Annotated in this window: 106 protein-coding genes and 1 other annotated feature (1 of these 107 running past the window's edge); of the genes, 62 read left to right on the top strand and 44 right to left on the bottom strand. The window is 43.0% G+C overall.

The genetic code is table 11. The features are described 5' to 3' along the window. Window positions 1-162, top strand: partial view of a serine--tRNA ligase gene (serS, locus tag DW015_RS08375; RefSeq protein WP_117905308.1) — the final stretch only. Its footprint begins 1,122 nt before the window's first position; 162 of the gene's 1,284 nt are visible here — the last part of the coding sequence; the start codon falls outside the window, past its left edge; its stop codon occupies window positions 160-162. Window positions 163-198: 36 nt separating this feature from the next. Here the strand turns inward: serS and DW015_RS08370 are convergent, their stop codons facing one another. The 9 genes from DW015_RS08370 to dnaA form a co-directional block, all read right to left on the bottom strand. Further along, a complete protein-coding gene (locus DW015_RS08370) occupies window positions 199-2,076 on the bottom strand; it encodes a metallophosphoesterase (protein ID WP_117905307.1) in 1,878 nt (625 codons plus the stop codon). Between the two features lie 3 nt (window positions 2,077-2,079). Beyond that, on the bottom strand, window positions 2,080-4,626 hold the full coding sequence (gene gyrA / locus DW015_RS08365; RefSeq protein ID WP_117905306.1) for a DNA gyrase subunit A: 2,547 nt from the start codon (window positions 4,624-4,626) through the stop codon (window positions 2,080-2,082). 46 nt (window positions 4,627-4,672) lie between these two features. Then, a complete protein-coding gene (locus DW015_RS08360; protein ID WP_117905305.1) occupies window positions 4,673-5,362 on the bottom strand; it encodes a YcxB family protein in 690 nt (229 codons plus the stop codon). Between the two features lie 15 nt (window positions 5,363-5,377). Then, window positions 5,378-7,306 carry a DNA topoisomerase (ATP-hydrolyzing) subunit B gene (gyrB, locus tag DW015_RS08355; RefSeq protein ID WP_117905316.1) on the bottom strand — a complete coding sequence of 643 codons (1,929 nt, stop codon included), beginning with the start codon at window positions 7,304-7,306 and terminating at the stop codon, window positions 5,378-5,380. A 105-nt stretch (window positions 7,307-7,411) separates the two neighbouring features. Beyond that, window positions 7,412-7,672 carry an extracellular matrix/biofilm biosynthesis regulator RemA family protein gene (locus tag DW015_RS08350; protein WP_117905304.1) on the bottom strand — a complete coding sequence of 87 codons (261 nt, stop codon included), beginning with the start codon at window positions 7,670-7,672 and terminating at the stop codon, window positions 7,412-7,414. After that, complete coding sequence (recF, locus tag DW015_RS08345) at window positions 7,672-8,802, bottom strand: DNA replication/repair protein RecF (RefSeq protein WP_022287191.1); 1,131 nt, start codon at window positions 8,800-8,802, stop codon at window positions 7,672-7,674. Before recF ends, DW015_RS08350 begins: the two co-directional genes overlap by 1 nt. Before the next feature lies 1 nt (window position 8,803). Beyond that, window positions 8,804-9,028 (bottom strand): RNA-binding S4 domain-containing protein, encoded by a 225-nt coding sequence (locus tag DW015_RS08340; RefSeq protein ID WP_022287190.1) that lies wholly within the window; start codon window positions 9,026-9,028, stop codon window positions 8,804-8,806. Between the two features lie 4 nt (window positions 9,029-9,032). Then, window positions 9,033-10,139, bottom strand: coding sequence for a DNA polymerase III subunit beta (gene dnaN / locus DW015_RS08335; protein WP_117905303.1), 1,107 nt, complete (start codon window positions 10,137-10,139; stop codon window positions 9,033-9,035). A 445-nt stretch (window positions 10,140-10,584) separates the two neighbouring features. Next, window positions 10,585-11,946, bottom strand: a complete 1,362-nt coding sequence (gene dnaA, locus DW015_RS08330) for a chromosomal replication initiator protein DnaA (RefSeq protein ID WP_117877494.1) — start codon at window positions 11,944-11,946, stop codon at window positions 10,585-10,587. A gap of 537 nt (window positions 11,947-12,483) precedes the next feature. Between dnaA and rpmH the strand changes: the two genes are divergently transcribed. The 5 genes from rpmH (at window position 12,484) to jag (ending at window position 15,812) form a co-directional block, all read left to right on the top strand. Continuing rightward, entirely contained in the window at window positions 12,484-12,618 is a 135-nt protein-coding gene (rpmH, locus tag DW015_RS08325) for a 50S ribosomal protein L34 (RefSeq protein WP_022287187.1), read from the top strand. A 221-nt stretch (window positions 12,619-12,839) separates the two neighbouring features. Beyond that, the gene (gene rnpA / locus DW015_RS08320; protein ID WP_242993250.1) at window positions 12,840-13,220 is read left to right on the top strand and encodes a ribonuclease P protein component; all 381 of its coding nucleotides are present in this window, start codon (window positions 12,840-12,842) and stop codon (window positions 13,218-13,220) included. A gap of 1 nt (window position 13,221) precedes the next feature. After that, complete coding sequence (gene yidD / locus DW015_RS08315; RefSeq protein ID WP_022287185.1) at window positions 13,222-13,470, top strand: membrane protein insertion efficiency factor YidD; 249 nt, start codon at window positions 13,222-13,224, stop codon at window positions 13,468-13,470. A gap of 65 nt (window positions 13,471-13,535) precedes the next feature. After that, complete coding sequence (locus DW015_RS08310; protein WP_117905302.1) at window positions 13,536-14,873, top strand: YidC/Oxa1 family membrane protein insertase; 1,338 nt, start codon at window positions 13,536-13,538, stop codon at window positions 14,871-14,873. A gap of 42 nt (window positions 14,874-14,915) precedes the next feature. Further along, on the top strand, window positions 14,916-15,812 hold the full coding sequence (gene jag, locus DW015_RS08305; RefSeq protein WP_117905301.1) for an RNA-binding cell elongation regulator Jag/EloR: 897 nt from the start codon (window positions 14,916-14,918) through the stop codon (window positions 15,810-15,812). 370 nt (window positions 15,813-16,182) lie between these two features. Here jag and rsmG read toward each other — a convergent pair whose 3' ends face one another. The 6 genes from rsmG to DW015_RS08275 are packed head-to-tail and all read right to left on the bottom strand — an operon-like array spanning window position 16,183 to window position 23,319. Continuing rightward, on the bottom strand, window positions 16,183-16,902 hold the full coding sequence (gene rsmG / locus DW015_RS08300; RefSeq protein WP_022287182.1) for a 16S rRNA (guanine(527)-N(7))-methyltransferase RsmG: 720 nt from the start codon (window positions 16,900-16,902) through the stop codon (window positions 16,183-16,185). 1 nt (window position 16,903) lies between these two features. Then, complete coding sequence (gene mnmG / locus DW015_RS08295) at window positions 16,904-18,787, bottom strand: tRNA uridine-5-carboxymethylaminomethyl(34) synthesis enzyme MnmG (protein ID WP_181979881.1); 1,884 nt, start codon at window positions 18,785-18,787, stop codon at window positions 16,904-16,906. A gap of 36 nt (window positions 18,788-18,823) precedes the next feature. After that, a complete protein-coding gene (gene mnmE / locus DW015_RS08290; RefSeq protein WP_117905299.1) occupies window positions 18,824-20,194 on the bottom strand; it encodes a tRNA uridine-5-carboxymethylaminomethyl(34) synthesis GTPase MnmE in 1,371 nt (456 codons plus the stop codon). A 12-nt stretch (window positions 20,195-20,206) separates the two neighbouring features. Next, window positions 20,207-21,160, bottom strand: a complete 954-nt coding sequence (locus DW015_RS08285) for a TIGR01212 family radical SAM protein (protein ID WP_117897119.1) — start codon at window positions 21,158-21,160, stop codon at window positions 20,207-20,209. Beyond that, window positions 21,153-21,926: a hypothetical protein gene (locus DW015_RS08280; RefSeq protein WP_117905298.1), complete on the bottom strand. Its 774-nt coding sequence runs from the start codon at window positions 21,924-21,926 to the stop codon at window positions 21,153-21,155. Before DW015_RS08280 ends, DW015_RS08285 begins: the two co-directional genes overlap by 8 nt. Before the next feature lie 16 nt (window positions 21,927-21,942). Beyond that, window positions 21,943-23,319: an acyltransferase gene (locus DW015_RS08275; protein WP_117905297.1), complete on the bottom strand. Its 1,377-nt coding sequence runs from the start codon at window positions 23,317-23,319 to the stop codon at window positions 21,943-21,945. A gap of 224 nt (window positions 23,320-23,543) precedes the next feature. On the opposite strand from DW015_RS08275, the gene DW015_RS08270 reads away from it, so the two are divergent. Continuing rightward, entirely contained in the window at window positions 23,544-24,473 is a 930-nt protein-coding gene (locus tag DW015_RS08270) for an NAD(P)-dependent oxidoreductase (RefSeq protein WP_147338148.1), read from the top strand. A gap of 81 nt (window positions 24,474-24,554) precedes the next feature. Beyond that, complete coding sequence (locus tag DW015_RS08265) at window positions 24,555-25,904, top strand: CAP domain-containing protein (RefSeq protein WP_117905295.1); 1,350 nt, start codon at window positions 24,555-24,557, stop codon at window positions 25,902-25,904. Between the two features lie 56 nt (window positions 25,905-25,960). Here the strand turns inward: DW015_RS08265 and DW015_RS08260 are convergent, their stop codons facing one another. After that, window positions 25,961-26,827: a ParB/RepB/Spo0J family partition protein gene (locus DW015_RS08260; protein WP_117905294.1), complete on the bottom strand. Its 867-nt coding sequence runs from the start codon at window positions 26,825-26,827 to the stop codon at window positions 25,961-25,963. A gap of 286 nt (window positions 26,828-27,113) precedes the next feature. On the opposite strand from DW015_RS08260, the gene DW015_RS08255 reads away from it, so the two are divergent. The 3 genes from DW015_RS08255 to nifJ all read left to right on the top strand — a co-directional run bounded on the left by DW015_RS08255 (window position 27,114) and on the right by nifJ (window position 32,778). After that, window positions 27,114-27,899, top strand: a complete 786-nt coding sequence (locus DW015_RS08255; RefSeq protein ID WP_117905293.1) for an AAA family ATPase — start codon at window positions 27,114-27,116, stop codon at window positions 27,897-27,899. 57 nt (window positions 27,900-27,956) lie between these two features. Continuing rightward, entirely contained in the window at window positions 27,957-28,871 is a 915-nt protein-coding gene (locus DW015_RS08250) for a ParB/RepB/Spo0J family partition protein (protein WP_117905292.1), read from the top strand. A 337-nt stretch (window positions 28,872-29,208) separates the two neighbouring features. Beyond that, on the top strand, window positions 29,209-32,778 hold the full coding sequence (nifJ, locus tag DW015_RS08245) for a pyruvate:ferredoxin (flavodoxin) oxidoreductase (RefSeq protein WP_117905291.1): 3,570 nt from the start codon (window positions 29,209-29,211) through the stop codon (window positions 32,776-32,778). A gap of 161 nt (window positions 32,779-32,939) precedes the next feature. Here the strand turns inward: nifJ and DW015_RS08240 are convergent, their stop codons facing one another. From DW015_RS08240 to DW015_RS08205, 8 genes are all read right to left on the bottom strand, one after another. Beyond that, a complete protein-coding gene (locus DW015_RS08240; RefSeq protein WP_117905290.1) occupies window positions 32,940-33,479 on the bottom strand; it encodes an NUDIX hydrolase in 540 nt (179 codons plus the stop codon). A gap of 20 nt (window positions 33,480-33,499) precedes the next feature. After that, window positions 33,500-35,941, bottom strand: coding sequence for a YfhO family protein (locus tag DW015_RS08235; protein ID WP_117905289.1), 2,442 nt, complete (start codon window positions 35,939-35,941; stop codon window positions 33,500-33,502). Window positions 35,942-36,096: 155 nt separating this feature from the next. Continuing rightward, window positions 36,097-37,023 carry a DMT family transporter gene (locus tag DW015_RS08230; RefSeq protein ID WP_117897127.1) on the bottom strand — a complete coding sequence of 309 codons (927 nt, stop codon included), beginning with the start codon at window positions 37,021-37,023 and terminating at the stop codon, window positions 36,097-36,099. Window positions 37,024-37,100: 77 nt separating this feature from the next. Further along, window positions 37,101-37,823: a hypothetical protein gene (locus tag DW015_RS08225; protein WP_117905288.1), complete on the bottom strand. Its 723-nt coding sequence runs from the start codon at window positions 37,821-37,823 to the stop codon at window positions 37,101-37,103. 263 nt (window positions 37,824-38,086) lie between these two features. Next, window positions 38,087-38,644, bottom strand: a complete 558-nt coding sequence (locus tag DW015_RS08220) for an SseB family protein (protein ID WP_117877460.1) — start codon at window positions 38,642-38,644, stop codon at window positions 38,087-38,089. Between the two features lie 6 nt (window positions 38,645-38,650). Then, a complete protein-coding gene (locus DW015_RS08215; RefSeq protein WP_117877458.1) occupies window positions 38,651-39,610 on the bottom strand; it encodes a glycosyltransferase family 2 protein in 960 nt (319 codons plus the stop codon). A 9-nt stretch (window positions 39,611-39,619) separates the two neighbouring features. After that, window positions 39,620-40,408 carry a TatD family hydrolase gene (locus DW015_RS08210; RefSeq protein WP_347501037.1) on the bottom strand — a complete coding sequence of 263 codons (789 nt, stop codon included), beginning with the start codon at window positions 40,406-40,408 and terminating at the stop codon, window positions 39,620-39,622. A gap of 143 nt (window positions 40,409-40,551) precedes the next feature. After that, window positions 40,552-41,937 (bottom strand): glycine--tRNA ligase, encoded by a 1,386-nt coding sequence (locus DW015_RS08205; protein ID WP_046439559.1) that lies wholly within the window; start codon window positions 41,935-41,937, stop codon window positions 40,552-40,554. Between the two features lie 202 nt (window positions 41,938-42,139). On the opposite strand from DW015_RS08205, the gene dusB reads away from it, so the two are divergent. From dusB to DW015_RS08165, 8 genes are all read left to right on the top strand, one after another. Further along, on the top strand, window positions 42,140-43,120 hold the full coding sequence (dusB, locus tag DW015_RS08200) for a tRNA dihydrouridine synthase DusB (protein WP_117905287.1): 981 nt from the start codon (window positions 42,140-42,142) through the stop codon (window positions 43,118-43,120). Window positions 43,121-43,123: 3 nt separating this feature from the next. Then, window positions 43,124-43,948 (top strand): 16S rRNA (cytidine(1402)-2'-O)-methyltransferase, encoded by an 825-nt coding sequence (rsmI, locus tag DW015_RS08195; RefSeq protein WP_117905286.1) that lies wholly within the window; start codon window positions 43,124-43,126, stop codon window positions 43,946-43,948. A gap of 152 nt (window positions 43,949-44,100) precedes the next feature. Beyond that, window positions 44,101-44,724 carry a class I SAM-dependent methyltransferase gene (locus DW015_RS08190; protein ID WP_117905285.1) on the top strand — a complete coding sequence of 208 codons (624 nt, stop codon included), beginning with the start codon at window positions 44,101-44,103 and terminating at the stop codon, window positions 44,722-44,724. 10 nt (window positions 44,725-44,734) lie between these two features. Then, window positions 44,735-45,187 carry a ribosomal protein S18-alanine N-acetyltransferase gene (gene rimI, locus DW015_RS08185; protein ID WP_117905315.1) on the top strand — a complete coding sequence of 151 codons (453 nt, stop codon included), beginning with the start codon at window positions 44,735-44,737 and terminating at the stop codon, window positions 45,185-45,187. Beyond that, window positions 45,177-45,890: a methyltransferase gene (locus DW015_RS08180; protein ID WP_117905284.1), complete on the top strand. Its 714-nt coding sequence runs from the start codon at window positions 45,177-45,179 to the stop codon at window positions 45,888-45,890. Before rimI ends, DW015_RS08180 begins: the two co-directional genes overlap by 11 nt. Window positions 45,891-46,157: 267 nt before the next feature. After that, complete coding sequence (tsaD, locus tag DW015_RS08175) at window positions 46,158-47,174, top strand: tRNA (adenosine(37)-N6)-threonylcarbamoyltransferase complex transferase subunit TsaD (RefSeq protein WP_117905283.1); 1,017 nt, start codon at window positions 46,158-46,160, stop codon at window positions 47,172-47,174. Window positions 47,175-47,196: 22 nt separating this feature from the next. Then, on the top strand, window positions 47,197-49,752 hold the full coding sequence (polA, locus tag DW015_RS08170; RefSeq protein ID WP_117905282.1) for a DNA polymerase I: 2,556 nt from the start codon (window positions 47,197-47,199) through the stop codon (window positions 49,750-49,752). Between the two features lie 327 nt (window positions 49,753-50,079). Beyond that, a complete protein-coding gene (locus tag DW015_RS08165) occupies window positions 50,080-51,075 on the top strand; it encodes a YegS/Rv2252/BmrU family lipid kinase (protein ID WP_117905281.1) in 996 nt (331 codons plus the stop codon). Between the two features lie 96 nt (window positions 51,076-51,171). On the opposite strand, the gene DW015_RS08160 is transcribed toward DW015_RS08165, so the two are convergent. Further along, on the bottom strand, window positions 51,172-51,957 hold the full coding sequence (locus DW015_RS08160; protein WP_117905280.1) for an AraC family transcriptional regulator: 786 nt from the start codon (window positions 51,955-51,957) through the stop codon (window positions 51,172-51,174). Window positions 51,958-52,079: 122 nt separating this feature from the next. Here DW015_RS08160 and DW015_RS08155 point away from each other — a divergent pair, with 122 nt between their 5' ends. The 6 genes from DW015_RS08155 to DW015_RS08130 all read left to right on the top strand — a co-directional run bounded on the left by DW015_RS08155 (window position 52,080) and on the right by DW015_RS08130 (window position 61,169). After that, window positions 52,080-53,549 carry an alpha-L-arabinofuranosidase C-terminal domain-containing protein gene (locus DW015_RS08155; protein WP_117905279.1) on the top strand — a complete coding sequence of 490 codons (1,470 nt, stop codon included), beginning with the start codon at window positions 52,080-52,082 and terminating at the stop codon, window positions 53,547-53,549. A gap of 21 nt (window positions 53,550-53,570) precedes the next feature. After that, entirely contained in the window at window positions 53,571-55,145 is a 1,575-nt protein-coding gene (locus DW015_RS08150) for an FGGY-family carbohydrate kinase (RefSeq protein WP_117905278.1), read from the top strand. Window positions 55,146-55,297: 152 nt separating this feature from the next. Beyond that, window positions 55,298-55,987 carry an L-ribulose-5-phosphate 4-epimerase gene (gene araD / locus DW015_RS08145; protein WP_117905277.1) on the top strand — a complete coding sequence of 230 codons (690 nt, stop codon included), beginning with the start codon at window positions 55,298-55,300 and terminating at the stop codon, window positions 55,985-55,987. Window positions 55,988-56,324: 337 nt separating this feature from the next. Next, window positions 56,325-58,376 carry a dynamin family protein gene (locus tag DW015_RS08140; protein WP_117877434.1) on the top strand — a complete coding sequence of 684 codons (2,052 nt, stop codon included), beginning with the start codon at window positions 56,325-56,327 and terminating at the stop codon, window positions 58,374-58,376. A gap of 44 nt (window positions 58,377-58,420) precedes the next feature. Further along, window positions 58,421-59,410, top strand: coding sequence for a M48 family metalloprotease (locus tag DW015_RS08135; RefSeq protein ID WP_022287149.1), 990 nt, complete (start codon window positions 58,421-58,423; stop codon window positions 59,408-59,410). Next, window positions 59,403-61,169, top strand: coding sequence for a dynamin family protein (locus tag DW015_RS08130; RefSeq protein WP_242993249.1), 1,767 nt, complete (start codon window positions 59,403-59,405; stop codon window positions 61,167-61,169). Before DW015_RS08135 ends, DW015_RS08130 begins: the two co-directional genes overlap by 8 nt. A gap of 168 nt (window positions 61,170-61,337) precedes the next feature. On the opposite strand, the gene DW015_RS08125 is transcribed toward DW015_RS08130, so the two are convergent. The 6 genes from DW015_RS08125 to yabP all read right to left on the bottom strand — a co-directional run bounded on the left by DW015_RS08125 (window position 61,338) and on the right by yabP (window position 64,235). Next, window positions 61,338-62,009, bottom strand: a complete 672-nt coding sequence (locus tag DW015_RS08125) for a hypothetical protein (protein WP_117905276.1) — start codon at window positions 62,007-62,009, stop codon at window positions 61,338-61,340. Window positions 62,010-62,026: 17 nt separating this feature from the next. Then, the gene (locus DW015_RS08120) at window positions 62,027-62,290 is read right to left on the bottom strand and encodes a DUF4321 domain-containing protein (RefSeq protein WP_038672732.1); all 264 of its coding nucleotides are present in this window, start codon (window positions 62,288-62,290) and stop codon (window positions 62,027-62,029) included. A 32-nt stretch (window positions 62,291-62,322) separates the two neighbouring features. After that, entirely contained in the window at window positions 62,323-62,877 is a 555-nt protein-coding gene (locus DW015_RS08115; RefSeq protein WP_117905275.1) for a S1 RNA-binding domain-containing protein, read from the bottom strand. Between the two features lie 66 nt (window positions 62,878-62,943). After that, the gene (locus tag DW015_RS08110; RefSeq protein WP_117863677.1) at window positions 62,944-63,303 is read right to left on the bottom strand and encodes a septum formation initiator family protein; all 360 of its coding nucleotides are present in this window, start codon (window positions 63,301-63,303) and stop codon (window positions 62,944-62,946) included. A gap of 113 nt (window positions 63,304-63,416) precedes the next feature. Beyond that, on the bottom strand, window positions 63,417-63,866 hold the full coding sequence (yabQ, locus tag DW015_RS08105; RefSeq protein WP_181979880.1) for a spore cortex biosynthesis protein YabQ: 450 nt from the start codon (window positions 63,864-63,866) through the stop codon (window positions 63,417-63,419). 96 nt (window positions 63,867-63,962) lie between these two features. Further along, window positions 63,963-64,235 (bottom strand): sporulation protein YabP, encoded by a 273-nt coding sequence (gene yabP / locus DW015_RS08100; protein WP_022287142.1) that lies wholly within the window; start codon window positions 64,233-64,235, stop codon window positions 63,963-63,965. 151 nt (window positions 64,236-64,386) lie between these two features. Here yabP and DW015_RS08095 point away from each other — a divergent pair, with 151 nt between their 5' ends. Further along, window positions 64,387-65,457 (top strand): electron transporter RnfD, encoded by a 1,071-nt coding sequence (locus DW015_RS08095; RefSeq protein WP_117905273.1) that lies wholly within the window; start codon window positions 64,387-64,389, stop codon window positions 65,455-65,457. 81 nt (window positions 65,458-65,538) lie between these two features. On the opposite strand, the gene spoVG is transcribed toward DW015_RS08095, so the two are convergent. Next, window positions 65,539-65,826, bottom strand: coding sequence for a septation regulator SpoVG (gene spoVG / locus DW015_RS08090; protein ID WP_117877422.1), 288 nt, complete (start codon window positions 65,824-65,826; stop codon window positions 65,539-65,541). Window positions 65,827-65,985: 159 nt separating this feature from the next. Here spoVG and murC point away from each other — a divergent pair, with 159 nt between their 5' ends. The 3 genes from murC (at window position 65,986) to DW015_RS08075 (ending at window position 68,830) form a co-directional block, all read left to right on the top strand. Continuing rightward, window positions 65,986-67,395 (top strand): UDP-N-acetylmuramate--L-alanine ligase, encoded by a 1,410-nt coding sequence (gene murC / locus DW015_RS08085; protein WP_117905272.1) that lies wholly within the window; start codon window positions 65,986-65,988, stop codon window positions 67,393-67,395. 45 nt (window positions 67,396-67,440) lie between these two features. Next, the gene (gene lexA, locus DW015_RS08080; RefSeq protein ID WP_022287046.1) at window positions 67,441-68,028 is read left to right on the top strand and encodes a transcriptional repressor LexA; all 588 of its coding nucleotides are present in this window, start codon (window positions 67,441-67,443) and stop codon (window positions 68,026-68,028) included. A gap of 94 nt (window positions 68,029-68,122) precedes the next feature. Beyond that, window positions 68,123-68,830: a zinc ribbon domain-containing protein gene (locus DW015_RS08075; RefSeq protein WP_117905271.1), complete on the top strand. Its 708-nt coding sequence runs from the start codon at window positions 68,123-68,125 to the stop codon at window positions 68,828-68,830. 162 nt (window positions 68,831-68,992) lie between these two features. Here DW015_RS08075 and DW015_RS08070 read toward each other — a convergent pair whose 3' ends face one another. Further along, the gene (locus DW015_RS08070) at window positions 68,993-71,056 is read right to left on the bottom strand and encodes an LTA synthase family protein (protein WP_117905270.1); all 2,064 of its coding nucleotides are present in this window, start codon (window positions 71,054-71,056) and stop codon (window positions 68,993-68,995) included. A 239-nt stretch (window positions 71,057-71,295) separates the two neighbouring features. Between DW015_RS08070 and guaA the strand changes: the two genes are divergently transcribed. From guaA to DW015_RS08040, 6 genes are all read left to right on the top strand, one after another. After that, window positions 71,296-72,831, top strand: coding sequence for a glutamine-hydrolyzing GMP synthase (gene guaA, locus DW015_RS08065; protein WP_117905269.1), 1,536 nt, complete (start codon window positions 71,296-71,298; stop codon window positions 72,829-72,831). A gap of 282 nt (window positions 72,832-73,113) precedes the next feature. Beyond that, window positions 73,114-74,292, top strand: coding sequence for a CDP-glycerol glycerophosphotransferase family protein (locus tag DW015_RS08060; RefSeq protein ID WP_117905268.1), 1,179 nt, complete (start codon window positions 73,114-73,116; stop codon window positions 74,290-74,292). A 116-nt stretch (window positions 74,293-74,408) separates the two neighbouring features. Then, a complete protein-coding gene (locus tag DW015_RS08055) occupies window positions 74,409-75,113 on the top strand; it encodes an IspD/TarI family cytidylyltransferase (RefSeq protein WP_117905267.1) in 705 nt (234 codons plus the stop codon). Between the two features lie 15 nt (window positions 75,114-75,128). Continuing rightward, window positions 75,129-76,202 carry a galactitol-1-phosphate 5-dehydrogenase gene (locus tag DW015_RS08050; protein ID WP_117857103.1) on the top strand — a complete coding sequence of 358 codons (1,074 nt, stop codon included), beginning with the start codon at window positions 75,129-75,131 and terminating at the stop codon, window positions 76,200-76,202. A 110-nt stretch (window positions 76,203-76,312) separates the two neighbouring features. Further along, window positions 76,313-78,172: a CDP-glycerol glycerophosphotransferase family protein gene (locus DW015_RS08045; RefSeq protein WP_117905266.1), complete on the top strand. Its 1,860-nt coding sequence runs from the start codon at window positions 76,313-76,315 to the stop codon at window positions 78,170-78,172. A 30-nt stretch (window positions 78,173-78,202) separates the two neighbouring features. Further along, window positions 78,203-78,883, top strand: coding sequence for a ribulose-phosphate 3-epimerase (locus DW015_RS08040; protein ID WP_038672690.1), 681 nt, complete (start codon window positions 78,203-78,205; stop codon window positions 78,881-78,883). Window positions 78,884-79,002: 119 nt separating this feature from the next. On the opposite strand, the gene DW015_RS08035 is transcribed toward DW015_RS08040, so the two are convergent. Together DW015_RS08035 and thrB are read right to left on the bottom strand one after the other, a co-directional pair. Next, window positions 79,003-79,545 carry a DNA-3-methyladenine glycosylase I gene (locus DW015_RS08035; RefSeq protein WP_117905265.1) on the bottom strand — a complete coding sequence of 181 codons (543 nt, stop codon included), beginning with the start codon at window positions 79,543-79,545 and terminating at the stop codon, window positions 79,003-79,005. Next, a complete protein-coding gene (gene thrB / locus DW015_RS08030; RefSeq protein ID WP_022287036.1) occupies window positions 79,542-80,429 on the bottom strand; it encodes a homoserine kinase in 888 nt (295 codons plus the stop codon). Before thrB ends, DW015_RS08035 begins: the two co-directional genes overlap by 4 nt. A 119-nt stretch (window positions 80,430-80,548) precedes the next feature. Here thrB and DW015_RS08025 point away from each other — a divergent pair, with 119 nt between their 5' ends. Then, on the top strand, window positions 80,549-81,022 hold the full coding sequence (locus tag DW015_RS08025) for a hypothetical protein (protein ID WP_117905264.1): 474 nt from the start codon (window positions 80,549-80,551) through the stop codon (window positions 81,020-81,022). A gap of 44 nt (window positions 81,023-81,066) precedes the next feature. Beyond that, on the top strand, window positions 81,067-81,528 hold the full coding sequence (locus DW015_RS08020) for a hypothetical protein (protein WP_117857111.1): 462 nt from the start codon (window positions 81,067-81,069) through the stop codon (window positions 81,526-81,528). Window positions 81,529-81,574: 46 nt separating this feature from the next. On the opposite strand, the gene DW015_RS08015 is transcribed toward DW015_RS08020, so the two are convergent. Next, window positions 81,575-82,813, bottom strand: a complete 1,239-nt coding sequence (locus DW015_RS08015; protein ID WP_117905263.1) for a homoserine dehydrogenase — start codon at window positions 82,811-82,813, stop codon at window positions 81,575-81,577. Between the two features lie 52 nt (window positions 82,814-82,865). Next, the gene (locus DW015_RS08010) at window positions 82,866-83,312 is read right to left on the bottom strand and encodes an ACT domain-containing protein (RefSeq protein WP_022287034.1); all 447 of its coding nucleotides are present in this window, start codon (window positions 83,310-83,312) and stop codon (window positions 82,866-82,868) included. Between the two features lie 300 nt (window positions 83,313-83,612). Between DW015_RS08010 and DW015_RS08005 the strand changes: the two genes are divergently transcribed. The 13 genes from DW015_RS08005 to DW015_RS13860 all read left to right on the top strand — a co-directional run bounded on the left by DW015_RS08005 (window position 83,613) and on the right by DW015_RS13860 (window position 97,878). After that, window positions 83,613-83,924: a hypothetical protein gene (locus DW015_RS08005; protein WP_038672679.1), complete on the top strand. Its 312-nt coding sequence runs from the start codon at window positions 83,613-83,615 to the stop codon at window positions 83,922-83,924. A 33-nt stretch (window positions 83,925-83,957) separates the two neighbouring features. Continuing rightward, window positions 83,958-85,004: a V-type ATPase subunit gene (locus tag DW015_RS08000; protein WP_117905262.1), complete on the top strand. Its 1,047-nt coding sequence runs from the start codon at window positions 83,958-83,960 to the stop codon at window positions 85,002-85,004. Between the two features lie 32 nt (window positions 85,005-85,036). Beyond that, the gene (locus DW015_RS07995; protein ID WP_117905261.1) at window positions 85,037-86,983 is read left to right on the top strand and encodes a V-type ATPase 116kDa subunit family protein; all 1,947 of its coding nucleotides are present in this window, start codon (window positions 85,037-85,039) and stop codon (window positions 86,981-86,983) included. Window positions 86,984-87,117: 134 nt separating this feature from the next. After that, window positions 87,118-87,567: an ATP synthase subunit C gene (locus DW015_RS07990; RefSeq protein WP_022287030.1), complete on the top strand. Its 450-nt coding sequence runs from the start codon at window positions 87,118-87,120 to the stop codon at window positions 87,565-87,567. A 1-nt stretch (window position 87,568) separates the two neighbouring features. Then, window positions 87,569-87,877 (top strand): V-type ATP synthase subunit F, encoded by a 309-nt coding sequence (locus DW015_RS07985; protein ID WP_117905260.1) that lies wholly within the window; start codon window positions 87,569-87,571, stop codon window positions 87,875-87,877. 19 nt (window positions 87,878-87,896) lie between these two features. Next, the gene (locus DW015_RS07980; protein ID WP_117905259.1) at window positions 87,897-88,478 is read left to right on the top strand and encodes a V-type ATP synthase subunit E; all 582 of its coding nucleotides are present in this window, start codon (window positions 87,897-87,899) and stop codon (window positions 88,476-88,478) included. Between the two features lie 13 nt (window positions 88,479-88,491). After that, window positions 88,492-90,255, top strand: coding sequence for a V-type ATP synthase subunit A (locus DW015_RS07975; RefSeq protein ID WP_117905258.1), 1,764 nt, complete (start codon window positions 88,492-88,494; stop codon window positions 90,253-90,255). Continuing rightward, window positions 90,252-91,655: a V-type ATP synthase subunit B gene (locus tag DW015_RS07970; RefSeq protein WP_117905257.1), complete on the top strand. Its 1,404-nt coding sequence runs from the start codon at window positions 90,252-90,254 to the stop codon at window positions 91,653-91,655. Before DW015_RS07975 ends, DW015_RS07970 begins: the two co-directional genes overlap by 4 nt. A gap of 223 nt (window positions 91,656-91,878) precedes the next feature. Continuing rightward, a complete protein-coding gene (locus DW015_RS07965) occupies window positions 91,879-92,502 on the top strand; it encodes a V-type ATP synthase subunit D (RefSeq protein ID WP_038672664.1) in 624 nt (207 codons plus the stop codon). Window positions 92,503-92,694: 192 nt separating this feature from the next. Then, entirely contained in the window at window positions 92,695-93,297 is a 603-nt protein-coding gene (locus tag DW015_RS07960) for a DUF308 domain-containing protein (RefSeq protein WP_181979879.1), read from the top strand. A 296-nt stretch (window positions 93,298-93,593) separates the two neighbouring features. Beyond that, window positions 93,594-95,675 (top strand): glutamine synthetase III, encoded by a 2,082-nt coding sequence (locus DW015_RS07955; RefSeq protein ID WP_117905255.1) that lies wholly within the window; start codon window positions 93,594-93,596, stop codon window positions 95,673-95,675. Window positions 95,676-95,850: 175 nt separating this feature from the next. Then, window positions 95,851-97,623 carry an ammonium transporter gene (locus DW015_RS07950; protein WP_117892700.1) on the top strand — a complete coding sequence of 591 codons (1,773 nt, stop codon included), beginning with the start codon at window positions 95,851-95,853 and terminating at the stop codon, window positions 97,621-97,623. Window positions 97,624-97,746: 123 nt separating this feature from the next. Next, complete coding sequence (locus DW015_RS13860) at window positions 97,747-97,878, top strand: hypothetical protein (RefSeq protein WP_278306093.1); 132 nt, start codon at window positions 97,747-97,749, stop codon at window positions 97,876-97,878. A gap of 124 nt (window positions 97,879-98,002) precedes the next feature. Here DW015_RS13860 and aspS read toward each other — a convergent pair whose 3' ends face one another. From aspS to DW015_RS07915, 7 genes are all read right to left on the bottom strand, one after another. Then, window positions 98,003-99,781 carry an aspartate--tRNA ligase gene (gene aspS / locus DW015_RS07945; RefSeq protein WP_242993248.1) on the bottom strand — a complete coding sequence of 593 codons (1,779 nt, stop codon included), beginning with the start codon at window positions 99,779-99,781 and terminating at the stop codon, window positions 98,003-98,005. A 40-nt stretch (window positions 99,782-99,821) separates the two neighbouring features. Further along, entirely contained in the window at window positions 99,822-100,340 is a 519-nt protein-coding gene (locus DW015_RS07940; RefSeq protein WP_117905254.1) for a hypothetical protein, read from the bottom strand. Continuing rightward, window positions 100,340-100,654, bottom strand: a complete 315-nt coding sequence (locus DW015_RS07935; RefSeq protein WP_117905253.1) for a hypothetical protein — start codon at window positions 100,652-100,654, stop codon at window positions 100,340-100,342. Before DW015_RS07935 ends, DW015_RS07940 begins: the two co-directional genes overlap by 1 nt. 3 nt (window positions 100,655-100,657) lie before the next feature. Then, on the bottom strand, window positions 100,658-101,986 hold the full coding sequence (hisS, locus tag DW015_RS07930; RefSeq protein ID WP_117897796.1) for a histidine--tRNA ligase: 1,329 nt from the start codon (window positions 101,984-101,986) through the stop codon (window positions 100,658-100,660). A 143-nt stretch (window positions 101,987-102,129) separates the two neighbouring features. Further along, a complete protein-coding gene (locus tag DW015_RS07925) occupies window positions 102,130-102,723 on the bottom strand; it encodes a YdcF family protein (RefSeq protein ID WP_117905252.1) in 594 nt (197 codons plus the stop codon). Between the two features lie 147 nt (window positions 102,724-102,870). After that, window positions 102,871-103,078 (bottom strand) — a binding site (T-box leader). A 14-nt stretch (window positions 103,079-103,092) separates the two neighbouring features. Then, on the bottom strand, window positions 103,093-103,500 hold the full coding sequence (mgsA, locus tag DW015_RS07920) for a methylglyoxal synthase (RefSeq protein WP_022287015.1): 408 nt from the start codon (window positions 103,498-103,500) through the stop codon (window positions 103,093-103,095). A gap of 108 nt (window positions 103,501-103,608) precedes the next feature. Continuing rightward, the gene (locus DW015_RS07915; protein WP_022287014.1) at window positions 103,609-104,346 is read right to left on the bottom strand and encodes a P-loop NTPase; all 738 of its coding nucleotides are present in this window, start codon (window positions 104,344-104,346) and stop codon (window positions 103,609-103,611) included. A gap of 432 nt (window positions 104,347-104,778) precedes the next feature. On the opposite strand from DW015_RS07915, the gene DW015_RS07910 reads away from it, so the two are divergent. The 12 genes from DW015_RS07910 to rplA all read left to right on the top strand — a co-directional run bounded on the left by DW015_RS07910 (window position 104,779) and on the right by rplA (window position 115,299). Continuing rightward, entirely contained in the window at window positions 104,779-105,261 is a 483-nt protein-coding gene (locus DW015_RS07910; protein WP_242993247.1) for a DUF4830 domain-containing protein, read from the top strand. A gap of 200 nt (window positions 105,262-105,461) precedes the next feature. Next, window positions 105,462-106,187, top strand: a complete 726-nt coding sequence (locus DW015_RS07905) for a pseudouridine synthase (RefSeq protein ID WP_117905312.1) — start codon at window positions 105,462-105,464, stop codon at window positions 106,185-106,187. Between the two features lie 153 nt (window positions 106,188-106,340). After that, window positions 106,341-107,483: a sn-glycerol-3-phosphate ABC transporter ATP-binding protein UgpC gene (gene ugpC, locus DW015_RS07900; protein ID WP_117877715.1), complete on the top strand. Its 1,143-nt coding sequence runs from the start codon at window positions 106,341-106,343 to the stop codon at window positions 107,481-107,483. Window positions 107,484-107,595: 112 nt separating this feature from the next. Then, window positions 107,596-108,843 carry an SGNH/GDSL hydrolase family protein gene (locus DW015_RS07895; RefSeq protein ID WP_117905251.1) on the top strand — a complete coding sequence of 416 codons (1,248 nt, stop codon included), beginning with the start codon at window positions 107,596-107,598 and terminating at the stop codon, window positions 108,841-108,843. Window positions 108,844-109,251: 408 nt separating this feature from the next. Then, window positions 109,252-110,820, top strand: a complete 1,569-nt coding sequence (gene cls, locus DW015_RS07890; protein WP_242993246.1) for a cardiolipin synthase — start codon at window positions 109,252-109,254, stop codon at window positions 110,818-110,820. Between the two features lie 71 nt (window positions 110,821-110,891). Then, complete coding sequence (locus DW015_RS07885; protein WP_117905250.1) at window positions 110,892-111,776, top strand: YitT family protein; 885 nt, start codon at window positions 110,892-110,894, stop codon at window positions 111,774-111,776. A 12-nt stretch (window positions 111,777-111,788) separates the two neighbouring features. After that, window positions 111,789-112,436, top strand: a complete 648-nt coding sequence (locus tag DW015_RS07880) for an HAD family phosphatase (protein ID WP_117905249.1) — start codon at window positions 111,789-111,791, stop codon at window positions 112,434-112,436. Window positions 112,437-112,933: 497 nt separating this feature from the next. After that, window positions 112,934-113,083 (top strand): 50S ribosomal protein L33, encoded by a 150-nt coding sequence (gene rpmG / locus DW015_RS07875; RefSeq protein ID WP_002848320.1) that lies wholly within the window; start codon window positions 112,934-112,936, stop codon window positions 113,081-113,083. A 21-nt stretch (window positions 113,084-113,104) separates the two neighbouring features. After that, complete coding sequence (gene secE, locus DW015_RS07870; RefSeq protein WP_117905248.1) at window positions 113,105-113,359, top strand: preprotein translocase subunit SecE; 255 nt, start codon at window positions 113,105-113,107, stop codon at window positions 113,357-113,359. A gap of 44 nt (window positions 113,360-113,403) precedes the next feature. Next, a complete protein-coding gene (gene nusG / locus DW015_RS07865) occupies window positions 113,404-113,934 on the top strand; it encodes a transcription termination/antitermination protein NusG (RefSeq protein ID WP_038672647.1) in 531 nt (176 codons plus the stop codon). Between the two features lie 139 nt (window positions 113,935-114,073). Next, entirely contained in the window at window positions 114,074-114,499 is a 426-nt protein-coding gene (gene rplK, locus DW015_RS07860; protein ID WP_022287004.1) for a 50S ribosomal protein L11, read from the top strand. 104 nt (window positions 114,500-114,603) lie between these two features. After that, on the top strand, window positions 114,604-115,299 hold the full coding sequence (gene rplA / locus DW015_RS07855) for a 50S ribosomal protein L1 (RefSeq protein WP_117905247.1): 696 nt from the start codon (window positions 114,604-114,606) through the stop codon (window positions 115,297-115,299). The last annotated feature ends 44 nt before the right edge of the window (window positions 115,300-115,343 follow it).

Here is a 115,343-nt window from a genome sequence, read left to right as displayed (position 1 = left end):
GACGGCACAAAGTATTTTGCTCACACTCTTAACAACACAGTTGTTGCACCTCCAAGAATGCTTATCGCATTCCTCGAAAACAATCTCAATGCTGACGGAACAGTTAATATTCCTGAGCCACTGAGAATGTACATGGGCGGCAAAGACAAGATAACAAAGTAATTTTGATATGCAAAAAGGTGAACGGTCATGTGCCGCTCACCTTTTTTGTATGCTTATTATATCTTCGTTCCAATCTCTAAGGATATTTGAATCAAATAATCTTTGTATTTGTCTCATATAATTTGAAATTGAATATACACTATTTTTTATATCTATTTTTATAAGTTCACCTACTTCTTGTGAAATTTCTTGGCTTGTTTTACTTATTATTGCATTATTATTTTTAAGTTCTAACATTTTTTTCTTTTCAATATTTAATATATATCCATTATTCATATAGGTTATTAAATTTTCTAAATTATCAAATATCTTTACAAACCCCATGGTTGGTGAATTATAAAATGTCACCTTTTGATCAAGTGGATTTATCATAATATGATTGCAAAAATCTAAATCTACAATACAACCATGTACATCTCCACAATAACCTAAGGATTTTACTTCACTCGCCATTTGATTTATATATTTCCAATAAGGTGCAAATAGTTCTATATATTTATTTACCATTTTATCGAACATTTTATCAAAATGTTCGATATCACTACAATTACTAATCGTTTTTATTTTTCCACCAATACAAATTTTAGTGTTTACATGGCTTATGAGGAAAAATACATATTTACCTTTGTGTTTTATCATATAAAACTTTTCCCCATAGTTTTTTATTTGATTTTCTATGAGTCTTGTTCCTTGAATACGCTCTTTTGAATAATTATAAAATTTTGCATAATCTTCAGTGGTTATAACATGATAGCCGTCTTTATAGTCGAAAAATGGATTGCTAGCTACACCTAAATTTACTGATTTCATTTTAAAATAATTATTATAGTATCCTATTTGATTATCTGCATAAATATTCTTTTGCAATAAATTTTGATTTTGATGAGTGTGTCCTGTAAAATAAGAACAATGCAAATCAGTCACATAATTTTGCGACCAATCTCTTACTGGATAATGACTTACTACTATTAATTTTTTCTTTTGATTTATAGCATTATATAATCTATTTTTATACTCCTTAAAAAACAAATCTGATTCTTTTATTTCTTCTTTTCTCGAAAATAATCTGGGTCCACACAAACTATCTGCATTATATCTTTCATTATACTTAGCAAAACCTATACCACCAAAAATAATATAATCATCATTTTCATAAGAATTATTATGCAAAAGCTTAATTCCAAGTGAATCATAAAGAGATTTATAATAATTATACGCTTGACTTAAAGTATCAAAGTTTGAGATTTCATGATTTCCTAACGTTACAAATATAGGAAGTTTTGTTTTAATAAAAGTGAATTTTTCTCTTTTTTCAACATATGGAATAATATAATTATTTAAAAGCCTTATTTCATAATCACATTTCGTAATTTTTTCTATAATATTTATAACATATTCAGGCAATTTCATTTTTTTGATACTTTTATCAAGATCAGAAATGTCTAATGACAGAAGTTTTTCACTTAGATTTTTCTTTTTATATAATTTTCCAATCTTATTTAATCTATCTATTTGCTGATCTCGAATTTTTTCATATGCTTTTACTTCTTCATCAGGTAATATCTTAGATTGATTTACTTTATATCTTTTATAAAGTACATAATTCCACCTAAGGATAAACTGATTAAAAAATAATGACACAAATTCTGCATTATCAGCGATATCTCCATTAAATAAAACAACTAAATTATTCATTGATAAATCTGATTTAAAATCATCACTAAATAAATCTTTAACTATTTTATTTATTTGCTTTTGAATGGATATCTCATAGTTAAAATGATGTTCTAAATGCATATCAGATATATAATATACCTTTAGTTTTTTTTCATCACTAAATGGTTTGTCTTCTTTAAATAAAGATAATCCATTCTCGACTTCGCTAATGTCAAAAATTTGTGTCATATTATTCATTCTTTATTCTTCCGTGTTCTCAGAATCCTCATTCTCAACGCTTTCGGTATTCTCTTCAATGACCTCAGCATTTTCCTCAGCCTGAGCCTCTGCTATCTCCTCGGCAGTAGCCTTTTCTACCTCTGCCGTTTCAACATCATCGTCATGCTCAGTTCTTGTGAATGAAACCACTCTGCCGTCCTCGCCGACTCTCATAAGTCTTACGCCACGGGAGTATCTGCTCATCATGCTGATATCGCAGGCTCTTATTCTGATAACAATGCCGTCTGTGGATATCATGATAATATCATCTTCATCATCAACGACCTTTATTCCGCATACTCCGCCACTCTTATAGTTCATAAGACCGTAGCCGCCTCTGTTCTGTACCTTATAAGACTCCAGCGGAACACGTCTGCCAAGACCGTTTTCAGCAACAGTGAGAACGCTTGCACCCTCTCTTACTCTTGCCATTGATACAACATAGTCGCTGCCCCTGAGTTTTATAGCCTTTACGCCGTGAGCAACTCTTGACATCTCTCTTATGTCAGTTTCTCTTATCCTGATAGCATAACCATTATGCGTTGCAACGATAACCTCATTGTCACCAAAGGTCATTCTTACTCCTGCGATCTCGTCGCCCTCATCAAGACCAATAGCGATAAGACCGTTCTTTCTTACATTTCTGTAGGAAGTCAGCGGAGTTCTCTTTATCTTGCCGTTCTTTGTTACCATGACGATATACTTGCCCTCGTCAAAGTCGGCAGTTTTTATCATTGCGGCTATCTTCTCGCCCTCACCCAGTTCAAGAAGATTTACTATATTCGTGCCTCTTGAAGCCTTTGAGCCTTCCGGAAGCTCATAGCATTTGAGCTTATACATTATGCCCTTATTGGAGATAAAGAGTATATTATCATGTGAAGAACAGGTCTGAAGCTCGTCGATATAATCGTCCTCACGCTGTTTCATACCCGTTACGCCACGTCCGCCACGCTTCTGAGCCTTATACTCTGAAACAGGCATTCTCTTTATATATCCTGCATTTGTATAGGTAACAACGCTTTCCTCAACAGGGATAAGATCTTCGATATCAACTTCACCGCTGACATTTTCTATCTGAGTTCTTCTCTCGTCACCGAACTTATCCTGAATAGCCTCGACCTCTTCAATGATTATATCAAGTATTCTCTGATGATTTGCAAGGATATCTTCAAGGTCAGCTATCTTGACTTCGATCTCAGCCAACTCGTCGATTATCTTCTGTCTTTCCATACCGGTCAGACGTCCGAGGGTCATATTTGCAATATGGTCAGCCTGAATATCTGTAAGACCAAAACGCTGATTAAGTCTTTGCTTAGCCTCTGGGATATTCTTAGAAGTTTTCATTATCTCGATAACTTCGTCGATATTGTCAAGTGCGATAACAAGACCCTTTAAGATATGCTCTCTTTCCTTAGCCTTGTTAAGATCAAACTTAGTTCTTCTTGTGATAACATCGACCTGAAAGTCTATATACTGCTCAAGCATTTCCTTGAGGGTCAGCACCTTAGGGATACCGTTCACAAGAGCGAGCATTATAACACCCACAGTATCCTGAAGCTGTGTATAGCTGAACAGCTTGTTGAGAACTACCTGAGGATTAGCGTCCTTTTTCAGCTCGATAACGATCCTCATTCCGTCCTTGCCGGATTCATCGTTTATATAATGTATTCCGTCGATACGCTTTTCCTTAACAAGATCAGCGATAGACTCAACAAGTCTTGCCTTGTTTACCATGTAAGGTATCTCAGTGACAATAATGCAGTTTCTGCCCTTTATCTCCTCGATAGAGGTCTTTGAACGCAGTGTTATCTTTCCTCGACCTGTACCGTAAGCCGCTCTGATACCGGACCTGCCCATGATGATACCGCCTGTAGGGAAGTCAGGACCCTTTATGCTCTGCATAAGCTCATCAAGTGTGCAGTCAGGATTTTTCATGACAGTTTTCATTCCCTCGATAACTTCATGGAGGTTATGAGGAGGGATATTCGTTGCCATGCCCACAGCGATACCTACTGAGCCGTTACAAAGAAGATTTGGAAATCTTGACGGCAGCACAACAGGCTCTTTCAGTCTGTCATCATAGTTTGACTGAAAATCAACAGTTGTTTTGTTTATATCTGTCAGCATATTTACTGACATCTTAGCCATTTTAGCCTCAGTATAACGGTAGGCAGCCGGAGGGTCGCCGTCAACAGAACCGAAGTTTCCGTGACCGTCAACAAGAGGATATCTCATTGAGAACTTCTGAGCAAGTCTTACAAGTGCGTCATAAACTGATGCGTCACCGTGTGGGTGATATTTACCAAGCACAGAACCTACTGTGTCAGCACATTTTCTGTAAGCTTGATCAGGTGTAAGACCATTTTCATACATGGTATATAAAATTCTTCTGTGAACAGGTTTAAGTCCGTCCCTTACATCAGGTAAGGCTCTGGATACAATTACCGCCATTGAATATTGAATGAAAGATTCTTTCATTATCGCTTCAACATCAGTGTCAATAACGTTATAATCGCTCACTTTATCCACTCCTTTTTAACCTTTCGGTTTACTTTGAAAAGAACATATCCTGTTCTTATTTATTATCTATCATTTCATAATCGCTATCAAGCAGCTCTGAAAAAGTTTTTCTCAGGGTTTCCTGCTGCTGCTCGTTCATAACTCTTTTTGCAAGCACATAAATAGTTTCTTTTTTGAGTATTATAATAAACATCTCGTCATTTTCCAAAACGTTCAGTGAGATATCCTCAAAACCAACTATCCTCGGTGGAACAGGAGTAAAGTCCTCCTCCTGCTTTTCCTCCTCTGTCGGCAGCGTTTCTATTTTGAAGCTGTCATCATAGAGGGTGAAAACATACTTGTCGTCCTCAAGAGGTTTAAGTGCCTGCATAAGATATTTTCTTATTCTTCTGGTGTTATACCATGTGAGAACGATTATTGCAAGGCATATGAACGCCAGCACCCAGTTAAGATATCCCGAAGGGTTTCTCACTATGGACACTATAAAAAGTGCTGCAACAACGCCGAAAGCCGCTGTTATCTTCCAGTTATGCGCATAAACGAATTTCTTCTGAAAGGCTAAAAAAGCTCTTTCCTCTTCCTCGTTTTTCACATCATACTCAAAGCTCAAAACAGGCTCTTTTTCAGGCTGTGCTTCTTCTGCCTCGTCAGCATTATCAACAGCTTTCTCAGCCGTTTCAACAGCTTCCTCTGTTTTTACCTCTTCAAGCTCTGTTTCCTGATTTTTATTTTCGTTGTTATCCAAAGCAGTATCCTTTCTTTAAACGTCAAGATCCTTTACATACTCTGCATTTTTCTCTATAAATTCTTTTCTCGGTGCGACCTTATCGCCCATAAGAATAGTGAATATCTCGTCCGCCTTAACAGCGTCTTCCATTGTCACCTTTATCATAGTTCTTCTTTCAGGATCCATGGTTGTTTCCCAAAGCTGTTCAGGGTCCATCTCACCAAGACCTTTATATCTCTGAACGTTTACCTTCAGATTGTTTTCACCCGAAAGCTCAGAAATATACTGATCTCTCTCTGCGTCTGAGAAAGCATATCTGACCTGCTTGCCCCTTGCGACTTTGAAAAGCGGTGGCTGAGCAAGATAGATATGACCCTCCTCGATAAGAGGACGCATAAATCTAAAGAAGAATGTAAGCAGAAGTGTTCTGATATGAGAACCGTCCACATCGGCATCGGCCATGATGATAACTTTGCCGTAACGGAGCTTTGAAAGGTCAAAGTCCTCGCCTATTGATGTTCCCAGTGCGGTAACAACAGGCATAAGCTTTTCATTGCCGTATACCTTATCTATCCTGGCTTTTTCAACGTTGAGCATTTTTCCCCACAAAGGAAGTATAGCCTGATATTTTCTATCTCTGCCTTCCTTTGCAGAGCCGCCCGCAGAATCTCCCTCGACGATATAGATCTCGGTGAGTGAAGCATCTCTCTCTGAGCAATCTGCAAGCTTGCCAGGCAATGAAGAGGATTCAAGAGCAGATTTTCTTCTTGTAAGCTCTCTTGCTTTCTTTGCGGCTTCTCTTGCCTTTTGTGCCTGAACGGACTTATCAAATATAGCCTTTGCTACAGTAGGATTTTCCTCGAAGTAGTTCATAAGCTTTTCGGTAACTATCTTGTCAACGAAAGGTCTTACCTCAGGATTGCCAAGTCTGCCCTTTGTCTGTCCCTCAAACTCACAGTTTGTGAGCTTAACGGATACTATAGCCGTCAGACCCTCTCTTACGTCGTCGCCAAGAAGTTTATCGTCGTCTTTAAGATAGCCGAACTTCTTACCGTAGTTATTTATTACCTTTGTAAGAGCATTTTTAAAGCCTGTTTCATGAGTACCGCCGTCAGGAGTATGGATATTATTAGCAAATGACAATATAAGGTCATTATAAGTATCGTTATACTGCAAAGCTATCTCAGCAAAAGTATCGCCTTCCATGCCGTTGACATAGATAACTTCCTCAGAAAGGGGTGTAACGCCTCTTGTTTTGTGGATATGCTCCACAAACTGTCTTATACCGCCCTCATAGTGGAGAGTTTCGCCCACAGGCTCTGATTCATTTCTCTTATCAGTGAATATTATCTTTATACCGGCATTAAGAAATGCCTGTTCTCTAAGTCTTTTCAGCAGTGTTTCATAGTCAAACACTGTTGTTTCCTGAAATATTTCAGGGTCAGGCTTAAAGAGAACGGAAGTACCTGTTTTATCAGTATCGCCGATTATTTTCAGCGGCTCTGAATAATTACCTCTGTCAAATCTCTGAAAATGAATATGTTTTCCGTCATAAACTGTAAGCTCAAGATATTCCGAGAGGGCGTTTACTACAGACGCACCAACGCCGTGAAGTCCGCCTGCTACCTTATATCCGCCGCCGCCGAACTTTCCGCCTGCGTGGAGAATGGTATAAACTACCGTTGCAGCAGATATTTTCTCCTTTGGGTGTATACCTGTAGGGATACCACGTCCGTTATCGGTAACTCTGATAATGTCCCCGGGAAGTATCTCCACTTCTATCTCAGTGCAATATCCTGCCAATGCCTCATCGATAGCGTTGTCAACTATCTCATAGACAAGGTGGTGAAGTCCCTTTGGACCTGTTGATCCGATATACATACCAGGTCTTTTTCTTACCGCTTCAAGACCCTCCAGCACCTGTATCTGATTTTCATTATAATCATTTTGCTTATCCACCATGGATATTTCCTCGGTGTTCTGGATCTCGATCTCGTTGTTATTTTCCAAAAAATAACCCCCTCATCACTTGGTTTTTTTATCTTATCATCTTATTTCTTTGATTCATCATTCAGGCATTCTTTTGCTTCTTTTCAAAAGTGTGGCACAGCTCATCTGACTTATATACACAGTTTCCGTAAAGTCTTTATCAAGGCACACCACAAAGCTTTTAGGCATTTCATATGTGCAGTTCACAACACGTCTGTTTTTTGCCGCAAAATTAAGAAATTCCTTTGTGTTGGCAGAAACAGAGGTGTTCTCTATATCGAAAATGCCTATCACATCTTTAGTATTGACTAAATAGTTATTTCCTAAATGCAGAAACATCACTTATTCTCCTGAACTATCATTCCGTTTTCTATATTGAATATCTTTCCATGGCTTTTCTCGTCAAAGGGGATATTCCTGTCACAGCAGGTTATAAAGACCTGCATATCGTGTATTTTCGAGATAACGAACTTCTGCCTTGAGAGGTCAAGCTCGCTCAAAACATCATCGAGAAGTATACACGGGCTGTCGTCTATCTCCTCGGCAAGTATATAAGCCTGCGAAAGCTTCAAAATAAGAGCAAGAGAGCGGTGCTGTCCCTGAGAAGCGAACTGTCTAACTGCCAGTCCGTTTATTTTTCCCGCAAGATCGTCTCTGTGAACGCCTTTCTGTGTAAATCCTGCTCTTATATCGTCATCAAGATTATTTTGCAGACAGCTTAGATACTCTTCAGCCATTTCTCCTGCATAATCTTTTCTGCCCTCCAGATTTGAATACACAGTGGAATAATATTCAAGCTCCAGCCTTTCTCTGCCCTCTGATATATCCTCATAAAGCTTTTTTGCGAACATATCGAGCTTTTTGGTATAATTATATCTTAAAAGCGATATATAAGCCCCAAGCTGAGCAAGCTGGATATCCCACACTTCAAGCTCTTCTCTTTTTGATCTGCCGTAACAGATATTTTTTAACAATATATTTCTCTGCTCTATAAGATCATCATATTTTGAGATAACAGAGCTATAGGAATTTTTTATCTGTGACACTGAAAGGTCAAGAAACTGCCGTCTGTTTTCGGGAGAGCCTTTTGAAAGCTCCAGATCCTCAGGAGTAAAGATAACACAATCAAGGCTTCCGAAAAGCTTTGAGGGAGTTTTCAGCTTTACGCCGTTCAAGGTGACGTTTTTTTCTCTCACATTAGGTCTTGCCATTGCAAAATGTATATCCTGACTGCGAAAGCTGTTTTTAAATGAAATGTCGATATTCATGAACTGTCCGTTTATATCTATCATTTCTCTGTCTTTTGTGTTGCGAAAAGACCTCACTCCGCTGCAAAGCCATATAGCTTCTATAAGATTTGTTTTGCCCTGAGCATTCTTTCCGCAGAAAATATTCATTTTCTCATGAGGATATATCTCGACTTTTTTGAGATTTTTAAATCCGTCTGCGGAAATTTTGGTTATCACCATTTTATTTTACCACTATCTCTGTAGCTATCTCGTCTATCTGCACCTTATCCCCGGGGCGGATCTTCTTTCCCCTCATTGTGCAGACCTCACCGTTTACTTTGATTCTCTCCTCAAGGATTATCTCCTTGCCAATGCCGCCTGTTTCCACAACGCCTGCATATTTAAGCAGAGAATCGAGCTTTATAAACTCTGATTTTATATTTACATCTATCTGTTGATATTTCATATTCTTATTCCTTTGCTAGTCTTACAGGGAGAACGAGGTAAGTATAAGCGTCGCCCTCACACGGAACTATCTTCATAGGCAGCAGACTTCCGCTCATCTGCAATTTGACCTTATCTTCCTTTATGACCTTCAGAGGGTCAAGAAGATATTTGCACTTGAAGCCTATCTCGATAACAGGACCTGCTATATCAGCCTTTATCTCGTCTGTTATCTTTCCAACGCTTGTTGAGCAGTTTATTTTTATAGAATTATTTTCAAAATAGCATCTTGCAGGTGACGGTGTTCTGTCACTTATAAGTATCAAACTTCTTTCAAGAGCGGCAATAAGCTCTTTCCTGTCAACAATGACCTCAGTTGTGCAAGTAGTTGGTATAGCTGACTTATAAGGGTGAAACTCGCCCTCGATAAGTCTTGAATAAACAAGATAGCCGTTTAATTCAAACACAACATGATTTTTTGAGAGATAAACGGAGGCTGTTTCTTCGTCATTATCTCCCAGAAGTGCTGCTATCTCAGAAAGAGTTTTTGCAGGCACGACGAATTTAAGACTTCCGTCATACTTTATAGGCTCATATCTCACAGCAAGTCTATATCCGTCAAGGGCAACAAGAGTAAGAGTACCGTTTTCAATCTCAAAAAGCTCGCCCTTAAGAACAGGCTTAAGGTCTGTAACAGCCACGGCAAACTTTGTCTGATTTATCATATCCTTAAGAACAGGCTGAGAGATAGTTATTTTGTTTTCTTCCTCTTTCTTAGGAAGTGCAGGATATTCCTCTGCTGATGTTGCAGGGATATTGAATGTGGTAACTCCTCCTGAGATCGTTACCTGAAAATTTTCAGAAACCTCTATCAGGATCTCTTCAGAAGGCATTTTCCTTATCATTTCTGAAAATAACCTTGCATTGAGTATAAATTCTCCCGAATCGTCGCTCTTTACCGGAATAACAGTTTTTATACCTATCTCAAGGTCATAGCCGGTAAGCTCCAGCATTGAGTTTTCAAGCTTGAATTTTATTCCCTCAAGAGATTTAAGTGCAGCACGTTCTGACACTGCTTTTGAAACATTTGTTACTGCTCCGCAAAGTGAAGCATTATTACACAGAATTTTCATAGCAATTTCCTTTCTAAAAAATTACATTTATCTGACTTTTGTTTTTTCAACATATGAATTTCTCAAATTTATATTTTTTGCTCTGATAATATATAAATAAATCAATATTAAATTAGTATTAGTAGTAGAGTGTGTTGAAATGGTTGAAAAGTCATTCAAAGCCTTTTGCAGACTTGTTTTGCTTTTCAAGTTTATTTTAACATCACTTCAACTGTGTTTTCAAAAACTTTTTTTGTGTTTGAAAAGTTGAAAAAATGTTTGTTGAATGTTTATTATTATCGCAAAAAATGTTGAAACCTGAAAATCGGTGTTTTATTTTATAACACCATGGTTTAAACTTCATTGTGCAAAGTTTTGAAAAACATTCCGCAAAGCTTTATATATCCAAGTCCGGATATTCAACAAAATTGTTGAAAACTATGTTGAAAATGTTGAAATTGTCCGTTTAATTGTCCTTGAGGTTTTTGATTATGTCGTCAACGGTATCTTTTAGCTGTTTGTTCTCTTTAAGATTTTTAACAACGTCCTGATAGTGTATGGTCATAGTTGAATGGTTTTTGTTAAGTACATTTCCTATCTGTATAAAGGTCATGCCCTTTACGTCCTTGAAGATATAGATTGCTATTTTTCTTGCAAGGGATACATTTGCACGTCTGTTTGTTGATTTTATGTCGTCAGCAGTAACGTCAAATGCTGCCGCTACCTCCTGAAGTATCCTGTCAACCGTTATCTCAGCAGGGTGATTTTCAATGATTATTTCCTTGATTATCCTCTGAGCCATAGATATGGACGGGCTTTCATTCGTATAAATAGTAAGAGCCTTTATTTTGTTTACAGTTCCCTCAAGCTGACGTATATTCGTCTTTATCTTCTCTGCTATTATCCTTACTACATTGTCAGAAAGCTGCAAGTCCAGCATATCAGCCTTTTTCTTTACGATAGCCATTCTTGTTTCAAAATCAGGCGGTGTAACGTCTACCTGAACGCCCAGTGAAAATCTGGTAAGTATCCTGTTTTGAAGCTTCGATATCTTTGACGGTGCAATATCCGATGTGAGAACTATCTGCTTGCCCGCATTGTAAAGATCGTTGAAGGTATGGAAAAATTCCTCCTGCATACGCTCCTTGCCTGCAATGGTCTGTATATCGTCTACCATAAGATAGTCGGCATTTCTGTATTTATCATGAAATTTATTAGTTTCCTTTGACTCGATAGCTTTAACGAGCTGGTTTATAAAGGATTCACCTGTGGTGTAAATAATTTTCAGCTCAGGGTGATTTTTCTTTACCTCATGCTCGATAGCTTTCATAAGGTGAGTTTTTCCAAGTCCCGAATCACCGTATATGATGAGAGGGTTGAATATAGTATTTGTGTTAGACGGCGTTTTCTGATCCTCGTCATACTTATGTGCGACAGCCGTGCTGAAAGCATAGGCAAGATCATTCGATTTACCTTTGATAAAGTTATCAAAGGTAAGATTGTTGTTTTCTTCATCAGAAAAGTCAGCCACCTTGACTTCTATATCCTTTTCCTCAGTTTCATTAACTTCTTCTTTGTCTTTAACAAGTATTTTTATATCTACCTCAAAGCCCAAAGTGTTGAGAAAAGCTTCTTTTAAAAGATTCTCATAGGCGTTCATAGTGATATCTCTTGAAAAATCAGAATCAGTGAGCAAATAAGCCACATTGTTTTCAAGCTTCATCGGTTCAAGTATCTTTATCCATTTGTTGTATCCCGGCTCGCTGATACTTTTGCAGTTTCGGCAATATTTCAGGACCTCCTGAAATACGTCATTAAAGGAATCCATTGTTTCTCCATAACCTCCTAGAAAATAGCTCTGCCTGTGCGGTGTTTCCGCTGTCCGCCGTGACCCCTGTCAAACAGACGGCAGGTCAGAGTTTTAAAAAAATATAAACAGGCATAATTAATCAATTCTATACTATTATAGCACACTTGACTTAAAATTTCAAGTCCTATATATTATATATAAGGAAAGAAATAAGGATAAAAAGTATGCTTTTCAAAGATAAGAAAAAACACTTAATACAGATAAAATTTATATTTGGCACACAATATATTGTATGCTCATAAAAAATGAGGACGTAAGCGGCAGGTTTTTCGGACAGTAAGCCCCTCAAAGCAAAGAAAAATAATATCAAAAAAAATATAAAAATATTATGAACAGGCTTGACAAATGGTGTGTGAATGAGCTATAATATTAAATTACAAGGGCTTTTTTCATAGCGATATTGTAATTTGCTGTGACCCTATAAGTTTAAACATCTCCGAGGACGTTTTTTTGTATAAAATGACGGAGTGTTGAAAGCGGAAGGAGGAGAATTCGATGAAAAGAACATATCAGCCTAAAAAGCTTCAGAGAAAGAAAGTTCACGGCTTCATGAAGAGAATGTCTACTGCTAACGGCAGAAAGGTACTCGCAAGAAGAAGAGCAAAGGGCAGAGCTAGACTCAGCTACTAAGAGATACAGGCAGTTTCTGATGATAAGTCTGACAGGCATTATTCAGGCGGTTAGTTACGCCTGAAGTGATGTCCCTAGGCAGTTGTATTTAAGCGTCGTTGGACGCTGCCTCAGATGACCTATATACCATTCATTGATTTGCATGGTATTGGGTCTTTATCTTTTTTTGGCAAAATTGCCGTGAAAAGGCGAAAAGAGTAAAAACAGTACACAATGGGGAAATGAAGATGCTGTTCACAACGGTTTTAAAGGATAACAAGGCATTTTTAAGGTGCTATAAAAAGGGAAGATTTTGTGCAGACAGTTTTGTAGCAGCATATTTTTATCCCAACGGCAGCCCATACAACAGGCTTGGCATAACGGCAGGCAAAAAGCAGGGCTGCGCAGTAACGAGAAACAGGATAAAGAGAATAGTAAGAGCCGCCTACAGACTTAACGAGGCGGAATTTCCGCTGGGCTATGATATAGTTTTTGTGGGAAGAAACGATATAGGGGAAAAGAAAACTCAGGATATTGAAAGATTTATAAAAAAAAGACTCATAAAAGAGATGAATAAGCCTGTTCCAAAGAATAACAGGTCAGGCAGGGCAAAGAGAAAGTAAAATGAGTAAACTGGCTCAGCTGCTGATAAGGTTTTATCAGCGATTTATAAGTCCTCTTTTCGGACCAAGGTGCAAGTATTATCCAAGCTGTTCGGCATATGCGCTGGAGGCTTACAGAAAACACGGCTTTTTTAAAGGCACGCTGCTCACTGTATGGAGACTGCTTAGGTGCAACCCGTGGAGTCTGGGAGGGGTTGACTATGTTCCTGACAAGCTTACCACTGAGTATTTTAAAATCAGAAAAAAATAAGCCTGAGAGCTTAATCAGATATATAGGTTATCAATATGACAAATAATTGATCTGGAGGATATTAAATGGGTATTATTGCGACCCCTTTGGGCTGGATAATGAAGGGCTGCTATTTTGTATGCAAAAACTACGGAATAGCACTGCTGCTTTTCACTATCCTTACAAGACTTATAGTATTTCCGCTTAACGTTAAGCAGCAGAAGAGCACGGCAAGAATGACCATGCTTCAGCCTGAGCTTGAAAAGATAAAGAAGAAATACGCTAAAAACCAGCAGAAGATGCAGGAAGAGCAGATGAACCTTTACGCCAAGGCGGGCGTAAACCCTATGGCAAGCTGTTTGCCAATGGTCATCACAATGGTAATTCTGTTTGCTCTTATCCCTGTTATTTACGGACCTCTTACCTACGTTTCAAACGCAGATAAAGAGGAGCTTACAGACTCAAACAACATGATATCGAATCTTTATGTTGTCAGTGCTGAGGTAAAAAGCAAGGATACTACAATAGAAAAGCTTATTGAAAAGTTTGAGAAAGACGGTGCTACTGAGGACGAAGCTTATGATAAGCTTGAAAAGCTTTTTACAGATAAGGACAAGTATCCGAAGTCTGCAAAGGCACTTTCTAATGACAACAAGATATCTAACGTTATGAATGCTATTAAGGCTCATAATGATATAGATACTTTTATTCTTAACGAGAATTACTTCTCCACAAACCTTATTCAGTCAAGACCTGAGCTTATGACTTTCGTTTTCACTGAAAAAGAGGGCGGACAGTATGCAGATGTGCTTCCAACAAGCGTAAAGGCTGCGGCTGAAGATTTCAACTACAGCATTTTCGGACTTTTCCTTGGAAAGATACCAACAATGAAGGATCTTTCATGCATTATCCCTATTGTATCAGCACTTTTGCAGCTTATAGTGACATTCGTTTCACAGCATTTTGCAAAGAAGAACAATCCTGACGCCGCTAATATGGGCGGAATGGGAATGAAGATAATGCTTTACGGTATGCCTATCTTCTCACTGTGGATCGGTTTCAGCTATCCGGCAGGTCTTGGTCTTTACTGGTGCTATTCTTCACTGTTTGCACTTGGACAGACTATCGTACTCAATAAGATCTATACACCTGAACACGTTGCAGAGCTTGTTCAGAAGGATATAGCAAAGCAGAAAAAGAAGGGCAAGCCTACTCTTATTGAAAAAATGGCTGAGGCTCAGATGATACAGGCTGGTAAGGATCCTGCTGAGATCAGAAAGTCACTTTCTGACGATGAGGATTACGATGAGCCTAAGAAGAAAACAAAGATGGAGCTTAAAGACGAGCAGAGAAGACGTCTTAACGAAGCCAGAAAGAGAATGGCTGAGAAATATGGCGACGAATATGACGATTCACAGGATTGACCTGTTGTTGACTAAACTTTTTTAGCGAGAGGAGCAGAAAAAATGAAACAGATCTTTACAGCCGCAACTGTAGACGAAGCAAAGAACAAGGCGGCAGTTGAATTTGGAACAGAAGTAGAAAAGATCACTTTCACAGTTCTTGAAGAGCCTAAAAAGGGCTTTTTCGGAAAGATCAAGGGTGAGGCAAAGGTAGAAGCTGAATATGAGCCTGAAACAAAGGTAGAAACTGTAACTGAAGAAACAGAGGCTGTTGAAGAAAAGGCAGAAGTTCAGGAAGAAGTCAAGACAGAGGCAGAGTGGAGCGACACTTTGCAGAAAAAGGCTGACTGTGCAAAGGAATATATACTCAATGTTATAAAGGCAATGGGCATAGAAAACACAGAGATCGAGGTAACAAAGCTTGAAAACGGCGCACTTTTTGAGATAAAGAGCGAAGAGTTCGAGAAGCTTATCGGCAAGAAGGGCGATATCCTCGATTCACTTCAGTATCTTGCATCACTTGTATGCAACAGGATAGACAGAGAATATTTCAGAATATCCACAGATTGCAATGGTTTCAGGGCAAGAAGAAAGACTCAGCTTGAAGAGCTTGCAAGAAAGATAGCAAACAACGTAAAGAGAAGCGGTCGTTCATCAGCTCTCGAGCCAATGAATCCATATGAGAGAAGAATCATTCACGCTGCTGTATCAGAGATCGAGGGTGTAACATCTCAGTCAAAGGGTGAAGAGCCATGGAGAAAGGTAATAATCAGCTCTACAACACCTAGAAAATATGACAACAGAGGCGGCTACAAGAAGAACGGCGGCAGAAGAAGAAACAATAATAATCGCCGCTCAAAGGGTTTTGACATCACAACAAGCTTTGAAAAGGACTACAAGAAGCCAAAGCCGGAGGACACAATGAAGGATTCAGGTCTTTACTCAAAGATAGAATTCTAAATTAAAAATGACAATAAGAAAACACGCTGAACAAAAATTCAGCGTGTTTTTTCTATTTTGATTGTAGGGGACGGCGCCCCGACGTCCCATTTATCGATGTTTCGGTTTCAATATCATTTGTATTTTTTTCACACAATATTCGGCGCAAAAATTTATAACATTGTCTGCTTCTTTTCATTGGTGACCAATCCAAGTCCAGCCGCTTCAATGTCGGGCTGTCGAGGGCGCCAGCCCCTACACATTTGTGTCTACAGTTTGTCCGCCGCAAAATCGCTGTCGCTCTTTGCAGATTTTACTTTGTATAAGAAACTACAAAAGCGGTGCAGAGATTTGTTCTCCGACACCGCTATGTATTTTGCTTTAGTTTGTATTATAATTTTTTCTTTTTCATTTGACCCTTGTTGCGTGGGTATTTTTCAGGTGTTTCAGATACTTTTCTTATGAGGATAAGCGTTCTGCCGTCACCTGTTGGAAGCTCATAGTCAAAGACCTCTTCGACCTTTCCTCCCAGTATCTTAATAGCATTTTTAGCCTCTTTCAGCTCGTCATTTCCTCCTGAGCCTTTCAATGCAACGAAATATCCTCCAACTTTTACAAAAGGCAGGCAATACTCGCATAGGTCGCTGAGGTTTGCCACTGCTCTTGCTGTGGCAATGTCAAATTGTTCACGGCACTCTATGCTTCTGCCAAGCTCCTCTGCTCTGCCGTGTATGCAGGTCGCACCAAGGTCAAGACTGTCTGAAAGCTGTGCAAGAAAATTTATCCTCTTGTTAAGGCTATCAAGAAGTGTAAGCTTTATATCGTCACGGACGATTTTCAGCGGACAGGACGGAAATCCTGCTCCTGTGCCGACATCTATTACCGTTGCATTTTCTTTTACCTCGAAAAGTGTGAAAGGATAAACGCTGTCAAAAAAATGCTTTATTGAAATTCCCTCAGGGTCAGTGATAGCAGTAAGATTTATTTTCTCGTTCCATTCACAAAGCAGATCTGCATAAGCTTCAAAGCGTGAATAATCACTGTCAGATATTGTTATATCATAATTATCAAAAAGCTTTATAAAATCGTCCTTAGAAATAAGCTTTGACATACTATTCCTCCCTATGGTCATTCTTTGATGAGAGCCATACCAAAAGCACACCCACGTCAGCAGGGTTTACTCCGCTGATTCGGCTTGCCTGACCAACTGATACAGGCTTTATTTTATTGAGCTTTTCAATTGCTTCAAGTCTAAGACTTTTTATATCATTATAGTCAATATCTGCAGGCAAAGCCTTTTTCTCTAGCTTTCGCATAGCCTCCACCTGTTCAAGCTGTATCTTTATATAGCCGTCATATTTTATCTGCAATTCTACCTGCTCTTTTACTTCTGATGAAAGCTCAGGTCTTTCCTTATCGAAAGGAGCAAGACCGTCATATGATACCTGTGGTCTGCGGATAAGCTGAGCAAGCTTTATGCCGTTGTTGAGAGGGTCAGTGCCTACAGATTCAAGATAGGCATTTATCTCAGGATCTGGTGCAATATTTATTTTTGAAACACGCTTTATCTCATCGGCTATCTGTTCATTTTTGTCAAGCAAATGCTGATATCTTTCGTCTGAGATAAGCCCTATCTCATGTCCTATAGGCGTGAGCCTTATATCAGCGTTATCTTGTCTTAGCAAAAGTCTGTATTCGCTTCTTGATGTGAGCATTCTGTAAGGGTCTGAACAACCCTTTGTAACAAGGTCGTCAATAAGAGTGCCTATGTATGATGACGCTCTGTCAAGAATAAGCTGTTTTCTGCCGAGAATTTTCAGTGCGGCATTTATGCCTGCGATAAGACCTTGTGCGGCGGCTTCTTCATATCCCGAAGTGCCGTTGAACTGACCTGCACCGTAAAGACCGTCAAAAGCCTTGAACTCCAGCGTAGCAGAAAGCTCTGTAGGGTCGCAGCAATCATATTCTATGGCATAGGCGTTTCGCATTATCTCAACGTGTTCAAGTCCTTTTATAGTGTGCAAAAATTGAAGCTGAACGAACTCAGGCAGTGATGACGACATACCTTGCAGATAATATTCGTCAGTGTCAAGACCCATTGGCTCAATAAAAAGCTGATGCCTTGGCTTATCCGAAAATCTCATTATTTTGTCCTCGATAGAAGGACAGTATCTTGGACCAATGGCGTGTATCCTACCCGAATAGATAGGAGAAAGATGTATGTTATCTCTTATTACCTTGTGTGTTTCCTCATTTGTATAAGCCACATAGCATTTGACTTTATTTTCAAGCTTTTCATGATTATCAAAAGAAAATGGCGTTATATCATCGTCGCCGCACTGAACTTCAAGCTTGTCAAAATCTATGGAACGCTTGTGTACACGGGCAGGAGTGCCTGTTTTGAAACGTCTTATTGTCATGCCTGCCTTTTTAAGACACTCTGTCAGACTAAGTGCAGGCAAAGTTGCGTCAGGACCGCTTGAATATGATACTGCACCCACATGGACAGTGCCGCCAAGGTAAGTTCCCGTTGAGATGACAACAGCCTTGCAGTCATACTCAGTGCCAAGCTTTGTACGCACACCACGGACAGTTTTGCCGTCCTCCTCAAATAAAATATCAGTTATCTCAGCCTGCTTCAGATAAAGACCCTCTGTGTCTTCGATAGTCTTTTTCATAAGCTTATGATATTCAACACGGTCTATCTGCGCCCTCAGACTATGAACGGCAGGACCTTTTCCACGGTTGAGTATCCTGCTTTGCAGAAAAGTTTTATCCGCCGCCTTGCCCATTTCTCCGCCCAAAGCGTCTATCTCACGAACAAGATGTCCCTTTGCAGTTCCGCCTATAGAGGGGTTGCATGGCATATTGGCAACACCGTCAAGTGTTATGGTAAAAAGTGCCGTCTTTAGTCCAAGGCGTGCCGCCGCCAAAGCCGCTTCACAGCCTGCGTGACCTGCACCTACCACAATAATATCAAAATATTCCTTTTGCATAATAAAACCACCTGTCTGAAAATAAGACCATATAAATTACTTTCCTACGCAGAATTTTGAAAATACCTCGTCTACCACCGCTTCTGTAGCTTTTTCTCCTGTCAGCTCCAAAAGTGCATTTGCGCCATTATCTATCATCACAGTAACAGCGTCCAAAGTTTCTCCCATATCAAGGCTTTCAAGAGCCATGGCAAGATATTTTCTTGCACGTTCTGCACAGGCTATTTGACGCTCGTTTGCAAAAATCGTGCTGTCAGCGTCATATCCGCCAATGCCCAAGAGCTTCTCTGTGGCTTTTTGCAGCTCTTCTCTGCCCTCGTCAAGCTTCGCAGAAATCTCTATCACATAGTCTGAATATTTTTCAAGCTGCGACCTTTCAACAACATTTTCAAGGTCAGACTTGTTGAGAACTATGATAACTTTCTTTCCAAGCTTTTTCACATATTCAAGAAGCTCCAAGTCTTCCTCGTCAAGTTCTCTTGAAATGTCGAAAACTTCTATCACAAGCATAGCGTTTTTAAGCTTTTTCTTTGCTATCTCAACGCCTATTTTTTCAACCTCATCATCAGTTTCATGTATTCCCGCAGTGTCGGAAAGCTTCAAAATAAGCTCGCCAAGCTTTGCACTTTCTTCGATAACATCTCGTGTAGTGCCTGCCACATTTGTGACTATGGAGCGGTCATATCCCAACAGCATATTCATGAGGGTCGATTTTCCAACGTTCGGCTTGCCTGCGATAACAGTGTCAACACCGTTTTTCAGTATCATACCGCTGTCATGATCTGCTATTATTTTATCAAGCCCTGCCAAAGCGTTTTTAAGGCTCTCTCTGAGATTATCCTCAGATATCTCAGGCAAGTCCTCCTCTGGATAATCCACCCATGCCGCAAGTTCACCTAGTATTGTGACAAACTTTCTTGACATATCAGAAATCAGCCTGAAAAGCCTGCCCTCTTTTGTAAGATTTGCAGAATTAAGTGCATATTCTCCCTGAGCGGAGATAGTTTCCATTACGCCCTCAGCCTGAGTAAGTGAAAGCTTTCCGTTGAGAAAAGCCCTTTTTGTGAACTCGCCCCTCTGAGCAAGCTCTGCACCCTGCTCAATGCAAAGTCTGAGAACTTTTTTTGTAACATATATTCCGCCATGGCATGATATCTCGCAGACGTTTTCACCGGTGTATGACTTAGGCGCACGGAAAACCGTCAGGACACCGTCATCAACTTCTCTGCCGTTTTTGTCAACTATTTTTCCGTATGCACACGAATAGCCTGCCATGTTTTCAACACTTTTGCATGACAGCGGTTTAAAAACTTTTGCACCTATGCTTATGGCATTATCACCGCTTATTCTTATGACTGATATACCGCCCTCAGCGAGTGGTGTCGAAACTGCACATATATCTTTCATTTTTACCTCTTTTTACTCCGACAGAGCCTTTCCCTGCCATGAATTTCTTCTTCCCATTTCCTTATCTATTTCGTTCATAACGCAGAATTTTTTTAAACTCCACAAAGGTGCAACAAGGTCGTCCTTTGCACCGTCACCTGTCACACGCTGTATTACTATCTCAGCAGGCAGAAGCTCCAGCTGGTCGCAGACGATATTGACATACTCGTCCATTTCAAGCGCTCTGAACTCTCCACGCTCATACATCTGCGCAAGCACAGTGCCTTTTAAAACGTGCAGAAGATGTATCTTAATGCTTTGTATATCAAGCTGACCGAGAGTTTTAGCCGTTTCAAGCATCATATCCCTATCCTCACCGGGAAGCCCGTCGATGATATGCACGCACACATTCACATTGCGTTTTCTCAGCATTTCATATCCTTTGAGAAAATCCGCAAAAGTATGACAGCGGTTCATTTTCAAAGCTGTTTCGTCATGTATAGTCTGCAAGCCAAGCTCTACAGTAAGAAACGTCTTTTCCGCAAGCTCACCGAGCAGGTCGGCTTTTTCTTCGTTGATGCAATCTGCCCTTGTTGCGATAGAAAGCCCTGCCGTATTTTCAAATGACAGGGCTGTATAAAACATTTTTCTCAGCGTTTCAACGTCAGCATAGGTGTTTGAGCCTGCCTGAAAATACGGTATGCACAGACCCTTGCTCCACTTTTTGCTCATTTTCTCCCTTATCTCTCTGTACTGAGTAAGGATATCCTCATGAGGGTCGCCTGCGAAATCTCCGCTCATTTTTGCCGAGCAGAACACACAGCCCCCCACGCCTTTTGTGCCGTCCCTGTTCGGACAGCCAAGGTCGATATTAAGCGGTATCTTGAATACCTTAGTGCCGAACTTGTGCCTTAGATAATAATTGTAGGTATGATATCTTTTATTGTCATCAGAATAGGGAAAGGGGTTATCAAATCTGCTATTCATCTGACGGTCCCTCAGTTTGCTCAGTGGTAGGTTCTGTAGCTTCTGTAGGCTGAGTTGTGGTCTCAGTTGCTTTTGTTGTGGTCGTGGTAGTAGTAGGACCGGGCTGTACTATAGGCTCAGTTTCGGTTACAGTATAGTAAGGCTTGTCATTATTTGTGGTAGTGGAAGCCGTTGAAGTCGTTGTGGTGCTTTTAGTTTCCTCCGGTCTGTCAATAGCAGTGGTAGTTGTTGTTTTTTTCTTGTCCTCTTTTTTCTTTGTGGTAGTTACTTCACCGTCCTGCGGTTTTGCAGTGGTGGTGATAACATTTTCGTCAGGATCATCACTGTCATTATTAGTCGGATGATCGAAGCTGTTGTGGTTAGAATCAGTATTGTCAGGCGTTTCCTTTATAGGGTCAGTTACCTTATTGCCGATACCATAAATAAGAGAGATACGCTCCTCAACAGCTTTCATGGCGTCAGGAAAAGGTATACTATTATTATAAGAGTCCTCCAATGCCTGAGTGTAATCCCCTGAAAAGAAAGTCTTGAATGTTAAAGACAGATTGTTGTCCTCCACAATGTCGCTTCCTGAAACTGAAATAAAGAATATGCAGGCAAATAGCATTATGACCGCTATGGAAAGAAGATTTATAAAGCTGTAATGCTCCTCCAAATTCGTTTTGGCAAGCTCTTCAGCCGCTTCCTCCGCAGCCTCGCATTCCTCCGGTATCTCATATTCATCGTCACCGTGAACGATATTGAATCGTGTAGTTTTCTTATCCATTAGTATTTTCCTCTTTTTATGCCGCATATTCAGCCGCAAGTGTTATAACGCTTACTGCAAAAACAAGCACTGTCATAATGGTCTTTGTTATCATAACTCTGCCATAAGCCGCCTGAGACTTCTGTGAAAGCTTTTTAAAAATCTTGCAGAAAGCCCTTTTTGCAGGTGGGCAGACAATAAAGAACGATATTACTATAAGGGTGATATTTTTCAGCACTGCACTTTTTACAGACACGCTCAATGTGTATTTCACATTTACTCCTGCAAGTGCAAAGAGCCATTTTTTGTAGCCATAGAAGCTGTCAAAATAAAGTCCGCCAAAAATAACGAGAGCTGTCAGCAAAAGATAAATATACTTCACAAGGTCAGGCAGCTTTGAAAGCGGTCTTTCAAGAAACAGCTTTTCAAGGATACAAAGCACTGCCGCACAAAGTCCTACGATAATGAAATTCACCTTTGCCTGATACCATATAGAAAGAGCCAGTCCGCAAAGTATATAGCACACAAAAGTAAAGACCTTGTTCATGTTTTTTTTGCAGCAGAAAATCTCGCTGAAAAAGTCAACAACAGTTGTATTGAAGCTTTTTATCATACCGGTGAAAAGTCCGTCAGCCTCAATGTTTGTGTAGTTGTCAGGATAAACAAAGCCGTTTGTCAGACCAAGTCCCTTTGCCATATCCGAAAGTCCTGTGAAAAGGAAATAATACTGTGCCAAAAATGACAGCATACCAAGCCAACAGCCAAGAGTAGTTATCTCTTTGCCGTTAAGACCTGCAAGCTTTATCTGCTCAAAAACGCCTGCAAGAAGCACTACCTTGCCAAAACCAAAAACTATCTTAGTAAGTCCCTGGTTGAGCTTTGCTCCTGTGATCTCACGATGCCTTATCTGTGGCTCAATATCACCGTATCTCACAAGAGGTCCCACAAGCATGAAATGCAGTGACACCATATAAGTCAAAAGGCAGAAAATGTTTTTTTCTGCTTTGCAGTTGCCCTTGAAAACGTCATAGACATAAGAAATTCCTCTAATCATATAGTAACCCATACCAAGTGGAAGTATGGCGGCGTCAAAACTGAGCTTTTTTACCTTATTATAAAGGATATTCTGACCGAATATTAGCATAAGAGATACGTTCATTATAATATCCAGCACTAAAAATATCCCGCAAAGGGCTTTATTTTCACGGTTTTTTGAAATAATAAGACCAAATATCCAATCGAGGATAACTGACAGGAAAATAAGACAGAACACAAAAGGTCTGCCCCAACTGAAAAACAGCAGGGAACAAACTATCAGAATGAGGTTTTTATATTCTGCACTTCTGTCGAAAAGCGAAATAATGGTCATTATCGGGAACATTCCCAGTATAAATATAAGATCGGAATAAATCAAAATAAATTGCTCCTTAATATTTTTATGTGTTAAAATATTTTTATATTTTTTTACTTATGATTTATACCTATAATTTTATCACAATTCACTAAATATAGCAAGCAAAATTATAAAGAAAATCTAAATTTTTCAGTTTTCTTCAAAAAGTATTTGCAATTAATAAAAACTGTGGTATAATTATAGTAAATAAATGTGCAATTCTACTTGGGGAAGGAGTGGCAGAGTTGGCTTCAATTTTAGTTACAGGAGCAAGCGGAATGATAGGCTTGTACCTTACATCCAGCTTACTGCACAAAAAGCATCGTGTATTCGGTATAGATACACGCAAAAATGAGTTTATTGGAACTGATCCAAACTATACTTTTATCCAGTGTGATATTACAGATAAGGACGCTATTACAAATGTAATCGATAGCAACAAGATTGACGTTGTCGTGCATCTGGCAAATTCTGTAGATAACGATATAGATCCATATGTAACAGACGCTGAGATGAAAAAGAGCAAGATATGTGATAAGTTCATATATGCGGCTGCAAACAAGGCTGAGGTAAGGAGCTTTATCCTGCTCAGCACAACAGCAATATATGGTGTACAGAAAGGCAGAGAACCAATAAGGGAAACTGCTCCTGAAAAGGGAAATTCAAACTATGCAGATCTTAAGATGACATCTGAGAAGATAATGCAGAAGGAATTTAAAAAGTCTGAAACTATACCTGTTATTGCCAGAGTAGCTCCTATTTATGACGCTGAGTATACACAAAATCTGAGAGACAGAGTATTTGACGCAAAGGAAAATGTTGCATACATATTCAATGATGGAGAATACGGTTTTTCATTCTGTTGTGTATTCAATCTTATCGACTTTATAAATGGTATCATCAATGTGCCGACAGGAAGATATGAGGGAATCTACAATCTTGCTGATTCAAGACTGATAACGGCAAAAGAGATAATTGATTATGAAAAGGAACATCACCGCATAGGTGCAGTTATCCAGAAATCACCTGGAATGGGACTAAGCATCAACAAAGGTAAGATGAAAACTGATTATCGCTATTTTGACCCATCTATCACATTCAACAATTGGAACATAGACAACACAAGGGCAAAGAGAATAGCACCTTTCAGATGGACACTTTCAAACACAAAATAAACTCATAAAGGCAGTCCTAGGGCTGCCTTTTTTGTATTGTTCCATGTGGAACATTTGATAAAACAGGAGAGCTAAGATATCATGGAAAGCAATAGGTTAGTTAAAATATTATGTGTTGTCTGTGCGGCAGGCTGTTGTCTTTCCTCTTGCGGAAACACAGGGGAAGAAAAGCCCAAAAAGCTTTCAAGCGTCAGCACAGGAGTCACCACAACTGTGACCACAAATAAAAAGTCTGCCGAAACTATCACAGGTTCAGTGACTACTATACAAACAGCAGCGACTTGTACAAAGATAGTTTTTGACGGCGGCTATACCCTTTTTGCAAATATGCAGGGGGGATATACTCTTATAAACAGTTCAAATGAGATAGTGAACTCTTTTGAGATAACCGATGATAACGGTGATAAGCTTGTACTGACCTGTGACGGAAATACTGTCACTGTCACTAAGAACGGAAAAAAGGTCAACTCGTTCAGTTATAAAGGCACAAGGATAATAATATCAGCCAACGAGGTCTACTATGCAAACACAAAGGTGACATATGTTGATGAAAGCTTCAGCAGCTTTAATGTAACTGACAAGGTGACTATAAGGTGTATCGCAGAGAATAAGTTTGAGATTGTTAAAGACGGCAAGACAGTAAAGAAAGCTACTGTAAAAGATGTGAACGGCTCAAAGTATGTGCTTGAAGCCATGGATAAGGGCATGGAGATAACAAACACTGATAATGAGCTTATGGAATCCATAGTGGTAGGTAATAACTACATAAGCGTGTCAGGGGATAAGGTTATCATAAACGGAAAGACCATGCGGCCACCTCACAGTGCAGATATAAAAGCTGTGACTACAACTGTTACTACAACAACGACAGCGGCTACTACTACCACAACGACTTCAAAGAAAACTGAAAAGAAAACAGAAACGCAAACTGAAACTGTTATCGAGCCTGTGCAGGAAGAACAGCCCTCTGCTCCTCAGCCTGCCGAGCCTGCTGAACCTGATTCAAGCACGAATATGTCAAATAGAAATCTTTCTGCTGAAACATCTGAAATGCTTGGCTATGTGAACGAGGTCAGAAAACAGTATGGTTTAAGAGAGCTTGAGGGACTTGAGCTTCTCGACTCTGCGGCAAGTGTGCGAGCAAACGAGCTTTTGGAAAATTATTCTCATGACAGACCTGACGGCAATTCATATATCACAGCTATAGAAGAAACTGACCTTCCTGAATGGCGTGCGGCGGCTGAAAATATCGCATATGGTATGAACAGCATGACCACGGTAAAAGAGGCTTTCGACGCATGGATGGATTCACCGCCTCATAGAGAAAATATCCTCAACCCTGATGTGCGTTACATGGCGTGTGCAAAAGCCACAAAATCAGAAAACGGGGAATACACCTATTGGGAACAGCTTTTTTACAGCGATATATAAAAAAATTGGACAGACTTTTGAGCCTGTCCGATTTTTTTTGTTCCATGTGGAACATTTTATTCTGCCTGCTTTTCCGATGGTATTTTTATAATATATTCGATATAATCCTCGTGGTCGATACGTTTTGCGTCAGCGTTCACTCCTGCCAATCTCATAACATCTATTGCCTTATTGACACTGTTGAAAAATAATCTAACATCTTTTAACATAGCCGCTCTTTTGTGATAGCTTGCACGCTTTTCATCATCTTTCAGAAGCTTGGCAATATATTTTTCCAATGTGTCAACTGTCCAACCACTTTCAGCCGCTTTGGTCAACACAGCAAGCCTGCGGTCATTATCTGTGATCTTTAGCAAAGCCCTTGCGTGACGTTCTGACATATTGTTATCGAGAATTATTTTGCGTTCCTCAGCGTTAAGTTTCAGAATACGAAGCTTGTTTGCAACTGTGGATTGAGCAAGTCCCAGACGAATAGCCGCAGATTCCTGAGTCATGCCATATTTTGTGATGAGCTGAGAGATCGCTTCGGCTTCTTCAAAAAAGTTCAGGTCACAACGTTGGATATTCTCTATAAGTGCAATGACCTGCGAACGTTCCTCTGTGGCATTGATAAGTATACACGGCACTGACCTTAATCCTGCAAGCTTTGCCGCACGCAAACGCCGTTCGCCTGACACAAGCTCAAAAGTGCCTTTTACACGCCGCACTGTGAGAGGTTGTATGATCCCGTCCTGAGAAATGCTTTTTGCAAGGCTTGTTAGTTCGGCAGATGAGAAATATCGCCTTGGCTGAACAGGGTTCGGCCTTATCTCTCCTATGGAAATGTCGATTATTTTGCCTAACGTCTGATAGGGTGAAGCCCTTTGTGATTCGTCAGTTTCTTCGCTGAAAGCTTTTGTTAATGTTTTTGGAAAAATGCTCATATTTTATACCTCCGTTTCGTTTTAAAATAATCATAACACTTCACGATCCTCAATTCTATATTTTATTCAGAAAACTTTTCTGCTCTTTATGACCTTGATTTCGATATTGATACTTTATTCTTTGTATTATTTTCTAAATTGTCATGGGCTTTGTCGGATAAAGTAAAAATCTGATTTGTTCCATGTGGAACATTTTCAAGAAAATTTGTAAAAGGGTCTTTTCAAAAGTGAAAAATTGTAGTATAATAAATATGATATAATTCTACTTAGAAAAGAGGTCAAGAATATGGGGAAAATAATTGCCGTTTCAAATCAGAAAGGCGGCGTTGGAAAATCTACTACTGTTGTAAATCTTGCAGCGGTTTTTGGACTAAAGGGCAAAAAAGTCCTGATCGTTGACTTTGACCCACAGGGCAATACTACCACAAGCTTTGGTATAAAGAAAAAAAGTATCAGAAATACAGTATTTGATGTAATATTTGAAGAATGTTCGATATTTGAAGCTGTCGTGCCAACTGCCTGCCGTGGAGTTTCAGTTGTGCCGACAACTCAGGACCTTTCAGGTGCATCTGTGTCGCTTGTGAATGAAAAGGACAGAGCAATGAAGCTTCGCAACGCTCTTATGCCTGCAAAAGAATTTTATGACTACATATTTATAGATTGTCCACCAACTCTCGATATGCTCACAATAAATGCGCTTGCGGCGGCTGATTCTGTACTTATCCCTCTCCAATGCGAGTTTCTTTCACTTGAGGGTCTTGTTGAGCTTCACAATACTATCAACAGAGTAAAAGTTTCTTTCAATCCTGACCTTGATATCGAGGGCATTTTGTTTACAATGTGCGTTGAAAGATACAAGATAACAGGTCAGATAATAAGCGAGGTCAAAAAGCATTTTGCAAAGGAAGTCTTTGAAACTACCATACCGAGAAACGTTGCTTTGTCGGAAGCCCCAAGCTTTGGTGAGCCGGCTATTTATTATGATAAGAAGGCAAAAGGCTCAAAGGCATATGAAAATCTTGCAAAAGAAATAGCTAAAAGAGAAAAGAAAAAAGCGGCAAAGAATAAATAAAGAAAAAATAATGTTCCACATGGAACATTGTATCTTATAATGTGAAAGGAAAATACAATGGCTAAAAAAAGCAAAATGGACAGAGGCTTGGACAGCCTGTTCTTTGATAATTCTATAGATGGGATCGCACGATCTGATAGTGAATCGGTAAAAAATGATGATGGCGAAAATGGCATTTCCACAGTAAGGATATCTCTTATCGAGCCTGACAAAAATCAGCCACGTTCTGAGTTTGACGAGGACGCTCTTAATGAGCTTGCTGAAAATATCAGACAGCATGGTGTTTTGCAGCCTATACTTGTAAGACCTCTTGACAATGGTGGATATAAGATAGTTGCAGGCGAGCGCAGGTGGCGTGCGGCACGTCTGGCTGGACTTGATGAGATACCTGTTTATATAAAGGAGCTTACCGATCTTGAAGCAGCTGAGATATCCCTTATTGAAAATATCCAGCGTAAAGACCTTACACCTCTTGAGGAGGCTGAAGCTTATCAGACTCTTATGGAAACCTATGGTCTTACTCAGCAACAGGTGGCAGAAGCTGTTGGACGTTCACGTTCCGCTGTGGCAAACTCTATCAGACTTCTTTCCCTTAGCGAAAATGTGCAGAAAATGCTCCGTGACAAAAAGCTCACCGAGGGTCACGCAAAGGTGCTTGCAGGCGTTGCGGATAAGGATACTCAGGAAAAGCTTGCCACAGAGTGTATAGAAAATGGCTGGACGGTAAGAGAGCTTGAAAAAGCTATCGCCGCTTTGGAAACAAATAAAAAAGCTGAGAAGAAAATAAAGCGTACTATCACAAATCCTATGTATACTGAGTTTGAGATAAGAGTAAATCAGGCCACCGATAAGCTTCGTGTAAGTTTAAGCGAGGATAAAAAAGGCGGCTCAAAGCTTGATGTAAAATTCAGCTCTGATGTCGATGTGGATAAGATACTCAACGCCCTCGCCGAACTTCTTATGAACTGCTAGTTTTACACTTTATATATAAAAAATGTCTGTTTCGTCAGGCATTTTTTTATCTCCTTAATACAACACGTCTGAAATATGAGGAAGTCATAACTAACCGAAAATAGGGGGTTTACAGCGTATAAATCAAGAAAAAATGTGGTAAAAGGTCTTTACAAATTGAAAAATAAGTGGTATACTATAAGAGTTAAAACAGATGTATCCTGAGAAAGTTTGTTACAGCTTACTTTTGAAGAAAATATCTGCTGTCCTTAAACAGACGTGCTTGAAAAAGTACGCTAAAAAGGAAATTTGAGTTTTGAGCTTTTGCTTGAAATATCGAGAAAGGAATGATTCTAAAATGGCAAGAAAAATGAAAACCATGGACGGAAACAACGCTGCTGCTTGGGCGTCATACCCATTTACAGAAGTTGCTGCTATCTATCCAATCACACCATCATCTGTTATGGCAGAAGTAACAGACCAGTGGGCTGCCAAGGGTAAGGAAAACCTGTTTGGCACTCCTGTAAAGCTTGCAGAAATGCAGTCTGAGGCAGGTGCTTCAGGTACAGTACACGGTTCACTTGCAGCCGGTGCGCTCACAACAACATATACAGCATCACAGGGACTTCTTCTTATGATCCCTAACCTGTATAAGATCGCAGGTGAGCTTCTCCCTTGCGTTATCCATGTATCTGCAAGATGTGTAGCTTCACACGCACTTAATATTTTCGGCGACCATTCTGACATCTATGCTTGCCGTCAGACAGGTTTCGCTATGCTTTGTTCTTCAAATGTACAGGAGGTAATGGACCTGGGTACAGTTGCTCACCTCTCAACTATCGAGGGCAGAGTACCATTCATCCACTTCTTTGACGGATTCAGAACATCTCACGAGATCCAGAAGATCGAGACATGGGATATGGAAGACGTAAGAGATATGGTAAACTTCGAGAAGGTAGAGGAGTTCAGAAAGAGAGCTCTTAACCCTGAGCATCCTGTACTTAGAGGTACAGCTCAGAACCCTGATATCTTCTTCCAGGCAAGAGAAGCTTGTAACCCATACTATGACGCTATCCCTGGCATCGTAGAGGATTACATGAACAAGGTAAACGAAAAGATCGGCACAAACTACAAGCTGTTCAACTACTACGGCGCACCAGACGCTACACACGTTATCGTAGCTATGGGTTCTGTTTGTGACACTATCGAAGAAACAATTGATTACCTCAACGAGAAGGAAGGCACAAAGCTCGGTCTTGTTAAGGTTAGACTTTACAGACCTTTCCGTGCTGACAAGCTCGTTGAAGCTATCCCTTCAACTTGTGAGCAGATCTCAGTTCTTGACAGAACTAAGGAGCCAGGTTCTGAGGGCGAGCCTCTTTATCTTGACGTTGTTGCTGCTCTTAAGGGTACACAGTTCCATGATGTAGCTATCGCTTCAGGCAGATATGGTCTTGGTTCTAAGGATACAACTCCTGCACAGATCAAGGCTGTTTACTGGAATGCAAGCTGGAAGGATACATATAAGCCAAGATTTACTATCGGTATCGAAGACGATGTTACAAACCTCTCTCTCGAAACTGAGGGCAAGCTTGACTCTGCCCCAGCAGGCACAACTGCTTGTAAGTTCTGGGGTCTTGGTGCTGACGGTACTGTTGGTGCAAACAAGAACTCTATCAAGATCATTGGTGACCATACAGATCTGTATGCTCAGGCATACTTTGCATATGACTCTAAGAAGTCAGGCGGTGTAACAGTTTCTCACCTGAGATTCGGTAAGACACCTATCAAGTCAACATACCTTATCAATCAGGCTGACTTTGTTGCTTGCCATAACGAGTCTTATATCACTAAGTACAACATGGTACAGGATATCAAGCCAGGCGGAACATTCCTTTTGAACTGCCAGTGGGAGCATGAAGAGCTGGATAAGCACCTCCCAGGTCAGGTAAAGAGATATATCGCTGAGAACAACATCAAGTTCTATACGATCAACGGCGTTAAGATCGGTAAGGAGATCGGTCTGGGCAACAGAATAAACACTGTTCTTCAGTCTGCATTCTTCAAGCTTGCTAACATCATTCCTATCGACGACGCTATCAAGTACATGAAGGACGCTGCTACAGCTTCTTATTCTAAGAAGGGCGACGCTATCGTTAAGATGAACCATGACGCTATTGACGCTGGCTGTCAGCAGGTACACGAAGTTAAGGTTCCTGCATCTTGGAAGAAGTGCAAGGATACTCCAATGGGTATGCCTGCCGCTAAGTGCGCAGATAAGACACTTCAGGACTTCGTAAACAACATCCAGATCCCTTGCAACGCTCAGGAAGGCGACAAGCTCCCTGTTTCAACATTCACAGGTATGGCAGACGGCACATTCCCACAGGGTTCTGCTGCATTTGAGAAGAGAGGTATCGCTGTTGACGTTCCTGCATGGAATGGCGACAACTGTATCCAGTGTAACTTCTGCTCATATGTATGTCCACACGCAGTTATCAGACCTGTTGTAATGACAGACGCTGAGCTGAAGAAGGCTCCAAAGCTTGCTCAGGAGAAGGCAGTAGCTATGACAGGTATGCCTGGTTACAACTTCGTAATGACAATGTCTGCTCTGGACTGCACAGGCTGCGGTTCTTGCGTAAATGTTTGTCCTGGTAAGAAGGGCAACAAGGCTCTCAGCATGATGCCACTTGAAACTCAGCTCGCTGAGCAGGAAGTATTCAACTATGGTCTTACACTTGCTGAAAAGCCGGAAGTATTCGAGAAGTTCAAGGCAACAACAGTTAAGGGCTCACAGTTCAAGCAGCCACTGCTTGAATTCTCAGGCGCTTGCGCAGGCTGCGGTGAAACACCTTATGCTAAGCTCATCACACAGCTCTTTGGTGACAGAATGTACATTGCTAACGCAACAGGCTGTTCATCAATTTGGGGTGGTTCTGCTCCTTCAACTCCATACACAGTAAACAAGGACGGCAAGGGTCCGGCTTGGGCTAACTCATTGTTCGAGGATAACGCCGAGTATGGTTACGGTATGTTCCTTGCACAGTCAACTATCAGAAACAGAACTATCGCTAAGGTTCTTGAACTGTCTAAGACAACTAAGGCAGCAGCTCTCAAGAAGGCTTGCGAAGAGTATCTTGAAACAGTAGATGACGGTGAGAAGAACTCAGCAGCTACAGATAACCTTATCGCAGCTCTCAAGAAGACAAAGAATAAGGCTACTGAGGAGATCCTTAAGGACGCTGACTATCTGAGAAAGAAGTCAATGTGGATCTTCGGCGGTGACGGCTGGGCTTACGACATCGGATTCTCAGGCGTTGACCATGTTATCGCTCAGGGCGAGGACGTAAACATCTTCGTATTCGATACTGAGGTTTACTCAAATACAGGCGGACAGTCCTCTAAGTCAACTCCAACAGGTGCTATCGCTCAGTTCGCAGCAGCTGGTAAGGAAGTTAAGAAGAAGGATCTCGCAGGTATCGCAATGTCTTACGGCTATGTATATGTAGCTCACGTTGCAATGGGTGCTGATTACAACCAGTGCATCAAGGCTATTCACGAGGCAGAGTCTTATCACGGCCCTTCAATCATCATCGGTTATGCTCCATGTATCAACCATGGTATCAAGGGTGGTATGTCAATCGCTCAGACAGAGGAGAAGAAGGCTGTTCAGGCTGGTTACTGGCATCTGTACAGATTCGACCCACGTCTTAAGGCAGAGGGCAAGAATCCATTTATCCTTGATTCTAAGGCTCCAACAGCTGACTATAAGGACTTCATCATGGGCGAGGTACGTTACAACGCACTTGCTAGACAGAATCCTGAGAGAGCTGAGAAGCTCTTTGGTAAGGCTGTTCAGAACGCTAAGGACAGATATGATTATCTGCTCAGATACGCTAAGCTTTACAATACTGAGGAAAAGTAATCTAAGTTACTATAAAAAAGACGCTCATGCACTTCGGTGCGTGGGCGATCTTTTTTTTCACCACAAAAAAAGGGTACTGCCACGTTGACAGTACCCTTTATATATGCAGTGGCGAACAGCGTTCGACCGTTTCTTTTATCGCATGGTTAAAATATTATAGACTACATACCCTTTTTGATAAGATAAGTTTTCAGTATAGCCGCAGTTGTCTTTGCGTCAGGGAGCTTGTTTTCCATGACCATTTTGTAAGCTTCTTCAAGAGGCATTTTTGTTACGTCAAGAAATTCGCCCTCGTCAAGGTGCTGCTCACCGAAATCAAGTCCCTCTGCCATATACATATGGATTATCTCGGTATCATAAGCCACTGTAGGATAAATACAGCCAAGATAAGTCATTTTTTCTGCGGTTGCACCTATCTCCTCTTTAAGCTCACGCTTTCCGCACTCCAAATGATCTTCACCGTATTCAAGCTTTCCTGCAGGTATCTCCATAAGTGCGGTCTTGAAAGGATAGCGGAACTGCTTTACAAAATAAACATTCTCGTCCTCATCAAGAGCAACGATGCAAACTCCGCCGGGGTGATGAATGACCTCTCTAAGCGTCTTGTAGCCGTTTTCAAGCTTCACTTCATCACAAGTCAGGTGAACGACCCTGCCCTTGTATATCTCTTTTTCACTGATAGTTTTTTCGTTCTGATACATTTTATATCCTCCCTTTCAGGTTATGCGTTCTTTTCAACAGGCTGAGCTTCTTCTTTTTTCTTTCTGCCTGTAAATCTCACTGCGCCAAGGTAAACGATAAGCGAGCCGAAGCCAACGGCTGTTATTACCTTGCCCCAGAAAAGTCCCTTTGTTTCGTAGGTGAACTGGATGTCGTTTGATCCAGCAGGACAAAGAACAGCCATAAAGCCGTAATCCACCTTTTCTATTTCCACGTCCTGACCATTCACCTTTGCGCTCCAGCCGTCATCATATGGAACTGAGAAGAACACAAGGTTATCCTTGTCAAGGTCGATCTTGGCGTTGAATCCGTAAGAATCATAACTGAATGATGAACAGCTGTTTGCACGTCTGTCAAGGCAGTTCTGATAATACTGATCTGTTGAGTAGTCAGTGCCCTTAAAGCTGTAGTAGCTAAGAATATTATTGTATTTTGCAGCCTGCTCAGGGGTAAGCACAAGGGCTTTCATGAGCATTGATGTCTTGTCTACCTCTGAAGCCTTCTGAATGTCGCTGTCAAGGCAGTAGTAATCATATGTGAAGCCCATTGGTACATAATATTTGTTTTCGTAAATGTTGAAACCGTTCTGAGTATCAACATATTCAAAGCCGTAGAGATTTGCAAGAGTTTCAGGCTTCGATACCTCAGTGATACCCTTTCTCTCGCTTTCAGTAAGTTCATTGAAATAGTATTTTACGGAGAACAGGCTTCTTAGCGGATAGACCTTAGTTTCCATTCTTGATGCAACATCTCTCGTTTGTCCGATAGAGCTGTAGAAATCCATAATAGATGTTGAAACAACGCTGTGGAAGCATCTCATTGATGAAAGCTTCCAGAACATACACCAGTTGTCAACATTTTCTGAGGTATCTATTCTGTAGAAATTGTTGTCAGCATTGTAGTTCTCTGATCCAGACTCCAGCTTATCCATGTTGATGTTGTCGCCACCGTTTATTGATCTGTTGATGTAGTCGGTGTTGTCAGTACCCTGGGTTACGCCGTATACGATAGAAGAAGTCATGCAGATGACCACCGCAACCGCCGTCATAGCAGAAGCGATCTTCATGTAGTCGAGCTTCTTCTCTGCGACCACATATATAAGCGTGCCAAGCATTATTATCATTACTATGGTAACGATAGCCTGAATGTAGTAAAGCTCGATATATTCAGGCACTTTGCCATAGGATACAACGCCGTTTTCGCTTGTCGGAAGCAGACCGATGCCAATAAATATCGCACATACTACACAAACAGGCACAAATCCCTTTTTCAGATCGTCCTTGTTTTCTGCGATGACCTTTGCTGTCATAAGGCACATAAGCAGTATAGGCATATAATACCATCTTGCATAATATGACGCATTGAAAAGGACGAAAGAGGAGTTCAATATAGGCACGCAAGCCATTATGCCGAACACGATAATAGCCTTTGTAAGCCAACTGTCTTTGCCTTTCTTTCTCGTTCTCATAAATGCGATAACGCCTGCCATTGAGAACATAGGCAGATAACCTGCCATTGAAGCCCATCTTGCCTTGTCTGAGTTAAGGATATTTATTCTTGCAGGCATATCGGAAAGCATAAAGAATGACTGGATGATTCTTGGTATTCTTACATTTTCACCGTATATAACAAGGTCAAGTCCATAAAGTCTTTCGTTTACACGGTAGTTGCCCATTACGCTCAGCGCTGACGGCAAGAAGATAACAGCGGATATCATCACACCGATAACAGCCTCAAGGATAAGCAGACCGAACTTCTTCATGTCGATTTCAAAGTCCTTGTCAAGGCATCTCAGGAAGAAGTAGATAACAATGAATACGACCTCGCAGGCAAAGAAGAAATAGCTTATGGTCGCACAAATAGCTACCGCTACCGCAAACGGACCCTTCTTGTTCTTTTGAACCAACAGTTCAAATCCTAAAAGCATGAGAGGGAAGAACGCAGTTGCGTCGTGGAAGTGGTTGAAGAAAACGTTGTAGGTCTGGAAGCCTGAGAAAGCGTAAAGCAGACCGCCTATAAAGCAGGCGCTTGTGTTGTCAACAAAAAATCTGATGTAAGCGTAGGCTGTTATTGCGGCGATAGCCGTTTTCAGCGCAAGGAGCCATGGTATCAGATAAGGCACTGCACCTGACGGGAAAAGTGTAGTGAGCCAGAAAAATGGCGAGCCAAGGAGATAGAAAGCATATGAGCCTATAAAGCTCGAGCCTAAGTCCGTTCCCCAATCCCAGCCCATGTTTCCGCTGCGAACAGCGTCATGACAGTGCTGATAGAACATCATCTGCTGTGAGTTGAAGTCGCCATAGTAGAGAAAGATGCCCTTGTTCACTATCATTGACGGTATGAACGAGATCATCATGCCGATAAAAGCCACCGCAAACAGCAGCAGATACTTTTCTTTTGGCTTGCTGTCAGGGCTTTTTAGAAGTCCGTTTTTCTTAAACATTGTCTTGTCCTCTTTTTCTTTACTGATAATATATTGGTAAAAAACCATACACAATTCATTATAACACAGCTACATATAAAAATCAACATTTTAAACAGTCTTTAGAACGATTTTGAATAAAAAAGCTCATATGCAATAAGCACATGAGCCTGATATTATTTATTTCCTTTTCTCTGAACAATAAAGATACCCGAGCATACAAGGATAAGTGCGGCTATCCCCTGAACGCCAAAAATGCCTTTTTCATCAAGCAGAATAGTTGAAAGCAACACTCCGCACACAGGGTTCATAAAGCCGAAGATCGCCACCTTTGAAACAGGGTTGTGCTTCAAAAGCACTGCCCACAGCGAATATGCCGCCGCTGATACAAAGGCAAGATACAAAAGCATCAAAAAAGCCTTTGCGCTCATGTGACCAAGCCTGCCACCCATTAAAAAGCCTATGACAGTGAGAACTGCTCCACCGAAAACGAACTGCCAGCCGCTAAGCATAACAGGGTCTTCTGTTTCGGAATAGCGCTTCATATACACCGATGAAAAAGCGTATGCACAGGTGCAAAGAAAAATAAATCCGTCCCCGAGAAAATTGAAGCTTACCCCCGAAAGTCCCCCAAGATTTATAATGATTATCCCCGAAAAACCAAGTATACAGCCTGCTATTTTCACAGCGGTGAGCTTTTCAAGCTTGTATAAAAGCGATGACACCAGTATCGCAATAAAAACGTTCGCCCCAACTATTATCGCTGCCTTTACCCCCGTTGTGTGGGCTAGACCTATGTAGTAGAAAAAATACTGCAAAATTGTCTGAAAAAGGCTTATTATCATGATCTTTGGTATGGAAGTCTTTGTTGGCAGGAGAATTTTTCTCTCCGCTCCGCTTCCCATGGCAAGAGCCATTAGCCCTGCCACAAAAAATCTTATGCCCCCAAACACAAGCTGGGAGCCGCTGTCATTGGTGGTTATGTTCATAAGGCTGTAGCCTATTTTCACGCAGGAAAAAGCACTTCCCCACAGCATACAGCATATGGACGCAAGGACAGCCACTACCCATGTTTTTGTTAGAATATCTTTTTTCTCGTTCATACATTATCCTATCTATAGCAAATTGTGGATCTTCACAGAAAGACCGCAGCGGCGTAAAATGCTGCTGCGGTCGAAAGTTACTTTTTGTCTTTTTTTGCTTTCTTTTCCTTTTTGCGTTTCTTCTTGTTTTCCTTTATTATCTTCAAAGGGTCGCCGAAACGTTCCTTATCGTCCTTGACAGGTTCGATAGTTTCGCTCTTTGTCATGATATCCGTCATTTGCTGTAAAAGCATCGACTCCTCGAACATATCCACAGCTTCCTCGCAGGTGTCAGCCTTGCCGTCCACAAGAAACTGTTTTATCTGCTGAACGTTCTTCATATAGTCAAGTGACATGAAAGGCACTCTCTTTTCAAGAGCCTTGTAGTAATCATCTCTCTGACGTTCTACCTGCTTTATTCTGTCATCAAGCATTATTATCTGTTCGTTGATGCCCTCGTTCACTTCAACCTGCTTCTGTTCAGCAGCAGTAAGTCTGTATTTGTTCAGTGCGATACCGAAAACGCCTGCACCGATAAAAATAAGTACACCTGCAATAATGCCCACTATAATAAGCTTTGTGCCAAGGAGCAGCCACAGCAGCAGGAAAGCTGCCAATCCAATGCCGATGCTTATGCCTAAAGACTTAATTATTTTATTTTTTATATTGAAGTTTTTAACAACATAATCGTTGTCATGGATATAAGTTTTGAGGTATTCTTTATTTTCCTTGCTGACCGTTACAGCGTCCTCAAACTCAAAATATCTTTCAAAGTATTCGGCAGCACGGTCAATTTTTTCAAGCTCAGTTTCGTTAGCCATATATACTCCCTCAGATCACGAAAAAAATTTCTAAAAGCAGAACCTTTTAGTCTTTTGCGTGGTGCGTGATAGTGAACACTGCACAAATAACACGCTTTATTTCCCACCATATTACTACAATTATAACACACGGCATAATTTTTGTCAACCATATTAAGCATAGTTTTCGTAAAAATAAGACACGGACTTCTGTAATTAGATTTTTATAGACAGGTAAAAAAAAGAGGACGAACACAGTTCGTCCTCCGATATGCTTAAGTATCTTACTCTGCTGTTTCGTTGTTTGTAACAGCAATGTCAGGAGCTTCGCCCTTTTCAGCAGCTTCTCTAGCCGCCTTGCGCTCCTTTGCTACCTTTATAAGAGTCTGCTTGATAGACTCCAGCATTTCCTGAGTGAAAGGAAGGTTCTCGCCAAATGGGTTTACAACAAAGCCCTGTACCTTTGGCGTCTGCTCAGTGAGAGCAGCTATATCCTGAAATCTCATTGCAAAGCTCTGGAATGGCTTGTCATACTGAAGTTTTTTAGCCTCCTCCGGGGAAGTGAAAACAGGGAAAAATGTGCCGTTTGTTTTGTTGTTGTTGAGAAGAATGAACTTAGCCTTGCTCTTGTCCTCAAAATTAACATGGTTTTCAGCGTCAGCAACAAGCTCTGTTGTCTTTTCTACCATTGCAGGCACGAGAAATGTGCAGGCAAGTGCTGTGTTTATTACCTTGTTTTGAGTTTCGGCACAGAAATTCTTTCTCATTTCTGCGATAGCTTCTATAAGCTTAGGGTTGTTGTCGAAATTTGGTTTCTGATTGTTAGCCTTGAGTTCTGCCATTTTTAATTACTCCTTGTCTGTTTCTTCAAGATTTGTTTCGATTATAAATTTAGGTCTAGCCTTTGTTTCCAAATAGATCTTACCTATATATTCTCCGATAATGCCTATAGCCAAAAGCTGAAGTCCGCCTATCGCCCATATAGACGTGATAGTTGAAGCCCAGCCCTGAACAGTGTGTCCCACTGCCCATGTTATAAGGAAATATATAAGCATTATAAGTGATACTAAAAATACTATTATACCGATGGTGGTGATAAATCTTATAGGCTTTACAGAAAGTGAGGTTATTCCCTCAACTGCAAAGGAAAGCATTTTTTTCAGCGGATATTTAGATTCGCCCGCCACACGCTCGTTTCTTACATACTTAACGATGTCGCTCTTGAAGCCAACCATAGGCACAAGACCTCTCAGAAACAGATTCACTTCCTTAAACTCTGCCAGAGCGTCTATAGCCCTTTTGCTCATAAGTCTGTAGTCAGCGTGATTATATGTTATCTCAACGCCCATATGCTCCAAAAGCTTGTAATAAGCCTGAGCAGTTCCACGCTTGAAGGCGGTATCCTTTTCTCTCGATGAACGAACGCCGTAAACAATATCACAGCCCTCTGCCCTCTTATCGAGGAAGCCGTCAATAGCGTTTATATCGTCCTGCAAGTCAGCGTCCATGGAAACAATGATATCAGCATAGTTTCTTGCCGTCATCAGACCAGCCAGCAGTGCGTTCTGATGACCTTTGTTTCTTGAGAGTTTAAGACCTGTGAAAACAGGGCTTGCTTCGTGGAGCTTCTGTATTATCTCCCACGTTTTGTCCTTTGAGCCGTCGTCAACGAACATGACCTTGCTGTTCTGTGCGATACGACCTTCTGCCTTCAGCTCATCGAGCTTTTTTATAAGCGCTTTCGCTGTGATAGGCAACATTTGTTCTTCATTGTAGCATGGTATCACTACATACATAGTTTCTGTCATTTTGTTCTCTTATCCTTTCTCGTATTCGATCCCGAACAGGTGGCAAGCGTTTCTATTTGTAATGTCAAGCACTTCCTGCGGATCGAGTTTTTTTATCTCAGCCACGACCTTTGCCACTTCTTCTATCATAGGGCTTTCGCACCTCTGTCCTCTGTAAGGAGGGGGCGCCATATAAGGACAGTCCGTTTCAAGAAGAAGTCTGTCCATTGGGACAACTTCAAGAGCACGTCTGGCTTTTTTAGCATTTTTAAAAGCAAGCGCACCTGTAAACCCGATGTACATACCAAGCCCAAGCACTATCTCTGCGGTCTCCGCCGAGCCTGAAAAGCAGTGAACTACACCTGACGGCGCATATTTGTTCAGCACGTCAAGGCAGTCCTGAGTGGCTTCACGGCAGTGAACTATAACAGGCAGACTTTTCTTCACAGCATATTCCACCTGCTTGTCAAAAAGCTTTATCTGTCTTTCTTTGTCATATCCCTCATAATGATAGTCAAGTCCTATCTCACCAACCGCAACAAGCTTGTGAGTAGAGCAGGCTTTCAAATAAAGCTCGTCAAGCACCTGCATATAATTTTCAGGAAGAGTATCCATACACTCAGGGTGAAAGCCCACAGAGGTATAGAAATTCTCATATTTTTTCGCAGTTTCAATTCCGAACAAAGACGATCTTTCGTCTGTTGCAGCATGGCAGACCTTGTCTACAGGAGAGTCAGGGTCGCAAAGAAGTCTGTCAAGGACTTCGTATCTGTCCTCATCGAAAGCGTGATCGTCATAGTGACAATGTGAGTCGAATATATTTTTTATGGCAAGGACGTCCTTTCGTAAAAATATACAAACATATTATATCACAACTCGCCAATTTTGTAAAGCTTTTTATTGTAAAAACGGGTATAAAAAACGGGCGAACAAACCGTCCGCCCGCAAAGATCTTTATTTTACTAGAAAGCTATCTTCTTTTCGATATAAGCTACCAGCTCGTCGATCTTGATACGCTCCTGCTCCATTGTATCTCTGTCTCTTACTGTTACACAGCCGTCCTCAACAGAATCGAAGTCATATGTGATGCAGAATGGTGTACCGATCTCGTCCTGACGGCGATATCTCTTACCGATAGAACCTGCCTCGTCATAGTCAACAAGGAAGTGCTTTGAAAGCTCTGCATAAAGCTCGCCTGCCTGCTCGCTGAGCTTCTTGGAAAGCGGAAGAACGCAAGCCTTGAAAGGAGCAAGTGCAGGGTGGAAACGCATAACAGTTCTAACGTCAGGCTTCTCCTCTGTGCCGATGTTCTCTTCGTCATATGCCTCGCAAACAACTGTCAGGAACAATCTCTCAACGCCAAGGGAAGGCTCGATAACGTATGGAACATATCTCTCGTTTGTTTCAGGGTCAAAGTAATCAAGACTCTTGCCGCTTGTCTTGATGTGCTGATTAAGGTCATAATCAGTTCTGTCGGCAACGCCCCAAAGCTCGCCCCAGCCAAATGGGAAGAGATACTCAAAGTCAGTTGTAGCCTTTGAATAGAAGCAAAGCTCCTCAGGTGAATGATCTCTCAGACGAAGGTTTTCTTCCTTGATGTTAAGGCTAAGGAGCCAATCCTTGCAGAAGCCTCTCCAGTAGTTGAACCACTCAAGATCTGTGCCTGGCTTGCAGAAGAACTCAAGCTCCATCTGCTCAAACTCACGAACACGGAAAATAAAGTTACCCGGAGTGATCTCGTTTCTGAACGATTTACCTACCTGTGCAACACCGAAAGGTACTTTCTTTCTTGTTGTTCTCTGGATATTTGCAAAGTTTACAAAGATGCCCTGTGCAGTTTCAGGACGCAGATAAAGCTCAGACTTTGAGTCCTCAGTTACACCCTGAAATGTCTTGAACATAAGGTTGAACTGACGGATATCAGTAAAGTTGTGGCTGCCGCAATCTGGGCATGGAATCTGCTTTTCCTTGATGTAGTCCATCATCTGCTCGTTTGTCCAGCCTGCAACGTTAGTGCCGTCGAAATCTTCGATAAGGTTGTCCGCTCTGTGACGTGTCTTACAGTCCTTGCAGTCCATAAGAGGGTCAGAGAATCCGCCGATGTGACCTGAAGCCACCCAAGTCTGCGGATTCATAAGGATAGCGGAGTCAAGACCAACGTTGTACTTGTTCTCCTGAATGAACTTCTTTCTCCAAGCGTTCTTGATGTTAGTTTTCAGCTCAACGCCAAGCGGACCGTAGTCCCAAGTGTTTGCAAGACCGCCGTAGATCTCGCTTCCAGGGTATACAAAGCCTCTGTTTTTACAGAGAGCCACGATCTTATCCATGGTTTTTTCAGAATTATTCATGAAACATTCTCCTTATACAAAATATAATACTACCATTATATTTTATAGCAAAATTCCGCAAATGTCAAGGCGTTTCAGCGATTTATTACTTTGTGTAGTTATATGGCTTTTTATCGTTGCAAAAAATCACGCATTGTGCTATAATAAAATAGTATCGCTATGACTATTCATGTATTGGAACATATTAGGAGAATTTGACTTGATGAACAGTTTTTTTATCGGAAACGTTGAAATAGAAAAGACCGCCGCATTAGCACCCATGGCGTCGGTGGCAGATAAATCATATCGTCTTATGTGCAAGGAATACGGTGCGTCATATCTTGTGAGCGAAATGATATCTTCGAAGGGTCTGTGCTTTGGTGACAAAAAGACTGCACGTCTTTGCGAGATTGAGAAAGAGGAACGCCCCTATGCTTTGCAGCTTTTCGGGGAAGATCCTTATTATATGGGAAAAGCAGCCTATAAGCTAAACGAATATTCCCCTGATATCATTGATATAAACATGGGCTGTCCTGTGCCGAAAATAGTTGGCAACGGCAGCGGTTCTGCACTTATGAAGCTTCCTGACACTGCGGCAGAGATATGCAGAGAGGTGGTAAAAAACGCAAACTGCCCTGTTACAGTGAAATTTCGTGCAGGCTGGGACGAAAACAGCATAAATGCAGTGGAGTTTGCAAAGCTCATCGAGCAGGCAGGGGCAAGCGCCGTCACCTGTCACGGCAGGACGAGAACGCAGTTTTATTCAGGCAAAGCCGATTGGGATATAATAAGGCAGGTAAAAGCCAACGTTAAGATACCCGTTATAGGCAACGGCGACGTTGTTGACGGAGAAAGCGCAAAGGCAATGTATGAGCAGACTGGCTGTGACCTTGTGATGATAGGCAGAGGAAGCTACGGCAGACCATGGGTTTTCCGTGACGTGAAGCATTATCTTGAAACAGGGGAAAAGCTTCCTGAGGTGAGCATAGAAGAAAAAATGGCAGTGATGAAAAAGCACTGCGAGCTTATATGCAAATACAAGGGCGAACGTCAGGGCATGAAAGAAGCCAGAAAAAACTGCGCATGGTATGTTAAAGGGCTGAAAGGCTCTGCAAGGCTAAGAGCGCAGTGCGGTGGGCTTAATACCATTTCTGACCTTTATGAGATGATAGACCACATACTTGCAAACGAGTTAGGAGAATAAACAATGGGAATTTTATCCGTAGTAGGAACGCCTATAGGCAACCTTGGAGATATGACATACCGTGCAGTTGAGACTCTGGAAAAGGCTGATTTTATCTGTGCCGAGGACACAAGAGTTACCGCAAAGCTTCTCAATTATTTTGACATAAAAACGCCACTTGTGAGCTATCACGAACACAATGCAAAACAGGTGGGCGAGAGCATTTTGAACAGGATAATGGCAGGCGAGAACGCCGCTATCGTCACAGACGCCGGTATGCCCTGCATTTCAGACCCCGGGGAGCTTCTTGTGAAGCTGTGCGCTGAAAACGGTGTGAAAGTGGAGGTAGTACCGGGTCCGTCAGCGGTGGTATCAGCACTTGCCATAAGCGGACTTGACACTGCAAGATTTCAGTTCGAGGGCTTTTTGTCAACCACCAAGAAGCAAAGATTAAATCATCTTGCATCGGTGAAAAACTGCACGAACACTCTTATTTTCTATGAAGCGCCCCACAAGCTCATCTACACTTTGAAGGATATGCTGGAATATTTCGGTGACAGAAGAATATCTCTTTGCAGGGAGCTTACAAAGATACACGAAGAAGTTTTCCGCACCACTCTTGCGCAGGCTGTAGAGTATTATGAAGCCAACAAGCCAAAGGGCGAATTTGTGCTTGTTATCGAGGGTGCAAAAGAGGACGAGCTTTGCCCTGCGGAGAATATAGAGGAAGCTTTGGAACAAGTAAAAGCCCTTGTGGAAAAGGGTATGCGTGGAGCTGACGCCTGCCGTGAGATAGCAAAGGCGACGGGTTTTTCTAAGGGGGAGCTTTACGGACTCTTGTTTAAATGAGGAATGAGGAGTGAGGAATGAGGAATTAAGGTATCGCCTGCGGCGATGTTTATTTCTTGTGGGCGACCTTCGGTCGCTTGCCCATCACAGCTTATTTTCTTGTTTTTTCGCATTTGTATTATATATTAATTTAGATTTTTTGAGGTGATTTTATGAGCATAAAAGAATACATAGGCGGACAGTTTGCTGACCCAGAGGGATTGGGCGGTATAGCCTGTGCAAAATTCATGAATTTTTTCAATGCAGAGCACTACAGAGCGGTGAAAAAATTTGTCTGCAAGCTTGACGGTGCAAGGATATTGGATATAGGCTTTGGAAACGGTGTGACTATCAAAAAGCTTAGCAAGAATATAAACGCTAAATTCTATGGCATTGATATTTCTGCTGATATGGTGGAAAAAGCCAAGCGAAAAAACCGTGACGGAGTGAATACCAACAAGGTGATCTTACAGCAGGGAAAAGCTGAGGAGCTTCCTTATAATGACGATTTTTTTGACACTGTTTACACTGTGAACACCATTTATTTCTGGGAGGACACCGCAAAAGTTCTTGACGAGGTAAGGCGAGTTCTCAAAGACGGCGGCAATTTTATCTGCACATTCTATACAAAGGGCTACCTTGATAAGCTCCCGTACTGCGACACAGGTTTTGACAAGTTCACTCCTCAGCAGGTGCGTTCAATGGCTAGAGAGCGTGGCTTCCATGATGTAAAAGTCAAAATTCTGAGCGACTGCAAAGCGTATTGCCTTGTTGGCACGAAAATAGAGGGCGAATAAGGTGGCAGATGTGACCATTGTGCCTCTTTCAGAGGAAAACGTACAGCTTTTTTCACAAACTGCGGCGAAAATTCTGCCCGAAGCTTGGAGTTTTGAAACCTACAAAAAACAGCTTTCAAACCCTGACGATATATCGTTTCTTGCCCTTTGTAATGGCGAAGCCGCAGGCTTTATAAGTGTGTGGTGCGTCTGCGGAGAAGCTGAGATAAACAATATAGGCGTTTTGGAGAAGTTCCGCAGAAAGGGCATTGCAAAAGCCCTTTTTGACAGCGCATACAATGCCGCAAAGGCTGAAAAATGGTATCTTGAAGTGCGGGAATCAAACCTTGGGGCTATACAATTTTACGAAAAATTGGGCTTTGAGAGGGTAGGCATGAGAAAAAATTTCTACACCGCCCCCATGGAAAATGCTGTTTTAATGGCACTTCAACCCACTGAAAATGGAGAAATAAATGACATATAACGATTTTACATTTGAGTCCTTGGGCGAGGGCATTGAGATATGTATATCTGACGAACACCGCTTTGGTACTGACGCCTTTCTGCTTGCGGATTTTTCTGCAGGACGGCACAAGGATATCTGCGCAGACCTTTGCACAGGAAGCGGCATAATAGCACTTCTTCTGCACAAATTTTACAAGCCACAGAAGATTTATGCAGTTGAGATACAGGAAAAGGCTCACGAACAGCTTAAAGTATCTCTTGAGAGGTCGAAAATAGATACTATCCAGCCTGTTTTGGGCGACTTGAATGATTGGCGAAGCGAAAAAGAGCTTGACCTTATCACCTGCAATCCGCCCTACAAGATAAACAACACAGGTGCGAAGAATGACAGCGAAGCGGTTTCTATCGCACGGCATGAAATGCTCTGCACCATTGATGACGTGTGCAGATGTGCAAAGAAAAATCTGAAATTCGGTGGCAGGCTTTGCATATGCAACCGCCCCGAGCGCCTATGCGATATAATGACGGCAATGAGAGCCAACGGCATCGAGCCGAAGCGTTTGCGGACAGTTCACAAAAACCCAGAGTGTCCCCCATGGCTTATTCTCGTTGAGGGCAAAAAGGGCGGAAAGCCTTTTGTGCAGATAGAAAAGCCTTTGTATGTGCGTTCCGCAGACGGGGGAAACTCGGCTGAAATGAAGCGGATATACGGACTTCCTTGAAAAGTGAGGAATGAGGAGTGAGGAATGAGGAATTAAGGTATCGCCTGCGGCGATGATTATTTTTTCGTAGGGGCGACCTTTGGTCGCCTGCTTGCTCCAATTTGTCTGCGTGTGAGTTGAAATCAAATTATGGATTATGGTGTTATGACGGATTATTGAGTCACGTTCCACATAAGCGTGTGAGTTGAAATGAAGTGACCAATTTTCTGTGGGTAAATCTAAGGACATGATATGCGTATATTTACGAAATAAAAAGAGGGTAATAAAATGAAGATTTTAGGAATAGAAAGCTCCTGCGATGAAACAGCCTGCTCTGTTGTTGAAGACGGAAAAACGGTGCTTTCAAATATAGTTGCAAGTCAGATAGACGAACACAGGCTTTATGGTGGAGTTGTGCCTGAGATAGCCTCACGCCGCCATGCGGAGAACATAACATGGGTAACAAAAGCCGCTCTTGAAGAAGCAAACTGCACAATGGAGGATATCGACGCTGTTGCAGTGACCTATGCTCCGGGACTTATCGGAGCACTTCTCGTGGGAGTGAGCTTTGCAAAGGGACTTGCCATGAGTGCAGGCAAGCCTCTTGTGCCTGTTCACCATATCGCAGGACACATTGCCGCAAACTATATCTCCCACCCTGAGCTTAAACCGCCTTATCTTTGCTTGGTCGTATCAGGCGGACATTCACATATTGTAGAGGTGCTTGATTATTCAAGATATCATGTTATAGGCAGAACAAGAGATGATGCCGCAGGCGAGTGCTTTGACAAGGTAGCGAGAACATTGGGCTTTGAGTATCCAGGTGGAAAGTTTATCGACAATGCCGCAAAGTCAGGTGATCCTAATGCCTATAAGCTCCCTCACCCAAAGGTGCAGGGCAGTGAATATGACTTCTCTTTCAGCGGACTAAAAACTGCCGTTATAAACCTTGTGCATAATGCCGCACAAAAGGGCGAAACTGTCAATGTGAACGATATGGCGGCTTCGTTCCAGAACACCATATCCGACATTCTTGTAGACAAAGCAATGCTTGCCGCAAAAGATCTTGGGTATACTACCATAGGGCTTGCAGGCGGCGTTTCGGCAAACTCAGGGGTAAGAGAGAAGCTGCAGAAAGCCTGTGACAAGCGTGGCTATAAGCTTTATATGCCTGAGTTCAAATACTGCGGCGATAACGGTGCAATGATAGCCTGTCAGGGATATTTTGACTATCTTGCAGGCAGACGAGCAGACGAAAGCCTTAACGGCATTGCAACGCTGTCGCTGGATAAGATTTCGGAATAAAATTATTTTTGAGGTATAAAAAATGAAACTACTAGCCATAGACGGAAACAGCATAATGAACAGGGCTTTTTACGGAATAAAGCTGCTGTCAAATTCAAAGGGACAGTTCACGAATGCCCTTACGGGGTTTATGAATATTTACCTCAAGGAGATAGGTGAGGTAAAGCCTGACTGCGTGGCAGTGGCTTTCGACCTTAAAGCCCCTACATTCAGACACAAGGCGAATGCCGCCTACAAAGCCAACCGAAAGGGTATGCCTGAGGAGCTTGCTCAGCAGATGCCTGTGATAAAAGAGCTTTTGGGCGACCTTGGTATAAAGATAGTACAGTGCGAGGGCTATGAAGCAGACGATATTCTCGGTACGCTCTCAAAAGCCGCCGCAGATTCAGGCAACGAGTGCTATATCCTCACCGGTGACAGGGACAGCTTTCAGCTCGTTTCCGACCGTGTGACAGTGCGCCTTGCCACCACAAAGGAAACAAAGATATATACCCCTGACAGGATAATGGAAGAATACGGCGTTACCCCTCGTCAGATGATAGAGGTAAAGGCTCTTATGGGAGATACCTCAGACAATATCTCAGGCGTAAAGGGCATAGGCGAAAAGACCGCACTTTCCCTTATCAAGCAGGAAGGCGATGTCAAGACCCTTTATGAACACCTTGCAGATATCAAGCTTACCCCGTCTGTGCGCACAAAGCTTGAAAATGGTCATCAGGACGCTATAGACAGCCGCTTCCTTGCCGAAATATGTCTTGAAGCCCCTGTGGATAAAGCTACAGAGTTTTATAAGCTGGGCGAGGTTGATACCGAGAAAACAAAGGCTCTCCTTGCCGACCTTGAAATGATGCGCCTTATAGACAGATTGGGTCTTAGCGGAAAAGCTGTGGAAAGCGCTGACAGCGCAGTGCAGGAAAGCAAGCTCAAGCTTTCCGACCTGCCTAAGTTTGAGGTCAGGCCACTTGATGAGAGCGTTATATCTGTTCTCGGCAAGGACAAAACAGCATATTTTATCTTTGCCGACAATAAGCTTTCTATCCTCTGTAACGATGTTATCTACACCACCGAGGACAATGCAATTATCACCTCTTTCATGGGAACAGCCTGCGAAAAAATAACCTTTGAGGGCAAAACTGCCCATAAGTTTGCGTTCTCAAATGGCACTTGCCTTGAAAACCTAACTTTCTGCTGCGACCTTGCAGGATATCTTCTCAATTCACAGTCAAGCGAGTATACAGCGGAAAATCTTTGCCTTTCATATAAGTGCCTTTACCGCTCTGATATGGGGGAATATGCAGACCTTTCAAGCCTGCCTGCTCTTAGTGAAAATCTGAAAAAACAGCTTGAAATGACAGAAATGACAAAGCTATTCGACGATATCGAAATGCCACTTTGCGAAGTGCTTGCTTCAATGGAGTTTTACGGTGTAAAGGCTGACGCAGAGGGCATAAAGGCTTTCGGCGAGGACTTGAAAATAAAGATAGACGAGCTTACCTCGCAGATATATATGTATGCAGGCAAGGAGTTCAATATAGCTTCCACAAAACAGCTTGGGGAGGTGCTTTTCGAGGACTTAGGCCTGCCTGCAAAGAAGAAAACAAAGTCGGGCTATTCCACCAATGCGGACGTTCTTGAAAGCCTTATGGACAAGCACCCTATCGTGCCTCTTATCGTTGAATACCGCACACTCACAAAGCTCAATTCCACCTATGTTGACGGACTTTTGAAGCTTATCCACCCTGACGGCAGAGTCCATTCTGTTTTCAAGCAGACCGAAACAAGAACAGGAAGGATATCCTCCACCGAGCCTAATATGCAAAATATCCCCGTAAGAAAAGAGATAGGCAGGAATATGCGTAAATTCTTTGTTGCAGAGGACGGCTATACTCTTCTTGACGCTGACTACAGCCAGATCGAGCTTAGAGTGCTTGCTTCCGTGTGCGGTGACAAAAATATGCAGGAAGCTTTCTCAGAGGGCAGAGATATCCATACTTCAACTGCGGCACAGGTCTTTGATATCCCCGAGGATTTTGTCACCCCTGAAATGAGAAGTGCGGCAAAGGCTGTAAACTTCGGTATAATCTATGGCATAGGAGCATTTTCTCTGTCAAAGGATATCGGAGTAACCGTAGCAGAGGCAAAAAGATACATCAAGAATTATCTTGACAACTTCCCGAAAGTATCTGAATTTATGGATAAGACAGTTGATGACGGCATAAAAAACGGCTATGTCACCACCCTTTTCGGCAGAAGAAGATATATCCCTGAGCTTTCTGCTTCAAACAAGGTCTTGCAGGCTTTTGGAAAGAGGGCGGCAATGAACGCACCTATCCAAGGTGCGGCGGCTGATATCATCAAGATAGCAATGGTAAGAGTATACAAAAAGCTCAGAGAAGAAGATCTTGACGCAAGGCTTATTTTGCAGGTGCATGATGAACTTATTATAGAAGCGGCTGAAAAAGATAAGGATAGAGCCGAAAAGATACTCAAAGATGAAATGGAGAACGCTGTTAAGCTTGCTGTGCCAATGACAGTGGACGTAAACAGCGGCAAGAGCTGGTATGAGGCGAAAGACTGATTTTTTTTAGTGAGGAATGAGGAGTGAGGAATGAGGAATTAAGGTATCGCCTGCGGCGATGATCTTGATTTCTATATGTAGGGGCGAACAGCGATCACCCGTTTATCCGTATTGCTTATTTTATATGTTTTGCTCTTATTATCTTTGTCACCTTCGTGGTTTGGCTGACAATTTGTTTGTGATTGTTGACGAATTTTTTGACGGCTGTCGCAATAATACTTGACTTTTGTGAAATTTGTGGTATAATTCTCTATGTAAAAAGTGTGTAATAAAGATAGATAAAAAGTAGAATAATAGGAATTTGAAAAACGAAAAGGGGCTGGGAAAATGAAAAAATTGCTTTTTGTGTTCAACCCCCATGCTGGCAAGGGACAGATAAAAGATAACCTTTGCGACATTGTGGATATTTTTACAAAGGGCGGCTATGAGGTAGTCACATACCCTACGCAGGCTAAGCTTGATGGCTATAACAAGCTTTGCAAGTGCGGTCAGGATTATGACATGATAGTCACATCAGGCGGTGACGGAACATTGTCTGAGGCTGTCAAGGCAATGATGACATTTGATAAGAAAATACCGCTTGGATATATTCCTGCCGGTTCAACAAATGATTGTGCGCAGTCTTTGAGCATACCGAAAAAAATGCTTGACGCCGCAAGGGAGATAGTTGACGGCGTGTATTTTGATTATGACGTTGGTAAGTTCAACGGTCAGTATTTTGTGTATGTAGCAGGCTTTGGCGCTTTCACTGACGTTTCCTATGAAACCTCACAAACGATGAAAAACAAGTTTGGTCATGCCGCATATGTGGCAGAGGGGATAAAAAGGCTTTCAAAGATAACAGGTCAGCAAATGAGAGTTGAGCATGACGGCGAGGTAATAGAAGGAAGCTTTATACTCGGTCTTATCTCAAACACTATCTCTGTGGGCGGAATGAAAAAGCTTATCGCTTCCGGGGTGTGTTTTGATGACGGACTTTTCGAGGGGGTTCTGGTAAAGACACCTAAGAACGCTATCGAGCTGAGCAACACCATAAATGAAGCAGTGCTTAATAAGCTCAACGATAAGCATTTTGTGACGTTCAAGACCTCAAAGGTCACATTCACAAGTGAGAACGAAGTGCCTTGGACGCTGGACGGAGAGTCGGGCGGAAAGCATACATATGTTGAGATAGAAAACTGCAAGCAGGCAATAAGATTCAAACTCAAACCCAATGACATAACCGCAGAGCAAACGGCTGTTCAGTGCAGTGCAGGGGATATGATAATGACCGAGGACGGTCACCCTGTTGTCATTGAGGATCAGTCGGAGATAGAAGATTAAGCTGTTTTGTAGGGGCGGACTTTGGTCGCATACCTTTTAACAGAATTTTGACAGAACAAAAGCGGACGAGTTTTTTCGTCCGCTTTTTGCATATGCCTATTTCTTGTTTTTAAGCCGAAACTGTGAGGGTGTCATGTTGTATCTGCGTTTGAACTGCCGCATGAAATGCACGTCATTTTCATATCCGCATACGGCGGCAATGTTTTTCACTGTCATGTCAGTGCTGAGAAGATAGTATTCTGCGTTTTTCATTCTTGCACAGAGTATATCCTCATAACAGCTCACACCGAAGCGTGAGGTGTAAAGATACTGAAAGTGGGAGGGGCTTACGCTGAGGGCTTTCGCCATGTCGGCAATGTTCCTGCTCCCGGAGGGGGAGCTGTAGATGTCAGCCCTGAGCCGCTCAAGTGCGTCAGCGTAGTGACTGCGCTTTCTTGGCGGCTGACCGCTCTTGCTGAGAGAATATTCCTCTCCAAGTCTTATGAGCAGCATTCTGAGCATAAGCTCGATATAATCCTCACGCCTGCCGCTTTCAGATAAGCTGAGTCTGCTTATGGTGGATAAGATATCCTCAGTTTTCTCTGCGTCTGATAACATAAAAATCGTATCATATGGGAGTGAATAGTCACGGGTGAGCTTATCGTCGCAATCGAAATGAAGCCAGTGGTTTATGTAAAATCCCTTGCAGGCACGGTATATCTGCTCAGTGCCTTTTTTGTATAGTATTGCGCTGTCAGGGGAAACTGTGTATTCTCTGCCGTGTAAACGAACCACCGCAGAGGATTTGAATATAAGCAGAAGATTATCCCCCGAACCGTTTGGACGGCGTATATCAAAAGACCCGTCATGGCTGTAGTTTAGTCCCAAAGCGTGAAGTTCCATAGGTTTTTCCTTTCTAATTTCGTATGATGTATCAGTATAATAATAGGATATATCATTGTTGTTTTTTTGTCAAGTGATAAAATATAATTGAAACTAAAATCATACACTTTTAGGAGGTCACAATGAAGAATATTTCAATGCTTATCAATACCGCAGACAAACGTTCCCACATCAACCCGGAGATATACGGACACTTCTCCGAACATCTTGGCAGATGTATCTATAACGGAATGTACGTTGGCGAAAATTCTGAGATACCGAACATAAAAGGCGTAAGAAAAGACGTTATCGAAGCTTTCCAGGAGATAAAAATGCCTGTTCTCCGCTGGCCGGGAGGCTGCTTTGCTGACGAGTATCATTGGAAGGACGGTATCGGCGAAAAATCCCAGAGAAAGAAAATGATAAACACAAACTGGGGCGGCGTGACAGAGGATAACTCTTTCGGCACAAATGAGTTCTTTGACCTGTGCGAAGAGATAGGCTGTGAACCGTATCTTGCAGGAAATCTCGGAAGCGGCACTGTTCAGGAGCTTTCCGAGTGGATAGAATATATCACCTTTGACGGCGTTTCACCTATGGCTGACCTGAGAAGAAAAAACGGCAGGGAAAAGCCTTGGAAGCTTAAATATCTTGGTATAGGCAACGAAAACTGGGGCTGCGGCGGCTCGATGCGCCCTGAGTATTACTGCGACGAATACAGAAGATATCAGAGCTTTTGCAAGAATTTCAGCGGCAATGAGCTTTTCAAAGTTGCCTGCGGACCAAATTCCAACGATTATAACTGGACGGACGTTGTAATGTCAAACCTTGGTGAGTGGCATACAAAGGCCATTTCACTGCACTATTACACCGTTCCTACAGGGGATTGGAACAAAAAGGGCAGTGCAACTGAGTTTTCAGACGAGGAGTATTACGAAACTATATCAAAAACTCTATATATGGACGAGCTTATAAAACGTCACAGCGAGATAATGTCACGCCGTGACCCCGAGGGTAAAATAGGTCTTATAGTTGACGAGTGGGGCTGTTGGTATGACGTTGAGGAGGGCACAAACCCAGGTTTCCTCTATCAGCAGAACACAATGCGTGACGCTATCGTGGCGGCTTGCAACCTGAACATCTTTAATAACCACAGCGATAAGGTAGTAATGGCAAATCTTGCGCAGGCTGTGAACGTTTTGCAGTCTCTTATCCTCACAGAGGGGGACAAAATGGTAAAGACGCCTACCTATCACGTCTTTGACCTTTTTAAAACTCATCAGGGAGGCGAGCTTTGCTACAGCTATGCCAACAATTGTCAGGCGGGTGGAAAGATTCCGATGATATCACAATCTGCCTCAGTAAAGGACGGCGTCCTCACTGTCACTATAGCGAATTGCTCTATAGATGATGACGCTCATATCTGCTGTGATATAGCAGGAGAAAATTATCAGAACATTGAATGCAGGATACTTGACAATGACGTAAGGGACTATAACGATTTTGATAACTGCGATAAAGTAACACCGAAAGAGCATAGGGCAATATGGACAGAAAAGGGCTTTGAGATAGACCTGCCAAAATGCTCCGTTGCAGTTGTGACAATGAGATAAGGACTATAAGGAGAGTCAAAAATGACAGTAAAAGATAAAATTTTGCAGGGAAGAACATATCTTGGCATAGAGCTTGGCTCAACAAGAATAAAGGCTGTTCTTATAGACAATAGCTTTTCTGTTATCGCATCAGGGTCGAAGCAATGGGAAAACCGCTTTGAGAACGGCTGTTGGACATATTCTCTTGATGATATCCACGGGGGCATACAAGCCTGCTATAAAGACCTTGCAGAAAACGTAAAGGCACAGTATGGCATTTATCCTGAAACATACGGTGCAATGGGTATTTCTGCTATGATGCACGGCTATATGGCTTTTGATAAGAATGACAAGCTTCTTGTGCCTTTCAGAACATGGCGCAATACCATGACAGCTCAGGCGGCAGGAGAGCTTACAAAACTACTGGGCTTCAATATCCCACAGCGTTGGAGCATCGCACATCTTTATCAGGCTGTGCTTAACAAAGAAGCCCATGTTCCTTATATCGCTTATATCAATACCCTTGCAGGATATGTGCATAAAAAACTCACAGACCGCTTTGAAGTTGGCGTTGGCGAAGCTTCAGGTATTTTCCCTGTGGAGGGCATAGGATACAAAGAAGAGTATTGTGAGATTACAGAAAAAAGCCTTGCAGAAAAAGGCTTTGACCATAAGCTGAAAGATATCCTCCCAGCGGTAAGAAATGCAGGAGAAAAGGGCGCAGTTCTTACAGAAGAGGGCGCAAGATTCCTTGACCCGGAGGGACGCCTCAAAGCAGGAGTGCCGGTCTGCCCGCCTGAGGGTGACGCAGGCACAGGCATGGTGGCAACGGACAGCGTTCTGAAAAAGACCGGAAACATCTCCGCAGGCACTTCCATATTTGCAATGCTCGTCCTAGAAAAGCCACTTAACGGTGTTTATGAGGAGATAGACGTTGTTACCACCCCTGACGGCTCGCCTGTGGCAATGGTGCATTGCAATAACTGCTGTTCAGAGCTTGACGCATGGGTGAATATGTTCGGTGAGTTCGCAAAGCTCACAGGCAATGAGATAGACAAGAGCAGGCTTTATGAAACCCTATATAAAAACGCCATGACAGCCGACAGCTCATGCGGTGGCGTGACAGCCTATAACTGTCTTTCGGGCGAACCTGTTATAAAGCTTGACGAGGGCAGACCAATGTATTTCCGCACTCCAGACAGCACTTTGACCTTGGGCAGCTTTTTCAGAGCACAGCTTTATTCCTCTTTCACCGCACTGAAAATAGGTATGGATATCCTCTTTGACAAAGAGCAGGTAAAAGCTGAAAAGATAACAGGTCACGGAGGACTTTTCAAGGTCAGCGGAGTGGCTTCACAGCTTATGGCAGACGCACTTTCTACCCCTGTTTCAGTGATGAAAACAGCAGGCGAGGGCGGAGCATGGGGCATGGCTATCCTTGCAGCTTATATGGAGCTTTCAAATGGCGAAAAGCTTGCCGACTTCCTTGACAAAAAGGTGTTCGCAGACATGGAAGTGACAACTTCTCAGCCTGAGCAGACAGGCTCAGAGGGTTATAAAGCATTCTTAGAAAGATATAAAAAGGGATTGGCGGCAGAAAAAAACGCACAGTTCTGAGAAAATCATAGAAATTCATAGATAAATCGTAGGGGCGACCTGAGACCGCCTGCCAATCAACTGTCTGCTCAAACTGTCGGTGAGCTATTCACTTGGACGGAAAATGAGCAGACAAAAAGGTGCATTTACCAAATCAGCGAAAGGAGAATTTTATGCTTGAAGAATTAAAACAGCAGGTGTGCGAAGCAAATCTGCTGCTGCCGAAATATGGACTTGTCACATTCACATGGGGAAATGTTTCCGCTATCGACAGAGAAAAGGGCCTTGTAGTCATAAAGCCCTCAGGCGTGCCTTATGAGGGCATGACAGCCGATGATATGGTGGTAGTTGATCTTGAAAGCGGCAAGGTTGTGGAGGGAAAATATAAGCCTTCCAGCGATACTCCAACACATTTGGAGCTTTACAAAGCCTTTGATATGGGCGGAATAGTACATACCCACAGTCGCTGGGCAACATCTTTTGCTCAGGCAGGAAAAGGTGTTATACCAATGGGAACAACTCACGCAGATTATTTTTACGGCGAGATACCATGCACAAGAGCAATGACCCCTGAGGAGATAACAGGTGAGTATGAAAAGGAAACAGGCACTGTTATAATCGAGGCTTTCAAGGGTCTTGACGCAACTCAGATACCTGCCGTTCTGGTAAAAAGCCACGGTCCGTTCACATGGGGAAAGGACGCCGCAGAGGCTGTCCATAACGCAGTTGTTCTTGAAGAGGCTGCGTTCATGAATTTCCACGCAATGATGCTGAACCCTGAGACAGGTCATATGCAGCAGGAGCTTCTTGACAAGCACTTCCTTAGAAAGCACGGAAAGAACGCATATTACGGACAAAATTAAAACAATACACATTGTCATGTGTAGGGAAACGGCATAATTTCTGCTTTGCAGAAATATGACGTCCCGCTTATCTGGCACATCTTTGATAAACCAACGCCCCGATTTTCGGGGCGTTTTTTTGCACCTTTGCTCACATATTGTGCAAAATGTATATTATGTGTACGCTGATTTGTACAAAAGGGTAGTTTTTTGTACTTGTTATAAGTAAATTCTTGACTTATGTTTTAATAATATGTTATAATTAAAATAATGTCACGGTAATATTTATTGTGTCACAGCGGAAATGAATGGAATATAGTATAGATATTACCTTAGAAATGAGGAACGGAGGCTTGTAATGAAAAAGCAAATTGATTACGGCAGCTATGCGTCCTATAAGGAAACGGTAAAGGGTCTTACAGAGAACCTGAAATCGCTGCTTGGATTGAGCGAGGAGATCGCTCTTGTCAATACTGCGGAATCTATTCGGGAAACATTGGAGAAAACTGCCGAGGAGCATTTTGAGGTCGCTATAGTGGGCGAGTTCAAGAGAGGAAAGAGTACCCTTATCAACGCAATGCTGGGTCAGGAGGTACTTCCTGCTGACGTGCTGCCTGCAACGGCTACCCTTAACAGAGTTACATATAGCGAAGAGCCGTATGTGCAGGTGGAATACAAAAACGGCAAAAGTGAAAGGGTGGATATAAACAAGCTGGAGGACTATGTAACAAAGCTTACAGCAGAGTCGGAGGAAAGAGCCGAAACTGTCAAGGAAGCCACTGTTTATTATGATACCGAGTTCTGTAAGAACAACGTGGATATCATAGACACTCCGGGTCTTAACGATGACGACCAGATGACCAACGTTACTCTGTCTATCCTGCCGAAAATAGACGCAGCCGTTTTCGTTATCAGTGCAAACTCCCCTTTCTCACAGTTTGAGAAAGAGTTTTTGGAAAAGAAAATGCTCACATCCGATGTGGGAAGGATTATTTTCGTTGTAAACTGCTTCGGTACTTTCTCACAGGCAGACGAGAACAAGATAGTCGAAACTGTAAGAGGACGTATCGGAAAATACGTTATGGAAAAGGCTAAAAAGGTCATGGGCGAAGATTCCCGTGAGTTTGCGGTCTATAAAAGAAAGATAGGAACTCCGAGAGTTATCGGTGTTTATGCAAAGCAGGCTCTTACCGCCAAGGAAACAGGGGATAAGGAAGCCCTTGAAAAGAGTAACTTCCCTGAGTTTGAAAAGGCTCTTGAAACCATGCTCACAAAAGAGCGTGGCGTTATCGCATTGCAGATCCTTGCAAACAAGATAACAAATTCGGGTACTGAGATACTCAGAAGCGTTGTTATGCAGGAAAACGCACTCATGATGGCTAACGATGAGTTCATGGAAAAGTATGACGAGGCTATCAAAGAGATAGGTGAGATAAGAAATAAGAAAAGACAGGAATTTGTCAAGATCAACGACGCTGCAAATCAGGTGTTCAATGACCTGCAGCCAGTTCTGGACAGCTATTGGACAAATATCGAGCAGACAGCTATGGAGGTTATAGACAACTTCCAGATGTCCTCTGACGATTTCAAGAAAGACCAGCTCAAGCTCGTTACCGCAAAGCTCACTGAGAAAATAAAGGAGAGCATAGAGGCAAGAGCGCAGATAATCTGCGAGCAGATACAAAACAGCATAAACTTCGCTGTTTCCTGTGAGGCTGAAAGACTTCAGGAATTTGAGGACGAGTTCTTTGAGTCCGTTACAAAGATCCAGCAGATGTTCACTATCTCCGACAGAGTTTCAAAGAACGGCGGCGTAATGGATAAGATAATCGGCGTTGCTATCGGCTCTTACGGCGTCGGAGGATTGTTCCTGGGCTTCAGAGAGTCTGGCGTAAAGGGCGCACTTTTGGGCGGAGCGACAGGCTTTGCAGGATTTTATGCTACTTATTATACTGCTATATTCTTTGCAGGCTTCTTTGGCATCACCGCTACCCTGCCAGTGACCCTCTGCCTTATGGCTCTTGCAGGCATTGCAGGTACTTTTACTTCAAACTTTGCCGTTGATAAGATACTTGTTAAGGAAAGAATAGATAAGTATAAGTCAAACTTTAAAACTCAGGTGAGAAAGCAGTTCCACGAAATGAAGCTCAATAATGACTTCACTGAAACTGTCCGCCGTCAGGTATTCTCAGCATTTGAGGGTCTGAAGGGCAAGATCGAGAGCGAAACAGAGATAATCCTTCGTGATACTCAGGAAACACTTGATAATCTTAATGATCTTAAAACAGAAAAGAGCAATATTTCTCAGAAGGAAATGGAACGTCTCCATGATATTGCCGAGAGCGCAAGCGCTATAGTTCAGGAAGCATATCAGGTAAGACGTGTGCTTACCGAAGCTATGGAAAGCTGACGGTCATATAAAAATATTATTTTAGGATCAAGGGAGGACAGGTCATGAGTACAAATACAACGGAAAGGGAAAATCCGCTGCTACAGATTGACACAAGCTTCCGCACATATTTGAACGCTTATACAAGAAGCTATCAGAACCATATAGTTGACGGCGTGCTTGACTATGCTTTTGAGTCCGACTTTGCCGTAAGGCAGAAGATAATGGGACTTGGGGGCTGGGGAAAGCTCGTCAAGGCGGCAGGCTCGCAGGACGTTTCTGCCGAAGCAAAGCACCTGTTTCTTAAGTGCGAGCAGGTTGGCCCGCTGAAATATCCTGATATCTATGACATTGTGAAGAAGTGTGCCGAGCGGCTAGAGCTTGTTGTGCCTATCGTCTTTGTCAGAGGGGATATGGATAAAGCACAGGTCTACTCTGTGGCAAGCGATATCATCGAGCCTTGTATCGTGCTTTCAAAGCAGGTAGTGGAAATGTGCAGCAAGGAGGAGCTTATGTTCCTTATAGGCTGCGAGTGTGGAAGAATACAGAACAATCATTGTGCCTATAATATGGCATTTACATATCTCAATTACAATAAGTATACTTACAGACCAGTTGAAAGGTCATATAAGCAGACTGTGAACAATCAGCTTTATACAGCGCTTGTTCAGTGGGTGAAGTATGCTGATATAACTGCAAACAGAGCAGGCATTATCTGCCTCGATAAGCCGGGAATGTTCATAAGCGTCATAACAGGGCTTTATAACAAGGGCTATATCGACTTTTATGGCAGACAGCAGAAGAATATGGATACCGACGGACTTATCAAAAAGGCTGAGAGCGTCCATGCAGTTTCTTCAAGAAATCTGAAAACAGATAATACTATGAGCGAGCTTGAAAAGCTTGTTGTCGCAGCTACTGAGTTTCTGTATTGCTCAGTTCTTTATGAATGGCGCGGCGACGCAGAGGATTCTGACAGACACCTTGTTTCAGGTCAGATATGTGATGTGCGCAGCAGTATTATAATCGGAAACGGAGGCGTGATAGGTGGATAGTGCTAATATCAATACAGCGGAGCAGAATATTGCACAGGTAAAGACCGCTCTTAAAGCCTTTGTTGAAAATGAAAAGATAGCGAAAATGCTCGGCAAGGATTTTGTCAGCGAAATGAACGATTGGGAAGCTCTTATCGAGAAAAAAAGCGAAGAGCCTTTCACGCTGGTCATACTTGGCGAGTTCAAAAGGGGAAAAAGCACCATTATAAACGCCCTGCTGGGCAAGGAGCTTGCACCTATAAACGTTACACCTGAAACTTATACTATAAACGAGATATCTTTCGGTCATACACAGTATGTGGAAGCTATCCTTGAAAACGGCATGAGAGTGCCGCTGTCGCTGGAGGATATTACAAGAGAAAAGCTTGAGCAGAGAATGAAGCTTTTCCCTGCAAAAATAAGCTATGTTCAAATAAAGGACAACGCCCCTATACTCAAAGAGATAAGGATAGTGGATACTCCTGGTCTTTCCGATTTGGAGAGCCTTGATAAGCAGGTAATGGATTACATTGTCAATGCCGACGCTATCATGTATGCGGCATCATGCCTGTTGCCTTTTTCTGAAAGCGAGCAGTTGTTTCTTGCAAGCCATGTCCAGCCTCAGCGATTTGGTATGCTCTATATCCTCGTGAATATGATAGACGCAATGAACTCTCAGAAGGACGCTGATAAAATACTAAAGCGTGTGAGAAACATATCCGAGAGGATAGTGCCTAACGCTATCGTATACGGCATAAGCGGTGCAGACGAGCTTAGCCGAAAGCTTGGCAGGGAAAGACCGCTGGACAAGGGTACAAGAGAGTTTTACGAAACTCAGTTTTTCCAGTTCGAGCTGTCTTTGCAGCGTGATATAATCATGCAGAAGGACGTTATACGTTCAAAGCGTGTTCTTACAATGCTTTCGCAGATGTGCGATGAAACAGCCGCAAAGCTTAGACTTATAAGCGATATGGCAGAGCTTGACAAGCAGAAGCTTGCCGACAGAGCAAAAGAGTTTGATGAGCAGTGTGAAATGCTTTCAAAGGCTCTGGAGGAGAAAAAGCCTGCTTTGCACCTTTCTATTATCGAAATGCAGCAGGAAGCCGAAGCTTGGATGTATGAGTTCTTCTCAAAGCTGAGAGCAAGCATTTTGGATTGCCGTGGAAAAGACGCAGACGGAAACGACCTTTACAGCTCTGAGGATATAGAAAAGTACTTCTATTCGTTCCTTATGGAAAAGGTGGGCGAAGCATATCGAAATTGTATCGAGAGCCATAGAGACAGGATAGCTGAGATAGTGGAAGGCACCGGCAGAGAGCTTGCCTCCGCCCTTGGTATAGACGATCTTTCAAAGGCGGCAAAGGCTCCGTCAGTGGAAATGATAATGACCTCTTTGAACAAGAACGTAACACGTTCTGTTATGGGTGTTCAGCTTTTCGGCACCAGCGAAACCTTTCCGCCTGCCACAATGTCAGTTTTCAGTCTTATCCTTAAAAAGAAAAAGCAGACCGATATAATTGATATCGCTCTTGAAAACTATGACGATATCAGAAATAATATCGTCAAGGATATAAAAACAGTTTATCAGGACCTTGAAACAAAGGCAGCCGCAAGGCTCGACAGCCTTTATCAGTATCAGGTGGAAATGGGCAGAGAAGCCCTCAATCAGGCTCAGCAGCTCATGATGGTTTATGATAATGACGAGATAAGGCAGACCCTTGTGGAAGCAAAGCAAATGCTTGCCGAGCCACAGAGAATACTGGCAGAGAGCAAATTATAACAAAAATAAAAACGTCCCATTAAGTTGGGGCGTTTTTTTTTGATAATGGCGTAAATATGCTTCTTGACAAAAATAAAACAGGCTGTTTTTGCAGCCTGTTTGGAATGTCTAAAAAGTATCAGATCAACGGGCGACCTAAGGTCGCCAATACATTTTGTATGCAGTAAATTATTTGCCTTTGTATTGCTCAACATTGTTTTCTATCTTGTCAACAGAGTTTCTTTCTGTTATGTCAACACGATAGTTGTACTGAGCGTTCTTTGTGACAGTGTTTTCAGTGAAGTATTCAAGACCGCCGTCCTTGTCGAAAAAGTAGGTGGTGGAAAAGCCCTTTGTGCCTATCTCCTCAGCGTCCTTTCCCAGCTTTGAAACGTCATAAACATACGTCACAGTAACAGAGCCGTCATCACCGATAATGTCGGAAACAGACTCAACAGCTTTCGGTGCAAACATCAGCATACCCTCGTCAGCTTGTGGGTGCTTTGCCTTTCTTGTGTACTTTGAAAAGTCCTTGTCGCCCTTTACCAAATGTGAGTATTCTCCGTTATCATAGGTGTAGCTCTCGATTCCGTTGTTATACTGAGCGTATTCCTTTCCACCGTTCTTGCCGTAGTAAGAATAGGTCAGCACATCCTTTTCGTCATACTTGAAAGCGAACTCCTGCTCGATATCACCGGTGTCCTCGTTGGTTATAACGACTTTTGCGGAGTCAAGCGTCGCATAGTCCTCCCTTGCCTGATATACCAATGTGTCATGCTTTAGCTCAGGCGTACCGCAGGAAGTGCATAAAAGGCAGACAGCCACTGTTAAAGCCACTGCTGCTGTTTTTAGAAATCTCATTTTTAAATTTACTCTCCTTAAAGCCCCTTGCAGGTCTTTGAGAACACTATAAGCGCCGCAGCAATAGTGAATATCTGCGAGATAGTTGCATGGACCATAAGACCTATATTGAATTTTATCACATACAGGTCTATAGCAAAGCTTTCAACGCCTACATTTTTTCCCCATGCAAGCCAGCCCACATAATCCTTGCCCTCACAGACGTAAGCTATGAACGCACCAAGTATTATTCCTGCCAGCATGAAAAATATAAACGCAAAAGTCTTTTTGAAATTTTTCATGACTGAATATCCTCTGTTTTATGTATCGGTATCTATTTTCTTCTTGACGGAGATTTTCTCTTGTTGTCAATGACTTTTTTCAGATCAGAAAATCTCTCCTCGCTTGACGCCTTGAACTTGCTGAGCATATCCTCAAAATCAGCGTTTCCTGAATTGCTGTCAGCATTGTATACCGGAGGCGGATTTTTAGCAAAATCCTGTGGCACTCTGTCTTTGTTGCGATCCCTGTTATAGTCGTTTCTGGGTCTGCCCTGAGAATTGCCTCCCTGACGGTTGAAATTTCTCTGACCACCGTTAGGTCTGCCCTCTCTGCCACCCTGGTGACCGTTCTCTCTTGGTTTTCTCTGTGGCGCAGGCTGAGCTTTCTTGATAGAAAGCGATATCTTTCCGTCGTCGCCTAAATTAAGCACCTTTACCTTGACGGTCTGACCCTCGGTAAGATGATCCTTTATCTCGTTTACGAATGTGTTCGCAACCTCCGAGATGTGGACCATTCCTGTCGTATCCTTGTCAAGCTCCACAAATGCTCCGAATTTTGTGATACCTGTTACTTTTCCTTCATAAATTTTTCCTACTTCAAGCTGCATTTGATCTTTGTGTCCTCTCTGCAATAAAAATTCTGCTATATGAACGGTCAAAAGACCGTGTTTGCCTTAGTCACTGTTGTTTACAATATAAAATCTGCGCTCATTAGGATAAGCATAGCCCAGCTTTTCAATAGCTATCTTCTCCATATACTCCGCCTCGTCGTCAGAACTGAGCAGCCTTGTGTATTCATCATTGAGCTGCTTGGCGGCGGTTATCTTTTTATTTATAGCGTCTGACTCTTTTCTGAGCTGTGCTATCTGCGCCTGCTGTGAGATGATAGTCACCCCTGAATAAACAACAAGAGCGGCAACAGCAAAAATAGTCAGAAGCTTAACAAATCTTGATCTTTTCGGCTTTGGATTTTTTTTTGCAGCGTCCTTTTCAGCGTCAGCCGTTTCGGACGTTTTATTTTTAAAACCTAGCATTGCGTACTCCTTTTTTGATTACAAAACCGACCTTTCCATAAGCAATACCCCAATAACTGTCATGAGGCGTTACCTATACTCTTTTCTATTATACACTAATCAAAAGAGAGTTTTCAAGTGCTTTTAGAAGTTTTTTTTCGCAGAGAGGAAATTTTGCACTTTTTCACAAAACAGTCCCTGAAACCGTCTGCTCTTTTGGTAATAAATTTAACCACAGGCGAAAACGTTTTAGCAAATAGTTTTCTGATGATCGAAAAAAGGCTTCTCAGCACGGATACAACAGCGTTTCCTACAGTAAGATGTTCTATCACAGAGCCTATGAGCATACCCACTAAAACAAACCCTCTTACAGCCCCCGTCAGCCCGGTGCAAAATGTGAAAAGTGCAAAGCCGTAAAGAAATGTGTAAATGATATCCTCAAAAAAGGTGAGTATCTTCCCATGTGGCAAAGCCGCCCTGAATACCCTGAAAATATCATATAAAAGCCCCAGTCCGCAGCCCAGAACCACAGACAGCAGAAAAAGCTCCCTTTCAAGCTCTAGCCCCAGTTGCATTTCTTCCATTTTTCTTTCCCCTTTCTCCGCCATTCTGCACCGTGCAATGACATGGCATACACTTTTACTTGTACTTGCATAACCTCCTGAATACGCATATACAGGCTATCTGAATATCTTCCCTATCGCCGAGAGCTTTTTCTTTCTGTCCTTTTCTCCATAAACCAAAGCCCAGATATCTCCCTCCACGGAAACATCTCCCGACTCAACGCTTATTTCGTTTATGTGCAGATCTTTGCCTTTTATCGTCAGCTCTCCAAGCTGTGTGAAAAGCCTTATCTCATCCTCGTCAAAGCTGTCAACGTCCGTTACGCCCGAAAGCTGTAAACGCTGTCTGTTTTCAAGAATGGCATTGTGCCTGCCCTGAGTATCATTCATAAAAGCACCCCCTGATATTTTTCTTATCTATGTATATTCGCTCCGTGTAAAAATATTTCTGTGAAAACGTTTTATATCCTTGACAAAAACGCCTTGAAAAGCTAAAATAAACATATGCAAAAAAATCATAGTATCGAAAGGATATGAAAAAATGGCAGAGAATAAAAAGCTTATAACAGCAGACAACAGCTTTCTTACTTATATGGGCAGAATAGACTTTTCCCACAAAACACGCCCTGAGTTTTATTACGCAGGCTCAAATGTAAAAATGACTTTCACAGGCACAAGCGTATCCGCCGTGATAAAAAACCATAAGTATTTCAACATTCAGGAGCTTGGCTTTGTTATGGACGGCAAAGAGGGCAAGGTGACTTTCGATAAAAATGACGAGGATATCACCCTTGATATCGCTTGTGACCTTGAAAAAGGCACTCATACCGTCACCCTTTTTAAAAGGCAGGACGCTTCCCATTACTTTGAGTTCGTGGGTTTTGAGATAGACAGCGACGAAGAAGTCCTTGAAAATTCCCCTCTCCCTGCAAGAAAAATAGAGTGCTATGGCGACTCTGTTTCTGCAGGCGCAGTGTGCGAGGCAGTTGACTTTGTTGCAAGCTGTGACCCTGAGGATCATCAGGGAGTTTACGATAACGCATGGCATAGCTATGCAATGATAACAGCAAGAAATCTCGGTGCACAGATACATAATATCGCACAGGGCGGTATCGCAATTTTCGACAACACTGGCTATTATCATGCTCCGAATTTTATCGGCATGGAGTCTGTATACAATAAGCTTTGCTATTTCCCGGAGGGCGCAAAGGGCGTGACCCCTTGGGATTTTGAGAATTATACCCCTGACGTTGTGCTTTTTGCAGTGGGTCAGAACGACCCGCATAACGAGGGTCACGAGGATTTCGATATCGCCGACCCTGACTACAGAGCAAAGTGGAAAAATGCCTACAAGAGCATTATCCTTGACCTTAAAAGCAAGTATCCAAACGCAACATTCGTGCTTCTGCTGACAGTTCTCTGCCACGGTGAGGAGTGGGATAAAGCCGTTGACGAGATAGCAAACGAGCTTAATGACCAGAAGATAACACATTTCATGTTCACAAGAACAGGCAAGGCGACCCCCGGTCACCCAAGACTTCCTGAGCAGTATGAAATGGCGGAGGAGCTTACAGCTTATCTCTCAAACATGGGCGATAAAATTTGGGGCTAAAAGCAGAAAAAATAATAGGGCGAACATTTCACATTGTTCGCCCGTTTTTTTATGCCTGTTTTATCGGCTTTTTTGTCGTTCTCAGCTTAAATCCTGCTGTTCCGCCGCCTGCCTGTCAAGCTCCATGCGGTAAGCAGAAAGTATCTCCTCCTCTATCTCATTGCGAAGCTCGCTGTCGATGGGGTGAACGATATCACGGAAAACCCCGTTGTCATCACGGCGGCTTGGCATAGCCACAAAAAGTCGCTCCTCCCCTTGCACTATCTTGATATCATGTACCGCAAAACTGCCGTCAAAGGTCAGGCTCACAACGGCTCTGAGCTTGCCCTCGTTTATAAATCTTCTGAATTTTACCTCTGTTATAGTCATTTTCATGCGTCCTTTCTTGTGATGTAATGCCTGTAGTAATATTTTTACCTCTTTTTTTGAAAAATAATCAAAAAAGGGGTTTATTTTTTTTTAGAAATGTTATATAATAAAATAAACATACATTCTGAATTATCTATTATTCTAAGGAGTATTACAAAGATGATAACAAATGAGATCTTGAAAAATATAAAGCACGTTCATTTTATCGGTATAGGCGGCTCTGGTATGTACCCTCTGGTGCAGATATTCCATTCAAAGGGATATTTCATCACAGGCTCAGACAATAACGAAACTGAAACTCTTGAAGCCGTAAGAAAGCTTGGCATCGAAGTTTTCCTCGGTCAGAGAGCCGAGAATATCAAGGGTGCAGACCTTATAATCTATACCGCCGCAATAATGTCAGATAACCCTGAGCTTATCGCCGCAAAGGCAAGCGGTGCGATCTGCTGTGAAAGAGCCGAGATACTTGGTCTTGTCACAAGCTGGTATACGAACGCTCTTTGCGTTTCAGGCACTCACGGAAAGACCACAACTTCTTCCATGCTCACACAGATATTCGTTCAGGAGGGTACTGACCTTTCCTGCGTTATAGGCGGAAAGCTCCCAAGCATAGGCGGCTCAGGCAAGGCAGGCTCATCACAAACTATGGTCTGCGAATCCTGCGAGTTTGAGGATCACTTTCTCAGACTTTTCCCTGACGTTTCAATTATCCTGAACGTTGACGCAGACCACCTTGAGTATTTCAAAAATATCGAGAATATCATAAAGTCTTTCCATAAGTTCGCAACCATGGCTTCAAAAGCCGTTATCTATAATGGCGACGACGCAAATACTCTGAAAGCCGTCGAGGGTGTCGACAAGGAAATGATATCCTTCGGCTGGGATAAGAAAAACGATTATTCCGCTGTTATAAAGTCCAAAAAAGGCTTGCAGACACGCTTTGAGCTTTATCATAAGGGCGAGTTTGTCAGAGAGCTTACTATCCACGTTCCCGGCGACCATAACGTCATGAACGCCCTTGCAGCCATCGCTGCCGCAAGATATTCAGGCGTTTCATGGGAGGGTATCGAAAAGGGACTTGATACTTTCTTTGGCGCAATAAGACGTTTCGAGAAGATAGCCGAGGTCAAGGGCGTTACTATCGTTGACGATTACGCTCACCACCCAAAGGAGATCGAGTGTACACTGAAAGCCGCAAAGGGTCTTGATTTCAACAGAGTGTGGGCAGTTTTCCAGCCTTTCACCTATTCAAGAACAAAGATACTCATGAACGATTTTGTGAAAGCGCTTTCTATTGCAGATATTGCCGTTGTAACGGATATCATGGGAAGCCGTGAGAAAAATACCGACGGTGTTTATGCTGAACAGCTTGCAGAGAAGATACCAAATGCAGTTTGGTTCAAGACCGACCACGAGCTTGTTGATAAGCAGACTGCACAGCAGAAGGAATATAACTTCTCACAGTGTATCGACTATATAAAGAAAAACTGCAAAGAGGGCGACCTTGTTATAACTCTTGGCTGCGGAGATGTCTATAAGCTTGCAAAAAGGCTTGCAAAAGAGCTTTAGGTTTAGAAGATAAAGATTTATTGATATAACAGAAAGGACGGAGCTATGAGAAAAGTAACCGAGAACGAGAAAATGGTATTCGAGTTCATAAAGGATCGCATAGAAGAGGGCTATCCGCCCACAGTTAGAGAGATTTGTGCAGAGTTTGGCTTTAAGTCTACCTCAACAGCCCATAGATATATAAATAATCTCACCGCAAAAGGTCTTCTTGAAAAGGGAAATAACCAGAACAGAGCCATAAGGCTCACAGGCGGCAACGGCATGAAGATCCCCCTTGTGGGAACTGTCACCGCAGGTATCCCTATCACTGCCATTGAGGAGATAACAGACTATATAAGCTTCCAGCCTGCAAGGCATTACAGCAATCCGCTTTTTGCCCTAAAGGTAAGGGGAGAGTCTATGATAAACGCCGCTATCCTTGACGGAGATATGGTAGTTATAGAGCAGACTCCATATGCAGAAAACGGCGATATAGTCTGCGCACTTGTTGACAACGAGTCAGCTACCATAAAGACTTTCTATAAAGAGGACGGCCATTACAGACTTCAGCCTGAAAATGATACCATGGACCCTATCATAGTAGACGAAGTAAGCATACTTGGCAAGGTTGTGGGCGTTGTAAGATATTTATAAAGACAGATAAAGAAAATGGGCGGATAGTCCAACATAGATATAGAAAAAACTTCGACAAACAAAACAGTTCTAAGTGTGTAAAGGATTGGTAATAATGAGCAGACATTGTACATTCTGCGGTTCTAAGCTGGAGGATGGAGCTAAGATATGCACCAACTGCGGAAAAATGGTACCTATCGCCTCATCGACCCAAAGACGTGGCGAGCAGGAGTTTATAGACCGTTCAAGGATACAGGGCATACCGAAGCGTGTTTACGAACACCCGAAAAGAGCCGAAGCAGAGGAAAGAATGCGCCGTGAGCAGGAAGCTCGTAAGGCAAAGCGTGTAAGAGAGACAGACAGAAACAGAGAAATGAGTGCGGCAGACTATAGGCGCACCCCAACTGAACATTCAAGCAGCGGCAAAGAGAATTATGGTAAGGGCAAAAAGATACTAAAGACTCTGCTTAAGATCACAGTGGTAATATTGGTGATATATTTTGTGATCGCCTTTGTTAGAATATTCAGCGTAAGACATTCCACCTACGATTTCGATACCGAAATGAAATTGGCAAGCGAAAATTACGGTGAAGCCGTTGACGCATATTTCAAAGACGGCAAGTGGAAATATAACATCTTTAAAAATCAGGTGTCCTATGAGGGAACTTCCGAAAGCGGCGACGATTATGTTATGATATTCGGCAAGAATGACGGTCAGACTGTCGTAAGGCAAATGACAAAGAACAGCAAGAAGGTCGCTTCTGACAGCATAATGAACGATGTCATGGGAATGTTCATGTTTGAGAAAAAGGTCACAGGATAAAAAATAAGCGCATAATTATGTAGTTATTTGTAGTGGCGAACAGTGTTCGCCCGCATTTTGACACGCATTATAAAACGAAACGGACGAAGTAAAAAAGCTTCGTCCGTTTATTGTTTTGTAGGGAATCGTCCCACTTTTTTGTTGTTTGTGTTTTTTAACAGCCTAATTTATACTATTGTCACGCTTTTCATCAAACATTCTGTAATACTGCACAGTTTCATATTCGTTCAGCGTATCCTTGTATTTGTCAGCCAAATCATTTATAGAATACCATTCTCCGTCAGCAGTCTTGTAGCCGTAAGAGCTTATTATCGGTATGTCACAGCGTATCTTGTCAAGCTCCTGCTGATATCTCGACTTTGGAAGTCCGGCCGCTTCCATGACCTTGTTTGAAAGATAGTTAAGGCTTATATCGTCTATCTTCTCCGCATCAACGCCCTTGTTGCTCCAAATAAGGAAAGGAGTCTGTCGAAGTTTTGAGTAATCCTCCGTTGAAAGTAAAGCCACGTCCTTGCCATAGAGATATTCCGTGAAGTCTATGATATGCGGATAATGGTCACCGAACATTACGATTATGACCTCTTCCTGCTTGTGTCGGAAATAGTTTATAAGCTCTCCCAAAGCTTTGTCAGATTGATAGATAAGGTTCAGATATTCCTGTGCCGCAGGATTGTTGTAGTCCTCAAAGGTTATCTCATGAGGAACAGCCTCCGGATGATCGTACGGCGCATGGTTCTGCATGGTCGCTGTCCATACAAAATAAGGAGTACCTGCGTGGCTTTCATATTGCTCTTCAATATATCTGAAAATGGTTTCATCTGTGATATTTCCGTTGAAATATTGGATCCCGCTCATTTTGTCCTGACAATTGTATATCCTGTCTTTGAATTGAAGCTGTTCATAGGCGTTGCCTATATCCCATAGTCCCTCAGAGCAAGGCGAGATAGCCTGCGTTGTGTAGCCAAGCTCGTTTAGCCAGCTTACAAGACCGTTTTGTTTGTCGTTGAGATATTGGGTGAATACCGCACTTCCCGACGGCAAAAAGCCAATAGTGTTGCCGGTGAGAAATTCATACTCAGAGTTGCAGGAATAACCGCCATATGCCGAAACGGAAACATATCCGCTTATGCTTTCCTCCTGCAATTTGTGATAGTTGGGCAGATAGTCTTTGTTGGTCTTGAACTGAGCGATATGCTCAAAGTCTGCAAAGGATTCGTTCATGATAGCAATGATAGCAGGCTTTTTGTCAGCCTTTTGTACCTCATACTGAGTTATGATATCCTCCGCCTTTTGAGTGGAGTAGCCATCAGGCTTCGTCACACGGTTAAACATTCCGTCGAAGCAGAACATAAGGTCGTAGCCTACGCACCTGTATGTGTCTGCATTTTCCGCACCTGAAAAGTTCAGCCTGATGTATCTGTTTTTTATGCCAAGGTCGTAGGCAAACCTGCCACTGTATACGAATAGGAAACACCCTGCGATAACAGCCACACCTGATATTATCCTGCTGCGTATTTTTATCTTCCTTACTTTTGTCGTCACCGTTACAGCGATAATAAGAATAAGATCACAAAGCACAAATATCACGTTGCCGTCTAAAAACAGTGAGTACATTCCGTTTATCTCACTGGCTGACTTTATGTTGGCAAGGTCGGCAAACTGCACAGGATTTCCTATGAACTCCGTTACATAATACTGCGCCAAAGCATATATGGCAAATATGACGTTCACTCCGCAAAACCAGGCGTGGGGCTTCGGGAATATCACCGCTCCTATAAGATATAAAAGCCAGCAGAGCGATATTCCAAGGAGAATGTAAAGCACATTGCTCTTTGGAAAATATGACTTCATTACAAAGTCAGGCAAAAAATATGAATTGAGTGCAAGCATAAACGCCGCCGTAAAAGGGTCGATGCAGCCTTTTGTTTCGCTCTTTTTCAGCTTCTTTTGCATTGAGAAAAATTCCGCAATAATAAATATCAGTGCCAGCTCAACGGCGCAAGCCCCTATAAGCGCATAATTTCGTTCTTTCGGCAGGAAGTTGTCTTTGTCCATGTATATGCCCAACAAAGCACAAATGACTCCTACCATTATAACTGCCACTATGGCACTTATAAATCGTAATGTCTGCATTCCGTCAGGCGACGCAAACCATGCTCCTATTTTTTTCAGCAAGCCTTTTTTATCCTTTGCTTGCTGTGTTTGAATGTTTTGTTGTTCTTCCATTACAATATACTCTTTTCTGTTTATATTTTACTCGCATTTTACAATACCTGTTCATTATAACATAGCTATTAACAAATTACAACAGCTATAATCAACAAATATTTTTCTGATTGATGTGAGGTGTTCACAATTAATTTACCCCATGCTTCAAAGAGTGTGTAAATTGCTCTTGAAAAAGGGACGGCAACGTGTTATAATATTTATGTATTTCAAAAAACATAAGGAAAAGAGGTAAATATATGTCACATGAGAAGATACTGGTGCTTGACTTTGGCGGACAGTACAATCAGCTTATCGCAAGACGTGTGAGAGATCACCACGTTTATGCAGAGATAAAAAGCTTTGAAACTCCACTTGAAGAAATAAAAGCAGCAGGCTATAAGGGCATAATCTTCACAGGCGGACCAAACTCCGTTTATGATATGACTTCTCCGCATTATGACAAGGCTATACTTGACCTTGGCATACCGGTCCTCGGCATCTGCTACGGCTGTCAGCTTATTTCATGGATGAGCGGTGGAAAGGTAGAAAGCTGTAAAAAGAGCGAGTACGGCAAGATAGAGATAACAGCCTCCGCAGAGAGCAAGCTTTTCAAGGACGTTCCTGATAAGAATATCGTATGGATGAGCCATACCGACTATGTCAGCGAAGCACCTGAGGGCTTTGTTATCACTTCCCATTCAGATGATTGCCCATGTGCGTCAATGGAGAATGCAGAGAAGAAGATATATGCCGTTCAGTTCCACCCTGAGGTAACTCACAGTGAGTATGGTAATGTCATTCTGAAAAACTTCCTCTATGAGGTCTGCGGCTGTAAAGGCGATTGGGTAATGGATAACTTTATCGAGAACACAGTTGCAAAGCTTAAAGAGCAGATAGGCGATAAGAAAGTAGTTTTGGGACTCTCAGGCGGAGTTGACTCATCAGTTGCCGCAGGACTTATCAGCCGTGCAGTGGGCAAACAGCTCACCTGCGTGTTCGTAGATCAGGGCCTTATGAGAAAAGACGAGGGCGACTTTGTTGAGGAAACTTTCACAAGACTTTTCGATATGAGATTTGTAAGAGTAAACTGTCAGAAGCAGTTCCTTGAAAAGCTCAAGGGCATAACAGATCCGGAGGAAAAGAGAAAGACTATCGGAACAGAGTTCTATAAGGTATTCTGGGATAAGATCAGAGAAGAAGCAGACGGCGGATTTTTCGCACAGGGTACTATCTACCCTGACCGAATCGAAAGCGGAAAGGGCGACGCTGCCACAATAAAAACTCACCACAATCAGGTTAAAATGCCTGAGGACATCAACTTTGACGGCGTTATAGAGCCTCTTGGCGACCTTTTCAAAGATGAGGTAAGAAAAGTCGGCGAAAAGCTCGGCATACCAAAGGAGCTTGTATGGCGTCAGCCGTTCCCGGGACCTGGACTTGGCGTAAGAATAATCGGTGAGATAACAGAGGATAAAATAAAGGTGCTGCAGGAAGCAGACGCCGTTTTCCGTGACGAGATAAAGAAAAGCGGAATTGAAAGCAGCCTGAGCCAGTTCTTTGCAGTTCTCCCGAACGTCCAGACAGTAGGCGTAATGGGCGACCACAGAACCTATGACCACCTTATAGCTATCAGAGCCGTAACAACAGACGACTTCATGACAGCCGATTGGGCAAAGATACCATACGATGTTCTTGCAAGAATATCCAACAGGATAACAAATGAAGTAGACCATGTAAACAGAGTAGTTTACGATATAACCTCAAAGCCACCGGGAACGGTGGAGTGGGAATAATACGATACTCCAAGGCTGTGAACGCACCTCGTTCACAGCCTTTTTCACACTCACTTTCATTATTCAAATAATTTTACAAAATTACAAATACCCCCTTGACACTTCTCCCGTTCTGCACTATAATACTACACAAGAGAACTTTTTTAGCGTTGTGCATACGTTAAAATGGGCATAATAAAGCTCAGAAAATAAGCTTTTTTGTGAGATGTGCCGCAAAAGTGTCCTGTTATTTGTTAAAGTGTAGACAAACGGCGCATAATATGATATAATGTAGGGTGAGAAATGAGCGGTTTAAAACAGGCGGTCAGAAACACCGCCAAGATCATAATGTTCAAAGGAGTATATCCCCTTTGCTATAAAGTGTCAAGCCTTAGACCTTTGAGAAAAAACAAGGTCATCTTTGCCGAGATAAGAAGCGGTACGCTGACGGATAGCTTCCGCTATATCTATGAGGAGATAAAGACCAGAGGACTTGATACGCAGGTCTATTACGTCCATAATAATAAGGGCGGAATGGGCTATCTGCTGAGATATCTGAAGCTTACTTGGCTAATGGGAAACGTGGGTTGCGTTTTGCTTAACGATACCTGTAATCTGTTCGGCGCTTTTAAGTTCAGAAAAGGCACAAAGGTCATTCAAACATGGCATTCCTGCGGAGCTTTCAAAAAGTGGGGAGAAAGTATCACCGACCTCTCTTTCGGCGAGTCGCTGGAAGAATTGAGGAAGTTCCCTGCCCATACAAGCTATACACTTTGTACCGTCAGCAGTAAAGAGTGCATATGGGCTTTCAAGGAAGCTTTCGGCTTTGACCTTGATAATAATAGCGTGCAGGCAATAGGCGTATCTCGTACCGACTTTTTCTTTAAAGAGGAAAATCGTGTGAAAGCCTTTGAAAATCTCTATAAAAATTGCCCGAGCGCACAGTATAAAAAAGTCCTGCTCTATGCCCCGACCTATCGTGGGGACGCTGATAAGGCTTATATCCCCGAAAAGTTGGATATAAAAGCCCTTAAAGAGAATTTCGGCAGCGAGTGGGTGCTTCTTGTAAAAAGACACGGATTTGTTAAAAAGGAGTGGGATATCCCCGAGGATTGTCAGGACTTCGCCTTTGACATAACAGAACATATGCCTATCGAGGATCTTCTTTTTACTGCCGATATGTGCATAACCGATTATTCTTCGCTTATTTTTGAATATTCGCTCTTTGAAAGACCTATGATATTCTACGCTTTTGACCTTGACCAGTTCTATGACTATAGAGGCTTTTATTATCCCTATGACTATAGCTTCCTCCCGGGACCAATAGTTAAAACCAATGAGGAGCTTATAAACGCCATAAAGCAGGGAAAAGCCGACCCTACTGTCATTTCTGATTTCAGAGAAAGATTTATGGGCGCTTGCGATGGCCGTTCTACCGAAAGGATAGCCGATTATATTATGTCACAAAACAGCGAATACTAATTTATGTAGGGGTGAACAGCGTTCGCCCGTTGACTGCCGAAACTTTATCGGCGTATCACAATGATTTATTTGTCAGATACATTATTATAATATAAATATCAGTAAGGAGTTTGTCTATGATTTACGGTGCAATGCTCGCAGGGGGATCAGGTACAAGAGTTAAAAGCTCAAAAATACCAAAGCAGTTTATCGAGATCGGAGGTAAGCCGATCATAATCTATACCCTTGAAAATATGCTCAAGGTCAAGAGATTTGATTATATCTATATCGCCGTCCATAAGGACTATGAGGACTATATGAACGAGCAGGTGAAAAATAATATTCCTGAAAGCGAAAAGGTAAGGATAATTCTCGGCGGCAAGGAAAGAATGGATACTATAAATAATGTCACCACCGCCATCACAAATGATAACGGACTTCATGATGACGATGTTATCGTTATCCACGATGCCGTAAGACCTTTTGTTACAGAGAAGATACTCAACGATTCCATAGATTGTGCCGCAGAATACGGTGCTTGCGTTTGTGGACTTCCATGTGCAGATACTATCCTCCATTCAAAGGGAGGAGAGTATGTTGAAGACATCCCTGTCAGAAGCGAGCTTTACAGCGGACAAGCTCCCGATAGCTTCCGCCTTGCCCACTTTATCCAAATGCAGGATAACCTCACTGAGGAGCAGAAAAAAGTCATCACAGGCACTTCGCAGATATGCACAATGAATAACCAGCCTATCCACCTTATAGAGGGCGACGCTATTAATTTCAAGATAACAACAGACAGCGACCTGCTTATTGTCAGAACGCTGCTTGGCGGTAAATAGAAAGGACTTTTTTTTATGAAAAGCTTAATAAACATACCCGAAAAGATGAAAGCACTTGTGCTTTATGGCGTGGGCGACCTGAGAGTAACTGAGGTAGACGTGCCAAAGCTTGAAAAAGGCACCGTATTGCTGAAAATAAAGGCGTGCGGAATTTGTTCAAGCGATATGCCAAGATGCTTTGTAACAGGAACTTACCACTTCCCGACCATACCCGGTCATGAGTTTTCAGGTCAGATAGTTGCAGTTGGCGATGACGTTGACGAAAGCCTTCTCGGCAAACGTTCCTGCGTGTTCCCAATGCTCCCTTGCAAGCATTGTAAAGCCTGCAAAATGGAGGAATATGCACAATGCTCAGGCTATAGCTATTTCGGTTCAAGACAGGACGGCGCATGGGCTGAGTACCTTGTTGTTCCGGTATGGAATCTTGTTCCGTTCGACGATACCCTCGATTATAAAACAGCAGCGCTCTGCGAGCCTGCCGCTGTTTCAATGCACGCTGTAAATATCGGTGACATCAAAGAGGGTCAGAACGTTGTTATCATAGGCACAGGTACAATAGGCTTTATGATAGCACTCTTTGCAAAAGAGAGAACAAAAACAGGTAAGGTGGTTATCGCAGGCCGTTCAAAGAATAAGCTTGAGTATGCAAAGAAGCTGGGCTTTGACGTTGTTGATACAGGCGTTGACGATCTCCCTGCACAGGTGAAGAAGATAATAGGTATCGACGGAGCAGACGTAACATTTGAAGCTGTCGGCTCAAACGAAGCTATCGCCTCCGCTATCGAGTCAACAGGCGCTCTTGGCAGTATCGTTCTCGTTGGCAACCCGTCAACAGACCTTATCCTGCCTAAGAATATCTATTGGTCAATACTGAGAAAGCAGATAACAGTCAAAGGCTCATGGAATTCCAGCTATAACAGCAGAGTGAACGATTGGAAGAAAGCCCTTGAAGTTTTCGAGCATAGCGACGTAAACTTTGCCGATCTTATCACACATACATTCACAATAGAGGAGAACGAAAAGGCATTCTCCGCTATCAGAAACACAGGCGAGTTCACCTTAAAGGTAATGTTCACATTTGACGATTAAACAGTCTGCTGTTTGTAAATTTGAGTAAAAATTCTGTAGTCGCTTTTCAAGACCTGAAATGAAAGTTGAGGGAAGCTTTAAAAGCGGTGGAAAGTAAGGAATAGTTTTAAATGGATAATATGACTCCCGAATTAGAAGAGATATACGGGAACAGAAGAAAGACTATTGAGAGATTAAAAGAGAGAAACAAAAAATTCGCAGAGCTTACAAGAGTAGAGTTCAAAAGAGTTATCCTCCATATCGAGGGCGAGCTTGTGGGCTTTGAAAAAGACGAGCTTGCAAACTTGTCGGCAAGATTTATCACGCAGGATAGAACTCTTATGTTCCCTGCCCAGCATTTTGAAGTGAGCGGAACTCATTTTCATCTGACAGTGAATATAATGTCCGCCAATAACGAAGCTCCTATCGCCACAGGCGACTATGACCTTAAAATATTCACAAAGTATAAGGGCATGAATAAACCACAGATATCAACAGATACAGTGGATTATGTCCTCAGTGGCAGTACGCTTCTCAAGCTCACCTATGATAGCGATGGCAGATGCCTGTCAAAACAGGTGCTTACGAACGAGTATCCTTGTATCATATCCGATAAAGTGGAAACTATAGAGGACGATACAAAGGCGAACCCTATGAACTTCAAGCTCAGACGAGGCGCAGAAAACCTTTTCTATGCCGAGTCTGCAAGCGATATGGATACACTCGAATATAAGCTTGCCGTCACCTATAAAGAGCCTAAGCCTTCCCAGACCTTGCCAAAGCGTATTGAGAAGAAGCTTCAAAACCGTAAGAAGCTTATCATAAGAGATGTTTACGGCTTAAAGATATGGTGCTTTAAAAAGGCGTTCTCGTTCTTTAAGCATTTTGCTAAGAAAAACGGGGATATTATCCTCTTTGCCAGCGGTTCGAGAGCCGAGATAGGCGGAAACGAGAAGGTCATCTATGACCGCATGATAGAAAGAGGACTTGACAGCAAGTATAAGTTCAGATTTGACTTCAAAGCAAGTATCACTGTCAATAGGTCGATACCTGCCATGATAAGGTTCGTCTACTATCTTGCAACCTCCGATATCATTCTTATAGATGATTATTACCCTGACATCTACCTTGTGGATTATCCTAAGAACGTCAAGGTGCTTCAGGTTTGGCACGCCTGCGGAGCGTTCAAGTCATTGGGCTTTGAAAGACTGGGCAAGCCGGGCGCACCTCCGTTCAATACAAGGGTGCATAAGTGCTATACCCACGTTCCTGTAAGCTCCTATCATTCTGCGCTCCACCATGCAGAGGGCTTCGCTATCGACGAAAAGAAGTTCTATCCTGTGGGTATCCCAAGAACGGATATCTTCTTTGATGACGAATATAAAGCCAAAACAAGAGAGCAGATGCTGGAAGTTTTCCCTGAGTGCAAAACTGCAAAAACAGTTTATATGTATGCGCCGACCTTCAGAGGAGATAACGCAAATAATGCTCATTTCCCATTTGATAAGCTTGACCTTACAGCATGGGGCAAATTTCTTGATGAAACGGATTCTGTCCTTATCGTAAAGCTCCACCCGTTTGTAAAAAGGCGTATCGAAATACCTGACGAGTATGCTCACAGAATACTTGACGCCTCCGACTACAGAGAGGTAAATGATATTCTCTTTATAGTTGACGTGCTTATCACAGACTACAGCTCTATCATATATGAGATGTCACTGCTTAAAAAGCCAATGCTTTTTTTTGCTTTCGACCAAAAGTATTATGAAGCAACAAGAGATTTCTATGAGCCGTATGAGGAGCTTGTTCCTGGTAAAATAGTCCACGATTTTGATGAGCTTATGACCGCTCTCAGAGATAAGGATTACGAGTTTGAGAAAATGGAGGGCTTCATAAAGAAGAACTTCAAGTATACAGACGGCAAGTCCACCGACAGAGTAATAGACCAGCTTATCATGGGCTTTGAGCCTGAAGATAACAGCAGAAGATAAAAAAAGATGAATAGAAACAGGAGGATCAGAATGGACAATGGTATGATATCAGTCTCAATGATGTGCGTCCATCTGGGACAGATAAAGGAATATCTTGACGCTTTTAAGCGCAACAATATCGAATATCTCCATATAGACGTAATGGACGGCTCATTTGTGCCGAATTTCACACTTTATCCTGATTATGTAAAACAGCTCCGTGATCTGACGGATATCCCATTTGATTTTCATTTCATGATAGAAAAGCCTGAGGAAAGGCTCCAGTGGTTTGATATCAGAGAGGGCGATTATGCGGCAGTGCATTATGAAAGCACAAAGCATATCGCAAAGTGCCTGCAATATCTCCGTTCTATAGGTGCAAAGCCTATCTTGGCTATCAATCCCGGCACACCTATCTGCGTGGTAGAGGAAGCCGTAGACTTCATAGACGGTGTGCTTGTCATGACAGTAAACCCTGGCTTTGCAGGACAGAAGCTTGTGCCTAACACGGTGGATAAGGCAAGACGTCTTAGAAAGTGGCTTGACGAAAACGGCCACGAGGACATCATCATAGAAACTGACGGCAATATGTCAAACGAGAACTGCCGCAAGCTTTACGAAGCAGGTGCAAGAATGTTTGTCGCAGGAACATCGAGCCTTGTTAAGCCGCAGGTAGAGGGTATAGACGAAAGGATAGCCGAAAACCGCAAAAATATTTGTCCTTTGGGATAAAAAATTGAAAAATGCAGCCGCTCTGTACATTGTGCAGGGCGGTTTTTACATTGTTTATGAGAATACGAAAAAGCGGTGCAGAGTTTCCACTCCGACACCGCTTTGCTTATATCTTTGTTTTATTTTTCTCTATAAAGTCCACATTCCCTATCATGGGAATATATCACTCCCACCGCCTGCAAAAACGAATATATTATCACGCTTCCCACGAACTTCATTCCACGCTTTTTCAAGTCTGCAGAGATCCTATCGGACCATTCGTTGGTAGTTTTATCGCACTCATACAATATTTCTCCGTCAGTAAACCTGCAAAGATAATCATAAAAGCTCCCATGCTCCTTCACAATATCCCGAAATATTCTTGCATTAGAAATACTCGCCCTAATTTTCAGCTTATTTCGCACAATAGAACTGTCAGAGCAAAGCTCTGCGATCTTCTCTTCGTCATATCCACAGACCTTATCAAGGTCAAATTCATCATAAGCTCTGCGGAAATTCTCACGCTTGTTCAGTATGCACTCCCACGAAAGCCCAGCCTGAAAAGACTCCAGCACAAGCATTTCAAACAAATAGCTGTCATCAGTCCTGAGAACGCCCCATTCCTTGTCATGATATTCCACATACTTTGGATTTTTCAGGTCGCACCATTTGCACCTGTTCATATAAGCTTCGTACCCTCGTTGTCAATGTGAAATTCCTTTACCTGCCAGCCTTTAAGCCCTGCATTGTCGAGAGAAAATTTCATCTTGCCTGCGAAATATTGATTGCTCTCATCTACAATAGCCATGATAGTTGGACCTGCACCGCTTATGTATGCCGCATATGCACCATGAGTGTACGCAATGTCAAAAACGTCCTTGCAGTGGGGTATAAGCGCCATTCTGTAAGGCTGATGAAGCCTGTCATCAACTGCCGTTTTCAGATTTTCAAACTTGCCTGTAAGAAGCGAAGCCGAGAAAAGCGCCGCACGGGAAAGGTTGTAAACTGCGTCCTTGTGTGAAACTTCCTTAGGCAGACAAGCCCTCGCTTCCTCAGTTTTCAGCTCAAAATCAGGTATTATCGCCACGAATTTCAGCTTTGTGAAAACCTCCTGCTTTACCCAGTGTACCTTTCTTCCGTCAAATACTGCCGTCACGATTCCGCCCAGCAGTGCCGGAGCAGTGTTGTCAGGGTGACCCTCTATCTGTGCCGCAAGGTCAACAAGGTCGTCCTTTGTGAGGGGATCTCCAAGCATTTTGTTTGCTCCCACAAGCCCTGCGATTATGCAGGCAGAGGACGAGCCAAGTCCTCTCGCCATAGGAATGTTGCTCGTCTGTATGAGTTTAAGTCCCTCCAGCTTTTTTCCGCATACCGCAAAAAGGTCTTTGGCAGAAATGTAAATGAGGTTTCTCTCGTCCGTAGGAATGTCAAGCCCGTCCGCCGCCGTTATGTCTATCTTGTCGCACTCCTCCATTTCAATGTAGTTGTAGTAAGTGAGCGCAAGACCCAGTGCGTCAAAACCGGCGCCAAGGTTAGCCGACGTGGCAGGTATCTGTATTTTTATCATGGTGAAAACTCCTTTATATGTAAAATGTACGAATAATCGCAGTTAAAATTGTCTTTTACATCAATTGACAATTAGTTGATATTATGCTATCCTTTGATTAAAGAAAGGGGGGCGAGCAAATGAATAGAAAAATAATTATCGCTCTGTGTGCATTGTGTCTCTGTGCATTTTGTTCATGCAGTAAAAACGAAGAACAGAACAACTCGTCCGAAAAACCGACCGAAACAACAGCGGTGACAACAGTTTCAACAACGACCACCACCCCAACCACCTCAGAGCTTGTGGCAGACACTCCGCCGCCGTATATGTACTATGAGGGCAAAACATATACCTCACTTTACAAAGCCGAAGAAACTCTTATGTCAACAGACGATAAGATGACCGAAAGGCTGAACGGCTATGAGTTCGTAGGAAACACCCACGAATTTTTTAACGTCGGTGAGATGAAGTCAGATTTTGATGTGACTTCACTGCCTGATAACGCCAAGGTCTATCATGACCCTGACAAAGCAGATGACGGTGACCCGTTTATAATTGCCTTTGAAGAAAACGGACAAACCACCCTCTTTTATATGAATTTGCTCAGTGAATAACATACTGTAAAAAACGCAATTGATTTCTTTGAGGGGGACTTATTATGAAAAAGAAAACAGCAGTTATTATTCTGGCATTTCTGGCAGTATGTCTTTGCTCATGTTCAAAAAGCAAAAATGATAGCGGAATAGACTCCGAATATGTTAAAACAGAGAGTGTTGTAACTGAGGAGAGCACAGAGGAAACAACAGAGGTCAGGGGAGCTGATATGTGTCCATTGTATATGTATTATGAGGGCGATCTGTATATCCCTGCGGTCAATCCTGAAGACAGACTGATCTTTGATACAGCCGAGTTAAAAGACTATAAGTATGTTGGAAAAACAACACAATGCAGTGATTGCAGTGGCTTAACAGAGAATTTTAGGGTCACCATTCTTCGTGATAATGCAAAGGTCTATTATGATCAGAATGAACCTTTGGACGGCAAGCCTTTTGCTCTGATGTCTATTAATGAGAACGGCACTGTTTGGATAGCATATCTCAAACTAAATGATCGTGATTAAATATGTAAAGCGGCGGAGTTTTGATCCGCCGCTTCTTGTTTTTTTATCAGTATATCCTTATCTTGCTTGCGATCTCAGCGGAGTGTGAAAGGATAGTCAGGTTAGCGTCAATGTCAGCCTCTTTCATGTTCGGCGTGATAAACGCAAGCTCGTTCTCTGTCCTGCCCGAACGCTCTATATACATGAGCTTTCCGAACATCTCAGAAATAGATGACTTGAGCGCCTCAGCATTTTCAGCCTTTATGCGAACATACATTGAAACGTCCATATCCTTGTAAGGCGCAACAAAGTTCTTGTCATCACAATCTTCCCATGTAAGAGCAAGCACTCTGTGATGATGCTTCAGACAATCGATAATGTCGCCTACTACCGCTGATGCTGTAGGAAGCTTGCCTGCACCCTGTCCGTAGAACATAACGTCGCCAACGCCGTCGCCTGTTACGCTGATAGCATTGTATACATCGTCAACAGACGCAAGAAGATTTGACTTTGGCACAAGTCTAGGACAAACGATAGCACTCACTCTGCCGTCATCAAGCTTCTTTACTGAGCCGATAAGCTTTATAACATATCCTGCGTTTGCAGCATATTCAACATCATCAAGTGTGATCTTTGTTATGCCTGAGCAGTGTACCATTTCAGGATAAATGTGCTTGCCGTATGCAAGTGAGCCAAGTATGCAGATCTTTCTGCAAGCGTCCTCGCCCTCAACGTCAGCCGTAGGGTCAGCCTCAGCATAACCAAGCTTCTGAGCCATTTTAAGAGCATCATCAAATGACATCTGCTCTTTTATCATCTTTGTGAGAATGAAGTTTGTTGTGCCATTGAGGATACCCGATATCTGAAGTATCTCGTTTCCTGCCAGACACTTGTTAAGCGGTCTGATGATAGGTATACCACCGCCAACGCTTGCCTCGAACAGATAGTTGCAGTTGTGTTCCCTTGCTATTTTAAGAAGCTCTGCACCCTTTTCCGCAACTAGCGCCTTGTTCGATGTAACAACGCTCTTGCCGTGTTCAAGAAGCTTCTTTGTGTAGTCATAAGCGAAAGTCGTTCCGCCTACTACCTCGGCTACTACTTCTACCTCGTCATCATTGAGAATGATGTTGAAGTCCTTTATCATTTTGTCTGCAAATGGAGAATCAGGGAAATCCCTCAGATCAAGAATGTACTTGATGTCACATTCCTTGCCGACCTTTTTTGAGATAGATTCACGGTTTTTCATAAAAAGCTCTACCGTACCAGAGCCTACAACGCCATAACCGATAACTGCTACTTTACACATAAAAAATCCTCATTCCTAATAAATTATATATTGTTAAAATCTTATTTTACCCTTACTCTCCCGATATTATCTTGACTTCCACAACGCCGTGAACTTTAGAAAGCTCCTCCGTAAGCACGTTGGTGCTAAGTGCGTCATGCTCAAATCTTACCGAGAATGTCACCGTCGCCACCGAGTCGATAGGGATATTCTGGTTTATGGTCAGAATATTCGTGTTCAGCTCGTAAAGCCGTGATATAATGGAGGAAAGCACTCCCTTTTCATCTCTCAGTATGCAGTATACCGAAACGATGTTGTTTGTGAGCTGTTCTTCATAATTGAATACGGAGTCCTTGTATTTGTAGTATGCGCTCCTCGATATCCCCACCTTGCGGCAGGCTTCCGATGAAGTGGAAACTTCGCCCCTTGCCCTCATGCGCTTTGCGGCAAGCACCTTTAGCACAATGTCAGGAAGCACCTCAGAGCTTACGATAACAAGTTTGTTTTGCCCGTTCTCCAATTTTAGTCCACCTCCAAAGTACAGATGTGTGCGTGATAAATACAAGTTTACCACTTTTGTCCCCTTTTGTCAAGTGACCTGACCGCAGATATTCAACTAATTTTTCAAATTCAGGGTAAAATAAAATGTGTATTCTGACTAAAATCATTACACATAGAGCAATTTGTCCAAAGAAAAGTCATATGGATAGTGCAAAGTATATAAATAGTACGGCTTTGTACCCCTTCAAACTTGCTATTTAGGACAAAAAGGTGTACAATTAATGTTATGAAACTATCCTGCCTGAAAGGGGAGAATAATATGGATATGATAGCAGAAATACTGCAAACAGATAAAGCCGCTGCAGGCAAGCTTGAAAAAGCAGATATGGAAAGCGGCGAACTGCTGGAGCGCACAGTGAAAGAAGCGCAGGAGCTGAAAGAAAACGCCCTGAAAGAAGCCGAAGCCTATAAAACGCAGAAAGCCAAAGAGGTCACAGAGCGTATAAATACCGAAAGCGAAAAGATAACTTCCGCACAGAACGAGAAAACAACGGTTCTCGATAAAATATTTGAAGAAAAACATACTCAGTGGGAGAAGGAGATATTTGATAATATCATCTCTCCGAAGTAGAGCAAAAATTCTCCGTGAAAGGTGCTGAAAAATATGCTTGACAGCTGGTCTGCCAACGGAACAGTGGCGAAAATAAAATATATCCACGGCAGAATGTTTACTAAAGAGAACTATCATGAAATGCTCATGCGAAGAACAGTTCCCGAAGCTGCAGACTATCTTGCACATTCAGCCAGATATAAAGACGCCTTCCGTGACGTTGACCCTAATACCGTCCATAGAGGTTTTGTGGAGGCGCTTCTTCAAAGAGAGAATTTCAATACCTATATGCGCCTGTGCAGATTTCAGGAGCTTGATAAACTGCCTTTTTATGACTTCCTTATAAAAAGCAAGGAGATAGAATGTATTCTGTCCATGATAAACAATATAAATTCAGGGCTTGATAATTCTTACCTTAACGACCTTCCCGGCTATGTCATAAAACATTCAAAGGTGAGCCTTCTTGAAATGAGCCGAGCCGAGAACTATGAACAGCTTCTTAAAATACTAAGAAATACACCGTATTATAAGATACTGGTGAAAATACCGCCTTTGGAGGACGGCTCAGCGGATTATACCGAGTGCGAGCTAAGGCTGAGAACAGCCTATTATGCTGAGCTTTTAAATACCGCAAAGCATGATTTTTCCGAAATGCAAAGCAAACAGCTCTCTGAAATGATAAGCCGAGAGATAGACTGCCTTAATATAATAAACGCCTACCGTATGAAAGCCTTTTTTGGCTACTCTTCCGAGGAGATAAAAAAACGGCAGATAAGAATAAAAACAGGCACAGGCTCAGTTAAAAGACTTGATAAGTATTATGAGCTTGAAAGCCCTGAAGATATGCTCGAATGGGTGAAAAGATCAAAGTATTCAAAGGGTTGCAAACAGACCTCTGAATATATCGAAAGCATAGTGCGAAGTTCACAGTTTGCCTATCTTTCTCATATCCTCGCCCAAAGCACCGCCGCACCTGTTTCACTCTATGCCTTTATGAAACTGTGCAGTACGGAAGCCTTGAACATCGTGCATATAATCGAAGCGATAAGATATAATGCCGACCCCTCGGCAGTTGAAAAGGATCTTATCATCACCGCCTGAGCGGTAAATTCTCAGGAAAGGAGATAATGTGATTGGCTATAGAAAAAATGTCCCTTGTGAATATAGCAGGTCTTATGGACGAGCTTGACGCCACCTTGAAAAGGTGCTGTGAAAGCGGCTGTTTTCATATCGAGCCTGCGGGCAATTCTCCCGACAGCGCAATGAAGCCCCTCAGCGAGAAAAACGAGTATGACCGACCTCTGAAAGAGCTTGCCCAGCTTTCCGCACAGCTTGGTATAACTCTAAAGGAAACTGATTTTACTGACTGTGACCTGTCAGCTCCGCAGGATTTTAACTCCCTGTTTGAAAAGTATAATACCCCTTTCAGCGAGCTTAATACAAAGCGGCTGGAACTTACCCAGCGCATCTCAGAGCTTGGAGGAGCGGTCAGACAAATAGACCACCTGAAAGGTATGCACAGCGACTTTCAGCAGCTTTTCTCAATGAAGTATGTTTCCGTTCGTATCGGAAAGCTGCCTGTGGATAACCTGCCGAAGCTTGACTATTATGACGAGAATTTCTTCTTTGTCCCCTTTGAAACGGGAAAAAGCTTCTGCTGGGGAATGTATTTCGTCCCTGAACGTGATAAACAGCGTGTTGATGATATCTTCCACTCAATGTATTTTGAAAGGATACGGATACCGTCCTATGTATCAGGCGACGCAGACGAAGCCTTGGAAAAGCTAAAACAAACTATAGACGCAGATACAGTTGAGAACGCAAAGATAAACGAGCAGATAAACGAGCTTGCCGCAAAAGCAGAGCCTGAACTGCAAAAGGCTTTCTCAAAGCTGAGATTTATCCACGATACCTTTGACCTGCGGCGAAATGCCGCCGCACTAAACGATAAGTTTTATCTTAAAGGCTTTATCCCCGAAAAGGAAAAAGGCCGCTTTGATAAGCTTTTCGAGGATATGCGTTCAGTGTCAGTGGTCTATCTTCCACCTGACGCAGATGCTTCATGTGAGCCGCCTACAGTGCTTAAAAACAACTTTTTGACCCGACCTTTCACAATGCTTGTGGAAATGTATGGTCTGCCTGAGTATAAAGGCTATAACCCGACAGCCTTCGTGGCAATAACCTATACTCTGCTTTTCGGCATAATGTTCGGAGACTTGGGACAAGGACTTCTTATCGTCCTTGGCGGACTTGCCTTGAAGAAAAAGCTGGGAGCAAAAATAAGCGGTCTTGTCACACGCCTTGGCATATCAAGCATGATATTCGGTACTCTCTATGGCTCGTTCTTCGGTTATGAAGAGCTTTTAGACCCCGTGTTTGAGAATATAGGACTTGACTTCCTTCCCCTAAAGGTTTTCAAGCAAACGAACTTTATCCTCATAACTGCCGTTGCCATAGGTGTGGCACTTATTGTTATCTCAATGATACTCAATATCTATATCGGCTTTAAAAATAAGGATTACGAAAAAGCCATTTTCGGCTGTAACGGCATTGCAGGACTAGTGTTCTATAGCTCCGTTGCGGCAGGACTTGTTGGAACGCTCATGTTCGATGTAAAAGTCATGTCCACTCCGTTCGTCATCTTCCTTATCGTAATACCATTGGTGTGCATATTCTGCCGAACACCTTTCTCTATCGCCGTGAAGTATAAACAGTGGCGCTTGTCCGAGGACGAGGAAAAAATGACCGTGGGCAACTTTATTGTTGAGAACTTCTTTGAAATGTTTGAGTTCCTGCTGAGCTATGTTTCAAATACTATGTCATTTCTCCGTGTGGGCGGATTTGTCCTCTCCCACGCAGGCATGATGCTAGTGGTAATGACCCTTATGGAAATGTGTTCCGCCGCCGCACAGCCATTTGTGCTTGTGCTTGGCAACCTGTTTGTAATGGTAATGGAGGGCATGATAGTTGCCATTCAGATAATCAGACTTGAGTTTTATGAGATATTCTCCCGCTTCTATGAGGGCGGCGGAAAACCATTCGAGCCTGTTGGTGTAAAATTTACTGCACAAACAGAGTAAAATCTCATTTGTGTAGGGGCGAACATCATTCGGTCACTTGCCGTGACGGGCATTTTTACCCCGACCATTATCCATACCCGTACAATGTAATTCGTAAAATCTAAAGTAAAAATAATTTTTTGGAGGAATCAACTATGCTTATCTATTTCCTGCTCCCACTTATAGCAGTCGCACTTCTTTGTGTACCATTCATTTTCACCGCAAAGAAAATAAAGAACGGAAGATCGCCAAAGGGTGCTTTTATCGGTAATCTCTGTACATTTGCAGGCATAATGCTCTGCGCTCTTATCGTCCCTGTAGGTAACTTTGTTTCAGCCGCAAGCGAGGAGGGCGTTAAGGCCGCCCTTTCAACAGGCGCAGGCCTTGGCTACCTTGCAGCAGCCCTTGCCGTTGGACTTTCCTGCGTAGGTTCAGGCATAGCCGTTGCCGCAGGCGCTCCGGCCGCTATCGGTGCAACCTCAGAAGACCCTAAGAACTTTGTAAAGGCTCTTATCTTCGTTGTTCTTGGCGAAGGTATCGCCCTCTATGGACTTCTTATCGCTATCCTTATTATCTCAAACGTAGGCACTGCATTGGGCATTTAACATGAGATTTTATCTTATCAGTGATAATATAGATACCCAGATGGGCATGAGACTTTCAGGTATCGAGGGCGTTGTGGTGCATACCTCCGAGGAGGTGTCAAACGCACTTGATAAGGCTATGGAAATGAAAGACGTTGGCGTTGTGCTTATGACAGAGCTTGCAGTCAAGCAGTGCAGAGAAAAGGTCTATGAATATAAGCTCACAAGAGAAACGCCCCTCATAGTTGAAATACCAGACCGCCATGCCACATCAAAGATATCTGATACCATTTCCCACTATCTCGCAGAAGCAGTGGGAATAAAGCTGTGATTTTGATAGGAGTTTAGTAATGGAAAATCAGACGATCAAACTTGAACGCTTCAAGCAGGCTGTCTTTGAGGACGCTGAAAAGCAGGCAAAGCTCATAACCGAAGCCGCTGATAAACAGCGTGAAAACGAGCTTGTTCAGGCGAAAATAGAAGCACAAAGCCTCGCAGACTCAAAAAAAGCCGCCGCAGATAAGACCGAGGAGGCAAGAGCCGTAAGGGAAATATCTTCAAAACAGCTTGAAGCTAAAAGAAACGTGCTTTGCCATAGAGAAAAGCTTATAGACAGCGTTTTTGATAACGTAAAAAGCAGGCTTGCGACTTTCAAAGCAAGCAGAGATTATAAGTCTTGGCTAAAAGAAAAAGCCGAAAAATGCAAACAGACCTATCCCGAGCATAAGGGCGTTATCTACCTCTCACCTGAGGATATGAAATACGCCTCTGACCTTGCAGACTTTGAAGTAAAAAGCCGAGATTCCATAGAGCTTGGCGGTATGCTCATGGTCTATGAGGATATGGGTATAGCACTTGATTATACCTTTGATTCAGCATTTGAGGGGCAGCGTTCAGCCTTTACTGAAAAAGCCGAGCTAGTGCTTGGGTAATAAGGAGTTTTTTATGGATAAAATATATTCGGTAAACGGACCTGTAGTAAAGGTTGCAGATACGAAAAGCTTTGCCATGCAGGAAATGGTCTATGTGGGCAAAAAGCGTCTTATCGGCGAGGTCATAAGAGTGCAGTCTGATTTTACCACCATTCAGGTCTATGAGGGCACAACAGGGCTTATGCCAGACGAGCCTGTCATCTCAACAGGCGCACCCATGTCCGCAACCCTCGGCCCCGGTATAATAAATAACATCTTCGACGGCATAGAAAGACCTCTCAAAAAGCTTGAAGAAGTCTCAGGCGCTTTTATCGCTGACGGTGCAGACGTAAGCTCGCTTGATACAGAGAAAAAGTATCCCGTTACAATGACAGTGAAAACAGGGGATAAGCTTTCCGCAGGGTATATTTATTGCACCTGCCCCGAAACGCCACTTATCACACATAAGTGTATGCTTTCCCCTCTGTCAAAAGGCGGAGAGGTCATATGGACTGCCGAAAACGGCGACTATACAATAAATGACGTTGTGGCAAAAATAAAAGCCCCTAACGGTGCAGTGGAGGAACTCACCCTCTGTCAGAAATGGCCTATCAGAACATCAAGACCATGCAAAAACCGCCTGCCTATTACAAAGCCGTTGGTAACAGGTCAGCGTATCGTTGATACTATACTGCCTGTTGCAAAGGGCGGAACAGCCGCTATCCCAGGTGGTTTCGGCACAGGCAAGACCATGACCCAGCACCAGCTTGCAAAATGGTGTGACGCAGATATAATCGTCTATATAGGCTGCGGCGAACGTGGAAACGAAATGACGCAGGTGCTTGAGGAGTTCTCAGAGCTTATCGACCCGAAAACACAAAGACCGCTTACCGACAGAACAGTGCTTATCGCAAATACCTCAAATATGCCTGTGGCTGCCCGTGAAGCCTCTATCTATACGGGCATAACCCTTGCCGAGTATTACCGTGATATGGGTTATCATATCGCAATTATGGCAGATTCCACCTCACGTTGGGCAGAAGCTCTCCGTGAGATATCAGGCAGACTTGAAGAAATGCCTGCCGAGGAAGGTTTTCCTGCCTATCTGCCGTCACGAATTTCCGAGTTCTATGAGCGTGCAGGCTATGTTGAAACTCTAAATGGCAAGGAAGGCTCTGTTACTATAATCGGAGCAGTTTCGCCCCAAGGCTCTGACTTTTCCGAGCCTGTCACACAGAATACAAAGCGTTTTGTACGCTGTTTTTGGGCACTGGATAAATCCCTCGCCTATGCAAGACATTATCCTGCAATAAACTGGAACACAAGCTATTCCGAGTATGCAGAAGATCTTGCCGATTATTATAACAAAAACGTCAACGAGAATTTCATGAAAGTCAGACAGGAGATATCAAATATCCTCGTTGAAGAAAATACCCTTATGGAGATAGTTAAGCTCATGGGTACTGACGTCCTCCCTGACGATCAGAAGCTTCTTATCGAAACCGCAAGAGCCGTAAGAGTAGGCTTTTTGCAGCAAAACGCCTATCATAAGGACGATACCTACGTCCCCCTTGATAAGCAGTACCGCATGATGAAGCTTATCACAGATTTCTATGCCCTTGCAAAGAAAGCACTTTCACAGGGCGTGAACGTTGATAAAATAATAGGCTGCGGCTGGATAGAAAAGCTTATCAAAGTCAAGTATGATATACCGAACGATAAAATAGAGCTTTTTGACGAATACGAAAAGAATATGAAAGCCGATATGGAGGCTTTGACAGGAGGTGCAGGAGCGTGAACGTAAAATATATCGGTCTAAGCGAAATAAACGGACCGCTCGTTGCACTTGACCATGTAAGCGGCATTTCCTATGACGAAATGGCAGAAATAAAACTTGATGACGGCACACGTCGCCTTGCACGAGTTGTAGAGGTGGAAAAAGACAGAGCCGTTTTGCAGGTTTTCGAGGGAACAAAAGGACTTTCCCTTGTTAATACCACCACAAGCTTTCAGGGCAAGCCTATGGAGCTTGCATTGTCTACCGAAATGCTGGGCAGGATATTCAGCGGAGCAGGCAAGCCTATCGACGGTCTGGGAGAGATCTTCCCCGAAAAGTATCGTGATATAAACGGCTCGCCCCTTAACCCTGTTTCAAGAACATATCCTAGAAACTATATAAACACAGGAATATCCTCCATAGACGCTCTTACTACCCTTATAAGAGGTCAGAAACTCCCTATCTTCTCAGGTTCGGGACTTTCCCATAATAAGCTCGCTGTGCAGATAGTTAGGCAAGCGAAAATCGCCGACGAAAACGGACAGGATTTCGCAATAGTTTTTGGAGCAATGGGCGTAAAAAACGACGTTGCAGATTATTTCAAACGCTGCTTTGAGGAAACAGGCGTTTTGCAGAGAGTAGCAATGTTTTTAAACCTCTCAAACGACCCTATCATAGAGCGTATCCTCACTCCAAGATGCGCCCTCACTTGTGCCGAATATCTTGCCTTTGAGCATGATATGCACATTCTCGTTATCCTCACAGATATGACTTCCTATGCCGAAGCCTTGCGAGAGTTCTCCTCATCAAAGGGGGAGATACCGGGAAGAAAAGGCTATCCGGGCTATCTCTATTCCGACCTTGCCTCTATCTATGAAAGAGCAGGCATTATAAAGGGTGCAAAAGGCTCTGTTACGCAGATACCGATACTCACCATGCCAAATGACGATATCACCCACCCTGTCCCTGACCTTACAGGCTATATAACCGAGGGACAGATTGTTCTTGACAGAAACCTCGACCAAACAGGCGTTTATCCTGCTGTTTCTATCCTGCCGAGCCTTTCAAGACTTATGAAAGACGGCATAGGCGAGGGCTATACAAGGGAAGACCACCAAATGGTGTCGAACCAGCTTTTTGCAGCCTATGCAAAGGTGCAGGATGCAAGAAGCCTTGCCTCCGTTATCGGTGAGGAGGAGCTTTCCGATACCGATAAAGCCTATCTGAAATTCGGTACGCTTTTTGAAAAGCATTTTATCGACCAAGGCTTTGACGTGAACCGTTCCATAGACGAAACTCTCGACCTAGGCTGGAGCTTGCTCTCCACCCTGCCGAAATCAGAGCTTGACCGTGTTGACGAAGAACATCTGGAGCATTACTACAGTGCCGAAAAAGCTAAGGCACTTTTTGCAGAGGACTAAAATTATAATGGGACACATTTGTGCCATACAAATAATTATGTAAGGGCGGTCACTCGTCGTGACGAGCATTTTACGCTACACTTTTTGTTAATGCGACATATTTGCACCGCATAAAACAATTATGATAAAAAAATCGGGTAAACGATGTTCGCCCCTGCTGGATCTTTAGACCATACTAGATTTTTTAATGATACAGTGATATAATAGAAAGAGGGTGTGACCAATGGCTGAACAGCAGGTCTTTGCCACAAAGGGAAATCTTATACTTTATAAAAAGGCTCTGAAGCTTGCCGCATTGGGCTATGAGCTTCTGGACAGAAAAAGAAATATCCTTATAAGAGAGCTTATGAGCCTTGTTGACAAAGCAGGGGAGCTTAGAGGAAGCATTGAGGACACCTACAAGGAAGCCTACAGCGCACTCCAGCTTGCAAATATCTCCATGGGTCTTGTTACACCTTATGCAAATTGTATCCCTGTTGAAACAGGCGTTGAGATAAGCACAAGAAGCGTCATGGGCGTTGAGCTGCCAAAGGTCACCCTTAAAGAACGCCCTCTGAAAGTCACATACGGCTTTTCTCAGACCGATTCTCAGCTTGACAGAGCCTATCTTGCCTTTGAAAAGGTAAAACAGACCACAGCAGTCCTCGCAGAAGTGGAAAACAGTATCTACAGACTGTCCGTAGCCATAAAAAAGACACAGCGCAGAGCAAACGCCCTACAAAACATAATCATTCCAAGAAATGAACACATAGTGAAATTCATTACTGACTCTCTTGAAGAAAAGGACAGAGAAGAGTTCTCACGAATGAAAGTAATAAAGGCGGCAAAGCTAAAGTCGGCAAAATGATAATTGTAATGGCGCGGCGTAATTTCTGCAATGTTATTGCAGGGGCGGTCACTCGCCGTGACGGGCATTTCACGTTGTGCATTTATTAATGCAACACCTTTGTACTGCACAAATAAATTGTAGGGACGACCTGAGGTCGCACGTCTAGTCGCCAGCTTGCAGTATTATAAAAACATGAAAGGAAAGATAAAAATGGAATATATCAAAAAAGTATTCAGAAGCTATTGGGTATTGTCCATATTCTGCGTAGTGCTGGGCATCGCACTCATAATCGACCCTAATTTCTTTACCGACGCCATAGGCTATGTTATTGGTGGACTTTTCACCGCATTCGGTGCAGTGGAGCTTATAAGATACTTCGCCATGGGCAAAGACGACCAGAGCTATTCTTCAAGCCTTGTGAGAGGGATCATCCTCGCCGCCATAGGTATTTTCATTATCATAAGACCTGATTTTATCCCGAAAGTCATTGCCGTTGTCTGCGGACTTTATATGCTCATAAGCGGCATCGTGAACATTCAGGACTCCCTTAACCTCAGACGTGCAGGTGTAGAAAGCTGGAACGTAAGCTGTATATCAGCTGCTGTTACCACTCTCGTTGGTATACTCCTCCTCTTTGACCCTCTTATTTTAGGCGAAACCGCAATGATAGTCCTTGGTATCGCTCTGCTCGTTTCAGGTGTGACGAATATCTTCGGCTGTTTTACCGCAGGCTCAAAGCTCAAAAAGGTAAAGAAGCTTATGAAAAAAGAGCTCAAAGACAGACCTGATAAGGATCATTATATAGATATTTAGGATATTATCGCAGGGGCGACCTAAGGTCGCCCACTTTTTTCACTATTTTAGCAGTTTGAAGTATTTCTTTACAAAAATATGTGCATTTTATTGACATGAGATGTGATTTCACAAGTTTCAACAAATATTTTTGCGTCGATTTGTAAAAGTCTATAAAAATTAAAAAAAGCCTTGACAAATGAGGTCAAAAGGTATATACTCATAACTGTAAACAGCAAAGGCGCTGTGAACCGATCAGGTTCGCAGTGTCTTTTTTTATTTCTTTAGACTATAATTTATAATAGGAGGAATTCAATATGGCAAACGTTCCTGAATATTTCGGCTCAGACGTATTCAATGAATCAGTGATGAAAGAAAGACTTCCAAAGGCTACATACAAGGCTTTGAAGAAGACTATCGACAACGGCGATCCACTTGATATCGAGGTTGCAAACATCGTTGCTAACGCAATGAAGGATTGGGCAGTTGAAAAGGGCTGCACACATTACACTCACTGGTTCCAGCCAATGACAGGTCTTACAGCAGAAAAGCTCGACAGCTTTATCTCACCAACTGAGGACGGTCACGTTATCATGGAGTTCTCAGGCAAGGAGCTTGTTAAGGGCGAACCTGACGCTTCTTCTTTCCCTTCCGGCGGATTGAGAGCAACATTCGAGGCAAGAGGCTATACGGCTTGGGACCCAACTTCATACGCATTCATTAAGGAAAAAGCACTTTGTATTCCTACTGCTTTCTGTTCATACAATGGCGAAGCGCTTGATAAGAAAACTCCGCTTCTCCGTTCAATGGAGGCTATCAATAAATCAGCTCTCAGAATTCTGAAGTTGTTCGGCTCAGACGCAACAAGAGTTACATCAAACGTTGGTCCTGAGCAGGAATACTTCCTTGTAGACAGAGAGATGTATGCAAAGAGAGAGGACCTTATCCTTGCCGGCAGATCGCTTTACGGCGCACCTGCTCCAAAGGGTCAGGAGCTTGAAGATCACTATTTCGGTACTATCAAGACAAGAGTTCAGGCTTACATGAAAGATCTTGACGAGCAGCTCTGGAAGCTTGGTATCTACGCTAAAACAAAGCATAACGAGGTAGCGCCTGCTCAGCACGAGCTTGCTCCTATCTATGGCACAACAAATATCGCCACCGACCACAACCAGCTCACAATGGAGATCATGAAGAGAACAGCCAGAAAGCACGGCTTCAAGTGCCTGCTTCATGAGAAGCCATTCGCCGGCATCAACGGTTCCGGTAAGCATAACAACTGGTCTATCTCAACAAACACAGGTGTAAACCTCCTCGACCCTGGTAAAACACCTGCTGAGAACGCTCAGTTCCTTCTGTTCCTTACAGCAGTTATCAAGGCTGTAAATGATTATCAGGATATCCTGAGAGCTTCAGTTGCTTCTGCCGGTAACGACCATAGACTTGGCGCTAACGAAGCTCCTCCGGCTATTATTTCTATCTTCCTTGGCGACGAGCTTACAGGCGTTCTCGATGCTATCGTAAACGGCGTTAAGTATGAGGACAAGAGAGTTGAGATGGAGATCGGTGTTGACGTTCTTCCACACTTCCCTAAGGATACAACAGATCGTAACAGAACTTCACCATTTGCATTCACAGGCAATAAGTTTGAGTTCAGAATGCCTGGTTCAAAGCTTTCAGTAGCAGGTCCTAACACAGTTCTTAACACTATCGTTGCTGACGTTCTTGATCAGTTTGCTGACGAGCTTGAAAAGGCTGACAACTTCCAGGACGCTCTTGACGATCTTATCAAGAGAACTATCAAGGAAAATCAGAACATCATCTTCAACGGCAATGGTTATTCAGACGAGTGGCCTGTTGAAGCTGAAAAGAGAGGACTTCTTAACCTTAAGTCAACTCCTGAAGCTGTTCCTACATTCCTTGCACAGAAGAATGTTGACGTATTCTCTAAGTACGGTGTTTATACAGAAACTGAGCTTCAGTCAAGAGTTGAGATCCTCCTCGACGAGTATTGCAAGACGCTCAATATCGAGGCTCTTACAATGATCGACATGGCTAAGAAGGAGATCCTTCCTGCTGCTGCTAAGTATATCAAGGATATCGCAAAGACTGCTGAGCTTGCAAAGAGCTGCGGTGCTGAAACTGTATTCGAGGAAGAAACCGTTAAGGAAATTTCAGCTCTCGTAACTGAGATGTACAAGGCACTTGGCACACTGGAAGCTGATGTACAGAAAGTACACTCTATCGAGGACACACAGGAAATGGCAAACTTCTTCCACGATACTATCTTTGCAGATATGGGAGCTCTCAGAGTTCCGGCTGATAAGATCGAAACACTGGTAGGCAAGGAGTACTGGCCTTATCCAACATACAGCGACCTGCTGTTCTACGTTAAGTAAGGGACAATTCAAATTTTCAATATAACATAGACTTTATAACAAACTAAGCACAGATCTACTACTTTGTTCCCCTACAGCTACAATAATATACGGAATGCACAATGAAGTGTATGACAGACCGAGCCGAATGGCTTTGGTCGTCATACACTTTTTTGTATTTTAGGAGGAAAAAGATATGACAAACACTGTAACAGTATTGGCTGAAAGCACAGGATTCAGTGCCGTCAATACTATATGGGTACTGTTGGGAGCTGCACTTGTATTCTTTATGCAGGCAGGCTTCGCAATGGTTGAAACGGGCTTTACCCGTGCGAAAAACGCAGGTAACATAATCATGAAAAACCTGATGGACTTCTGTATCGGAACTCCGCTGTTCTGGCTCTTCGGTTTCGGTTTAATGTTTGGCGACGGAAAGTTCATCGGAGCTTATAAGGGCATCGCTGATTCAACATATGCCTCAGCTGCTCCAGACGGAGTTCCATTCTTTGCTTTCCTTATCTTCCAGACAGTTTTCTGTGCAACAGCAGCAACTATCGTTTCTGGAGCTATGGCAGAAAGAACAAAGTTCATTTCTTATTGTATCTATTCAGCAATTATAAGCCTTTTGGTTTATCCTATCGAGGCTCACTGGATCTGGGGCGGCGGCTGGCTCGCAGACCTCGGCTTCCATGATTTCGCAGGTTCAACTTGCGTTCATATGGCAGGCGGCGTTGCAGCATTCGTTGGCGCAGCTATCCTTGGTCCTCGTATCGGTAAGTATGACAAGAACGGCAAGGCAAAGGCTATCCCGGGTCACTCGCTTACACTTGGCGCACTTGGCTGCTTTATCCTTTGGTTCTGCTGGTTCGGTTTCAACGGTGCGTCAACAACTTCAATGGAAGGCGACGCTATACCGCTTGCAGGTAAAGTTTTCGTAACAACAAACCTTGCAGCAGCAGTTGCAACTATCACAACAATGATTTTTACTTGGATCAAGTATAAGAAGCCTGATGTTTCAATGACACTTAACGCTTCACTTGCAGGTCTGGTAGCTATCACAGCTCCATGCGACACAGTTTCACCGGTATCAGCAGCTATAATCGGTATCGTTGCAGGTATCCTCGTAGTTGTAGGTGTAGAGTTTATAGATCAGGTACTCAAGATAGATGACCCAGTTGGTGCTTGTGGAGTTCATATGCTCAACGGTATGTGGGGTACTATCGCAGTGGGTCTTTTCTCAGACGGTACTTGCGGTGAAAAGGGACTCTTCACAGGCGGTGGAGCACATCTCCTTGGTATCCAGCTTCTCGGTATGGTATCAGTTATCGCTTGGGTAGCTATCACAATGACTATCGTATTCCAGATCATCAAGCACACGATCGGTCTTAGAGCTTCCGAGCAGGAAGAGATCCTTGGTCTTGACGTTACAGAGCATGGTCTTGTATCTTCTTACGCTGACTTCGCACCGGCAATGTCACAGGCAATGCTCAGCTATACAAAGGACGACGCAAAGAGCGTTGTAAAGGTAGACAAGTCAACAGAGCCTGTAGTTCCTGTTGAGAAGGCTATCAAGGTAGAATCTTATGCAACAGACGCACCGTCTGCTGACGGCACGCCTAAGATGACAAAGGTCGCTATCATCTGCAAGCAGCAGAAGCTCAACGATCTTATCACAGCTTTGGAGGACATCGACGTAACAGGTGTTACAGTAACCAACGTTCTTGGCTGCGGAATGCAGAAAGGACAGCCTGAGTATTACCGTGGCGCAGTTGTTGAAACAAATCTGCTGCCAAAGGTAAAGGTCGAGGTCGTTATTTGCAAGGTACCAACAAGAGCGGTTATCGATGCTGCAAAAGCAGCCCTTTATACAGGTCATATCGGAGATGGAAAGATCTTTGTATACAACATTGAGAACGTAGTAAAGATCAGAACGAATGAAGAGGGCTATGACGCACTTCAGGACGATTAAGCCTTAAAGATGACGGGTGACTACCCAATAAAATTGCCCCCATCCCACTTATAAATTATAGCTTGGAACCCGTGGTCGAGTAATTCGGCTGCGGGTTTCAAGTTTTTATGAGGTGGAGTATAAGTGAGGAATGAGGAATGGGCAAAGCCGACCGGAGTAAAGAACAAGCACAAAGTAAAAGTCAGCACCGAGCGGAGCGATTTTGCGGCGGAAGAACTTACACGAATAAGATGTGGTGGTAAGCGAAAAAATTGAGGTCAAGATAAATGCGGGCGACCTCAGGTCGCCCCTACATATACATTGTGCGGTCATTAGAATTTGTGTAATAAAACAAAAACAGGACAGCCCTCATGAGCTATCCTGTTTGCGTTAATGCAAATTATTCTTCTGTTTCTGTTGTCTTGATGTGAAGCTCTTCAAGCTGCTTCTCGTCTACTGTGGACGGACAAGCACTCATAAGCTCGCTGGCGTTCTGTACCTTTGGAAACGCTATTACATCTCTAAGGCTGTCGGCATTGCAGATTATCATGGAAAGTCTGTCAAGTCCTATGCCCATGCCGCCATGCGGTGGTGCGGCATAACGATAAGCGTCTACGAGGAAGCCGAACTTTGCTTCTATCTCTTCGTCTGTCATGCCCAGTGCTTCGAACATTTTCTGCTGAAGCTCAAAGTCTGTTATTCTCATTGAGCCTGATGAAAGCTCTGTGCCGTTGAGGACAAGATCCCACGCCTTTGCACGGACGTTTGCAGGGTCGGTGTCAAGATAGTCAAGACACTCCTCCATTGGCATTGTGAATGGGTGGTGCGCTGCTACCCATGTGTCGTTCTCGTCGTCATACTCAAAGAAAGGCATTTCTGTTATCCATACAAAATTGAACTTGCCCTCCGGGATAACGCCAAGACGCTTTCCGCAGATAAGTCTGAGTGCGCCCAAAGTTGGAAGAACTACCTTGTTCTTGTCTGCACAGATGAGGATAAGGTCGCCCTTTTCTGCTCCAACGGCTGCGTTTATCTTCTCAAGGTCGCCCTCGCCAAGAAACTTCTTGAATGAGCAGTTTGGCTCGTCTGCCCAGCGGATATATGCAAGACCCTTTGCACCTATGCCCTTTGCGTGCTCAACAAGCTTGTCGATCTCTTTTCTTGTGTATGTTGCCGCACCGCCCTTGACGTTTATTGCACGAACTGAGCCGCCTGCTTCAATAGCTGACTTGAATACCACAAAGTCGATATCCTTAACGGTTTCTGTGATATCCTGTATCTCCATGCCGAAACGTGTGTCAGGCTTGTCAGAGCCATAACGGCTCATAGCGTCTGCAAATGTAAGTCTTGGCAGTGGGAGCGTTACCTCTACACCGAGTATCTCTTTGAAAAGCTTTTCGATATAGCCCTCAATACAAGCCTGGATATCCTCCTGATCGACAAAGGACATCTCAAGGTCTATCTGTGTGAACTCAGGCTGTCTGTCAGCTCTCAGGTCCTCGTCACGGAAACATCTTGCAAGCTGAATATACCTGTCATAACCTGATATCATAAGCAGCTGCTTGTATATCTGCGGTGACTGCGGCAGTGCATAGAACTTGCCTGCGTGAACTCTTGAAGGAACGAGGTAATCTCTTGCGCCCTCTGGGGTGGACTTCATCATCATAGGAGTTTCTATTTCAAGGAAACCGTTGTCATAGAAATACTCTCTTGTTATCTGAGCGATCTTGTGACGGGTGATGATATTCTTCTGAAGCTTTGGATTTCTAAGGTCAAGGTAGCGGTATTTGAGCTTCAGCTCATCGTTTACCTTATCTGAGTTTGTTACCTCAAATGGTGTTGTTTCAGCCTTTGAGAGAATTCTCAGGTCTGTTACGGCAACTTCTATCTTGCCTGTTTTTAGCTTTTCGTTCACGCTTTCACGAGGACGTACCATACCCTTTGCCATGAGGACATACTCGCCTTTTACAAGCTGAGCCTTTTCAAAAACGACTCTGTCTGTTTCATCATTGAATGCAAGCTGTACAAGTCCGGTTCTGTCACGGAGGTTGATGAAGATAAGGTTGCCCATATCTCTTACTCTGTCAGCAAAGCCGCATACAACGACTTCCTGCTCGGTTTCAGGCACTTCGCCGCAGTAATGGGTCCTGCGTAAGCCCTTCATTGTATCAAGTTTCATTTTACATTACTTCCTTTTCTTTGGGTTTATATTGATAAAATTATTCGTCGCTTTCGTCTGTTTTGCCCACGGCTGGCGGAAAGCTGTCAAGATAGGCTCTGACAAACTTCTTCTTGTTGTCCCAGAACATGAGGAACAATCCCACGAGCCATATTGCGGCAAAGCATACTGCGCCTGTTTTCTCTTCCAGTGCCACAAGCATAAGGGTGAGGAAAAGCACAAGCACCGTCCATATGACGCCCACAACATAGGCATAGATAGGCTTTCTGAACTTGCCGTATATCCTGGAGCCGTTGGGTGTCTTTTCTACCTTGCCATAAAAGCCTGTTGAGCCTCCGTCACGCTTTTTGGCGGTGTGGTGGAATATCTGAAAGCTTTCGGCGTCTGTGCGGTAGCCATAAAAAATGGTATCGTCACGGTGGTTTTTCATGAACTTGCTTTGGGAGAGAATGTTTACGGTGGGTCTATGCTCGATAAGGTCGCCGTCAAGCTTTCTGAGAACTCTTTTGGGCGAAAGCGAGGTCTCTACCTCATAGGTCACGGGTCTTATTGCAAGCATTATTTATCTTCCTTTTTATCGGGATAATCAGCAGGGTCAAATACCTTGTCGTTTATCTTTATTTGTCCGCCTGTGTGGGTGTTGCAGAGCATACCATAGATAGTGCCGCATTTTGTACACCTGAACTGGTGGAAAAGCTTTTCGGCATACCACTTGTTGTCGTCATCCATTATCTTATCAAGAGGGCAGGTCTGATAGGTCATTTCAACTTCCCCTGCCAGCAGCATTCTTGCAAGAGAACCTATGCAGAGCATATATTCCTGCGGAGTGTGTATTTCTGTCAGAGGTATTTTCTCGCACTGTTCACATCTCATTGCTTAGTTCTCCTTTCCGATAAATTTTTCTATATCGGCGTCGATATCCTTGAACATATCTGCCATGAGGGCGTTTGAAAAGTTCTCGGCAATGGTGTTGTCAAGCCTGATATCTGTCTGCTCGCCTGTTGCCATGTTTTTGAGCTTTGCAACGCCTGATTCTATCTCGTTGTCGCCAAGCACCATAACGAACTTTGCACCTATTTTGTTTGCATACTTCATCTGAGCGTTAAGTCCTTTGCCTATAAGGTCATATTCTACGAAACAGCCCTCTTCTCTAAGCTCGGAGGCTATGCCCATTGCCTTTTTAAGGGCGTCCTCGCCCATTGGTACGATATAAAGGTCGCAGGTCTTTGGCTCCATATAGTCGCAGCCCTGAGCGTCCATTACCATGAGAAGTCTTTCAAGTCCCAGACCGAAGCCGAGGGCAGGGGTAGGCTTGCCGCCAAGCTGCTGGATAAGTCCGTCATAACGTCCGCCGCCGCAGACTGTGCCCTGTGCGCCTATCTCATCGGTGATGAACTCGAAAACTGTTCTTGTATAATAGTCAAGACCTCTTACTATCTTAGGGTTGATGTCAAAGTCGATGCCCATTACGGAGAGGTACTCCTGAAGCTTCTCAAAGTGTTCTTTGCAATCATCACAGAGATAATCGAGGATAACAGGGGCGTTCTTGCCAAGCTCCTGACAGTGTTTGTCTTTACAATCAAGTATTCTCATTGGATTTTTGTCAAGTCTGTCCCGACAGGTCTCGCAAAGCTGGTCTTTTCTTGCGGCAAAATACTCTTTCAGAGCCTTGCGATACTCTGCACGGCAGGTTGGACAGCCTATAGAGTTGATGTTGAGCTTGATGTTTCTGAGTCCTGCTCTGTCAAGAACGCTTTTTGCAAGAGAAATTACCTCTGCGTCTGCTCTTGGGCTTTCAGAGCCGACCATTTCACAGCCGAACTGGTGGAACTCTCTGAGTCTGCCCTTTTGTGTGTTCTCGTGTCTGAAAAATGAGAGGATATAATAGACCTTCTGCGGCAGACCCTCGTTCATAATGCCGTTTTCAAGGACAGCTCTCATTGTGCCGGATGTTCCCTCCGGACGGAGTGTGAACTTTGAGTCGCCTGCTGCGGAAACTGAATACATCTCTTTCTGAACAACGTCTGTTGTTTCGCCAACAGAACGCACGAACAGACCTGTTTCCTCAAAAGTTGGTACTCTTATTTCTTTGAAGCCGTATATTTCGGCAGCTTCGGAAACTATCTTTTCTACAGTGTGCCACTTATAGACCTTTGAGGGAACGATGTCCTCTGTGCCTTTTGGCTTTTTAACTATCAATGCCATATAATAACGATCCTTTCTGTATTTTGTCTTGAACTTTTGAATACCGATATCGTTTAAATAGCTGTGATATCGGGACGTTGTAAGAAATGGCGAACACTGTTCACCGCTACATTAAAGAGCCTTGGTGCTTTAATTACAACGTTTCAAATTTCAAAATCGTCAATAAAACCTTTTTTTATATAATAACCGAATTTAAGACATTCGTCAAGTGCTGTTTTGCTGCCTTTTTCGGTCATTGACCAATTATTTCGCTGTGTGCTGCCACGGCTGGCAGGGCAGGGGATAATTTTCTGTGTGAAAAAGTGCTGTGCAAGCATGGCGGCACGCCGCATATGATAGGCGGTGGTGACGATTATGATGCTTTTGCAGTTTGGGAAATGCTTTTTTACAATCTCGGCTGAGTTTCGTAGATTGTCCACTGTGTCAAGGGATTTGGTTTCCGCAAGTATGGCGGAGGTCGGTATGCCGCATTTTTCGGCGGCGATGAGCATGGCTTTATATTCTGCCATGTCACCAAGGGAAGTCTTTTGCACCTTTCCTCCGCAGAATATGAGATGTGGGGCTTTTCTCTCCTGAAAAAGCTTTGCTGCCAGCGGAACACGGTAGTCGCAGGCTTTGCGGCTTCCCAGAACTATTATAACGTCGGCAGTTTCGCCTTTATAGTCAAGACCCTCGAAAAGAAGCTTGTCTACTATTTCGGGGGTGATGTTTTCTTTTGTTAGCTGGCTGGCTTTCATTGTTATACCGCCTTTGCTTTTTGTTGTGCTGAGATAAGGTGTTCGAGAGTGAGTGAGGAGCGAAAAAGCGGGACGTCGCATTCTTGTTTTGCAGAAATTGAGCCGCTCCCCTATGGGTGGTGGACAAAAAAATAAAGCCGTCCCCTAGTAAGGGACGACTTTTACCGTGATACCACCCTAATTATCCGAACACTTTCGCGCCGGATCACTCTAACGCTTTAACGCAGCTATACGTCCGTTCTTGAACAAACGGAAGCTCCAAGGTGTCCTTCTTCCTGCCCTTTGTGTGAACCCTCTCACCAACGGCTCTCGCTGAAACATAAGAGCGGAATACTCTCCCTTTCATCGCTTTTGTATATGAAATTTCAATTATATCTTTGTAGGATTAACGATATCTCTCCAGTCAAGATCGCCTCGCTCAAGTGCGTGGATAAGCGCTTCGGCAGTGGCAATGTTTGTGGCTACCGGAATGTTGTGTACATCGCAAAGTCTGAGGAGATTCATATCATTAGGTTCGTGTGGCTTCACTGAGATAGGATCTCTGAAAAACAGAAGCAGGTCTATCTCGTTGCAGGATATTCTCGCTGCGATCTGCTGGTCGCCGCCCTGTGAGCCACTGAGATAACGCTGAACGTTAAGGCCTGTTGCTTCGGCTACCATTTTTCCCGTAGTACCTGTGGCACAAAGATTGTGCTTGCTGAGTACACCGCAATAGGCGATACAGAACTGTACCATGAGTTCCTTTTTTGTGTCATGAGCAATAAGTGCAATATTCAATGGAAACCCCCCGTTTATATATTAGTATATTAATGGATAAATAAGTTTCGTGATATAAAACAGCCGCACTATGCGCAGATATCCTCACGCACACGGCTGATAATATACTCAGACCTTGATGGAGAGGGGTATATGCTCGCCCTTTATTCTTCTTGAAATAGCAGAGAATGCAAGGAAGCCCATAGAGCTTGATGAAAGCGGCGCACCTTTTCCTGTTGCAAGAGGGATAGCGCTGTCCTCAGGGATAACACCCAGAAGCTGAACGCCGACTGTGTCGATGATAGCGTCAAGGTCGTCCATTTCGTCAAACTCGAATATTCTCTTGTTTGCCTTGTTGATAACAAGTCTTTGCTTCTGATTTCCTCTCTTATAGAACTCGTCTGACATCATTCTCGCATCTCTTACGCATACAGGGTCAGGAGTTGTAACTATAAGAATAAGGTCGGAATTAGTAACTATATCAAATACAGAACCGTTGATACCTGCAGAGGTGTCAATGATTATGTATTCAAAATACTTTCTCATTTCCTGTGTGATCTTTTCGATATCCTCAGCCTTGAGCTGAACGAACGGGTCGGACGGAGCGCAGAGAACGCTCAGGTTTGAAGCAAGCTTAACAGTTGTTGTTGCCTTGTATACGTCGCAAGTACCCTCAAGAACGTCACCTAGATCGTATGTAATATTACCCTGCATACCAAGCATGATATCCATACATCTCAGACCAAAGTCAAGCTCAATTATAAGTGTACGGTTTCCCTGCTTGGCAAGGGCATAACCGAGACAGGCGCTTATAGAAGATTTGCCTGTTCCGCCTTTACCGGAAGTAACTGCAATAATTTTTGACATAAAACTCATTGCTCCTTTCATATATCAATCCTGCGGCTGACCGCAGAACGCATCAGCAATAATAACTTGCCCCTTCACAGCCGTGAAAAGACAGATTTAAGAAAACGTTTCAGTACCCTCCGCAGGCAATGCGGAGAAGCATAGCGTTACCTAATAATATTGTACCACATATTTTGAAATTGTCAAAGACATTTGTACAAAAAAATACAAAATCGTTAATTCACATTAATTTTCACTTTTATTTTTGTCAATTTTGCACAATGCCATATCAGTGCTACAGAGTTTGTAATAATAAATCATAGCAAACCGATAAATTTATTATACAATAAGATTATTAATGCTATAAAAATTATTTTTGAAAATTATATAACAAAATAAAAAATCGGACAGGTAGTTATAATTTTTGGGACAATACATATAAATGTACAAACTTTGAAAACAGAAAGCGAGGAAAAGGGTATGTTTATCAAGACAATAAAAGTAAAAAAGCCAACATTTGCGGTGATCGGGGCGGTTCTGGCGGCGTTGGCGCTGTTGGCGGTGATAATAGTGACAGTGGTGAGGATATCGTCGCCTGCGGTGTACGAGATGAAAAGCGAAGCGCAAAGACAGGCGTTTTTGAAAGAAATGGGCTGGGAGGTGTCTGACGAATACGATGAATGCAAGGCGGTGACCATACCGAAAGAATTCAATGAGGTGTATGAGAAGTATAATAAGCTTCAGAAGCAGCAGGGCTTTGACTTGGAGGACTATAAAGGGAAAACCGCTGAGGTGTATACATATGCTGTAAAAAATTATGGGAATAAGAAGCAGGAGGTCAGGGCTAATCTTATCGTCTGTGAGGGACAGCTTGTGGGAGGCGATGTATGCTCAGCGGAACTGGACGGATTTATGCAGGGGCTGAGGAAAAAGTAGGCGTCTGAGCGTGGAACGTCGGCATTATGAACAAGGGGAAACTAATGCTTCATAGGTCAAAAAACCGATACAAATAGTAATAAAACGCCTGTGGAGCATATCTGCGGGCGTTTTATTGCTAAAACTTCTGCACATATTTGACTTTTGGCGGTATCGTATGCTATAATCTTTATAAGAAAATTGTCAGAAAGGCTTTTGCTATGAGACTTGATAAATTTATTTCTTCACAGCGTAATGATATTTCCCGAAGCATGGTGAGAGAGCTTTGCAGAAAAGGTCAGGTGACTGTAAACGGAAAGGTCGCCAAGGCGGCTGATACTAAGGTCAGCGAAAACGATATTGTTGCTGTAAAGGGCGTGGAGATATGCTATAAAAAGTTTGTCTATATAATGATGAACAAGCCGCAGGGTGTGGTTTGCTCCACTCGTGACGGAGAGTCGAAAACTGTCCTTGAGCTAGTACCTCCTGAGATGTTCAGGGAGGGACTTTTCCCTGCGGGCAGGCTCGATAAGGATACTGAGGGCTTTGTGCTTCTCACTGATGACGGAGCTCTCGCCCACAGAATGTTGTCCCCTAAGACCCATGTTCCGAAAACCTATTTCGTTAGACTTCGTGACCCTTGGCAGGAAAATTATGCTCTGGCGTTCGCTGAGGGCATGACTATCGATGGCGGAGAGAAATGTCTGCCTGCGGAATTTTCCGCAAGTGTGAACTGTCCCGATGAATGTACGGTTGTGCTTCATGAGGGTAAGTATCATCAGGTCAAGAGAATGTTTGAAAAGCTGGGAAATAAAGTTGTTTTTCTTAAGCGGATAAAGATCGGAGAACTGCCTTTAGATCCGGATCTGCCCCTTGGAAGCTGTTTGGAGATAATGCACAAAGATGTTGAAAGATTATTGACAGCGAAATCGTTTAAATGTAAGTAATTACCTATTCTATGTGAATTTTCGTCAATATTCATAATGAGATATAATAAAGTTTAGTAAAAAAAACTCTTGCGGGTATGTTAAAAATTTGTTATGATAATAGCATAGCTAATTAGGATATTAGTAAAATTCAAATAGGGAGGTCCTTTTTTAATGGCAAGTGTATCATTAAGGGAAATTTATAAGAAGTACGCAGGCGGCGTTATCGCTGTTTCAGACTTCAACATCGAGATCAAGGATAAGGAGTTTATCATCCTCGTAGGTCCTTCTGGTTGTGGTAAGTCTACAACACTTAGAATGATCGCAGGTCTTGAAGAGATCAGTGAAGGTGAGCTTTACATCGGCGACAGACTTGTAAACGACATCGCTCCTAAGGATAGAGATATCGCAATGGTATTCCAGAACTACGCTCTGTATCCTCACATGACAGTATTTGAGAACATGGCATTCGGTCTGAAGCTCAGAAAGGTACCAAAGGACGAGATCGCAAGAAAGGTAGAGGAAGCAGCAAGAATACTTGACATCGCTCACCTTCTTGACAGAAAGCCAAAGGCTCTCTCCGGTGGTCAGAGACAGCGTGTAGCCCTCGGTAGAGCTATCGTTCGTGAGCCACAGGTATTCCTTCTTGACGAGCCTCTTTCAAACCTCGATGCTAAACTGAGAGCACAGATGAGAACTGAGATCTCTAAGCTCCATAAGAAGCTCGGTACTACATTCATCTATGTAACTCATGACCAGACAGAGGCTATGACAATGGGTGACCGTATCGTAGTTATGAAGGACGGTTACATTCAGCAGATCGACACACCAACAAATCTTTACAACGATCCGGTAAACCAGTTCGTTGCAGGATTCATTGGTTCACCACAGATGAACTTTATCGACGCTAAGCTTCTCAAGGTAGACGGCAAGTATGTTGTTGAGTTCGGTTCTGAGGATACAAAGACAACAAGAGGCGTTAAGTATCAGGTAGCAGTTCCGGAGTCTAAGGTAGACCCTGAAGTTCTCGAGCCACTGGTTGATCAGGAAGTTGTTCTCGGTGTTCGTCCGGAGTGTATCCATGACGAGCCTGCATTCCTTGCTCAGGCTACAACAGGCGTTATCAACACAACTGTTGAAGTAACTGAAATGATGGGTGCTGAAACATATCTGTACCTCAACTGCGAGGGTATCCAGCTCACAGCTAGAGTTTCACCTCGTTCTGACGTTCGTCCACAGGATGAGCTTAAGGTCGCTATCGATCCTAACAGAATCCATATCTTCGATAAGGAAACTGAGAAGGCAGTTCTTAACTAATAAGAATTTTTATCATATTGATATAACCAAAAAGTACGGCTTTGTCCGTACTTTTTGTGTTATATGCGGTGTGAAACCGATTTCGTTATCATAGATTAGAAAGGTACAAATAATGGATACAAAAAAATTGTTGGCAGTGCTTGTGAGTGCTGCTATGTGCGGAGCGGCTTTTGCAGGCTGCGGAAATAATGCGGACAGCTCAAAGGCTGAAAGCAAAGCGGAGTCTTCAAGCTCGCAGGTCGAAAAAATGCCTGAAACTGACGAGGAGTGGACGCAGGCTATGTATGACAAGGCTATGGTGTCATACGGCAACACTTCTATGATGCAGAATGTTATAAAGAAAGCACAGTCAGGGGAAAAGGTCACTGTGGCGTATCTTGGCGGCTCTATCACTGAGGGTATTTCTGCCGGTGCAGAGGGCTGTTATGCTAAGCTCACTTATGATTATTTTGCACAGAAATTCGGTACGGGTGATAACGTCCAGTATGTGAACGCAGGTCTTAGCGGTACGCCGTCTAAGCTTGGAATACTCAGACTCGATAGAGATGTGTTGGCTTATGAGCCTGACATATGCTTTATCGAATTTGCAGTAAATGACGGCACAGAGACTGACTATCAGAACGCTTACGAGTCAATAGTCAGAACGCTTTTGCAGAAGAATATCACTCCTGTTCTGCTGTTCTCAGTGACAGAAAACGACCATTCTGCTCAGGATTATATGAAGCAGATAGGTGAGTTTTATCACCTGCCGATGATATCATACTGTGACGCACTAAGATATCTTTTCGCAAATAACAGAATGACTTGGAAAGATTTCTCTGACGACCAGTCGCACCCTAACACTGAGGGTCACAAGCTTGTGGCTTCAATGGTGGATTACTATTTTGACACTGTTATGGACGTTGCGCCAGAGGGCGATTATGTTATGCCGACAGACACTGTTTTCTCGCCGCGAGAGGTGGACGCTCATATGTATGAGGGCGACAGCCTTACGCCAACAAGCCTTGGAAGTTGGAAGGAAGGCTCTACTATTGCAAGCTTCACAAATGGCTGGACTTACGACAACACCGGAGATAACAGCCCTATCGTATTCGAGTTCAAGGACAAAAAATTCTTGTACATGATATACAAAGAGGTGAAGCAGGGCGAGTTCGGCAAGCTTCATGTTAAGGTAACAGCAGACGGAGAGGTGTATGACGAAAGCGATTACGATACCATAAGTCCGTCAGGCTGGGGAAATGCTCAGATACAGAATATCGCCATGATGCCTGAAGCAACTAACTATACCGTTGAAATATCAATGGCGGCAGGCGACGAGGACAAGCATGGAGAAGTTCTTGCCTTTGGCTATACCGAATAGCTGTTTGAAATTTTAGCGAAAATAATAAGGCAGATGTTTTTCCTGAGCGGCTGTGGGAACGGCTTGCTCCGGAAAGCCGTCTGCCTGTTTTTTTTGCGTGTATCTATGTGGCGTTATGTTTAGAATTGTAGGGGACGGCGCCCTCGACGTCCCGCTTCGGGGAGTTGCGAGGTTTGAGTTTCCATAAACCATGTGGGTGAACTAAACGGGCGAACACTGTTCGCCCCTACATTGTTCGTGAGTTGTTTCGCAAATTGTTGTCAACAATAAGATAACAAAAGTTGTGTCATTGTCACAGAAATTCGTGAAATCAGGGCAGATTAACTGCATTTTTGCGTATTGCAAAAATCAAAAATAAATGTTATAATCAGTTGTGTATCACTATTTTTAGAAAGGCAGGCGGATAATGTGGCGGAAAAGATAAGCGAAAAAATACAAAAGAAAAAACCGAAAAAACTCATAAATATGATATTTTCACAGAAAACCACTATTATCCTGCTTCTTGCATTGCAGCTTATTTTCATTTTTATAATCTTCCAAAGCTTCGCTGTGCATTATGCCTACCTGCATATCGTTTTTTCTACTGTGGCTATCGTGCTTGCTATCTATATCCTTAACAGCAGCGAGAACCCTGCCTATAAATTGGCGTGGATAGTACCCCTTGTTATCGTGCCTATCTTTACGGTGGTGCTTTATATATTACTCAAAAATCAGTTTTCCACAAGAAAGGTCAGAAACCTTTATGCTAAGAAATCCGCCAATACAAGACCTTTTCTTAAAACAAATAAACAGATAATGAGCTATCTCCATGAAAGTGAGCCTGACTTTTATAAGCTTGCAAACTATGTGGATAAGTCGGGGGGCTATCCTGTCTGCGGTAATACGGAGGTCACTTATTTTCCGCTTGGCGAAGATAAGTATAAGGCTATGCTTGAGGAGCTTCAGAAAGCTCAGGAGTTTATCTTTATGGAGTATTTTATTATCGACGACGGCGAAATGTGGCGTGAGATAGTTAAGATACTTCTTGAAAAAGCTAAGGCAGGCGTGGAGGTAAGACTTCTTTATGACGGAATGGGCTCTCAGTTTACTTTGCCTTTCAGATATAAGAAAAAGCTTACCGACCAAGGGGTAAAATGCCTTGTTTTCAATCCTTTCCGCCCTATGCTTTCTACTATACAGAATAACCGTGACCATAGAAAAATTCTCGTTATAGACGGCAACGTGGCTTTCAACGGGGGCGTTAATATCGCCGACGAGTATATAAACCGCAAGGAGCGTTTCGGTCATTGGAAAGATACCGCCGTTATGCTAAAGGGCGACGGCGTTTGGAATTTTACCATGATGTTTCTGCAAATGTGGGAGGTCATCTCAGGTGATAAAACTGAGTATAATATGTACCGCCCCACTGTAAAAAACGTTGTGAACAACGGCTATGTTATCCCCTACGGCGACTCCCCTCTCGATGACGAGAATGTGGGCGAGCTTGTCTATATGGATATGATAAACAATGCCAAGGATTATATCTATATCTCTACCCCGTATCTTGTGCCTGACAACGAAATGCTCACCGTCCTGGGCTATGCGGCAAAAAGCGGTGTTGATGTTAGGATAATCACTCCTGAGATACCTGATAAATGGTATGTGAGCGTTATAACAAGGTCTTTCTACAGAGATCTTGAAACGCTGGGCGTAAAAGTCTATGAGTATAAAGGCGGCTTTAACCACGCCAAAATGTTCCTCTCGGACGATAAGTCAGCCGTGGTGGGTACGATAAATCTCGACTACAGAAGCTTGTATCTCCATTTTGAGTGTGCAACTTATATGTACAAAACAAGTTGTATAAAGGATATAAAAGCGGACTTTGACGATATGTTTGAAAACCGCTGTCATAGAATAACACATGACGATATAAATAACCGCAGCTTCTGGTCAAGGTTCATGTCGGTCATTCTCAGAACCATTGCGCCTCTTTTGTAAAAAATGTATTTTACGAGGTATCAGGGGAAAAATAAGCCTATCTTTGCTTTTGCATAGCTTGGAGGGCTTTTATGATACTTCTGAATAAATTGTTTTCGGCAAAAAGATCTGCAAAGGGCAGAGTGGACTATCCTCTCTTGCTTCTCGGTGCGGTCATATATGGCATAAGCGTGGGACTGGTTTTAAGCCCTAACGAAATTGCCCCCGGAGGTGCTTCGGGGCTTGCTGTCATGTTGTCAAGATTTCTGCCTCTTGGTGTCGGCTCGCTTACAATGGCGATAAATCTTCCTTTGTTGGCGGTTAGCCTTTATGTGTTCGGCTGGCGTTTCCTTTTTGGAACTGTTGTAGCTATTGCAGTTTCGGGTCTGACTGCGGATATGTGTACGCTTTTTACACCGCTCACAAATGATATTTTTCTCAGCGCAATAGCAGGCGGTATTCTGTTGGGCACAGGCTGTGGGATAGTTTTTCGCTCAGGGGGAACAACAGGCGGAACTGATATCGCCGCAAAGCTTATCAAAAGGAAAAAGCCCTATATGGCGGCAGGGCAGATCTTTATGCTTGCAGACGGTGTGATATGTGTGCTTAGCGGTTTTGTTTTCGGCAGTATCGACAACGCACTGTATTCGTTCTTTACACTGTGGGTGTTCTCAAAAACACTGGATATGATACTCTACGGCGGCGACAGAGGAAAGCTTGCGCTGATAATAAGCCCTGCCGCAGATAAGATACTCCATAGGCTTCTTAATGAGGGCAACTTGGGGTGTACGGTCATAAAAGCCCGAACGGGATACACGGGCGAGGACAGAGATCTTATACTTTGCGCAGTGAGAAAACGCAGGATAACGGACGTTCGCAGAATAGCGGCAGAAACTGACGAAAAGGCTTTCGTGCTTGTGGGTGACGTGAGCGAGATAATAGGCGAGGGCTTCAGGCTCTCTGATGAATACTTCTGAAAGGACATTACAATGGACATAAAAGATTTTAAGGGACACATTTTCGACTTAGACGGCACTCTGACAAGATCAAATCACGTTTGGTCAAAGATAGACGAGGAATTTCTCGGCAAGCGTGGGATAAAAGTGCCTGAGGACTATTTCAAGCAGGTGTCTGCAATGAATTTCGAGCAGGCGGCTGTTTATACAAACGATAGATTTTCTCTGGGTGAGAACATTCAGGATATAATGAAAGAATGGTTCGATATGGCGGTGTATGAGTATACGAACGTTATCGAGCTTTGCGGAAACGCAGGGGAGTATGTGCGAAAGCTTAAGGAACAGGGCAGGAAGATAGCATTGGCGACCGCTTCAACTGAGGAGCTTTATAAGCCTGTGCTAAAGAGAAACGGCATTTTGGATCAATTTGATTGCTTCGTGTCTACAGAGCAGGTGGAGAGGGGAAAGGGCTTTCCTGATGTTTATGAGCTGGCGGCTGAGAAACTGGGGCTTGAAGTAAAGGCTTGCGTGGTTTATGAGGATATAGTCGAGGGCATAAAGGGAGCGAAAGCAGGAGGGTTCTTTGCTGTGGCTTGCTTGAATGACCATTACTCGCATGACTGGGACGAGATGAGAGAGATCGCTGATGCGACCGTTGAAAATGGGGAGTTTCCGGTTTAATGAGGAATGAGGAATTAGGAATGAGGAATGGGCATAGCTGACCATAGTTGTGCCCCAGCACCGAGCAGAGCGATTTTGCGGTGGCAGGACTTGCTCGAATAGTTGTAGGGGCTGGCGCCCTCGACAGCCCGTTTCTGGGAGCGGCAAGGTTTGAATTTATACAAACCATGTGGGCGACTAAAGGTCGCTCCTAAAAAAATCATCGCCGACAGGCGAAACCATAATTCCTCACTCCTCACTTCTCACTCCTCACTCGACAAACGATAAAATTTACAAAAAATTAATAAAATTCTTTGACAAATGATTGACAAAGAAGAGCACAGATGTTATAATTGTAGTACCTCTTTATGAGGTCTATTTTTTTGCGCTCTTTTTTTGAGCGTGAAAAAGCATAAGTTACCTCAGGGCTGTGTGACAGCTTGCGTGAAAACGTATGAGGGAGGCAGACGTACCCTGAATGTTCTTGCGGGGTATAAATTTCGTCAGGAGGTGCCGAAATGAGAGTAAAAATTACACTTGCTTGTACTGAGTGTAAGCAGAGAAACTACAACACTAAGAAGAACAAGAAGAATGACCCTGACAGACTTGAAATGAACAAGTATTGCAAGTTCTGTAAGAAACACACTCTTCACAAAGAGACTAAGTAATATTGAAAGGAGCTATTTCTAATGGCTAAAAAAACAGATGTTACTAAGTCTTCAAAAAAGGATACCGGCAAGAATCAGAAGAAAAAGGGCGGAATAAGAAAATATTTCAGAGAGCTTAAAGCTGAAATGAAAAAGGTCGTTTGGCCTACAAGACAGCAGGTGACTAAGAATACGGGAGTTGTTCTCACGGTAATGGTCGTTATGGCTCTGTTCCTTTTCGGCGTTGATTCAGGTCTGGGTGCAGCTATCAAGGCTATCCTTAAAATCGGCGGCTAAGCCGTCACAGCGGTTTTGACAACATCAATATGGAGGTAAGAAACATGTCAGAAGAAGCAAAGTGGTATGTTGTTCACACTTATTCAGGTTATGAGAATAAGGTAAAAAGCAATATTGAAAAGGTTGTTGAAAACCGAAACCTTCAGGATCTCATCCCTGAGGTAATGATCCCAATGGAGGAAGTTACCGAAGTAAAGGGCAATAAGATCGACAAGGGCGACAGAAAGCTTTTTCCAAGCTATGTGCTTGTAAAAATGGTGCTTACAGACGATTCATGGTATATCGTTAGAAATACCAGAGGCGTTACGGGCTTCGTTGGTCCTGCATCAAAGCCTGTTCCGCTGACCGATAAAGAGGTTGCAGCACTGGGTGTTGACACACAGAGAAGCGCTAACGTTCAGGTCGGCTTCAAGGAAGGCGACAATGTCGTTGTAACAGCAGGTTCATTCGAGGGCTTCACAGGAGTTGTGGAGAAATTCGATATGGAAGCACAGACGGCAGACGTCAGAGTATCTATGTTGGGCAGAGAAACAACTGTTACTATGCCGCTGACACAGATAAAGTCTGAGGAATAAGGAAAAAGGCGGTAAAACTCCGCAAACATTCGTGAAAATGGAAGCAAAGCCGTCAATGACGGTTCGGATATACGGCTTCCGGAAACGTGGGAGAGCGTATGGCGCTCGCCTTACCACTTAATTATGGAGGTGCGAACAAATGGCACAGAAGGTAGTAGGCTATATTAAGCTTCAGATTCCAGCAGGAAAGGCAACTCCTGCACCACCGGTTGGTCCAGCTCTTGGTCAGCACGGTGTAAACATCATGGCGTTCACAAAGGATTTTAACGAGAGAACTAAGAACGATATCGGTCTTATCATCCCTGTTGTTATCACAGTTTACGCAGACAGATCATTCACATTCATCACCAAGACTCCTCCGGCAGCAGTTCTCATCAAGAAGGCTTGCAAGATCGAGTCAGGTTCCGGTGTTCCTAACAAGACTAAGGTCGCAACTATCACAAAAGAGCAGCTTCAGAAGATCGCTGAGCAGAAGATGCCTGACCTGAACGCAGCAAACATCGAGAGTGCTATGAGCATGATCGCTGGTACATGCCGTTCAATGGGCGTTGTAGTTGAGGACTAATCAATCGTACTGTGCATTCATGCACGGCAATGGTGGGAGGAATTTTCCGCTAACCGACTAGATATCCACTGTCGGTATTACCACTTAATGAGGAGGAAATATTAATGAAACATGGCAAGAAGTATGTTGACAGCTTCAAGGCTATCGACAAGGCTAAGCAATATGACGCTCCTGAGGCTCTGGAACTTGCAGCTAAGGGTGCTAAGGCAAAGTTCGATGAAACTATCGAGCTTCACATTCGTCTGGGCGTTGACTCAAGACACGCTGATCAGCAGGTAAGAGGTGCTGTTGTACTTCCAAACGGAACCGGTAAGACTGTAAGAGTTTGCGTATTCTGTAAGGAAGACAAGTATGAGGCTGCTAAGGCAGCAGGCGCTGACTATGTTGGCGGCATGGATCTCGTTGAGAAGATCACAAAGGAAAACTGGATGGATTTCGACGTTGTAGTTGCTTCACCTGACATGATGGGTGTTGTAGGACGTCTTGGTAAGATCCTCGGACCTAGAGGACTTATGCCAAACCCAAAGGCAGGAACTGTTACTCCTGACGTAGCTAAGGCTGTTACAGACGCTAAGGCTGGTAAGATCGAGTATCGTCTTGATAAGACAAACATCATTCACTGCCCTATCGGTAAGGCTTCATTCGGTGTTGAGAAGCTCGAGCAGAACTTCAACACACTTATCAACGCTGTTGTAAAGGCTAAGCCAGCCGCTGCTAAGGGTCAGTACCTTAAGAGCGTAGTTGTAGCTTCTACAATGGGCCCTGGTATCAAGATCAGCACTGCTAAGTACGGCAACTAATGATATAATCCCCTTAGAGTAGACACATGAAATAATAAAATGGT

Origin of the sequence: Ruminococcus sp. AF37-20 (assembly GCF_003460465.1) — a bacterium.
Taxonomy (GTDB): Bacteria; Bacillota; Clostridia; order Oscillospirales; family Ruminococcaceae; genus Hominimerdicola; species Hominimerdicola aceti.
The sequence above is the reverse complement of the archived record's forward strand: the minus strand, read 5'-3'. Positions and strand labels throughout refer to the sequence as shown.

What these genes read in the sequence shown, in the direction of transcription:
- DW015_RS08370 (WP_117905307.1), bottom strand. Translation starts at nt 2,076, where the DNA reads ATGAATAATATGACACAAATTTTTGACATTAGCGAAGTCGAGAATGGA.
- gyrB (WP_117905316.1), bottom strand. Translation starts at nt 7,306, where the DNA reads ATGGTGGATAAGCAAAATGATTATAATGAAAATCAGATACAGGTGCTG.
- DW015_RS08350 (WP_117905304.1), bottom strand. Translation starts at nt 7,672, where the DNA reads ATGTTTCTGCATTTAGGAAATAACTATTTAGTCAATACTAAAGATGTG.
- recF (WP_022287191.1), bottom strand. Translation starts at nt 8,802, where the DNA reads ATGGTGATAACCAAAATTTCCGCAGACGGATTTAAAAATCTCAAAAAA.
- DW015_RS08340 (WP_022287190.1), bottom strand. Translation starts at nt 9,028, where the DNA reads ATGAAATATCAACAGATAGATGTAAATATAAAATCAGAGTTTATAAAG.
- dnaN (WP_117905303.1), bottom strand. Translation starts at nt 10,139, where the DNA reads ATGAAAATTCTGTGTAATAATGCTTCACTTTGCGGAGCAGTAACAAAT.
- dnaA (WP_117877494.1), bottom strand. Translation starts at nt 11,946, where the DNA reads ATGGATTCCTTTAATGACGTATTTCAGGAGGTCCTGAAATATTGCCGA.
- rpmH (WP_022287187.1), top strand. Translation starts at nt 12,484, where the DNA reads ATGAAAAGAACATATCAGCCTAAAAAGCTTCAGAGAAAGAAAGTTCAC.
- rnpA (WP_242993250.1), top strand. Translation starts at nt 12,840, where the DNA reads ATGAAGATGCTGTTCACAACGGTTTTAAAGGATAACAAGGCATTTTTA.
- yidD (WP_022287185.1), top strand. Translation starts at nt 13,222, where the DNA reads ATGAGTAAACTGGCTCAGCTGCTGATAAGGTTTTATCAGCGATTTATA.
- DW015_RS08310 (WP_117905302.1), top strand. Translation starts at nt 13,536, where the DNA reads ATGGGTATTATTGCGACCCCTTTGGGCTGGATAATGAAGGGCTGCTAT.
- jag (WP_117905301.1), top strand. Translation starts at nt 14,916, where the DNA reads ATGAAACAGATCTTTACAGCCGCAACTGTAGACGAAGCAAAGAACAAG.
- rsmG (WP_022287182.1), bottom strand. Translation starts at nt 16,902, where the DNA reads ATGTCAAAGCTTATTTCTAAGGACGATTTTATAAAGCTTTTTGATAAT.
- mnmG (WP_181979881.1), bottom strand. Translation starts at nt 18,787, where the DNA reads ATGCAAAAGGAATATTTTGATATTATTGTGGTAGGTGCAGGTCACGCA.
- mnmE (WP_117905299.1), bottom strand. Translation starts at nt 20,194, where the DNA reads ATGAAAGATATATGTGCAGTTTCGACACCACTCGCTGAGGGCGGTATA.
- DW015_RS08285 (WP_117897119.1), bottom strand. Translation starts at nt 21,160, where the DNA reads ATGAATAGCAGATTTGATAACCCCTTTCCCTATTCTGATGACAATAAA.
- DW015_RS08280 (WP_117905298.1), bottom strand. Translation starts at nt 21,926, where the DNA reads ATGGATAAGAAAACTACACGATTCAATATCGTTCACGGTGACGATGAA.
- DW015_RS08265 (WP_117905295.1), top strand. Translation starts at nt 24,555, where the DNA reads ATGGAAAGCAATAGGTTAGTTAAAATATTATGTGTTGTCTGTGCGGCA.
- DW015_RS08260 (WP_117905294.1), bottom strand. Translation starts at nt 26,827, where the DNA reads ATGAGCATTTTTCCAAAAACATTAACAAAAGCTTTCAGCGAAGAAACT.
- DW015_RS08255 (WP_117905293.1), top strand. Translation starts at nt 27,114, where the DNA reads ATGGGGAAAATAATTGCCGTTTCAAATCAGAAAGGCGGCGTTGGAAAA.
- DW015_RS08250 (WP_117905292.1), top strand. Translation starts at nt 27,957, where the DNA reads ATGGCTAAAAAAAGCAAAATGGACAGAGGCTTGGACAGCCTGTTCTTT.
- nifJ (WP_117905291.1), top strand. Translation starts at nt 29,209, where the DNA reads ATGGCAAGAAAAATGAAAACCATGGACGGAAACAACGCTGCTGCTTGG.
- DW015_RS08240 (WP_117905290.1), bottom strand. Translation starts at nt 33,479, where the DNA reads ATGTATCAGAACGAAAAAACTATCAGTGAAAAAGAGATATACAAGGGC.
- DW015_RS08235 (WP_117905289.1), bottom strand. Translation starts at nt 35,941, where the DNA reads ATGTTTAAGAAAAACGGACTTCTAAAAAGCCCTGACAGCAAGCCAAAA.
- DW015_RS08230 (WP_117897127.1), bottom strand. Translation starts at nt 37,023, where the DNA reads ATGAACGAGAAAAAAGATATTCTAACAAAAACATGGGTAGTGGCTGTC.
- DW015_RS08225 (WP_117905288.1), bottom strand. Translation starts at nt 37,823, where the DNA reads ATGGCTAACGAAACTGAGCTTGAAAAAATTGACCGTGCTGCCGAATAC.
- DW015_RS08220 (WP_117877460.1), bottom strand. Translation starts at nt 38,644, where the DNA reads ATGGCAGAACTCAAGGCTAACAATCAGAAACCAAATTTCGACAACAAC.
- DW015_RS08215 (WP_117877458.1), bottom strand. Translation starts at nt 39,610, where the DNA reads ATGACAGAAACTATGTATGTAGTGATACCATGCTACAATGAAGAACAA.
- DW015_RS08205 (WP_046439559.1), bottom strand. Translation starts at nt 41,937, where the DNA reads ATGAATAATTCTGAAAAAACCATGGATAAGATCGTGGCTCTCTGTAAA.
- dusB (WP_117905287.1), top strand. Translation starts at nt 42,140, where the DNA reads ATGAACAGTTTTTTTATCGGAAACGTTGAAATAGAAAAGACCGCCGCA.
- rsmI (WP_117905286.1), top strand. Translation starts at nt 43,124, where the DNA reads ATGGGAATTTTATCCGTAGTAGGAACGCCTATAGGCAACCTTGGAGAT.
- DW015_RS08190 (WP_117905285.1), top strand. Translation starts at nt 44,101, where the DNA reads ATGAGCATAAAAGAATACATAGGCGGACAGTTTGCTGACCCAGAGGGA.
- DW015_RS08180 (WP_117905284.1), top strand. Translation starts at nt 45,177, where the DNA reads ATGACATATAACGATTTTACATTTGAGTCCTTGGGCGAGGGCATTGAG.
- tsaD (WP_117905283.1), top strand. Translation starts at nt 46,158, where the DNA reads ATGAAGATTTTAGGAATAGAAAGCTCCTGCGATGAAACAGCCTGCTCT.
- polA (WP_117905282.1), top strand. Translation starts at nt 47,197, where the DNA reads ATGAAACTACTAGCCATAGACGGAAACAGCATAATGAACAGGGCTTTT.
- DW015_RS08165 (WP_117905281.1), top strand. Translation starts at nt 50,080, where the DNA reads ATGAAAAAATTGCTTTTTGTGTTCAACCCCCATGCTGGCAAGGGACAG.
- DW015_RS08160 (WP_117905280.1), bottom strand. Translation starts at nt 51,957, where the DNA reads ATGGAACTTCACGCTTTGGGACTAAACTACAGCCATGACGGGTCTTTT.
- DW015_RS08155 (WP_117905279.1), top strand. Translation starts at nt 52,080, where the DNA reads ATGAAGAATATTTCAATGCTTATCAATACCGCAGACAAACGTTCCCAC.
- DW015_RS08150 (WP_117905278.1), top strand. Translation starts at nt 53,571, where the DNA reads ATGACAGTAAAAGATAAAATTTTGCAGGGAAGAACATATCTTGGCATA.
- araD (WP_117905277.1), top strand. Translation starts at nt 55,298, where the DNA reads ATGCTTGAAGAATTAAAACAGCAGGTGTGCGAAGCAAATCTGCTGCTG.
- DW015_RS08140 (WP_117877434.1), top strand. Translation starts at nt 56,325, where the DNA reads ATGAAAAAGCAAATTGATTACGGCAGCTATGCGTCCTATAAGGAAACG.
- DW015_RS08135 (WP_022287149.1), top strand. Translation starts at nt 58,421, where the DNA reads ATGAGTACAAATACAACGGAAAGGGAAAATCCGCTGCTACAGATTGAC.
- DW015_RS08125 (WP_117905276.1), bottom strand. Translation starts at nt 62,009, where the DNA reads ATGAGATTTCTAAAAACAGCAGCAGTGGCTTTAACAGTGGCTGTCTGC.
- DW015_RS08120 (WP_038672732.1), bottom strand. Translation starts at nt 62,290, where the DNA reads ATGAAAAATTTCAAAAAGACTTTTGCGTTTATATTTTTCATGCTGGCA.
- DW015_RS08115 (WP_117905275.1), bottom strand. Translation starts at nt 62,877, where the DNA reads ATGCAGCTTGAAGTAGGAAAAATTTATGAAGGAAAAGTAACAGGTATC.
- DW015_RS08110 (WP_117863677.1), bottom strand. Translation starts at nt 63,303, where the DNA reads ATGCTAGGTTTTAAAAATAAAACGTCCGAAACGGCTGACGCTGAAAAG.
- yabQ (WP_181979880.1), bottom strand. Translation starts at nt 63,866, where the DNA reads ATGGAAGAAATGCAACTGGGGCTAGAGCTTGAAAGGGAGCTTTTTCTG.
- yabP (WP_022287142.1), bottom strand. Translation starts at nt 64,235, where the DNA reads ATGAATGATACTCAGGGCAGGCACAATGCCATTCTTGAAAACAGACAG.
- DW015_RS08095 (WP_117905273.1), top strand. Translation starts at nt 64,387, where the DNA reads ATGGCAGAGAATAAAAAGCTTATAACAGCAGACAACAGCTTTCTTACT.
- spoVG (WP_117877422.1), bottom strand. Translation starts at nt 65,826, where the DNA reads ATGACTATAACAGAGGTAAAATTCAGAAGATTTATAAACGAGGGCAAG.
- murC (WP_117905272.1), top strand. Translation starts at nt 65,986, where the DNA reads ATGATAACAAATGAGATCTTGAAAAATATAAAGCACGTTCATTTTATC.
- lexA (WP_022287046.1), top strand. Translation starts at nt 67,441, where the DNA reads ATGAGAAAAGTAACCGAGAACGAGAAAATGGTATTCGAGTTCATAAAG.
- DW015_RS08075 (WP_117905271.1), top strand. Translation starts at nt 68,123, where the DNA reads ATGAGCAGACATTGTACATTCTGCGGTTCTAAGCTGGAGGATGGAGCT.
- DW015_RS08070 (WP_117905270.1), bottom strand. Translation starts at nt 71,056, where the DNA reads ATGGAAGAACAACAAAACATTCAAACACAGCAAGCAAAGGATAAAAAA.
- guaA (WP_117905269.1), top strand. Translation starts at nt 71,296, where the DNA reads ATGTCACATGAGAAGATACTGGTGCTTGACTTTGGCGGACAGTACAAT.
- DW015_RS08060 (WP_117905268.1), top strand. Translation starts at nt 73,114, where the DNA reads ATGAGCGGTTTAAAACAGGCGGTCAGAAACACCGCCAAGATCATAATG.
- DW015_RS08055 (WP_117905267.1), top strand. Translation starts at nt 74,409, where the DNA reads ATGATTTACGGTGCAATGCTCGCAGGGGGATCAGGTACAAGAGTTAAA.
- DW015_RS08050 (WP_117857103.1), top strand. Translation starts at nt 75,129, where the DNA reads ATGAAAAGCTTAATAAACATACCCGAAAAGATGAAAGCACTTGTGCTT.
- DW015_RS08045 (WP_117905266.1), top strand. Translation starts at nt 76,313, where the DNA reads ATGGATAATATGACTCCCGAATTAGAAGAGATATACGGGAACAGAAGA.
- DW015_RS08040 (WP_038672690.1), top strand. Translation starts at nt 78,203, where the DNA reads ATGGACAATGGTATGATATCAGTCTCAATGATGTGCGTCCATCTGGGA.
- DW015_RS08035 (WP_117905265.1), bottom strand. Translation starts at nt 79,545, where the DNA reads ATGAACAGGTGCAAATGGTGCGACCTGAAAAATCCAAAGTATGTGGAA.
- thrB (WP_022287036.1), bottom strand. Translation starts at nt 80,429, where the DNA reads ATGATAAAAATACAGATACCTGCCACGTCGGCTAACCTTGGCGCCGGT.
- DW015_RS08025 (WP_117905264.1), top strand. Translation starts at nt 80,549, where the DNA reads ATGAATAGAAAAATAATTATCGCTCTGTGTGCATTGTGTCTCTGTGCA.
- DW015_RS08020 (WP_117857111.1), top strand. Translation starts at nt 81,067, where the DNA reads ATGAAAAAGAAAACAGCAGTTATTATTCTGGCATTTCTGGCAGTATGT.
- DW015_RS08015 (WP_117905263.1), bottom strand. Translation starts at nt 82,813, where the DNA reads ATGTGTAAAGTAGCAGTTATCGGTTATGGCGTTGTAGGCTCTGGTACG.
- DW015_RS08005 (WP_038672679.1), top strand. Translation starts at nt 83,613, where the DNA reads ATGGATATGATAGCAGAAATACTGCAAACAGATAAAGCCGCTGCAGGC.
- DW015_RS08000 (WP_117905262.1), top strand. Translation starts at nt 83,958, where the DNA reads ATGCTTGACAGCTGGTCTGCCAACGGAACAGTGGCGAAAATAAAATAT.
- DW015_RS07990 (WP_022287030.1), top strand. Translation starts at nt 87,118, where the DNA reads ATGCTTATCTATTTCCTGCTCCCACTTATAGCAGTCGCACTTCTTTGT.
- DW015_RS07985 (WP_117905260.1), top strand. Translation starts at nt 87,569, where the DNA reads ATGAGATTTTATCTTATCAGTGATAATATAGATACCCAGATGGGCATG.
- DW015_RS07980 (WP_117905259.1), top strand. Translation starts at nt 87,897, where the DNA reads ATGGAAAATCAGACGATCAAACTTGAACGCTTCAAGCAGGCTGTCTTT.
- DW015_RS07975 (WP_117905258.1), top strand. Translation starts at nt 88,492, where the DNA reads ATGGATAAAATATATTCGGTAAACGGACCTGTAGTAAAGGTTGCAGAT.
- DW015_RS07965 (WP_038672664.1), top strand. Translation starts at nt 91,879, where the DNA reads ATGGCTGAACAGCAGGTCTTTGCCACAAAGGGAAATCTTATACTTTAT.
- DW015_RS07960 (WP_181979879.1), top strand. Translation starts at nt 92,695, where the DNA reads ATGGAATATATCAAAAAAGTATTCAGAAGCTATTGGGTATTGTCCATA.
- DW015_RS07955 (WP_117905255.1), top strand. Translation starts at nt 93,594, where the DNA reads ATGGCAAACGTTCCTGAATATTTCGGCTCAGACGTATTCAATGAATCA.
- DW015_RS07950 (WP_117892700.1), top strand. Translation starts at nt 95,851, where the DNA reads ATGACAAACACTGTAACAGTATTGGCTGAAAGCACAGGATTCAGTGCC.
- aspS (WP_242993248.1), bottom strand. Translation starts at nt 99,781, where the DNA reads ATGAAACTTGATACAATGAAGGGCTTACGCAGGACCCATTACTGCGGC.
- DW015_RS07940 (WP_117905254.1), bottom strand. Translation starts at nt 100,340, where the DNA reads ATGCTTGCAATAAGACCCGTGACCTATGAGGTAGAGACCTCGCTTTCG.
- DW015_RS07935 (WP_117905253.1), bottom strand. Translation starts at nt 100,654, where the DNA reads ATGAGATGTGAACAGTGCGAGAAAATACCTCTGACAGAAATACACACT.
- hisS (WP_117897796.1), bottom strand. Translation starts at nt 101,986, where the DNA reads ATGGCATTGATAGTTAAAAAGCCAAAAGGCACAGAGGACATCGTTCCC.
- DW015_RS07925 (WP_117905252.1), bottom strand. Translation starts at nt 102,723, where the DNA reads ATGAAAGCCAGCCAGCTAACAAAAGAAAACATCACCCCCGAAATAGTA.
- DW015_RS07915 (WP_022287014.1), bottom strand. Translation starts at nt 104,346, where the DNA reads ATGTCAAAAATTATTGCAGTTACTTCCGGTAAAGGCGGAACAGGCAAA.
- DW015_RS07905 (WP_117905312.1), top strand. Translation starts at nt 105,462, where the DNA reads ATGAGACTTGATAAATTTATTTCTTCACAGCGTAATGATATTTCCCGA.
- ugpC (WP_117877715.1), top strand. Translation starts at nt 106,341, where the DNA reads ATGGCAAGTGTATCATTAAGGGAAATTTATAAGAAGTACGCAGGCGGC.
- DW015_RS07895 (WP_117905251.1), top strand. Translation starts at nt 107,596, where the DNA reads ATGGATACAAAAAAATTGTTGGCAGTGCTTGTGAGTGCTGCTATGTGC.
- DW015_RS07885 (WP_117905250.1), top strand. Translation starts at nt 110,892, where the DNA reads ATGATACTTCTGAATAAATTGTTTTCGGCAAAAAGATCTGCAAAGGGC.
- DW015_RS07880 (WP_117905249.1), top strand. Translation starts at nt 111,789, where the DNA reads ATGGACATAAAAGATTTTAAGGGACACATTTTCGACTTAGACGGCACT.
- rpmG (WP_002848320.1), top strand. Translation starts at nt 112,934, where the DNA reads ATGAGAGTAAAAATTACACTTGCTTGTACTGAGTGTAAGCAGAGAAAC.
- secE (WP_117905248.1), top strand. Translation starts at nt 113,105, where the DNA reads ATGGCTAAAAAAACAGATGTTACTAAGTCTTCAAAAAAGGATACCGGC.
- nusG (WP_038672647.1), top strand. Translation starts at nt 113,404, where the DNA reads ATGTCAGAAGAAGCAAAGTGGTATGTTGTTCACACTTATTCAGGTTAT.
- rplK (WP_022287004.1), top strand. Translation starts at nt 114,074, where the DNA reads ATGGCACAGAAGGTAGTAGGCTATATTAAGCTTCAGATTCCAGCAGGA.
- rplA (WP_117905247.1), top strand. Translation starts at nt 114,604, where the DNA reads ATGAAACATGGCAAGAAGTATGTTGACAGCTTCAAGGCTATCGACAAG.